Genomic DNA, 100,675 nt, shown 5'->3' on the forward strand with positions numbered 1-100,675 from the left:
CGGCCCCCTCACCTCAAATTTAGGAAGGAAGGCGTTTACAAATCTAAGGCCTATTCAATCCAACGTCTACTGGTGATGAGGGGGCAACCAGCAGCAACAAGCGCACTTTCAAAAATTTAAGTTGTTCGGAAAGCTTTCTCGCATTCAGCAGGGCGATCAATTGTTAGCGAGACAGCGCACCAAAATACAAGTCACGATCGGCGTTAGATGCGCTCATCAGATACCGCTTCTCAAACTGTGCTTCAAAAATGTCTTGCGAAGTCAGTTGCTCAAAAAAGTCAAAGTCGCCGCCAATTTCTGACTTTGTTGTAGCCAAGAAAGGCAGCCCGTCCTCAGGGGAGATTAATGGTTCGAGTACTGGAGAAGTTGGGGCGAAACTGGACACTCGATTATAAACCCCGTTGATCGGACCGTTTCCTACGATGGACATCGTGGAAGCGCTTTCTAGCTTTAGATGCCCTTCGCCATCCACGGCCTGCCACCCGCCAGTGATGCCACATGAAACCGGACGATTTTGAGTCCCGTTGCGTGACGTCACACCAAGTGTTCCATTGAGCTCATGAGCCACAACATTTAGCTCCCAGCCAAAATGAAAAACCCATGTGCACCCTTGTGCGGAGGCCTTTACAGTTGCGCGGGCGAAGCCTGCCCGTCCTTTTGTCAACGAGTTTTGAATTACAAGGGTATTATCATATTCGACATATAATGGGCCCTGCTGTTGGGAGTACTGATTACGCCACTGACCTCGAAAGGCATCTGGCGTTGGATATTTTTCTGGATCAACAAAAAACCGGTCCTTCCAGCAGCTAGGTCCGGTGCCACTTGTTTCTACATGTAGATGCAGATGTATTCCTGTAATCCCAGTGTTGGGTGGGGCAGTGTCCCCCGTTGTTCCGAGAACGCTCCACGGGACCACTCTTTGCCCTGGCGAAACCGCGATAGAGCTACAGTGTAAATACTGAATTCGATCGCTCGGTGCATGCAATGGATGCACCGTTATTGTTCCCCAATCACCGGTCCCAGTTGGACGCCCGACCGTACCGAATACACCTGCGGTAAAAATCTGTTTCTGCTTCGAGCTTGTGATATCGATGCCTTTATGGGGGCAGCCATCGCGCATCTCACCAAACTTGGATGAAATTCGCTCGCCTTTCAGATCCACAGATACAGGTGAAAAGGGCATGGCAAATCATCCTTGTTTACAAATTAAAAACAAACAATCAATGATTGCAAGTAAATTGGCTTTTGCAAATTTTTTCAATCAAATCTTGGTAGAAATTTCGCCCCACCCCCGAATGCACTGAATAGCCCCTAGTTTTGTAGACGCCTTCTTTCCTCATTTTGAGGCAAGGAGACCGGGGGCCCATTTGCGTTGTGGGGCCCACTGAATGTCCGGACACTACGGTTCCCACCTAAGCTGCCACGCAGCCGTCTCCTCTTTTCTGCAAACCGTAGAAATTCCGAAAGAAATCCAAGGCGGGAACTTGCACCAGCAAGAGCTCTTACAGTTCCCTGGTCGGACTTTCGCGACTACTGATTTCAGGTGCTTTTTTCAAATGGCAGTTTAAGAAACGCCCTCGGTCCATCCTGTGCGTGCCAATTGAAGTTGCGCGGCCGTTTCTCCACGGCCCGCTAGGAGTGACCGATTATCGCCAATTATCGGAAAATCCCAGATGTTCCCGGAATTGCTCTTAGCGCCAACCGTTCTTGCGCGTTACATATTGCGCGCAACTTCGTTTGGCATTCAATTTGTTACTCACCTATCGCAAACAGTTCGATTTACCGGCATTTTGAACAACAATCGAAAGAAACATAAACGCTTACCCAATCCCACGCTAGACGATCACGTCGGCGGGTGGAGGGTGATAGAGCTGCTGCGCTGACCGCGTTCGGCGTGATCAAACTGAGGGTTCCGGCCGAAGTCGTTCCGGGTCTGGTTGAAGACTACATATTCCCGCCCCAACCGCTCAATCAGATCATCGAGCTTTAAGATCCGGCCTCTCCGCATTATGGATGGCAACAATGTCCGACTATACGATATCCCGGTGCTCCGAGTTCACTAAGTGTCGGCAGTGAGCTGGGATCCTTACAACCCATTTGACGCTCGGCTCGTGAGTTTTCCTATCGTTTTTGTTCGTCTGAAGCACCACTGTGAACCATGACGTTGATAACCTTTACTGGCTTTTCTGGGAGAACCGCGCCTTCTGTGCTCAGCAGTTGGAACCAAGCACAAACAGCAGCGACCACATCACCCATGAATTTGCTTTGGTTCCCCGCCGTTTGTCCCACCAAGACCTCTGGTCCACTATATTTGCCAACGCCGTATGCATCAAATCCAAAGCCCAGACCGACTGCTAAGACATCATCAGACGAATTGAGAGGTATTGTGGCGTCTTGCGCCTCGTCGTGTTTGTAAACACTCGCAACACCACGCACGCGGTCATGAGCCCCCTCCCTCAGATAACCGCCAACGCCGAAGTTACACAGGTTGCGCAACTCCTTTCTTATCTGGGTTTTACTTTTGTCTGATTCTCTAGTTGCCCGATCGGTCAATCCATCTATCGCGACGGCTGCGTTCGATGCCGATCGTATCGCTCCCGCCGCCTCGATCTGCCAATTCTGCGGATCATTCTTGTTTGTGGAAGCGTGGAAAGCTCGGCTCAGTGCCAATTCGGCATCAGCATACTCTTCAATCGCTGGAATGACATTATCCATGAGGTGATTGACTGTTCTCTGCATCTGTTACCGTCTGGAAGGATTGACCGTCGACAATCGTCATCGGCCAATCTTCCATATCGATTAACTACTGATCAACTGGCTCGCGAAAGCTGACTTGCCCCTTCACTAAAATAAGCTTACTTGAAAGTTCGCCACGCATAAGCTGGTGCAAGGGCGACAACCCTATACCGGTTGCCGTGTATCGCTCCAGCCGATCAGCCCGACCGAGAACTTTTAAAGCTGAGCCGCATCACAAATAGAAGCCGGCTGGCTCCATAGCGATTTGCAATTCAGACAACGCTTCACAGATCTGCGAGCACCTCGGGCATCCAGTGGGTGCTCTTGCGACTGGCCTTGAAGAAACAGCGGCCGTATTTCGCCAGGTTTGCTTGATCGATCTCGAAACCGAGGCCAGGCGTCTGCGGCATGTTGAAGCCACCATTTTCGTGCAGGAATGGCTGCGTGAAGATCAGGTCGCGGCCTTCCGGGATCCAGCCCGGCGGTGAAACCGGATACTCAAAGAGCGCCTCTGCGGCGAAGCCGCTTGCGGCGAAGACATGTGCGTTTGCAATGAAGCCAAAGCCATTTGACCAGCAATGAGGCGTGAACTTCAGTCCCTGCTCCCGGCAAAGAGCTGCGACCTTGAGGCTTTGTGAAATGCCGCCGGCCCACATGGCATCGGGCTGATAGATATTGTAGCAGCCCATTTTCAGCATGCGCGCCAGCTCCCGGTAGCCCATGACATGAAGCTCACCACCGGCGACGGGAACACGGGAATGCGTTGTCAGCTGGGCAATTTCCTCATGCCATTCCCCGAACAGCGGCTCTTCCACCCAGGCAAGTCCGACGTCGGCGGCCGCATCGACGAAGCGCTTGGCACGCTCGAGCGACCAGAGCGGCGCATCGCCGTTCTGGGTCAACCGGAAAGCCTGATTGCAGTCGACCGAGATCTTCATTCTTCCCTGCATATAGCTGGCTGCGTCGGAAATATGCTCGATATCAACGGCTTCATCAAAGTCATGAACACGCATTTTCATCGTGTCAAAACCCTCGGCCAGCCGCGCTTCGGCTTCCTCGCGACGTGCATGAGTGTCTCGCAGCTCTCCCGATGATGCATAGAGCTTGAGATGGTCGTCGGTTCCGCCGAGATATTTGTAGAGTGGAAGGCCTGCCGTCTTTGCCTTGATGTCCCAGAATGCTGGCTCGAGCCACCAGTTGAAATTGCCGCCTGCGGCCATGATCTGGATGCGCTCGGCGAGGTTGTCGATGTCGCCGGCATCCTGGCCGAGGAAAAGGCTCGCAAGCAGATCACCAAGTCCGGCACGTTCACGTCCGGCAGCCGGAAACCCGCTCCACCCTTCGACACCATCGTCGGTGATGAACCGGACGATATACATCGAGACATGGGTTCTGACCGTTCCTGGGATCCATGATGGCGTATGCGGTGCTGGCAAGGGCGTTTTCACCAGGTAGAGTTCGACTCGGTCCAGCACTTGCATATTCGGCCCTTTCAGAGATTTTCTGACAATTCGTGATCTCGCCGGGCACCTCAAGAACAGGCCCTGTTGGATGGAATGCTAGGAAGAAAATGGATTGGTCGATATATCCATTTTCGCATTTTTCACAGACCAATCATGTCGCCGCATTGGCGCGCTCACGACTTTCCAAGAATGTGCTGCCCGCGCCTGCTCTGCCTGAACCAGCCAGTTCAACTGGGTGATTTCAGGCGGTGCTGGGCACGGGCAGCTGGTCTCATGTGGGCTTAGTCGTTGATGTCCTGAATGCCGACGACCAGATCACTCCAGGCGCGCTGGTTGTTCATGTCGAATTGCGCGCCCTGCTCATCGGCCCATTTGAACCGCTTGAGCGCCGGCGTCTGGCTGGTGGCCTGGTAAAGCCAATAGGCTTCTGCCCGCAAAGCATCCTCGATCGGCGCGTCGATGGATTCATAGACCGCCTGTTTGCTGGCATTGATCGAGGCAGATGGCCAAAGCGCGATGCGCCTGGCGAGCTCTTCCACAAAGGGTCCAATCTCTTCAGGCTCAAATGCGCGATTGATCGTTCCGTAGAATTCGGCCTGATCGGCATCGAAATCACGGGCGGACAGAACGATTTCCAGGGCGCGGCCAAGACCGACCTGGCGCGCCATGCGCGATGCACCACCACCGCAGGGCAGAATGCCCATGGCGACTTCCATCTGCATGAACTTCGCCTTGCCGCGGGCGGCAAACCGCATGTCGCAGGCCAGAGCGAATTCATGACCTCCGCCGCGGGCAAAGCCTTCGATCTTGGCAATGGTTGCCTGCGGCAGGCGGCTGATGCGCTCAAGCACCACTTGCAAGTCCAGGAGCTTGACCTCGTCCCGTGCGACGGCCTTCCCGGACATGTCCTTCAGGAAATTGGTGTCCGCATGGGCGACGAATATTTCCGGGTTAGCGGACTGAAAGACCACCACCTTAATGGTGTCATCGGCTTCCAGCTTTTGAGCCAGAGTGTTCAGGTCGGCGAGCATGGGAAGGCCTTGGATGTTGACTTCCCCGTAATCGAAGGTCACCCAGGCAATGCCGCTATCAATCTTGACGTCAAATGTCGTGAAATTATCGTAGTCCATTGGAAGTCCTCACTCTCTGGATCCCGCGTCTGCGCCGTGATGGACAGAGGCCGGTGTCTTGTGGATGCGTGAAACCGCGGCCACCGCGTGTTTCACTGAGAGAGAAGCTATTTTTCTTCCTACACTAATAAAACTAACCGAATTTCGGTTCTGTATCCGTATTTTGGATATAATCAGAACATCCAGAGGACATTTTCCAACGCGCCAACCAGAAGAGCGCGAAGCGGTCCAGACTTTACCGCCCGTCGCTTCGCGCTCCCCTGATCAGTGCAGCAGGTCTGAACCTTAGAGCTCGATGACGACCTTGCCGATGGCCTTGCCGCTCAGCAGCCGCTCATAGGCAGCGCCGACCTCTTCGAGACCGAAAGACACTTCGTCCACAATCGGCTTCAGCGCGCCCTTGTCTGCGATCTCTGCGAGACGGGCGAGAATGGCGCCATGATCTTCACGCTTGTGGTCATAAAGCATGGGGATCAGCATGAAGATCACGTGCAGGGACAGGCCCTTGAAGTGCGCCGGCGTCAGATCCAGTTCCAGCAGGGACACCGTGGTGGCCACATTTGCGTTGAGCGCCGCAGCTTCAAAGGAATTGGTCAGGTTGGCTCCTCCGACAGAATCGAAGATCACTTCGAAACCGGCACCGCCTGTGTGTTTGCCAACATAGTCAGCGATCTTCTCGTTCATGAAATCGATGGCTGTGGCGCCAAAGCCCTCGATGGCCGAGATCTGCTTTTCACCGGTCCCGGTGGCATAGACGTCCGCGCCGAAGTGTTTGGCCAACTGAATGGCAATATGCCCGACGCCGCCAGCACCGCCCTGGACCAGGACTTTCTTGTCCGCAGCAATCCCCGCGCGCTGCAGGCCTTCAAAGGCCGTAATGCCGACCAACGGCAGAGCAGCGGCTTCCTTCATGGTGAGGGACTTCGGCTTATGCGCGATCAGGCGAGCGTCAGCAGGCATGTATTCGGCAAGCGCGCCCTGAAGGTCCGCCAGGCCACCTGCGCAGCCATAGACCTCATCGCCGACGGCAAAGCCAGTCACACCTTCACCGACTTCGGTGATGGTGCCGGCGAAATCCATGCCGAGGATCGCGGGAAGATCCGGTGACAGCGGCAGGTCCGAGCCCATCTGGCGGATCATCGTATCGACGGTGTTCACGCTTGTGGCGGCGATCCGCACGACCACATGACCTGGTTTCAAGGTTGGTTCGGCAACGTCTGCAACTTCAAACTTCGCATCGTCGCCATAGGAATTGAGGATCATCGATTTCATCGGACATCTCCGTGGGGTTTCGGTACCCCCTACCTAATTCACTGTCCGAACCGCCAAAAGCTGGCTCAAATTGGTTTCAGTATTCCGTTTTTCGATATAAATTCCGCAATAGAAGTCGAACGCTGCAGGCGAATAGAAAACACGGTTTCCAAAGGCCTATTGCTGCCCTTAAAATGAGTATGCCTTCCAACTCGCCGCCAACCCAGAAGCCGAAAGGATCTGAATTGACGTGAGTGGAAGGCAAAAGATCGGTTCGCGAGTGGGGTTCGAATGTTCTTGCAGGGCCCCACAGCCCGCGAGCGGCGTCGACCCGGTTAGCCTGGTTCAAGCCACCTTGCTGGTGAGCTCCTCGATGGCCGCCATGACGGATGCTGCGGTTTTTTCCTTCATCGCGCTCGGCTCCGGATTGGCGAAACGGCCTGAATCATTATCGAAATACTTGCCGGACACCTGCGCGAAATCTGGCGAGAGAGCCGCTTTTGAGAGGATCTCTGCGCCAATCCCAAGATCATTGCCAGCCATGCCGAAGCCCTCACGCACCATCTTTGACGCCAGCAAGGAGCCAGGATTGACGGCGATGAAAACAGGGCCTTCGGGCATTTCCTTGGCGATTTCCCGCGTCCAGATGGTGATGGCAAGCTTGCTTTGCGCATAGGCTTCCATATCGCTCAGCCGCTTTTGACCCTTCAGCGCGGCGATATCCACGGGCGCCTGAGCCGCTGAAGACAGGTTTACCACCCGGCTCTCAGGTGACATCGCGGTCAGCAGTCGGCGGGTGAGCACGTAGGGTGCGATGGTGTTGACGACAAACCGTGTGTCTAAGCCCTGATCCGTCTGGGGAGCCGGCGTCTTGTAAACGCCTGCATTGTTTATGACGACATCGATATGGTCATGCTTCGCCAGGATCTCGTCTGCCAGACGGTTTACATCCGCAAGCCGCGACATGTCGGCGAGATAGATTTCGGAGCGGCCACCGACCTTGTTTTGCGCCTGTTCAAGTTTGGCGGCATTTCGACCGTGGAGCAGAATGAGGTGGCCTTCTGCTGCCAGCACTTCTGCCGTCAAAAGGCCAATGCCGTCGGTCGCACCGGTAATCAATATGGTCTTGGTCATCAGTCTTGCCTTTGTCAGCTGGAGAAGTCGGGCAGGATTTCATCCGCCAGACGTTTCATGGTCGTTTCAATGTCAGCGGTGTTGAACCGCAGGTTCAGTGCAACGTGATTGACGCCGAGCGCCTGTATCTCGTTCAGATACTGGCGCAGAAAGCTCGTCCCGGACCGAAAGCCCAGGTGGATCGGACGCGGCGCGGCATCCGGGTCATCCACAAGATCGATATAAAGCGACTGCATGACCGGCTTGTCCTGCGGGCTGGAATCGGCGACCCGGCGCCGATAGTCCGCCACCACCTTGGCCTGTGACAGGGCATCGCGTGGATAGGTCATCCAGCCATCGCCATTTTGAGCCACCCAATCCGGCGCCTGCCGGCTGCCTCCGGTGATCAGCAGCGGCAACCGCGCTCCGGTGGGTTTGGGCAACATGTCGATGCCGCCAGACACAGATCCAAAGCTGTTTTCGAACTCCGGATAGCTCCTGCCGACTGCGCGGATGTAGTCAACCGCGTCGCGAAACCGCTTGCCTCGATCGTCAAAGCCCATGTCCAGGGCCGGATATTCCTCGGGGCGATCGCCGGAGGCAACGCCAAGCAAAAGACGACCACCCGAGATGGCATCGGCAGAGGCGGCCGCTTTGGCCACATGCGCAGGATGCCGAAGCGGCAGAACGATGCTGGCGACACCCAGCGCGATGGTCTGTGTGCTGGCGGCCAGAGCGCCGAGATAAACGAAGGGGTCATAGATCTGTCCCGCATCGCCAAAACTGGGCACGTTAAAGGGAACATCCCGCAACCAGAGCGCGCCAAACCCGAGGTCATCTGCAAGCTTTGCCCGCTCCAGATGTTGGTCCATGGTCGGGACGGCGCTTTGGTCATAGGTTTCAAGCGGCACGACAAGACCGACGGACAGCCGACCTGGCTGAAACACCGAATTATAGGCCTTGTTGATCTGCGCGAAGGTGCTCTCAGACGGATTGTCCAGCATCTCAAATCTCTCTGGTTAAAGCCACTGATCTAGAAGCGAACAAGGGTTCGGCTTTCCAGGCTCTTGCGAATGGTCTTGGTGTCCGGATCTTCGGTGACATCGATCGCGCTGTGACCGACGGAAGGCCGTCCGCGATTGTCGAATATGTTGAAATAGACAACTTCATCCGGGCGCATGCGCGAGCTGTAGATCCACTCGTGATGATCATTCGCCGCCAGTCCCATGATCTGACCCCGGCGGTTCGGATAAATCAGATCCAGAAGGATCCAGTCTCTTTCCGAGACAGACGACGGGCGCACGAAGCCAAGAGGCGCGCTGTTGATCGGATTTTCGAGCGGACGCCAGACATTGATGAAGGCGTAGTGCCCCCTGCTCCATTCAGCGGCCTTCTCGTCCCCCAGAATGTCGGCAAGCCTCTGTTCGGCTCCCTCCGGGCTGTAGTCACTGTGCACGTTGCGCGCAGGCTTGCGATCTGAACCGGGATCATCGACGCGAATGGTGTGGTCGAAAACCACGGCCTCCTTCGCGCCGATCTCCCGGTCGAGCAGGTCCTTGAGCTCGCGGTCGTAGACCTGCGCCCACTCCTTGCCCCCGGAAAATGACGTAACATTGGTCGGATAGCGCATGAAACCGACGCCATCCTGATCGAATGAGACGGTCGTTTCTTCAAGGCGAAGATCCTGGAGGGGAACTTCGGTCGCGACCAGCTCTGGCGCCACCATCTTGCCGGCAACACCACCGGCATCGATTTGAAACGCCTGACGTTCAGGCTTGTGAACGTGATAGTTTACAATTCCGGTGCGTGACATCTTTGGCCTCTTTCCACTGTGTCCTTTGGCGCGGCGGACGACAGAGCAAGGCTCGGTCACGCCGTATCAAGGTCTCAGCGCAAAGTTATTTATCGCAAAAGAAATGAAAACCGGACGATCTGGAAATCATAATTCGGCAATTGGATATAATGGAGCTACCGCCTTGCGCGACTTAATGAGCGCTCAGGTCTGGCGGGAGGCCTCTTCATCCTTCTGACCCGTCAGCACATGGGTGAAGTCGTCGAGGGCCGCAACGGTCGACAGCGCGGTGCGCCCGAACTTCGACGGCGTTGCCAGCAAGAGACTGTTTTCGGCCGCGGCCATGGCCGCTTTCTTGACCGCAATCTTGGACATGTCAAAATCCATGACCCTGCCGCGCTCATCGATGGCCGAACAAGCGATCAGCGCGAAATCCAGGGTCAGGCCGGTCAGCATCATGACGATTTCCTCGCCCACGAGAGATCCGTCCTTGCCAGCCATGCGCCCGCCGAGCACTGTGACCTCATGGCGGCCTGGATCAAAAGCAAGCGCCGCCCTCAGGCTGTTGGTGAAAACCTTCAATCCACTTCGGGCATTCAGCTGTTTTGCCGTGTACTCGATGGTGGTGCCGACATCCAGGTAAAGGCTAGCGCCATCCGGCACGCGCGCGCAGGCTTGGCGAGCGACCGCCAGCTTGCCGTCAATGGCGACACGTTCTTTCTGGCTGTGGTCCAGCCTAAGGGTTTCCGTTTCGCCAATCGCACCAGCGCCGCCATGAAACCGCTGCAGACGGCCGGCTTCGGCCAAAGCGATGATGTCTCTTCTGACTGTCTGAGCCGAAACCCCGAACTCGTCCGCAAGACGTTCGATGGTCACGAACCCTTGGCTTTCGGTCAGCGCGATAATTCGGCTCTGGCGCTCCGTAAAGGCCGGTAGCGATGGCAACTGGTTCATCAAACTGTCAGCTTCCAATGTCAATTTGTAAGTTATCTTACATAAAATGACGAAAGACGCCAATGGGCCCCTCAGACTATTTTTTCCATGACAATGCCATTTACAGCGCCAATGGCCGCCTGGATCCCTGGACCTGGAGCTGGATGCCAGAGGACGTCCCGGCTGCTGCTCCCGCGATCACACCACTCGACGGGCTATTGGCCCTGAAAGCTAACGGACACATGCGCCAGATCCCGATCGGTGTCATCGGTCCGCGTGAGGCAACCCTGGAACAACTGTCCATGGCAGAGGAAATTGGCGCCCGCCTGGGGCAATTGACTCTCACGATGATCTGCGGTGGCAAAGGCGGCGTCATGCAGGCTGCGGCCAAGGGATGCCTGGAAGCAGGTGGGCTAACTGTGGGCCTCTTGCCTGATCATGACTGGCATGAGGCCAACCCCTTCATCTCGCTGCCCATAGCAACCGGATTGAGCGAAGGCCGCAACATGATCATCGCCAAATCCTGCGAGGTCCTCATCGCGGTTGGTGGCTCTTACGGCACGATGACCGAAATTGCATATGGCCTTCATTTCAGCAAGCCGGTGATCGGCCTTAAGGGCGCGCCCCATGTCGACGGCCTCTTGCCCGTCGAGAGCGCGGACGAAGCCATGGAGACCATGGCCGAGAGGCTGTTCGCCCGCATCCCACTGTCACACTAGTTACATCGAACGCTCCTATTTGTAAGATCTCTTACATACGGCACATTTGACATGACCCGACAAGCTGCAATGGAATTGAAAGCCGTCACCCGGCGCTTCGATCAATCAATGGTCCTGGACGCGGTGGACGTCACAATTGTGGAAGGCAGCTTCACCGCTCTTCTTGGTGCATCGGGCTGCGGCAAGTCCACAACCTTGCGGATCATGTCCGGGCTAGACCGTCCGAGCGACGGCGAAGTGCTGTTGCGTGGGGTGGATGTTGCCGACAGAACCGCCTATGAGCGCAACGTCGCGATGGTGTTTCAGTCCTACGCGCTCTATCCGCATTTGACGGTGTTCCAGAACATCGCCCTGCCGCTGACCATGCGCCACCTCGGCGCACTCGGGCGCTTTCCTGTTGTCGGCCAGCTGGTCCCGGGAAGTGCGGAGGCGCGGCGCCTGATCCGGTCGACGGTGGAAACGACTGCAGAAAGCCTCGGTCTTTCCGAAGTGCTGAGCCGAAAGCCAAACAGTCTCTCCGGTGGGCAGAAGCAACGCGTTGCCCTTGGGCGCGCACTGGTGCGCGATCCGGTGCTGTTTCTGCTCGACGAGCCGCTTTCCAATCTTGATGCGCGGCTGCGGGTCAGAATGCGCGCCGAGCTGGTAGCGCTCCACAAGCGGACAGAAAAACCCTTCGTCTATGTCACCCATGATCAGGCCGAAGCCATGGCGATGGCCGACCAGATCATCGTCATGATCAAGGGCAAGGTGGCGCAGGCAGGAAGTCCCCGCGATCTTTATGACCGGCCAGCCACGATGGAGGTCGCAAGTTTCATCGGAGCCAATTCGATCAATTTCTTCCGCCCCGAGGACGGTTGGACCGGCTTGCGCGCACAGGCACCAAGCGCCGTTTCGGGCGTGCGGCCAGAGCATCTTGCACCGTCTTCGACAGGTCAATTCGGAGCGCACCTTGAGACCGTAGAGTTCCTTGGATCCGAAACAATCCTCGGGCTGCGCACGGCCAAAGGCAAGCAACTCACCGCAATCGCTGCAGGTGATTACGCCGCGCCGACGCCAGGAACGGAAATCAAACTCGAGGTGACGCCGAACCGCGTCCACCTTTTTGATCCGAACAGTGGCCAGAGACTTTGCGCGGAGGGCGCATGATGCGGCCGATTTCTCCCACTTTGCGCAGCACGTTGACCAATGCCTGGCTTGCCGGCCCGGCGACCCTGGCCCTGCTCGCCTTCATCTTCGTGCCGGTGACCATTGTCGCGGTCCTGTCCCTGACAGATTATCAATTCGGCGCCCGGAGTTTTGGCTGGGTCGGTCTCGACAATTACGGCAAGCTCTTCGGCTCGACGCTGGGCCGGCGCGCAATCACGAATACGCTGATCTACGCCGCCATCGTCATTCCCGTCTCTGTGGGCTTCGGCCTTCTGGTGGCCGTCGGCCTCTTCCGGATGTCGGACTGGGCCCCTCGCCTCTCGAATGTCCTGCGCTCGGTTTATTTTCTGCCCGTTGCAGCGACGCTCGTTGCCATGTCCGTGTCCTGGCAGATGATGCTTCACCCATCCCTGGGCGTCGTCAACCAGACGCTAATTGCGATCGGCGGAACGCCGCAGAACTGGCTCAGCGACCGTGGGCTTGTCCTTTACACGCTCGCGGTGATCGGTATCTGGCAGAGCATCGGTTACAATATGGTCCTGTTTCTGGCCGGTCTCGCAGCCATTCCGGCAGACCTTTATGATGCGGCAGAGATCGATGGTGCCGGAGGCAACTGGTCGCGGTTCTGGACCGTCACCTGGCCCCTGCTTGGTCCCACGACGCTCTTCGTGCTGGTGATCACGGCAACCAATGCCTTCAGGGTCTTCGAGACTGTGGCCACGCTTACCAAGGGCGGTCCGGCCTTTGCCTCCGACACATTGGTCTACGCGCTCTACAGAGAGGGCTTCATCTACTTCAAGGCCGGTTATGCCAGCGCCATCACCATGGTGTTCTTCGCGGTGCTCCTGACCCTCACGCTGATCCAGTTCCGCCTTGTCGAGCGGAGGGTGCACTACCGATGACCGCTTCGCGCGCACTTGGGCGATTGGCGTCGCTTGCACTCCTGCTCCTGGGGGCATTCGCCATCCTGCTGCCGTTCATCTGGATGCTCTCACTGTCTGTGAAGCCTCAGGACGAAATCTTCAGCGCGACGTTTCAACTGATCCCCTCACGCCTCGAATGGCAGAACTACGTCAAGGCACTGACCGAGACCGATGTCCCGCGGTATCTGCTGAACGGCGTGATCGTGACGGCCGGGATCCTCTTTTTTCAGATCCTCTTTGCGGTCCCCTGCGCCTTCGCCCTGACCCATCGCACCTTCAAGGGCCGAACAGCTCTCTTTGGGTTGATTCTGGCTGCGCTTCTGGTTCCATTCCATGTAACCGCCATTCCGGTTTTCCTCGGTTTTGCGCAGATCGGCATCCTCAACAGCTATTGGGCACTGATCCTGCCCTTTGTGCCAACGGCCTTCGGGATCTTCCTGTTCCGCCAGTTTCTGTCCCAGATCCCGGCCGATCTCTTCGACGCGGCCCGAGTCGACGGGCTCAGCGAGACCGCGATTGTCTGGCGCATCGCCTTTCCGCTCGCCATGCCCGCCGCGACCGCCTTTGCGATCTTTTCCGTCACGGCTCATTGGAACGACCTGTTCTGGCCGCTGATCGCCACCACCGATCCGGATCTGGCAACGCCGCCGCGCGGCATTCTTTTCTTTCGCGACGAGGAGTCCGGCGATGACGTCGGACCACTGATGGCCGCGGCCACATTGATCACCGCACCGCTCGTGATCGCCTTCCTTCTCGCTCAACGCAAATTCACCCAGGGTCTCGCCACCGGAGGCCTGAAGGGATGACCGCCATAACGCACCTGCACAAGCGCGGACCCAACCGTGCCTATGTTTCCAACATTCTTCGAGGCTTCAAAGATATGAAATCGATGTTTTATGCCGCTGCTTTGACCCTTGTGGCGACCGCCGCAAGCGCCGAGCAAACCGAAATCCGCGTTCACTACGCAATCCCGACCATCTGGGCAGAAACCCAGGACAAGCTGGCGGCTGCTTTCATGGAACAGCATCCAGACATCAAGATCACCCTTGATGGTCCAGCCGAGGGCTATGCCGATGGCGTCCAGCGTCTGCTGCGCGAAGCCGTTGCCGGCACTGCGCCTGATGTCGCCTACGTCGGCCTCAACCGCTGGCGCATTCTTGAAGATCGTGGCCTGACCCAGCCTCTGGACGGCTTCATCGGAGACAAGGCTGCGGAGATGGGTTACACACCTGCTCTGCTATCGCTCGGCTCCTACGAGGGCAAGCAGCACGCACTTGGCACATCTGCTTCCACGATGGTCATGTACGTCAACCCGAACCTGGTCGAACAGGCAGGCGGATCCATGGACGATTTCCCGTCCACATTTGACGGCGTTATTGAGCTGGCTGCCAAGATCGACGCGCTTGGTGACAATGTCGACGGTGTCTGGATTGGCCGCCACGACTGGCGTTTCCAGTCCCTGCTCGGAGCCCATGGTGGCCGTCCGATGACGGAAGACGAAAGCGACATCACCTTCGACAGCGAAGAAGGCATGAAGGCTGCCGGTCTCTACCAGCGTTTCGTCAAGGAAGCTGGCATGAAGCCATATGGCCAGAACGAAGCACGTCAGGCGCTGCCGGCGGGCACGCTCGGCATCATGTTCGAAAGCTCCTCGCTTCAAAAGCGTTTCGAGGAAGGCGCCGGCGATGCGTTTGAACTGACCGTGAACCCGACGCCGATTGTCGCGACCGACATGGAAAAGGTCTACTTCCCGACAGGTGGCTCGGCGATCACTCTTTTGACGGACGATGCGGAAAAGCAGAAAGCCGCCTGGGAATACATCAAGTATGTCACCAGCCCTGAAGGCCAGAAGATCATCGTTGAGAACACCGGCTATGCGCCGGCCAACGCCAAGGTGATCGAAGACAAGACCTATCTGGGCGCCTTCTACGAAGCCAGCCCGAACTCGCTTGCCGCACACACGCAGGTCGCCAATCACGCGGGCCCCTGGTACGCCTATCCGGGTGCCGAGGGCGTTGCTGCGACGGATCTGATCGCGGCCGCTCTTGTCGAAGTCGCCGAAGGTGCAGACACAGAGTCGACTGTCAAGGATCTGGCCGAAACACTGCGCATCCAGCTCGGCATGAAGTAATCTGTCTGACCTGTTTGAAAGCGAAGCATCCCTGTTCCGGCAGGGGTGCTTTTTTGTTTCAAGGCGGTGAGCCGCCCGAGCCTTAAATGACGTTTAGCCTCAGGCCGCAAAACCATTGTTTTCGCTTTCGCTGAAAAGCTGAAATCTAGACATTGAACTCAATCAAAACGTCAGAGTCCTGAGGGAATTAAGTCAATGAAGATAGGTTTTGTGGGGCTGGGCAACGTTGGTGGAAAACTCAGCGGCAGCCTTTTGCGCAATGGTGTGGATCTCACGGTCCACGATCTCAATCCGGCCCTGGTTCAGGAATTTGTCGGTCGAGGCGCCAAAGCGGCCGAAAATGCCGCCCAGCTGATGCGTGACTGTGACGCCGTGATCACATGCCTTCCCTCACCTGCCGCCTCCGACGCTGTCATGCAGGAAATGCTGCCGTTCGTCACCGAAGGCAAGATCTGGATGGAAATGTCCACCACGGACCAGGAAGAAGTCCAGCGCTTGGGTGCCTCGGTGATTGAGCGCGGCGGTGCGGCGGTTGATTGCCCTGTGTCGGGTGGCTGTCACCGTGCGGATACCGGCAACATCGCGATCTTCGCCGGTTGCGACCGGGCGACTTTCGAACAGATCCTGCCGACACTCACCCTGATGGGGCGGCGGATCCTGCACACCGGTGATCTTGGGACCGCGTCTGTCTTGAAGGTCGTGACCAACTATCTGGCCACCGCCCACCTGCTTGCCAGCTGTGAAGCCCTGATCACATGCAAGGCGGCCGGGATGGATCTCAACACCGCCTATGAGGCAATCCGTATTTCCTCGGGCAACAGCTTCTCTCACGAGACAGAGAGCCAGGTGATCCTGAACGGATCGCGCGACATCTCCTTCACCATGGATCTGGTGAAGAAGGACATCGGCCTGTTCCAGAGCGTTGCGGATCGCGCGGGTGTTGCCCTCGACATCAATCCCGTGATGATCGACATCTTCAACGACGGGATCGAGCGCTACGGCGAACGGGAACTGTCACCCAACATCATCCGCCGCCTTGAAGACGCGACCGGACTACAGGTCCTCGCACCGGGCTTCCCCGCGGAAATGACCGACGACGAGCCGGAAGAGCCTGGCTACGAAGTGGTTCCGAAGGGCCGCTGACGCGGCCCTTCTCAGCATCAATTCGCGAAGGGCGGGCGAACCTTGAGTTCCTGATAATCCTCGAGCCCGAAAAGACCGCCCTCGCGACCGTTTCCGGAGCGTTTGAAGCCACCAAACGGCGATCCATAGTCCGCATTGCGGCCATTGATGTGGATACCGCCTGCGCGCAGGCGGCGCACGACCCGCTCGGCCCGCTCCGGATCCCCAGTCTGAATATAGGCTGCCAGACCATATTCCGTGTCATTGGCCATGCGAATGGCGTCCTCTTCGTCATCGAAGGGCATGATCACCAGAACCGGGCCAAAGATCTCTTCACGGACAATGCGCATCTCCGGGGTCACATCGACGAAGATCGTCGGCTTGACGAACCAGCCATCCTCAAGCCCTTCCGGCTTGCCAAGACCGCCAACCAGCACGCGTGCGCCTTCGTCGATCCCGCTCTGGATCATGGCCTGAACCCGGTCGTACTGGATCTTGTCGAACAACGGACCGATGTGATCGCCTTCCTTAGACGGATCACCCACTTCCTGAGCCTTGCCCGCCGCTTCCGCAAGAGCGATCGCTTGATCGTAGCAAGAGCGTTCGACGAGCATGCGTGTCGGCGCATCACAAGACTGGCCGGTGTTGTAGAAGCAAGTCGCGACGCCTTCAGCAACGCGTGTGGGCAGGTCGCTGTCGGCAAAGACGAGATTCGGTGATTTTCCGCCCAACTCCAATGTGACGCGTTTCACGGTTGCCGCAGAATCCTTGCTGACCAACGCACCTGCGCGGGTCGAGCCGGTGAAGGACATCATGGTCAGGTCAGGATGCTGGGACATGGCCGCGCCGACCGTTGGGCCATCGCCGTGAACCAGGTTGAAGACGCCAGCAGGATAACCGGCTTCATGAACGATCTCAGCGTAAATGGTGGCCGAAAGCGGTGTGTGCTCCGACGGCTTGAGGACGCAGGTCGCGCCAGCTGCTAGAGCCGGGATGACTTTCAGGGCGATCTGGTTGATCGGCCAGTTCCAGGGCGTGATCAAACCACACGGACCAATCGGCTCTCGGGTCAGAATGTCGCCGTTGGGCAGGGTCTCGCGCTCTTCCTGGCTTTTCAAGGCCGCGATGAAACCTTCAAGGTGACCGGCGCCACAATCTGCCTGGGATTCGCGGGACATGGTGATTGGCGCCCCCATTTCAGATGTGATCGCCTGAGCCAGATCTTCCATACGCGCGCGCGTGGCCTCAAGCAGCCGCTCTAGCAGCTCAAGCCGTTCGGCCTTGCTGGTCAGCGAGAATGTCTCGAACGCACGCGTCGCGGCGGCAACAGCCCGTTCGACATCTTCCGCATTGCCGAGCGTCAGGGTGCCGATCTGGCTGTTTGTCGCCGGGTTCATGATCGGCATTGTCGCGGTTGAGGCCGGATCGACCCACGCGCCGTCAATGTAAAACTTGTTCAGAGTCTTCATGTCTTTTCCTTTTGAATCTCGTCTTAACGGCATCAAGGCACGACTTGTTCCTGTGCCATTCCGAGATGCAACTCAGTGCCTGTGTAGGGATTTGCGGCGATCACATCGTCGTTCAACTCAATGCCCAGACCGGGCTCCGTGGGCGGAATGATGTACCCGTCCTCCCACTGGATTTGTGAAGACAAGACGGACATGTAGGCGCCGTCGAAGGTTCCAATGCTTTCCAGAATCAGGAAGTTGGGGCTGCAGGTGGCAATCTGGATGTTGGCCGCCGCAACAACCGGTCCGCAATAAAGGTGCGGTGCGATCTGCGCCTGCCGGGTTTCAGCCATGGATGCGATCTTCTTGGCCTCCAGGATCCCGCCGACACGTCCCAGGTTCATCTGGAGGATAGACGCGGCTCCGACCTCAAGAACCCTTGCAAATTCATGCTTGGTGCAGAGGCGCTCGCCTGCCGCGATGGGGATCGCCGTATAGTGTGCGATCTCGGCCATATCGGCTGGGTTTTCAGGTGTCGTCGGCTCTTCGAACCAGAGCGGATCATATTTCTCCAGCCGCCGCGCCATGCGCTTTGCCCCGGAAACCGTGAACTGGCCATGGGTGCCGAACAGAAGATCTGCCTTAGTTCCGACCGCTTCCCGGATGCGTTTGCAAAATTGTTCGCTGAGCTCAAGATCTTCAAGACGCGGCTGATGACCGTCAAAAATTGAATATGGACCCGCAGGATCGAATTTGACCGCGGTAAAGCCCTTGCCGACCATCTCCACAGCAACCTCGGCGGCCAGGTCCGGGTCATTGTAGACATTGGGCTTGTCCGGATCCGGGTAAACATCCCCTTCCGGCGGATAGAGGTAGGTGTAGCTGCGCAGCTTGTCGTGGACCTTGCCGCCAAGAAGCTCATAGACGGGCTTGTTCGCGGCCTTGCCGACGATGTCCCAGCAGGCCATCTCGAGCCCGCTTAGGACCCCCATGACGGTTACATCTGGCCGCTGGGTAAATCCCGCCCCGTAGGTACGCCGCCAGAGCTTCTCGATGTGGTGCGGATCATTGCCCGCAAACTGGCGCTCGAAGACATCCACGGCCATGGCCGCACAAAGATCGGGTCCGAAGGTTGCGTTGTAAATCTCACCGACGCCGGAAATGCCGCAAGCCGTTGTCAGCCGGACGAAAATGAAATAGCGGCCTCCATGTCGTGGCGGCGGGTTGCCGACAACGAAGGTTTCGATTTTTTCCAGTTTCATGGCGTTTCCAGTTTGGGGTTGTCAGGCTTGGCGCGAGCGCGCTGCCTGATCTTCTAGAATAAGATCTGCGGCCCTCATGGCCAACATGATCGTAGGCGCATTGGTGTTGCCCGAGGTCACATTCGGGAACGCTGAAGCGTCGACAACGCGCAGGCCCTGCGTGCCATGGACCTTGAGCCGGGCATCAAGGACCGAATCCGCTGCGTCACGCCCTATCCGACAGGTGCATGTCGGATGAAAATTGGTCAGGGCAGTTTCGCGGAAATTCTCAAGCAGGGCGGCATCATCCATTCTCGAGATATCCGGTTCTTTCGCGGATTGCGTAACCTGCGCGATGGCTGGCGCTCGCGCCAGGCTCTGAAGCAGTCTGCCTGCGCGGATCGCATCCCAGCGATCAAATTCTGTCGAGAGCGAATTGGGCTGGATCCGTGGAGCAGCTCCCGGATCATTTGACCGAATGGAGACTTCTCCCCGGCTCGTTGGCCGGCATGGCTGGACGCATAGAACAAAGCCGGATGCCCGATCGACCTCCGGCACGCCCTTGGCGCGGGTCGAGCTCGTGACAGGATTGCAGTAGACCTGCATGTTGGGCGCAATCTGGGTTTCATCGGACCGAATGAAGCCCCCGACCTGATTGGTCGGGACGCTCAATGGCCCCTTTCGCGTCAAAAGATACTGCAAGCCAACCATCATCCGGCCGAACTGAGTCCCCAGTCGGTCGTTCAGGGTAGGCCTGTTTGCAGCAAAATGGTGGGTGATGGCCAAATGGTCCTGCATGCCCTTGCCGACCTGCCCGAGGTTTTGAACCACGTCGATCCCGTGTGCCTTCAGGAGATCGGCTGGTCCGAGGCCGGAGAGCTGCAGCAGCTGCGGCGAATTCACGGCGCCCGCACTGACGATCACCTCGCCCTTGCAGGTTGCGACATGTTGCTGACCTCCGACGCAGTACTGGACACCGGTTGCCCGGGTTCCGGAAAACGTCAGCTTCTCGACAAGTGCGTTTTTGATGAGCTGAACGTTCCCGCGTTTCAGCGCCGGCCGCAAAAAAGCGTCGGCTGCCGAGTGCCGGAAACCGTTGCGCACAGTGCTGCGGAAATAGGACAGGCCCTCACAGGTGTCTTCGTTCATGTCAGCTGGCGTTTTCCAGCCAAGATCGCGGGCAGCATTCAAAAACGTTTCGGAAAAGGGATGCATCTGAGCGCTGAGATCGGAAACGCGCAGCGGCCCATCGCCTCTGGCACTTCCGCCTTCCCAATGATGTTCGACACGCTCATAGGTCTGCCTGACGGTGTCCCAGCCCCAGCCGGTTGCTCCGGCGGTTTCCCAGTCATCGAAGTCATGCTTGAGACCGCGCACATAGGCCATCGCGTTGATCGAGCTGGACCCGCCGACGACCCTGCCCCTGGGCCAGTAAGCTTCGCGGCCGTTCACGCCCTCATCCGGCTCGGCCGTGTAGCACCAGTTCACTTTCGGGTCGGAGAAGGTGAAGCCATAGCCAAGCGGAACCTTGATCCAGAACCTGGCGTCCGAGCCGCCAGCCTCGATGACAAGCACTCTCGTCCCCGGCGATCTGCTGAGACGGTCTGCCAGAACGCATCCGGCTGAACCGGCACCTACGACGATGTAGTCGAATTCCATGATCGTCCCGCTGACACCGAGTTTCTGAAAACCTCTTGGCGGCAGAAGGCAAAATTCGACACCCAAACACAAACAATGCTTTTGACTACTGAGGCTATAAATATTTTAAAGCTAAAGCAGCACGGGTCGGGATGGCCCCATGAGGATGGATTGGCATGTCACAGCTTCCGCACGTCACCTGGCTCCGGGCCTTCGAGTCGGCCGCCCGCAACAGCAGTTTTTCGGCGGCGGCTGAGGAATTGAACCTGACGCCCGCTGCTGTCAGTCAACAGATCAAGCTGTTGGAGCAGCATCTCGGCGCGCCACTCTTCCGGCGTATGGCACGCGGTGTAGCCCTGACTGATATGGGACACGCCTATGCACAGCCGATCCGCAAGGCTTTTTCGGAAATGCAGGACGCGACCAGCGAATTGTTCACCTCAAACGCCAAGCGGACGGTGCATGTGCGCGCATCGATCAGCTATGCGGCGCTTGTCCTTGCCCCGCTCTTGAAGGGGTTTCAGGACACGCATCCTGACATCGACATCAGGCTTACGACCGCAGTCTGGACCGATCGAATCGAAGACGACGCCATCGATGTTGAAATCCGTTTCGGTCACGGAGATTGGGCCGAGCAGGACATTCGTCATCTCGGCCACCGTTTCGCACAGCTGGTCTGTCACCCGGATTTTGCTGCATCGTTTGCCGGCGATCTGTCCTTCGAGGCCCTCGCCGCGCACGCGGTTCAGATCATCGGTTCTGAAGCGGATTGGAGCCTGATGGCGAGACATTTCGGGTTCGAAGGCATGCCGGAGATCGGCGGTACGAAAGTGGATTCATCGGTGATCGCACTGCAGATGGTTGCGGCGGGTTCCGGAGCTGCAATCGTGTCAGAGAGTTTCATCGAGAACTACCTCGCCCAAGGCGTTCTCGTCGCCCCCTTCGACCACAGGATTCCGCTGTCGCGCAGCTTTTTCATGATCGTTGATGACAGTGCGCAAAAGCGCCGTGAAGTGCTTCAGTTCTGTGATTGGCTGGCCGAACAGCATCGTGAAAAAACCATCTGACGGCTCATCCACAACCTGACGGTCACATCACCACCTCACGCGTTCCATAGGTAGCTAATTGATGGCAGGAACGCGTATCAACGCGTTCCACGTCACATTTCAGAGATTAATAATTTTCAGATCAATGCAAGTATTTCTACTGATCAAATTTCCTTTAAGTCATTCGGACGTCATTTTCTCATAGTCATATTTGACACCGATCAATTTTCGAGATCCAGTACTGGGTAATTATGAAGTGCGGGATTTGATACCGACGAATTTAGACTGAAAAGAAACCCGCTAAGCGTCACCTGGGAGGGATGCTTTATGAGCAAGTTTCAATTTCCGACTGCCTTCACGATCCTTTTTGCATTGATCGTTCTCGTTGCCGCCGCCACATGGATCATTCCCGCCGGGGAATATGACCGGACCTTCAGTGAGAGCCTTGGACGCGATGTTCCGGTTCCTGGCACCTATCACACCGTGGAAGGCGACCAGCAGGGCGTCATCGACGTCTTCATGGCGCCGATTGCAGGCCTCTACAATCCGGAAACCGGCCAAGCAAACGCCATCGATGTTGCCGTCTTCGTTCTGATCATCGGCGGCTTTTTGATGGTGGTGACCCATACGGGCGCAATAGACGCGGGCATCGCGAAGGTGATGACCGCCCTAAAAGGCCGGGAAAAATGGATGATCCCGATCCTCATGGCCTTTTTTGCGGCAGGCGGCACAATCTACGGAATGGCAGAGGAATCCCTCGCCTTTTACGCCTTGATCATTCCGGTGATGATCCGTGCCGGCTACGACAGCCTTACAGGCGTCGCGATCATCATGCTCGGTGCCGGCATTGGCACACTTGGCTCCACCATCAACCCCTTTGCGACAGTCATTGCGGCCAATGCTGCGGACATCGCCTTCACCGACGGCATTGCCGCGCGCGCGATCATCCTTGTTCTGGGCTGGTTGACCTGCGTGTTCTGGGTGATGCGCTACGCGGAGGCGGTCAAGGCGGATCCGGCTCACTCCCTTGTCGCTGACATGCGCGAAAAGAACCGCGCCCATTTTCTCAAAAGCGGCGACGAGGACGGCCTGCTGGACTTCACAGCCACTCACAAGATCGTCCTGACGATCTTCGTGCTGAGCTTTGCGCTGCTGATCTACGGCGTTTCCGTGCTCGGCTGGTGGATGGGCGAGATGTCGGCCCTGTTCCTAGCGGCTGCGATCCTTGTCGGTTTCGTGGCACGCATGGGCGAGCATGAGTTTGTCGACACATTCATTGACGGTGCGAAAGACCTTCTGGGTGTCGCCCTGATCATCGGCGTGGCGCGCGGAATCGTGGTCGTGATGGATGCGGGCAAGATCACCGACACGATCCTTTTCTGGTCGGAACAGGCGGTCAGCGGCCTCGGGACCATTGCCTTCATCAATGTGATGTTCTGGCTTGAGGTTGCGCTCTCGTTCTTCGTGCCGTCGTCCTCCGGTCTCGCGGTCCTGACCATGCCCATCATGGCGCCGCTCGCGGATTTCTCAAATGTCGCTCGCGACGTGGTTGTGACAGCCTATCAATCGGCCAATGGCCTGGTGAACCTGGTCAACCCGACCTTTGCGGTCGTCATGGGCGGCCTTGCCATAGGGCGCGTGCCTTACGACAAATGGCTGCGTTTCACTTGGCCCCTGCTCGCGATCCTCGCGGTGATGATCATGATCGTTCTCAGCGTTAGCGCCTGAGAGTGCGCCCGAGAACACACCTGCCACTTGATCAAACACAATGGAAATTGAAATTCACGGGCAATCGATGAACCAGCCAATCGGCATGCAAACATCTGCAAGCAGCGACGAGACCGCACCCCGGCGGTCCGGTCAGCTTGGCTTGATCGCCTGCATTGCCTTGGTGGTCGGCAACATGATCGGCTCCGGCATCTTCCTGCTGCCGGCGGCGCTGGCACCTTTCGGTGCAATTTCCGTCGCAGGTTGGGTGGTGACCTCGTTCGGCGCGATTGCCCTCGCACTGATCTTTGGCCGCCTAGCACGGCTGACCAGCCGGCCCGGCGGTCCCTATGCCTACACACGGGAAGCTTTCGGCGACTTTGCCGGGTTCCTGATAGCCTGGGGCTACTGGATCGCGCTTTGGTCCGGAAATGCGGCCGTAGCCGTCGCTTTTGTCGGATACATCGGCTACGTGGTTCCGGCGGTCGGCGAGAACAACCTTTACGGGCTGGGCGTTGCCCTAACCGCAATCTGGTTCCTGACAATGATCAACATCCGGGGGATCGAGGGCGCCGGCTTCGTTCAGGTGCTGACAACGGTCCTGAAGGTCCTGCCGCTGCTGGCGCTTGGTATTCTGGGATGGGCCTGGCTGGACACAAGCCACTTCACGCCAGTCAACACCTCTGAACTGTCTGACTATGCCGCTGTTTCCGCGACAGCTGCCCTGACCCTTTGGGCCTACCTCGGCCTGGAATCAGCGACGGTGCCGTCCGCCAACGTCTACCGGCCCGAAGTCACGATCCCTCGGGCGACGATCATCGGCGTGCTGTTTGCCGCCGTGATCTATATCTCCGTCACGGTGGTCGCCATCGGCGTCCTTCCCAAGGACCTTCTGGCGACCTCCTCTGCACCGCTCGCCGATGTCGCTATGGCCATGTGGGGGCCGGTCGGCGGCGTGCTGATTGCGCTGGGCGCGATCATTTCGACCTTCGGCACCTTGAACGGCTTCACACTCTTGTCCGGCCAGGTGCCCTATGGCGCTGCCCTCGACCGGGTCTTTCCGGAAGAATTTGCCAGCGTCAGTGATCGCGGCACGCCCGCCAATGCACTCGTGGTGTCGAACCTTTTGGCAAGCGCGCTCGTGATCATGAATTTTTCCAAGGGACTGGTGGAAGCCTTCACCTTCATCATCCTGCTCGCGACCATGGCAAGTCTGGTTCCCTATGCGTTTTGCGCCGTCGCCGAGATCATGATCCGGGTCGTGCGCGGACACAGTCTGAACGATCCAGGGCTGGCCGGCATCGTCGGACTTGGCGCGGTCGGTTTTCTCTATTCCATCTGGGCGGTCTACGGCTCGGGCGCGGACGTCGTGTTTTTCGGCTTCCTGCTGCTCCTCGCCGGCGTCCCGGTCCACGCCCTGATCCGCTGGCGACAAGCGCGCAACGACGCGTCTTCCAGCTCGAACAATCCTGCCATTGGAGATTGATATGACGGCGCTCGGTGTACATTCGGAAATCGGCAAGCTCAGAAAGGTCATGGTCTCCCGGCCATCTCTGGCTCATGAACGCCTGACACCGGGAAACTGTCACGACCTGCTCTTCGATGATGTGCTCTGGGTCCACAAGGCGCGGGTCGATCACGACGATTTCCGCCTGAAGATGAAAGCCCATGATGTCGAGGTCTTCGACATCCAGGACCTTCTGGCCGAAATGCTCGACAAGGTTCCCGAAGGCAGGCGTTTCGTGCTGGACCGGCGGATCACCGACAATCTGGTCGGGCCCGGCTTTGCCCGTGGCATGCGCCCCTGGCTGGACGAGCTGCCCGGCGAAAAGCTGGCCCGCCTGCTGATGGGCGGCATCACCCTTTATGATCTGCCGCAGGAAATGCAGACGCCCCTGGCCAAGCAGGCGATCGCGTCTACAGAATTCCTCCTGGACCCGATCCCGAACGCCCTGTTTCAACGCGATTCATCGTGCTGGATGTATGGCGGAGTCACGGTCAATCCGATGTTCTGGCCCGCCCGCAAGCCCGAAACGCTCTATCAGCGCGCGGTCTACAAGTTCCATCCGATGTTCACGGACGAAGACTTCCAGATCTGGTGGGGCGACAGCGATGAGGACTTCGGCCATGCCAGCATGGAAGGCGGCGACGTCATGCCGATCGGCAAGGGTGTCGTCCTGATCGGCATGGGCGAGCGCACCACGCGCCAGGCCGTGCAACAGGTTGCCGAAAATCTCTTTGCCAAGAAAGGCGCTGAACGGGTGATTGCCTGTGCCATGCCCAAGAGCCGCGCGGCCATGCACCTCGATACGGTGTTCTCCTGCCTTGATCACGACAAGGTCACGGCGTTCCGCGAGGTGGTCGACGAGATCACCTGCTACAGCCTACGTCCCGGTGACGACAATCAGGCCGTCGATGTTCGGCGCGAGGAAGCACATCTGTTTGATGTCTACAAGGAAGCGCTGGGCCTTGATGACCTGCATGTGATCGGCACGGGCGGCAACGAGTTCCAGGCCGAACGCGAGCAGTGGGACGACGGCAACAATGTGGTGGCGCTCGCACCCGGTGTGGTCGTCGGCTACGACCGCAACACCCATACCAACACACTTTTGCGCAAGGCCGGCATAGAGGTCATCACGATCTCCGGTTCCGAGCTCGGCCGGGGCCGTGGCGGCGGACATTGCATGACCTGCCCCATCGCACGCGATCCCGCATATTGATTTTCAGACAGGGCTTTCAAAAAGCCAACGGAGGATAAAATGGCGTTCAATCTCAAAGGTCGCAGTTATCTCAAGATCCTCGATTTCTCCCAGCGGGAGATGCTTTACCTGCTTGATCTCGCAAGGGATCTGAAGCGGGCAAAATATTCAGGCTCCGAGCAGCCGGTTCTGAACGGCAAGAACATCTGCCTGATCTTTGAAAAAACCTCAACACGTACGCGCTGCGCCTTCGAGGTTGCAGCCCACGATCAGGGCGCGCACATCACCTATCTGGATCCATCGGGATCCCAGATTGGCCACAAGGAGTCCATGAAGGACACGGCCCGTGTCCTCGGTCGCATGTTCGACGGCATCGAGTTTCGCGGTTCCGGCCAGAAGATGGTCGAAGAACTGGCAGAATTCAGCGGTGTGCCGATCTACAACGGACTGACGGACGACTGGCATCCGACCCAGATGCTGGCCGACATGCTCACCATGGTCGAGCACGCGGACAAGCCGCGCACGCAGATTTCCTACGCCTACCTCGGCGATGCGCGCTCCAACATGGGGCACTCGCTGATGATGCTCGGCGCGATCATGGGTTGCGATGTACGTATCGTTGCGCCCAAGGAGAACTGGCCAACCGAGGACCTGATCAAGACCGCTCAGGAAACCGCCGACACATATGGCGCGCGGCTGACGATCACCGAGGACGTTGCCGAAGGCACCAAGGGCGTTGATTTCATCCACACGGATGTCTGGGTTTCCATGGGCGAGCCCGCCGATGTTTGGGAAACCCGGATCAAGCTGCTGACTCCCTATCAGGTCAACATGGACGTCATGAAAGGCACCGGCAACCCGAACGTCAAGTTCATGCACTGCCTGCCCGCTTTCCATAACCGGGACACGAAGGTCGGTGAGGACATCTTCCAGAAGTTCGGAATTTCCGAGATGGAAGTGACGGAGGAAGTGTTTGAATCGCACATGAATGTCGCGTTCGAGCAGGCTGAAAACCGCATGCACACGATCAAGGCCATTCTGGTCGCGACGCTGGGGAATTGACCATGAGGATCGTGGTCGCCCTTGGAGGCAACGCGCTTTTGCGCCGGGGTCAGGAGATGACCGCGGCCAACCAGCGTGAGAACGCGCGCACCGCCGCCGAAGCGCTTGCGCCCATCGGTGCGGCGGAAGAACTGGTGGTCACCCACGGCAACGGGCCCCAGGTCGGACTTCTGGCCCTTCAGGAAGCCGCCTACACGGAAGTCGAGGAATATCCGCTCGACGTTCTTGGCGCAGAGACCGAAGGCATGATCGGCTACATGATCGAGCAGGAGCTCGGCAATCTTCTGCCGATCGAAAAGCCTTTGGCAACGCTTTTGACCATGGTCGAGGTCGACCCGAAAGATTCCGCCTTTCAGGATCCGACCAAATTCATCGGCCCCGTCTACGACAAGGAAACCATCGACAAGATGGCCGCGGAAAAAGGCTGGAGCGTAAAGCCGGACGGCGACAAATGGCGCCGTGTGGTCCCCTCGCCCTTGCCCAAGCGGATTTTCCAGGTCCGCCCGATCCGCTGGCTGCTTTCGGAAGGCACGATCGTCATTGCCGCCGGCGGCGGCGGAATTCCGACCATGTATGGATCGGATGGCAAGCTGACCGGGGTTGAATGCGTGATCGACAAGGACCGCTGTTCGGCGCTCCTGGCAAAAGACATTGAAGCCGATGTCTTTGTCATGGCCACGGATGCGGATGCTGTCTATCTGGACTGGGGCACTGCAGATCAAAAGGCGATCCAGCGCGCAACGCCAGATGCCATGGATGCCTTTGATTTCCCGGCCGGTTCCATGGGGCCGAAGGTTGAGGCAGCACAGGATTTTGCGAGGGCCACCGGCGAGAAGTGCATCATCTGCGCCCTTGCAGATGTGGCGGATGCCATTGCCGGCACCAAGGGAACAACCATCGCCGTGGACGCTGGAGAGATCGCCTACCACGGCTGATTGCATTTCTGGCCCAAAGCGGGGCCAGATCGAGTTAAGCTACTCCTGAGGCTCGCGCCCATTGGGCATCAGCGAGCGCCGGAGAAAGAGGGGAAAGCGATGCTGGTATCCCATACCCGGATTGTCGATATTGTCGGCGACATCATCCGGATCAAGGTTTCTGCGGATCGGAAGGCCAGCGAGGGTCGGCCCTGTCTCGGCGATCTCGCCCTTGTGGAGACCGGGGACGGCTCAACGTCTCTTGCCCAGGTCATCAGCATCGACCGCGACATGGTCTCGCTTCAGGTCAACTCCGGCACCAAGGGACTGGCCAACAACGCGTCGGTCAGGTTCCTCGGAGAAGCAGCCAAGGTGACCTATTCCGACAATATTCTCGGCCGGGTCTTCGATGGCGCCGGCCAGCCGATCGACCGCGGCCCTGGTCTTTCCGGTGATCCAACAGTGCCAATTGGCGGGCCTTCGGCCAATCCGATGAAGCGTGTTCTAGCCTCGCGCATGATCCGCACCGATGTTCCCATGATCGATATCTTCAACTGTCTTGTTGAAAGCCAGAAGATCCCGATCTTCTCCGTTTCCGGGGAACCCTATAACGCCTTTCTCGCGCGGATCGGGATCCAGGCCGATGCCGACATTGTCATCTTCGGCGGGCTTGGGCTGATCTTCGACGACTACGCCTTCTTCCGAAAGCAGTTCGAGGACGCCGGCGTTTTCCCCAGAACCGTCATGTTCGTCAATCAGGCCTCCGATCCTGTGGTCGAACGCCTGCAGGTGCCGGACATGGCGCTGGCAGTGGCTGAAAAATTCGCGGTCGAGGAAGGCAAGCGCGTCCTTGTGTTGATGACCGACATGACCGCCTTTGCTGACGCCTTGAAGGAAGTCTCGATCGCCATGGAGCGGGTTCCCGCAAACCGCGGCTACCCCGGCGATCTCTATTCGCAGCTGGCACGCCGTTATGAAAAAGCCTGTGATTTCAGAGGCTCCGGTTCTGTGACGATCCTGACCGTCACGACCATGCCGGGCAACGATCTGACCCATCCGGTGCCCGACAACACCGGCTATATCACCGAGGGGCAGTTCTATCTGCACAGTGGCGTCCTGGATCCATTCGGGTCGCTCTCACGCCTCAAGCAGCATGTCATCGGCAAGGTCACCCGCGAAGACCACAATCAGATCATGAACACGATGATCCGCCTCTATTCCGGTGCCCGGGACGCCGAACAGAAGCAGTCGATGGCGTTTGAGCTGTCCGACTATGACCATCAGCTCCTGAAATTCGGTACCTTGTTCCGAGAGCGCTTCATGGATATTGACGTTTCGATGCCGCTGGAGGAAGCGCTCGACCTTTGCTGGCAAACACTGGCGGAGTGTTTCGAGCCGGGCCAGCTGCTAATGAAACAGGGTCTGATCGATACCTATTTCCCCAAGACGGGATCGCAAAAAACAGATCTCAAAACCACGGAACCGCCTGAGGAAGCAGCCTGATGGCAAAGCTTGCGCTCAACAAGTCCTCTTTGGCCCGCGAGACGTCGCAGCTCGCCGAGTTCCGGCGTTTTCTGCCGTCGCTTGAGCTCAAGCGGTTGCAGATGATGGCCGAGCGCGCGAAGGCAAAGGAGGCCGTTGCACGGCTCGACAAGGAATACTCTCAGCTCTTCAGCCAGATTGCCGACAGCATTCCCATGCTGGCCAATGAACAGGTTCCCCTCGATGGCCTGATTAGCCTCCAGAACGTGGAGCGCGGCAGTCAGAACCTGTCAGGCACGATCCTGCCAACGCTTGGTGAGGTTGAAATCGAGACAGCGCCTTACTCGCGCCTTGCACGGCCGCATTGGGTCGATCCAGTGGTCAAGGCCCTGAAGGACCTCGTCACCTTCAACTTGAAGCGCGACGTGGCGCGCGAGAGGCTGGACCTGCTGATCGAGGCGGAGGCGGTCATCTCGCGCAGGGTCAACCTGTTCGAGAAGGTCCTGATCCCCCAGGCTGAGAAGAACATCAAGAAAATCCGCATGGCCATGGCCGACGCGGAACGCGATGCCGTCGTGCGCGCCAAGATCTCGAAGCGCAAGACCGCCGCACGGGCCGCCGAAGAAAGGATGGCCGAGCTATGACCATCACGGCGCTTAAAAAGGTCAGCCTGATCGGCATCCTGGAGGACAAGGAGCAGGTTCTGGAGGCGACGCAGGCCTTTGGTCGCTTCCACCTTATTCCGCTGACGCCAGCACAGCGGGATCTGGAGGCGATTCCAAGCGGTACAGGCCGTGAAGCGGTTGAAGCGCTCCGGTGGCTTACTGACGCGCCGGCACAGCGCCGGCCAACCACTGATCCCGACGACTTCGACCTTCCTCAGATTGTCGAGCAAACGCTGCTCAACAAGTCCAATTTCAAGGCCTGCGAGGACAAGCGCGCGAAGCTGGTTCGCCGGATCAAGGACGTGCGGCCCTGGGGGCAGTTTGATTTCGCTGATTTGTCGGAAATCGGCGACTACCGGCTCTGGTTCTATGTGGTCCCGACCGCCAAGCTTAAGGCCATCGATCCGTCCGACAAGATCATGGAAATCGTTCATCAGGACAAGTACCGCGCCTATGTGGTGTTGCTGGATCCTGACGAGCCACCGCTTGATGCGATGCCCGTGCCGCGCGTTCATGTGGGCGAGGTGTCGCTTTTAGAGCTGGAACACCGGCTGGAGCAAACTGAAGTCCGCCTTGAAGGCCTGGAACTGGAACGCCATGCACTGACAAAATGGCGCGGCCTTTTGGATCAGCATCTGGCAGATGCCCGGGATCGGGCCGCACGCGGACGCGCGGCTCTGGAGACGGCAGACGACGAACGCATTTTTGTCCTGCAGGCCTGGGCTCCCTCAGCTGAAGAAGCCGACATCAGCTCGCTTTGTAAGCAACTTGGCATTGCCGCCCATATCGAGGACCCGGCGGAGGACGACTACCCGCCAACGCTTCTCGCAAACCCGCCCTCTCTCGCGGCAGGCGAAGATCTGGTCCAATTTTATCAGACGCCCGGCTACCGGGACTGGGACCCGTCGATCATCGTCTATCTGTCCTTCATCCTCTTCTTCGGCATGATCATGACCGACGCCGGCTACGGCTTGCTGCTGCTTGGCGCGCTCTATCTGTTTAAAAAGCGCTTCGGCACATCTCCTGGAGCTCTGCGGATGTGGACCATGTCCGTGTGGTTGATGGTCTCGACCACGGCGTTCGGCGTGCTCACCGGTAGCTATTTCGGCATTTCACCGCCGCCAGGCAGCCTGCTGGCGCAGCTGAAGGTCATGCAGCTGGACGATGTCGACACCATGATGAAGATCACGCTCACGATCGGCGTCGTTCACATCACGCTGGCCAATGTGGTGCGCGCCCTTCACGGCAGCAGCATGAGCGACCGCGCGGTTCCGATCGGATGGTCCCTTGTCGCCATCGGCGGCCTTTGCACATTCCTCGGAGCCGAAACGCTGTTCGCGACGCTCGGCCCGGTCATGATCGTTGCGGGCCTGCTTTGCGTCGGTTTTTTCGCAAGCGACCGCAAGGTGGACTCGATCAAGAGTGCGGGGCTTCGGCTGTTCGATGCCTTTGCCGGGCTGGCGAGAATCGTCAACATTTTCTCCGATGTGCTTAGCTACATGCGTCTTTTCGCACTCGGATTGGCGGCGGCTTCTTTGGCATCAACCATCAACGATCTCTCGGGTCAACTGCTGCACGCAGTGCCCGGCATCGGCCTCCTGATCGCGATCATGGTGCTGGCCGTTGGCCATGCCATCAACATAGGCCTCGGGCTGATTGCGGGCGTCGTCCATGGCCTGAGGCTGAATGTCATCGAATTTTTCAACTGGGGTTTGAAGGATGAGGGCACGCCCTTCCGTCCGTTCAAGAAAGAGGAGTCAGGCTTGTGAACGAATTCGTACTCGCCCTTGGATGGTTCGGGCTATACGCACCGGTCGCCCTGGGAGCCATCGGAAGCGCCTGGGGTTGTGCCCTGGGCGGCAGCGCCGCAATCGGTGCGATGCTCGATACGGATGGCGGCTATGGCCGGTTCATCGGCGTCTCGCTGATGCCGTCCTCGCAGGTGATCTACGGCATCGTCATCATGTTCACCCTGCAGCATGACGCCATGACGGCGGAAATCGGTGCAGCCACATTCGGCATCGGGATTCTCTCCGGCTTTGCCTTGCTTTTCACCGGCGTGCGCCAGGGCGAGGTTCTCGCCTCGGCCATTCACGCCTCCAAGGCCAAGCCCGAGATTTTCGGCGTTTCGCTTGCGCCGGCGGCAGTGCTGGAAGGCTTTTCAGTCTTCGCCTTGGTGTTCGCCCTGGTTCTTGCCGGATCCATACCCGGCTAGGAGGCCCTGATGACCCAGCAAGACAAGCTGACAGCCGCAGAAAATCCGGCAGGTGCCGGCGTCCAGGCCCTGATCGACCGCCTCAAGAGCGAGGGCATTTCGGCAGGCCAGGCCGAGGCGGACGCCCTTTTGGCCAACGCGGAAGCCAAGGCGCATGACATCGTCGCGCGCGCGGAAGCCGAAGCGAACGCAATCCTGACGAAGGCGCGGACCGAGGCGGAAAAGGAGCAGGCCGCCACCCGCGACAGTCTGCAGATCGCGGCACGCGATCTTGTGCTCAATCTACGCAATGAACTCGAAAGCCGAATACAGGACGAAGCAGGACGCCTCGTATCCTCGACCCTCAGCGATGAGGCCTTTCTGCAAAAGCTCATTATCGCCATGGCCGGAAAGGCGCACGAAGCGGCGGCCATCGGCGCGCACGACAAGATCGAGATCAGCCTGCCTGATCGCATCGTGACGTTCGAGGAGCTGAAGCAGTCGCCAGAAGCGGTGGAGCCCGGCACCCTCACCCATTTCGCCATCGCGCTGGCCGGTGACGTGCTGCGCAAGGGCGTAACTTTTTCCAGCGCGCCCGGCTTTGACGGGATCAAGATCAAGGTTCAGGACCGGGACGTCAGCATCGATCTGACCACGGAAGCGATTGCCTCGCTTCTGACCCAGCACCTGCAACCGCGTCTGCGCGCGATCATGGAAGGGGTTCTTCGCTAAGCCCATGTCCGAGCGCTTCCGCTATATCACCCTCGCCACCAGCCTGCCGCACCTTGGGAGCCTGTTTTCCCAGGCAAAGGTGCCGCTGTCAGAGTTTCGTCTGAAGCAGCGCGTCAAGATGCTGTCGCCCGAACACCAACGCCTGCTCAACCGGGTGATCGAGGTGACGGCATGGTCGGGCGTTGCCCGCTTTGCAAATGACCAGGACGTCATTCGACTGGCGAGAGTGGTCATTGATGATCTGAAGGACAATCCGACACTTCAGGATCTTGTTCGCGCCCGGATGGAAACACGCACGGCGATCGCGGCACTTCGGCTCCGGCATGACGGGCAAGAGGATGCCGGAACGATATCCGAGTGGGGCTTTGGGCGCTGGTGCCGCCAGATTGAGACCCACTGGACAGACCCGGGTTTCGGCCTGTCGCATTTCATGCCCTGGATATCCGAGGCCAACCGGCTGATCCAGGCCGGCGAGCACATCGCCATGGAACGTCTCGTGCTTGGCGAAGTCTTTTCGCAACTGGACCACCATGGCGCCGGTCATGATTTCGATTTCGAGGCCATCGTCATCTACGTCCTGCGCTGGGTCATCGTCGAGCGTTGGTCGCGCTACAGCACCGACGCAGCGCGTGAACGTCTTGAAACCCTTGTCGGCGACATCCTGACGCCCCCAACAGCTGCAGATACCGCGCGCGAGAACCCGCGCCCCGAGGAGGTCCTTTCATGACCAGCCATGTGACGTTGCCAGACCCGAGCGCAGAGATCATCGCCGTCCAGGACGATCTGGTGACGCTTGCACCGCTCGCAGACCACCCTCTGATCAAGAACGAGGTGGTCTACATCATTCCCCACGGACCTGAACGTGAAGGCCGTCCAACGGAGTATCTGAAGGCCGAAGTGCTGCGTGTGCGCGGCAAGACGGCAGAAGCCCAGGTGTTTGAAAGCACAAGCGGTGTGCGGGTTGGCGACAAAGTCATCCAGACCGGCGAGATGCTGTCGGTCGCCCTCGGACCTGGCCTTCTGAGCACCGTCTTTGACGGCCTGCAAAACCCTCTTGCGGATATCGCCGCTCAGCACGGATTTTTCCTGCCGCGAGGCGTGTTGACCAATGCGCTCGACACAGCCCGCAAGTGGTCCTTCGAACCGGCGGTAAAATCCGGCGACCAGGTCCGGGCCGGCGATGTGCTTGGCAAGGTGCCTGAGGGGCGCTTTGAGCACCGGATCATGGTCCCCTTCTCGCTCAAGGGAAAATGGTCGGTCGAGCGTGTGCGCGAAGGCAGCTACACAATCGACGAGATCGTTGTGACGCTGAAGGATGATCGCGGTCAGACACGGGATTTGACCATGGTCCAGCACTGGCCGGTTCGCCGCGCCATACCGGACGCCATGGTCTCAGCCGGTCAGAGTGAACGGCTCTATCCCTCCGAGCCGCTGATCACCACCTTGCGCCTGATCGATACGTTCTTCCCGATTGCACGCGGCGGCATGGGCTGTATTCCCGGTCCATTCGGCGCCGGAAAGACAGTGTTGCAGTCGCTGATTTCGCGGTTTTCCGCGGTCAATATCGTGATCGTCGTGGCCTGCGGTGAACGTGCGGGTGAAGTCGTGGAGACGATCACCGAGTTTCCGCAACAGTCCGATCCATCCGGCGATGGCACGCTGATGGATCGAACGGTCATCATCTGTAACACCTCGTCCATGCCGGTGGCCGCGCGCGAGGCGTCGATCTACACGGGCATCACGCTCGGCGAATATTACAGGCAGATGGGTTTTGACGTGCTGTTGATTGCAGATAGTACCTCGCGCTGGGCGCAGGCCATGCGTGAAACCTCTGGCCGGCTTGAGGAAATTCCAGGCGAAGAAGCCTTCCCGGCCTATCTGGATTCGGCGATCAAGGGCATCTATGAGCGCGCCGGCGTCCTGACCAATGCCGAGGGCGAGACCGGCAGCCTGACCATGATCGGCACCGTTTCTCCTGCCGGCGGCAACTTCGAGGAACCCGTTACCCAGTCGACCCTTGGCACCGTCAAGACGTTCCTCGGTCTATCGGCCGAGCGGGCCTACAAGCGCTTTTACCCGGCCGTCGACCCACTTTTGTCCTGGTCCCGCTATCACGCACAGCTTGGCGACTGGTATCAGGAGAACATTGGCCCGGACTGGGTCGCACGTGTTGAGGAGATGATTGAACTGCTCGGACGAGGCGACGAAATCAGCCGAATGATGCAGGTCACAGGCGAAGAAGGCATTTCGACGGACGACTTTGTCGTTCAGCAAAAGGCCCTGTTCCTGGATATGGTCTACCTTCAGCAGGATGCATTCGACGATGTTGATGCGTCAGCGCCTCTTGCCCGTCAGCAGGAAACATTCGATCTGGTCTATCAGATCGCAACGCGGGATTTCGCGTTCAACGACAAGGATTCGGTGCGCAAGTCCTTCACCGAACTGACCTCCCTGTTCAAGAACCTCAATTATGCTGCAGACGGCTCCAAGGAACGCAATGGGCTGATTTCCCAGATCAAAACCCTTGTCGGCAACCTGCCGACTGCGCAATAAGTTTGCGGCACAGCTGAAAATCGGCGCCGGCGCGGTTCGGCACTTGCTCTCGGCGGTTTTACAAATGCTCCGTTTTCTGGTGCCCAAGGGTTTGTTTTAGAATGACAATTTTGATTACTGGCGGCGCTGGCTATATCGGGTCCCATTGCTGCGTCACCTTTCTGGAAGCCGGCCACGATGTCGTTGTCGTTGACAACCTGAGCAATTCCCGCTCAGAAAGCCTGAAACGCGTTGAGGCGATCACCGGGCAGACGGTCAAATACGAACTGGCGGACATTCGTGACCGTTCGGCCCTCGAAGACATCATGACCCGCTACAAATGCACCGCCGTCGTGCATTTTGCAGGCCTCAAGGCCGTCGGCGAATCCGTCGCCAAGCCGCTTGAGTACTATGAGAACAACGTCATTGGCACCCACAGCCTTTTGAGCGCCATGGAGACCGTTGGTGTTCACCGGCTGATTTTCTCTTCTTCCGCAACGGTTTACGGCGAACCCCAGTTTCTGCCTCTGACCGAAAGTCACCCGACTGGCCCGGTCAACCCATATGGGCGAACCAAGCTTATGGTCGAGGAAATGCTGCGCGATCTGGCGGCGAGCGACCCGAAGTGGCGGTTCACGATCCTGCGCTATTTCAACCCTGTCGGTGCCCATTCAAGCGGTCTGATCGGGGAAAACCCGCTCGGCATACCTAACAATCTCATGCCCTTTATCACCCAGGTGGCTGATGGCCGGCGCGAGCAGCTCTCTGTCTTTGGCGACGACTATGACACTGCCGACGGCACCGGTATTCGCGACTACATCCATGTGGTCGACCTGGTGGAAGGGCACCTGAAAGCCCACGAAGCGCTTGCCAATCTGACCGGTGCGGACAATTGCCTGACCGTCAATCTTGGCACGGGCAATGGTTATTCGGTGCTGCAGATGGTCAAGGCGTTTGAACGGTCTTCCAACAAGAGCATCCCCTACACGATCGCGCCGCGCCGTGAAGGCGATGTCGTCGAGTGTTATGCCGACACGAGCAAGGCGGATGAAAAGCTCTCCTGGACGGCGCAGAAAGATCTGGAAGCCATGTGTCACGACACCTGGAATTGGGTTTGCAAGAACCCCAAGGGGTATGAGTAGTGACCGCAATCGTCCTCCAGATCGACCAGAAATTACCCTCTGATCCAGGCGTCTTTTAAAGAGTCGTCGCGACGGAAAGACGCGCACGATTCGAATAATCTCCGCCTTGCGAACACCTGCCCGCGATGTTACTTAGTTACATGTTATGAAATAACGTGACATTCGTTGGAGAGTCCCTTGTCCGCTTCAAATCCCCGCTTCGCGAAGCTGCCCGGTAGAAAAGCCCTGGTCGCCGCAGGTCTGTTTGCCACCACACTTCTGGCCGGATCCTTTGCCCACGCCGAACCGCGTGTCGTGACGACCATCAAGCCAATACACTCCCTGGTATCAGGTGTGATGAAGGGCGTCGCAACGCCTGACATCCTGATCGATGGTGCCGCGTCACCGCATGGCTTCGCGCTGAAACCCTCACAAGCGACCCAGCTGCAGGATGCGGATCTCGTCTTCTGGGTCGGTGAAGGTCTGGAGACGGCCCTTGCCAAGGCCCTGACGTCCGTCGCGGGCAATGCAGAGGTCATCGAGCTCATGGAAGCGCCCGGACTGACACTCCTGCCCTATCGCACGAGCGGCGGCTTCGGCGCACATGACCATGACGATCATGAGGACGGCGAAGAAGATCATCACGATGATCATGACGATCATGATGAGCATGCGGATGACAAGCACGACGAGGACCATGATGATGATCATGCGCATGGTCACGATGATCATGACGACCATGGCGACGAGCACGAGGAGCATGCAGACGGTGATGAGCACGATCATGATGAACATGATGATCACGCCGAGGGTCATGACGACCATGACGAAGGGCACGACCATGCCGCGGGCCATGATGACCATGACCACGATGGGACGGATGCGCACATCTGGCTCGATCCAAACAATGCTCTGGCAATGATTGACGTCATCGCGGCAGAGCTTGCGGAAAACGATGCGGAAAACGCTGGTGCATATGCGGCGAACGCAGATGCGATGAAAAAGCGGATCACCGAGCTGACGGCGGAGATCGACAAGGAACTTGCCGGCGTTCGTGGGCGTCCCTTTGTCGTGTTCCATGATGCCTATCACTACTTTGAGGACCGTTTCTCGGTCCAGGCAGCGGGCGCCATCACGCTTAATCCGGAAACCCCTGCCGGCGCCGACCGGATTTCCGAGGTCCGTGAGACCATCAAGGACCTGGGTGTTGTCTGCGTCTTTTCCGAGCCTCAGTTCACACCCAAGCTCGTGGACGTCGTCCTGGAGGGATCCAACGCCAAGACCGCCATTCTTGATCCCCTCGGTACAGGCCTTGAAAATGGTCCGGGTCTCTACGAGGCCCTGCTGCGTAAAACGGCGGATTCGATGACCGATTGTCTGTCTTAAGACAGCATCCTGCCGAAGCCAGATAGGCATACCGCCACAAAAAAAGGCCGCGTCCGATTGGGACGCGGCCTTTCTCATTTTACGGGAACGTTCTTGTGGACTGCGGGCTTATCCGCGTGCCTTGTCCGTCGCCTCAAGTGCCTTGATCAGGAAACGATCGCGATCATAGACATCGGCGAAGTAATCAATCTCGCCGTCCATATTCGGCCAGGCCGTGAAATAGGAAACATAGACCGGAATATCGCCACCGACCTTTTCCTGAGCGTTCTGGCCCTGACCGATCCGCGTCGAGACATAATCCTTGGACTTGCCCAGAACAGCGGCCGCCATGGCCTTTGGATCATGCAGGCGGATGCAGCCATGGCTGAATGCCCGCATGTCCTTTTTGAACAGGCTCTTGGACGGTGTGTCGTGCATGTAGATGTGATGTCTGTTCGGGAAGAGGATCTTGACCTCACCAAGCGCATTGCTGCGCCCCGGATACTGGCGAACATTCACAGAAGATTTCTTGGCCGCCACCGAATACCAGTCAATGCTGGCCGAGGAGACCTTTTTGCCACTGACAGTCGTCACTTCGTATCCAGACCGGTCGAGATAGCTTGGATCCTTGGCCAGCTTCGGGATCATCTCATTGACGATGATCGAATAGGGAACGCCCCAATAAGGGTTGTATTCAACCACCTCGATCGTGTCGTAGAAGAAGTTGGTCTGATTGGACTTTTTGCCAACGACAACCCGCATGGACAGCGGATCTTCACCCGGAGCTGTATAAGTCGCGGTGAAAGCGGGCTGGTTGATAAAGACCTTGCGCGCGCCCAGCTCCTCAGGCAGCCAACGGCTGCGCTCCATGGCCAGTTCGACCTTGGAGATCTTGGCTTCATTGGTGACCCCAACCATGGCCCGAATGGAGTTCTTGCCGACGATCCCATCTGCGGACAGACCGTTTTCCTTCTGGAAGGACTTCACAAGAGCAACCAGTTCCGGCGTGTAGTCCTCGCCGTCCTGATAGGCATCGAGCGTTGCGGCGTGTTCCAGCTTCAGCCCATCACTGCCGTTCTTCTCAATGGCAGCGACAACATTCTTCATTTCCGGACTGGTCTTGCCCGGCTTAAGGAAGGTGCCCGGCGCAATCACGATCCGGTCTTCTTCCTGATCCTGGGCACGCAGTTCGGCCAGCTCCTCTTTCAGAGCCTTGAAGTGCGCGCTTTGGGGCTGATGGCCTTCGATAGACGCCTGCGCATTGGCGGCCGAAACGATCTGCTCCATTGCCGCGACCAAGTCTGGCTTGTGTCTTGGCAGGTCGTGATAGCCGGAAATCCGATTGGGATCGACACGGCCACGCTCGGCATCAAGAATGTAGGTCATGACCGCAGACGTCAGCTGCATTTCGAATGCCATGACTGAGGCATCCCGTTCGGCGCCTGCAAGACCCATGAGATCCGGCAATGCGACCTGGTAATCCGTGCTGTCGAGACCAAAATCCGCGGCGCTTGCAAGCGCCAGAAGCGCTTCCATCGCCTTGGGCGTCGGAGCACCGTCCTGGATCCAGACGAAATTGGGGTGCTCGCGGTAAAACGCCTTCAGGCCTTCCGCCACTTCCGGCAAAGCCTCGATCGACATGGACTTGAGAGCAGGACGCGCTTCATCGAACGGGGTCAGGACGATTGAGGCGCTGTCCAATTCGCTGACAGTCTCTTGCCCGGTGCCAGCATCCGTCGCCGGTGCCTCAACCGCAGCAGTGTTGACCTTGGACAGATCGGCCAGCGACACACTCTTCAGGCGATCGGGCTTGTAGGTGAAATATCTGGGCGCGGAGACGCGAACCTTGATCGCCTTCTTGCGCTCCAGCTCCTCTTTCGCCTTGAGTTCACGCAGGCGTGCACCTTCCGGATTGAAGAGGCGCTGGAAGAGGCCCTGGGCGTCTGCGTCGGAGACCGACAGGGGCAGCATAACACCCGAAACGCCAACGGACAGGACGCTGGCAAGCAAGGCAGAGGCGAGCCGGTTTCGGCGGCCAGCCTCGGGCGGCTCTCCATCTCGCACATTGTGGGCTTTTGTCAGGTCACATGGTGCCAAGCTGTTCATTTCGTTTCGCCTTGATCGAAAGGCCGTTTGCCGAGCCTGAAATGGCCGGCCAAAACGGCGTTCATCTAGAAATATTTGTCGCGCATCATGCCTGCCCCGACACGACCGCATTTCACTTTTTCAGTTTCGAACCGGAAACAGCCCACTCATTTCCGATCCTGCCGCAGCACGACGCCAAACGCATACGCAAGCTTCGACAACCAACTTCAACGTCTTTACTATACCAATGCACGTCAGTTGGTTAAGGGCGTTTATGACAACAAGCAGCCGGCTTCACGATGCTGTGACCCAAATGCCGCGGTCAGAGGCGCTTTCCAGCGATGAGTGGCAGCCGTCCAGATGCAAAAAAGCCGGACAGGCTAATGCCCATCCGGCCAATTCTTACCTGAATTGTCGAATCAGAACGGAATTTCATCATCCATAGGGCCGGCACCACCGCCCTGCGGGCCGCCATATCCGCCGCCAGAGGCGCCGCCTCCATAGCCACCACCGGATCCGCCGGCAGAACCACCACCGGATCCACCGCCATAGTCGCCACCGCCAGAGCCGCCACCATAGCCACCGCCTGATCCGCCGCCGTAGCCACCACCGCCTTCACCACCGCCCTCGCCGCGGCCATCAAGCATGGTCAGCGTCGAGTTGAAGCCCTGCAGCACGATCTCAGTCGAATATTTGTCCTGCCCGGACTGGTCTTGCCACTTGCGGGTCTGAAGCTGGCCCTCGAGGTAGACCTTGGACCCCTTGCGCAGATATTGCTCGGCGACCTTGCACAGACCTTCATTGAAGATAACGACCCGGTGCCATTCTGTCTTCTCCCGGCGCTCGCCGGTTCCGCGGTCGCGCCAGGTTTCAGACGTCGCGATGCGCAGGTTTGCAATCGGGCGCCCGTCCTGCGTGCGGCGGATTTCGGGATCAGCTCCCAGGTTTCCAACCAGAATGACCTTGTTGACGCTACCCGCCATGACGCAAACTCCTTCGTCCGTGATCGACCCTGCAGCTTGTGCGCACTGTCCGCAGAAGGCCAAACTTGGCCAACGTGCGGACGCGGCGGCGCTGCTTGCCGATCCTTCGCTCCTGTTATTCCCCCGAACCTAGACCGATCGGGCAGTCGTCGCGGGATGTTTTCCCGCACCAGACGTCCTTTTCCACAAGGTGCTGGGTATTTTGCAAGCCGACAAACAGATCCCTCAGGTCAGAACTGCCTCCCAGAGCCCCTGCCGCCGCCTGTCTCGAGAGACTTCGAACAGCAAGCGCCAAATTCAAAGGCACAATGTTCTTCTTTTGTTTTCTTTAGCAGGAATTGTCAGGAAGTGTAAGATGCAGAGCGTTTTCTGCTTGCACGGCCCGCTTCGTTCCACATATGTTCCCATTCGTAGGATGGTTTTTGTGCTGCGCCTGTTGGCTAACGGGGGATCGAAGCCATCTCATACGCGTATGCCATGGTGGCGCAGGCGATCTAAGTTGCTATATGCGTCGTAGGCAACGACGCGATCTGGTCGTCGTTAAATGACAGGATCGAACCTTTCTGCCCGTTTCCTAACGTGAGCAGACCCCACACATTTGAATTGACCGCGCCAAACATCGCCCGACCGGTCACATCAGGGACGTTTACCGCATGACCAAAAACGCCTCAGGAAGCCGCTCCGGCGCCACAGCATTTGACCCGACCCGGGTTATATCCGTGCGCGGGGCCCGCGAGCACAATCTGAAAGGCGTCGACCTGGACCTTCCGCGGGACAAACTGATCGTCATGACCGGCCTTTCGGGATCAGGCAAATCCTCGCTCGCTTTCGATACGATCTATGCCGAGGGTCAACGGCGCTACGTCGAAAGCCTTTCGGCCTACGCCAGGCAGTTCCTCGAGATGATGCAAAAGCCGGACGTCGACCAGATCGACGGCCTGTCTCCCGCCATCTCCATCGAGCAAAAGACGACCTCGCGCAATCCACGTTCGACTGTGGGCACGGTGACCGAGATCTACGACTACATGCGGCTGCTCTTCGCGCGCGTCGGCATCCCTTATTCGCCGGCGACAGGACTGCCAATCGAGAGCCAGACGGTGAGCCAGATGGTTGACCGGATCATGGAGCTTGAAGAAGGCACGCGGCTCTTCCTGCTGGCGCCGATCGTGCGCGGGCGCAAGGGCGAGTACCGCAAGGAACTCGCCGAGCTGATGAAGAAGGGCTTCCAGCGGGTCAAGATCGACGGCGCCTTCCACGAGATCTCCGAAGCACCTGCTCTGGACAAGAAATACAAGCACGACATTGATATAGTCGTGGACAGAATAGTCGTGCGCGATGATATCGCGGGACGTTTGGCAGACTCCATCGAAACCGCGCTTGGTTTGGCTGACGGAATCGCGATCGCCGAGTTTGCGGACAAGCCTCTGGAGGCACCCGCAAAAGGTGCTGTTTTGCAGAACCAGAACGAGACCCACGAGCGTCTGGTGTTTTCGGAAAAATTCGCCTGTCCGGTGTCCGGCTTCACAATTGAGGAAATCGAGCCGAGGCTGTTTTCCTTCAACAACCCTTTTGGCGCCTGCCCGACTTGCGATGGGCTGGGGACGAAATTGGCGTTCGAGGCCGATTTAGTCGTGCCCGATCAATCTTTATCCCTGCGTGAGGGTGCGATCCTGCCCTGGGCGAAAACCGGCTCGACATCCCCCTATTACAATCAGACACTTGAGGCCCTTTGCCACCATTTTGATATCTCCATGGCAACGCCCTGGAGAGACCTTCCAAAGGAAGCTCAGGACGGCATTTTGTTCGGCACGGGCAAGACGAAGATCGAATTCGTCTATGATGACGGCGTGCGCAGCTACCGCGCCGCCAAGGCCTTTGAAGGTGTCATTGGCAACATCGAGCGCCGCTGGCGCGAGACGGAATCAAACTGGGTGCGTGAGGAGCTTGCGCGGTTTCAGTCGGACCATGCCTGTCCGGCCTGTGGCGGCTACCGGCTCAAACCCGAGGCCCTGGCGGTCAAGATCGCCGACCGGCATATTGGCCAGGTAACCGAACTTTCCATCCGTGATGCAGCGCTCTGGTTCAATGAGCTGCCGGAAAAGTTAAGTCAAAAACAGGAAGAAATCGCCGGGCGGATCCTCAAGGAAATCCGCGACAGGCTGAAATTCCTCAATGATGTCGGGCTGGAATATCTGAGCATGTCCCGCTCTTCCGGCACGCTTTCAGGCGGGGAAAGTCAGCGTATTCGCCTTGCCTCCCAAATCGGCTCCGGATTGACGGGCGTTCTTTACGTTCTCGATGAGCCCTCGATCGGCCTGCACCAGCGGGACAATGCAAGACTGATCGAGACGCTCAAACATCTCAGAGACCTCGGCAACACGGTCATTGTCGTGGAACATGACGAGGACGCCGTGTTGACCGCAGACTATGTGGTGGATGTGGGCCCTGGCGCCGGCGTACACGGCGGCGAGATCATCGCGACCGGCACACCGGCTGATGTCATGGCCAATCCCAAGTCCCTGACCGGGCAGTATCTGTCCGGCGCCAAGATCATCCCGCAGCCGGACGAGCGACGGAAGATCAACAAGAAGCGCAAGCTGTCCGTGGTGGGTGCAAGGGGAAACAATCTCAAGGATGTGAGCGTTGATGTGCCGCTTGGCACTTTCACCTGTGTCACCGGTGTTTCCGGCGGCGGCAAATCGACGTTCCTGATTGATACGCTGTTCAAGTCGGCCGCGCGGCGTCTGAACGGTGCGCGCGAAAACCCTGCGCCACACGACCGGATCGACGGGCTGGAACATATGGACAAGGTCATCGACATTGACCAGTCCCCGATCGGGCGAACACCCCGCTCGAACCCGGCAACCTATACGGGCGCCTTCACCCCGATCCGTGAATGGTTTGCGGGCATGCCGGAGGCCAAGGCGCGCGGCTATCAGCCTGGACGGTTCTCCTTCAACGTGAAGGGTGGACGCTGCGAGGCCTGTCAGGGCGACGGCGTCATCAAGATCGAGATGCACTTCCTGCCAGACGTCTACGTGACGTGTGACGTCTGCAAGGGAAAGCGCTACAATCGCGAGACCCTTGAGGTCCAGTTCAAGGGCAAGTCGATTGCCGATGTGCTCGACATGACGGTTGAGGAAGCCGCCGGCTTTTTCTCGGCAGTCCCCTCTGTTCGCGACAAGATGGAAACCCTTGCGCGGGTCGGCCTCGGCTATATCAAGGTCGGACAGCAGGCAACGACGCTTTCCGGCGGTGAAGCGCAGCGGGTAAAGCTGGCGAAAGAGCTGTCACGGCGATCGACCGGACGCACCCTTTATATTCTGGATGAGCCGACCACAGGTCTTCATTTCCACGATGTGGCAAAGCTGCTGGATGTTCTCCATGAGCTGGTTGACCAGGGCAACAGCGTTCTGGTCATCGAGCACAATCTGGAGGTGATCAAGACAGCCGACTGGATCATCGACCTTGGCCCGGAGGGCGGGGATGGCGGCGGAACGATTGTCGCCACCGGCCGGCCGGAGGATGTCGCGCGCGTCGAAGCCAGCTACACAGGCAAGTTCCTTGCGGAGCTTCTCGACCGTCGGCCGCTAAAAGCCACCGATGCAGCCGAGTAATATCGCAATGCAGCAATTTGCGGTAGATACCTGTTTCTATTGCAAAATATTTGTTCAATTGCGCATTTTTGTGACAGTCTTATGTTGCATTGCACTGAGCGCATGACAGTCATGCGCTATTTGCGCTTCTTTTATTTCGACCCTCGAATTATATCTTCTTCATCAGATTGATGACGCGGCGCACAAATAAATGTTGCGACGCCGTATAAAGGATCAGTAAGATGTTGGACAACGTCGCTCGCAAGTACAGCAGCTGGGTCAAGTACCGTCGCACCGTCGATGAGCTTTCTCGCCTGTCACAGCGCGAACTGCGTGACCTTGGCATCAACCGCAACGAGATCAAATTCGTAGCGCGCCGTAACGCAGTCTAATAGAGATCGCGTCCCCAAGAGCCACCTCCTCCCAGGCTCCGGGACGTGTGACACCGGCGGGGCACCCTCCTCCCAGTCTCGCCAAGTCAAAACGTCGCCCACCAGCACCTCCTCCCGCTGGTGGGCGTTCGTTTTTCTAGGCCTCAGTTTCAATATTCAGCACTGAACCGATATCTCTTCGCAGTATTCGCGCAAATTCGAGACCGCCGCCTTGATTAAGGTTTGGCGGTATTTTTATGTCCGGACGCCTGTTGCTTTCACACCTGGATCTATTTTCACGTTCGGTATCCGGATTTTTATCTATGGCTCAAACATTAATACAATCGATGACCTGCGTTGGACGCAGAACAGATTTGCGTTTTGGCCTCTACCGCAATGCATCATGCTGGCCTATCTACCCCTCATAAGATTTGAACGGGCCAGACGCCGATCCGCGGAGCCATGGCCATAAAGATAGAAAGGCCACTTCGATGCTCGATACCGTTGTTCGCAAATACCAAAACTGGAAGCGTTTCCGGACCACCTATGATGAGCTGTCCCAGCTCTCCAACCGTGAACTCAATGACCTCGGCATTAGCCGTGCAGACATTGCCCGTCACGCGCGCGGTTCCATGCGCTAAAGACTCCCGTCGGTTCCGATCCTCCCACGGAACCGATTGGTGCGCTCCGCTTGCAGCGCGGAGCAGAACAACGCCTGCCGGATCCTCCCACCGGCAGGCGTTTTCTATTTAAGACCCTCAGTTGGCCTTGAGCCTCAGCCTGAACGCTGCGACATCCAGACGGAGAGTTCGGAAATTCTTGGCGGCTTTCCATTCGAATCGGGCCAGGAATCAACCGCGTAGACCTTGCCGCTTTTCTTTTCCCGAACGGTCGCTGTCGCATGCGGGTATCTGCCGTCCAGGAAAAAGCCCCGAGCAACTGGCGAACTCACCGTATGATGCTTGATATAGCCGTGCCGTTGCGCGACCAGCAGCAATGAGTTCGTGTTCGTCGATTCGTCGATACAATCCATCTGCCCACGGACGCCAGCATTTTGCATGTCAAGCCCGCCCACATCCTTGGCGGACCCAACCGTGCCGGCAACCCGCCGTTCCTGCCACTGCACCGCCTTTGCAATCGCCTTGCGTTCGCCTGCCGGTGACCGACGTCCTGATGCCAGGATAGAGCGCAAACGGGAAAGGTCCCGGGCCGAGAAATCGACCGGTGTCTTATAGGCGCAGCCAAAGCCATGGCAGACGTAGATGCGATTTGCCTTGGGTGCGAGGCCTTTGCTGCCATCATACCAGCCATTGGCGTCACCGTTGGCCTGCCCCGCGCAGCCTGCGAGCATCAGCCCGAGACACAGAAGCGCTGGCGCGATCCAAAATCTGCTGGAAAATATACGCATCCAGTTTTCCCCCGGCCCTCGCCGCTCTGCGCCCCGTCGCGCATACGGTCCATTCCCTTTGGTCATTTTGCACGATGGCATTGCCGCAGGCGAGCCAAGACTGTAATCAGGGCCATGAAAAAGCGCCGGCGAAGGCCGTTTCAAGCCTTGCTGACATGAGCAAGCTCGAAACCCCGCGGCCAATTACTCCCGAAGGACGAAAGAATGAACCCCATCCATGTGATAGGCGGCGGCCTCGCCGGTTCGGAAGCAGCCTGGCAAGTCGCGCGCCAGGGCATCCCGGTCGTGATCCACGAGATGCGACCCGTGCGCAAGACCGATGCGCACCAGGGAGAAGGTCTGGCAGAACTCGTCTGCTCCAATTCCTTCCGCTCTGACGACAGCGAGCAAAACGCTGTCGGCCTGCTTCATCACGAGTTGCGCAGGTCTGGCTCCCTGATCATGTCCTGCGCCGACGCGAACCAGGTTCCTGCAGGCAGCGCACTTGCGGTTGACCGCAATGGCTTTTCAGATGCTGTCACCAAGGCGCTGGAAGACCACCCCCTGATCACGGTCACACGCGAAGAGATCTCTGGCCTGCCCCCGGAAGATTGGGACAGTGTCATCGTCGCAACCGGCCCGCTCACCTCTCCAGCCCTGTCAGAAGCCGTGCTCGAGCGGTGCGGTGAAGATGCCCTGGCGTTCTTTGATGCCATCGCGCCGATCGTTCACTTCGAAAGCGTCGACCTGTCCAAGGCCTGGTTCCAATCCCGTTACGACAAGGTTGGACCAGGAGGCACCGGCAAGGATTATCTCAACTGTCCCATGGACAAGGAACAGTACGATGCCTTTATCGATGCGTTGATCGAAGGCGACACGACCGATTTCAAGGAATGGGAAGAAAACACGCCTTATTTCGACGGCTGTCTGCCGATCGAGGTGATGGCCGCGCGTGGCCGGGAAACACTGCGCCATGGCCCCATGAAGCCAATGGGCCTGACCAATGCACATAACCCTGATGTCAAAGCCTATGCTGTGGTTCAGCTTCGCCAGGACAATGCGCTCGGCACGCTCTACAACATGGTCGGTTTCCAGACCAAGCTGAAGTACGGCGCGCAGGGAGACATCTTCAAGATGATTCCCGGCCTAGAGAATGCCCAGTTTGCCCGCCTCGGCGGCCTGCACAGGAACACATTCCTGAACTCGCCGAAGGTTCTCGACGGCAGCCTGCGGCTTAAAGCTGAGCCGCGTTTGCGCTTCGCCGGACAAATCACCGGCTGCGAGGGCTATGTGGAATCGGCCAGCGTCGGATGCATGACCGGTCTGTTCGCTGCAAAAGAACGGCTCGGACAATCCTTCGAGAGCCCGCCGGAGACAACCGCCATGGGCGCTCTTCTTGGTCATATCACCGGGGGCCATATTGCCCGTGAGACGGAGCAAGGCTCGCCGCGGTCATTCCAGCCGATGAATGTCAATTTCGGCCTGTTTCCGCCGATCGAAGCTCCCAAAACCGATGCAGATGGCAAACGGCTGAAGGGCAAGGACAAGACACGCGCCAAGAAAGGCGCGATGACCCAGCGCGCGAAGCAGGATTTCGAAGGCTGGATTTTGGCATTCGAACCGCCGCAGGCTGCGGAATAAGTCAAACAAGCTTGATCGGGTCTCTTTCCTGTTGAATTGGTTTTGATCCTAAGCAGCTGTTTGACGATCTCCCGTAGCTGTATCCTGTTGCCGCTTTGGCGAAGCAGGTGGCCAAGACACCTCCTGCTCGCCATCCTGCGCCAGATAGGTCGTCGAAGAAGGAAACGCGAAATCTGCGCCACAACTGTGCACGATCTCCATGAACTTGAGCAGCATGCTTTCTTGCGTTGCTAAGAACGCATTCCTGTCGCTCGTTTTGATATAGGCGTAGATTTCAACATCGAGCGTATAGGCGGCCATGCCAACAAAATGTACACGCAAAGGCGCTTCGGCAACCATCTCGTGCGCTTCCAAATAGCTGCGTATCGCTTCAATGATCTGAGAGATCTGACTTTCAGATGTCTCATAACGAAGTCCGAGCGTGTGGCGCAGTAGAAATTGATCCCGACGGCTGTAATTGATGATCTTGCGCTTGGCCAGGTCCGCATTTGAGATCGTAATTATCGTACGATCCAGCGCCCGAATACGCGTTGAGCGTATCCCAATCGCCTCAACAGTTCCGGACAGGTCGTCGAATTCACAAAATTCTCCCACCCGCACCATTTTGTCAGCATACAGAATAATGCCGCCAATCAGATTTTCCAAAGTAGGCTGGGCTGCGAGTGCAACAGCCAGACCACCAACGCCCAAGCCAGCGATCACTCCATAAACAGGTATGCCAATACGGGTCGCCCCATATCCGGTGATGATCAAGGCAGCCGCAAGTCCCAACAGCCTCAAAGCCGTCAACAGAAGACTGGAATCCATAGGTTGGCCGACACCCACCGGAGTACGAATGATCCAGACGCTGGCGAGGTCGATTATGCGATAAACCAGCCACCCGAGACAGGTCCAGACAAGAGCCGTCGAGATGGCTCCCACCGCAACCATCGTGTTACCCGTGATATTGACCTGATCCTCGATCAAATATCGATAGGCCAGGATCGTTCCAATGATCAGAATCGGCAACTGAAGAGAGCGAAGGCGACGACGCGATTCCAGAACAGGAACTGCGCGCATCCGGCCCCAACGGGACAGAAAGACAGGTAGCGAGACAGCAATAACCGTCAGCAGTACCAATGCAATCCACTGCCAATAGGCCTGGGATAAGATATGACGACCGAGCCACGACGGGCCTGCGCTAATCATATTGTACCATTTGGGCGCAACCAGATTACCGGGCGTGTAGATATAATAGGCGTAAAGATCGTCACCATTGTCAGTGCGTGGCGCAAAAGCCTTGATCAATTCATAATCTTCGGGAATCTGCGCGACGGACTCTCGAGTCATCAAAAACCGGCTTCCTGCCCCCGGAACTCTAGTCCGCTCAAAGACAAGATCAGTCCCGGGAATTGTCCAACGCTCAGGCAACTCGGCAATAGCCTTGGAATTCAGAAACGATCCCGCGGCAGCTCCCGGAACATCCTCTATGTTCGGAAGATAGATCCGATCGAGTATCTCTTGAAACTGTAGTACGATTTCGAGGCTAGCACGATCTCGCGCAGTCTCGGGAATACCCGACAGATCAAAAACACCGCTAGCTTTGTCGAGCAAAGCCCGAACCTGCTGGAGTTTCAACTCCTCAGTATCACTCAGAAAGCGCTCATTGCGTTCGTAAAATTTTATCCTCACATCACGCCAGACAGTCTCCGCCTGGTTCATAAGCAAAATAAAGCTTTCCAGACTGGCACGCGGGCTGCTGGTATCCGGCGGCGCAAGAGGGTTTTCTCGAAGATAGGTTTTGAGATCGAAAGTTGTCTCGAGAACGATTTCATCATCGGTTGATTGATCGTCTTGGTCGTCTTTCGCGGCCGTCTCCTGGGCAAAAGCCAGATTGTCCGACTGCCAAGGAAACCATCCCGTCAGGAGGATTCCGAAAAAGAGAAATGCAGAGACTGCATTTCGAAAGCTGGAAGTGGGAGCAAGTGGACCCATGGATACCCTCAAGATTTGCGAGGAAGCTGACCACGCAGAAGACTCGAAGGTTACGCTTAACAGGAAGACCTAAAGCCAAGGTTACGGATAGTTTCCCTCCGCATCTTTCTGATCGTAATATCCTGCAAAATTAGACATGAAAACGCGACTTGCGCGCGGCGCGCCAGAGCGCCCACTGGCGGCGCAGTTGCGACAGCTCGACCGGCGTTTTGAGTGGGTCGTGGCCGGGCGCTTCCATCTTTTTCAGGAAAGGTTCAACGAGCGCCAGCGGCAGGAATGCGGGCGCAACATTGGCAGGGATTTGCGAAACCGATGCGCGGACACGGCCAAGATGATGCCGCACGTGGGACCGAAGCTCATTAAGCGCAGCCATCAGTTCCGGTGTTGTTTCACCCTTGAATACAGCCTGCGTTTCGACGCCATGGCGCGCAAGCAGGTCCGCTGGCAGATACATCTGACCGCGTGCGGCGTGCCAGGGCAAGGCGCGCATGAGACCACAGAGCGCATAGGCGACACCGGCATGACCGGCAATTTCCCCTGTGCCCGGGTCCGCGCCCTCGTTGAGAATGATCGCACCCAGCTGGATCAGCGCCGATGCGGTCTCGCCGCAATAGCCCTCCAGATCATTCAGGCTCGGCATCGGATCGTCATAGAGGTCGAAAACCCTCGCATCGATCATCGAGACAAGCGCGGTTTTGGGCAGCTGGTACCGTTCGACCGTCTCAGCAAGCGCCGCTGCCACGGGATTGGCGTTTGCGGCGCCGTGTTCCGTGCCTTGAAGAAAATCGCGCCACCACTGTAGCCGGACCTCGCCAGGAAGGGGATCGCTGACAAGATCGCGAACACGGGCAATCTCGGTGTTGAACGCATAAAGCGCCAAGAGCCCGGGACGCGTCGCCTCAGCCGCAAAAAGCGCCGCAAGATAGCGATCGCGATCCTGGCCATAAACCAGATCTCGCGCGTGATCGAAGTTACTGCTCATGGCTGTTCATATGGCGCTGGCGCCCTTTTAGTCCACGGCGAGAAGCGCCGCCGCAACGGCGCGCTCTTCCGACAACATCACGTTGAAGGTCCGGACCGCCGCGCCGGTCGACATGCTGTCGACCATCATCCCGGCATCCCGGAAGGCCTGTTTCAGATCTGCCGGCAACGGCCGAAGATCCTTACCGGTTCCAACGAGCACGACTTCGATATCTTGCTGCTCATCGAAAAACCGCTGAAAGGCAGTGATATCGAGATCTTCGAAGCCGGCCGCGTTCCACCCGTGAATTCCCGATGGAACGCAAAGAATGGATCCCAGATGAGACATCCCTGCGAAGCGGAAGCCGCCGCCGCCATAAGCGTCCAGCGGCGCCCGCCCCGGAAAATGCGCGTCCCGGATTTCCATAACGTTTCCTAGGCCGCAGCGGCCGGATCGGCGTCTGCCTCAGGTTCCGCGTCATCTCCATCCGGCGATTTTCCATCTCCACGCAGGTTGAGGAGAATCAGGAAGGGAGCTGCGAGGAAGATCGAGGAATAGGTGCCGATCACGATGCCGAAGATCATCGCAAGAGTGAACGAGCGGATCACTTCACCGCCGAAAATCCAGAGCGAAATCAGGGCAAGGAGCGTCGTCACAGACGTCAGGGTCGTTCGCGACAGGGTCTCGTTGATCGACCGGTCGAGAACATCTGTCAGCGACATCTTCTTGTAGCGTCTGAGATTCTCGCGGATGCGGTCATAGACAACAACCGTATCGTTCAGCGAGTAGCCGATGATCGTCAGGACCGCCGCGATGGACGACAGCGAGAAGTCCAGCTGCAGGATGACGAAAAGACCAATCGTGACAATGACGTCGTTCGCAGTGGTCAAGATCGCGCCGACAGCGAATTGCCATTCGAAGCGGAACCAGATGTAGAACAGGATCGCGATCAGGGACGCTGCGACGGCGATGGCGCCGGCGCGAGCCAACTCACTCGAAACACGCGGTCCGACGACCTCGACGCGGCGGAAGTCGATGTTGTCATCCTCGAAGGCCGCACGCACCTTGCCGACAACCGACTGCTGCGCAAGTTCGCCGCCGGGCTGTTCTTCGATGCGCACAAGCACTTCTTCGGGAGACCCGAATTCCTGCACCTGGACATCGCCCAGGTTCAACGTGCCCAGCTCGGAGCGGATGGCGCCGATGTCGGCCGGTCCTTCCGTCCTCATTTCGATCACGGTGCCGCCCTTGAAGTCGATACCGTAGTTCAGACCGATGGTCACGAAGACCGCGATCGAAGCTACCGCCAGCACGATGGAAAGGGGGAAGCTTATCTTGCGCCACCACATGAAGCGGTAGCTGGTTTCATCCGGAACAAGTCGGAGCAATGCCATTTCTTCTTCTCCGGATCAGATTGGGAGTTTCGACGGCCGGCGATGACGCACCCAGAGGGCGACCATCATACGGCTGAAGGTAAAGGCGGAAAACACTGTGGTGAAGATCCCGATGGCCAGCGTGACGGCAAAGCCGCGTACAGGACCCGAGCCCAGCTGGAACAGGATCAACGCCGCAATGAGCGTGGTCACATTCGCATCGACGATGGTTCCAAGCGCACGTTTGTAGCCCGCATCAATGGCCGATATGGCCGATCTGCCTGCCCTCGCCTCTTCTCGAATACGCTCGAAGATCAGCACGTTCGCATCAACGGCCATACCGATGGTCAGGACAATGCCCGCGATACCGGGCAAGGTCAGCGTTGCCTGCAAGATGGTCAGGGCACCGAAGATCAGGAAGATGTTGGCCGCGAGCGCAATGTCTGCAATCAGGCCGAACCGTCCATAGGACAGCAGCATGAAGATAACCACCGCTGCTCCGGCGATCGTCGAGGCAAGCTTGCCGGCCTCAATCGAATCTGCTCCAAGACCAGGACCGATGGACCGTTCCTCGATCACAGTCAGCTTGGCGGGAAGCGCGCCTGCGCGCAGGAGCACGGATAGGTCATTTGCACCGTCGACGGTGAAGTTGCCGGAAATCTGACCGGATCCACCCGTGATCGGCTCACGGATCACCGGTGCGGAGATCACCTCTTCATCCAGAACAATGGCAAAGGGACGGCCGACGTTCTGCTGCGTCACGACCGAGAACTTGCGCGCGCCGGAGGTGTTGAACCGGAAGTTTACGACCGGCTCGTTGTTGCGCTGATCGAAGGTGACCTGCGCATCGACGAGGTCTTCGCCGGTCAACAGAGGCGACTCTTCCAGCAAATAGGGAATGGGGGGATCATCTACCGACATCATCACCACAGTGCCCGCGGGCGGACGCGACTGCATCGCCTGATCGCCGGACATGGAGGTGTCTACCATGTGGAAGGTGAGCTGCGCGGTCTGACCGACCAGATCCTTCAAGCGTTCGGGATCATTTTCACCCGGGGCTTCCACGAGGATACGATCAGAGCCCTGCCGCTGGATATTCGGCTCGGTCGTGCCGAGTTCATCGACGCGGCGGCGAATGACCTCAATCGACTGTTCCACAATCGATTGCATCCGCTGGGAAAGGCCTTCATCCGTGTAGGTGAAGCGGACCAGGCCATCGTCGGTCATCTCGAAGTCAAACTCATTGACCTGCTGGCCGCCGAAGACTGACGACACAAGCGGATTGACCAACTCGGCGAGGCGCTCACGTGCATCCTCCAGGCGATCCAGATCCCGAATACGAACCTGTGCAGATTCGCCCTGAACACCGAGGCCGGTGTATCCGATCCGCGGCTGCTCGCGTAGCGAGGCACGGATCTCGCCCACCAATGTCTTGAAACGCTTCTGGATGTAGTCTGGCTGGTCGATCTCATAAAGGAGATAGGCGCCGCCTTGCAGATCCAGACCGAGAACCATCTGGCTCTTGGGCAGGAAATCGGGCCAGCTCTCAACGGTCTTGGCGGAGAAGAAGTTCGGCAGCGTGGCGAGGACACCAGCAGCGACCACAAGGGCGATCAACGCGATCTTCCAGCGGGCAAAATAAAGCATGACGAAAGCCTGTCTTGGGAAGCCAGGCCGGCGAACCGGCCCGGCGCAGGAGCATTTTTCCTGGCTTGGAAGGTAGCGTTATGCGCCTTCTTTAGCCGGCTCCGACTTGGACCGAACTTCCTGGACCATGGAGCGCACGATGCGAACCTTGACGCCCTCGGAAAGTTCAACCTGGAGCTCTGAATCGTCTACCACCTTGGCAACCTTGCCGATCAGACCGCCAGTGGTCACGATGGTGTCGCCGCGGCGCAGGTTCGCAATCAGCTCCTGATGCTGCTTCATGCGCTGACGCTGAGGCCGGATGATCAGGAAATACATGATCGCGAAGATCAGCACGAACGGCAGAAGCGACATCAGAAAGTCCGGGCTAAGCGGGCTTCCGGATTGCGCATAGGCTGGGGTGATAAACATCAAATTCTCCTCAAGGGCCAATCTCACCAGGCACCCCTTTTGGGCTCCCTTGCGAAAATCGCCAAATTCCAGTGGCCGGACTATACCGGCGGCGCTCCGGTTTTCAAGTAAAGCAGACGCTTTCAGGCGTACCGCTTTGCGAATAAGCGGCGTTTTCCAGATGCATTGCCCGTGCTACTCGTCATGAACGCCCTGTCAGACCCCAAAGTGGGTCGAAGAACAAAGGTTACAAGAGCAAATGTCCGAGCGTTCCGAGCTGACCTCTCTTAATGAAAAACTCGATTCCCTGATCGCGTTGATTTCGCGGGCTGTTCCCCAGGAGCCTTCCGCTCCGGACTTCACTGCCTCCGACGCGTTCGTTTGGACGGCAAACCCTGAAGAGCTGGTTCCCGTCGAGAAGGTGAACCGGGTCGACATTGCGTTACTGTGCTCGGTCTCACGTGTGCGTGACCTGCTCCTTGACAACACCCGCCGATTTGCCTCGGGCCTCCCAGCGAACAATGCGCTCTTGTGGGGCGCGCGGGGCATGGGGAAATCGTCACTCGTGAAAGCGGCACATGCCGCCATAAACGCCGAGTTGACGGACAATGCGCTCAAGCTGGTGGAGATCCACCGGGAGGATATCGAAAGCCTGCCGGCGCTGATGAAACAGATCCGGGACGCATCCCAGAGGTTCATCATATTTTGCGATGATCTCAGCTTTGATCACGACGACACATCTTACAAATCACTGAAGGCGGTGCTGGAAGGTGGGATCGAGGGCCGACCGGAGAACGTCCTCTTCTACGCCACGTCCAACCGGCGCCATCTTCTGCCACGCGACATGATGGAGAATGAGCGTTCCACGGCAATCAATCCGTCGGAGGCTGTGGAGGAGAAGGTCTCCCTGTCCGACCGCTTCGGGCTCTGGCTCGGGTTTCACAAATGCAGCCAGGACGATTATCTGGAGATGGTCAATGGCTATGCGGACCACTACGGCCTGAATCTGGACGCCGCGGACCTCAGGGCCCAGGGCCTCGAGTGGGCAACCACGCGGGGAAGCCGTTCAGGTCGTGTAGCCTATCAATTCATTCAGGACCTGGCCGGGCGGCTCGGACAAAAACTTGACTAGCCGCCACGCGCTTTGGACTGAAAATGAAAAAGGCCCCGGATTTTCCGGGGCCTTTTTTCTTGATATGAAGAAACAATCAGGTCTTCGGCATATAGCGCATCGGATCGACAGGCTTGTTGCCGCGCCGCAGCTCGAAGTGAACCTGGGGCTGGGACACAGAACCGGTCGCACCGGCCAGACCGATCACTTCACCGCGTGAAACCGAGTCGCCACGTTTGACGTTCAGCTTCGAATTGTGAGCATAGGCGGACACCCAGCCATCCTGGTGGCGCAGCAGTACCAGATTGCCATAGCCCTTGAGCTCATTGCCCGAGTAAATCACTGTTCCCGAATCTGCCGCCTTTACCGGGGTTCCCTCAGGAACGGCCAGATTGACGCCGTCATTGCGAGCGCCTCCCGGTTTGGTGCCGAACTCCGAGATGATCCGGCCACGAACCGGCCAGCGGAAATTCGGGCCGCTCTCGACCACTGGATCTACACTGGCGACCACCTGTGGGCGCTGGATCGGCGCAGTCGGCTTCACATCTTTCTGGACGACCGCTGGCGTTGTTGAGACCACGGCTGCGCTCGGCGTATTGGCCGAGCGACCAGGCATTGCTGCCGGTGTCGGCACGTTTCCGCTGACAGAAGAGACCTGTGCTGGCGCGCTGACACTGCCCGTGTGAACAACAGACGGTTTGGAGCGAGGAGCTGCACTTATGCGGATTGGCGCTGCATCGTTGGCGACCGTTCCACTCTTCACTTCGGCAAAGCTTGGCTGACGGAATGGCTTGCGATGAGGCGATGGCGCAGAGGCCGTGATGGTCTGCGCCGGACGAACAGACCCTGTCACGATCTGATCATCAGGAAGGTCACGCGTCGGGGCACGCTGAGGAAGACGTGTAATCTTGGTCGGTTTGATCGGCTTGTCGTCAGCTGTCGGCGCACTCGAAGAGCCATTGCGGTCAGAATAGACATAGGTCGGAATGACAATGGTCTGACCGGGACGGACCTGAGCGGGGTCTTCGATACCGTTAACGGCAACGATGGCCTTCACCGGGACGCCGTAACGACGCGAGAGGCTGGTGACCGTATCGCCCGAACGTACTGGAATGCGCGTCCCGCCTACAGAGCTCCAGCCACGCCATGTCGTTGGTGCACTGGCGGCAATTTCAGGAGCCGGAGCTGTCACGACCGGCGCACTGGCGACCGGTGCTTCGTAGGTCGGGGCCTGGTAAGTCGGGGCTTTGTAAACAGGTGGTGTATAGGTCGGAGCTTTCGCCACAGCAGGCAACGGAGCTGCCGCAACCGGCACACGGCTCGGGCTGTCAGGAATCGAACCCGTTGTCAGCGGCTGGCTGGATGCAGGCGGCAGACCTGCGGCCGTTCCGCCAGGACCATTGACTATGTCCTTGTAGGTCGGCTGCTGCTCACCATTGGCCAAGATAGACCGCTGATTGGTGGTGCCGCCGGTATAGATCGGAGCTTCGCCGAAGCGCTCTGTCGCGGCACTACACCCCGCAAGAACTCCTGCGGTCAGTGATACAAGAGCAACCCTTGAAATGAGGTCACTGCGGAGGGTGCGCTCCCGCTTGATCATCGCTCTACTCAAACCAATACTACTGTTTCCGTTATGGTTAAGAGTAGAAACCAGTAAGGTTTACAAAGAACTAAGAACGCAGGGAAAGTTGCTCGCGAGCGGCGCGAAACCACAGCTGAACCGCGGTAAAATCAAACGCGGAGCCAATGCGTATCAGGTAAGACAGTTGAGCCGTTACAGACGCTCTGCCGCGCCTTTGATGAGGCTGACCATTCGCACGATTTCCAAATCTTCGCTTTGGTCGCCGTCCTCACCTCGTGTGACACGTGTCATGATCTGAGGCTTTCCGGACAGACCGACAGGCGCCATCAGAATGCCGCCAGGGGCCAATTGGGACAGGAGCGCTTCCGGGATTTCTTCAACGGCACCCGTCAAAACGATTCGATCGAAGGGCGCTTTCTGCTTCAGGCCCTCCATGCCGTCGCCCACATGAATGCGGACATTCGAGAGCTTGAGAGCGGCGGTGCGTTGACCGGCAAGGCTCGCCAGCGTCGCGTATCGATCAATGCTGTCGACCTGTCCCGCCAAATGCGCCAGCACGGCTGCCTGATATCCGGAGCCGGTTCCGACCTCGAGAACGCGATGACCTGATTCAAGCTTCAGCGCCTGGGCCATGCGGGCCACAAAGGAAGGCGCGAGCACCACCTGACCGCATTCAATCGGCAGGGACGAATCCTCATAGGCAAGACTGTGGTGCACGGCTGCGAGGAACAGGCGCCGGGGTACTCGCTCGATGGCGGACAAGACTGCCCGGTCACCAACGCCGTGACCGCGCAGCGCCAAAACAAGCTGCGCGCGTGCCTGGACTTCGTCTGTTTCGACGCTGAGGGGATCTGAGGGGAGTTGCATCGGCGACAGATCAGTCATGATGGTTCATCCCCTTCCCTGTTCAGACCAGCGCACCGGCCAGTTGCTCGACCATATCATGTGCTGTCAGGTCGATTCGGAGCGGCGTGACAGAAATGTAGCCTTCACCGACGGCATGAAGATCGCTGTTGGCGAGAATCGATTTGCCGCGGTCCTGGAAACCGAGCCAGAAATAGGGATAACCGCGGCCATCGCGGCGCTCGTCGATCGTCAGGCCAGATTGCTCGTGATGTCCCTGAACCGTCACCTTCATGCCTTTGACGTCCTCGGCGGCGCAGGCCGGGAAGTTCACGTTCAGCAGCGTGTGGCGCGGCAATGGGAAATCAATCAGCTTCTTGAACAGCTCCGGCGCATGAGCCTCGGCGGTGGCATAGTTCGGCTCACTCCCCACGTCCCAGTCGTAGGCCTGGGACACGGCAATGGAACGAATGCCGAGGATGGAAGCTTCCATCGCCCCGGCCACCGTACCCGAGTAGGTCACGTCCTCGGCGAGATTCTGGCCGCGGTTGATCCCCGAAAGGACCAGATCCGGCATGCCCGGCAGCACCTTGCGCACGCCCATGATCACGCAATCGGTCGGCGTGCCGCGCAGGGCGAAATGCCGGTCCGAAATCTCGCGCAGGCGCAAGGGATCGCTCAAGGTCAAGGAATGGGCGACACCGCTCTGATCGGTTTCGGGCGCCACCACCCAGATATCGTCGGACAGGGTCCGGGCAATGCGTTCAAGCGCGGTCAGCCCGGGTGAATGGATGCCGTCGTCGTTGGTGATCAGGATGCGCATCAGCCGATCGTCTCCAGACCATTCATGTAGGGACGCAGCACGTCCGGCACGGTGATCGAGCCGTCAGCGTTCTGGTAATTCTCCAGCACGGCGATCAGCGCGCGGCCAACGGCAACACCTGAGCCGTTGAGCGTATGGACATGACCGAGCTGCTTCGAACCTTCCGGGCGATAGCGCGCGTTCATGCGCCGGGCCTGGAAGTCGCCGCAGACCGAACAGGACGAAATTTCGCGGTAAGTGTCCTGACCGGGCAGCCAGACCTCGATGTCATAGGTCTTGCGTGCTCCAAAGCCCATGTCGCCTGTGCAAAGCGTCATCACGCGGTAATGCAGGCCAAGCTTTTTTAGCACCGTTTCCGCACAACCGAGCATGCGTTCCAGTTCATTGAGAGACTCTTCCGGCTTGGTGACCGAAACCAGCTCACACTTCATGAACTGATGCTGACGCAACATGCCGCGTGTGTCGCGGCCCGCTGAGCCCGCTTCCGAACGGAAACAATAGGTCAGCGCAGTCACGCGCATCGGCAGGGCTTCTTCCGGCATAATTTCACCGGCTGCCATATTGGTCAGCGGAACTTCTGCAGTCGGAATGAGATAGTGATCGCCATTGGTCTTGAAGAGATCTTCTTCAAACTTCGGCAACTGGCCGGTTCCGAAGAGAGCGGTGTCATGCACGAGAAGCGGCGGCGACACTTCCATGTAGCCATGCTCCTGGGTGTGCAGGTCGATCATGAACTGGCCGATGGCCCGCTCAAGACGCGCGATCTGGCCCTTCAGGAGGACGAAACGCGAGCCGGCCAATTTGGCCGCCGTCGTAAAGTCCAGACCTGCTTCGGCGCCCGAGATCTCGAAGTGTTCCTTCGGCACGAAATCCAGCACCGGCTTTTCACCAACGATCCGCAGCTCGACGTTGTCCGCCTCGTCTTCGCCTTGGGGCACATCGTCAAGGGGAAGGTTCGGAATGACCGCCATGGCGGCTTCCAGAGCGGCATTAAGCTCGCGCTCAGTGGCTTCACCGTCCTGAATGAAGGATTTGATCCCGGCGACCTCATCCTTGAGGGCCTGAGCCTTCGCTTCATCCTTGGCGGCCATCGCCTTGCCGATTTCCTTGGAGGCAGCGTTGCGCCGCTCCTGGGCTTCCTGAAGCTTGGTCACATGAGATCGGCGGGCATCGTCCAGGGCGATCAGATTGCCGGCCGAGGCCTTATAGCCCCGACGTGCAAGTGCCTTGTCGAAGGCTTCGCTGTTATCCCTGATCCATTTGATATCGAACATCGTGCTTCCCGGGCGACGCTTGAGGTGATGGCCTGACAAGCGGCGCCGGTTGCATGGTCAGTGGCGAGATCAGGCCTCTTCGGCCTCCCTCGCCTCCTCGCGTGCGGCACGCTTGCGCTCGACAAGCCGAACGGAAATGATGGAGACTTCGTAGAGAAGCAGCGTCGGCAGTGCAAGACCGATCTGCGAGATCGGATCAGGCGGCGTCAAAATGGCAGCTGCGGCAAAGGCTGCCACGATCGCGTATTTGCGCTTGTCCTTCAAACCTTCCGAGGAAACCAGCCCGGTCCGGCCCAAAAGCGTCAGCACAACCGGCAGCTGAAAGACCAGGCCGAAGGCAAAGATCAAGACCATGATCAGGCCGAGATATTCACTGACCTTGGCCAGATGCTGGATCGCTACCTGCCCTTCGCCCCCCGTCTGTTCCATGGACAGGAAGAACCCCATCGCCATGGGCATGATCAGGAAATAGACGAGACAGGCGCCGATCGCGAAGAGGATTGGCGTTGCGACCAGAAACGGCAGAAACGCCCCTTTTTCTTCCTTGTAGAGGCCAGGTGCCACGAACATGTAGATCTGGCTGGCGACCACGGGGAACGCAAGGAAGAGCGCACCGAACAGTGCAAGCTTCAACTGCGTAAAAAACCATTCCTGCGGTGCCGTGAAAATCATCTGCACAGCCGTCGGATCCGGCGCGGCGCGCAGATACGGCACCGTGAGGATGTTGTAGATATCGGTGGCGAAATAGAAGCAGACGATGAACATCAGGATGATCGCGATCACCGACTTCATCAACCGCTGACGCAGCTCGACGAGATGTTCGATCAGGGGCGCCTTCGAGGCATCGATATCTTCGTCGCTCATGCCTTGCTATCTTCCGGTGCCTGCTTGGCCGCTTCGGCGGCCGGTGGCGTATCTGCTGCAGGCGCAGCAGGTGCGGTCTTTTCTGGAGACGCCGGTGCGGCCGTGGCTGACGGCGTCGGCGGGACGGGATCAGCCATGGGTTTTGCGACCGGCTTGTCGTCCTCGATGGACTTTTTCAAGTCTCCCAGAGGATTGAAATTGCCAACGTCCTCGACCTGCTTCTTCATGTCAGCGATGTCAGCCTGTTTCTCGGCCTCACGGATCGCGTCATTGAAAGTCGACTGAAATTCGCGCGACATGCGACGCACCTTGCCCATCGTCTGGCCAAGGGTTCGCAACATGCGCGGGAGGTCTTTCGGACCGACGACGATGATCGCCACACAGGCGATCACCATAAGCTCGGTCCATCCGATATCGAACATCTAGGGTCCAGACCCGTTCGTTACAGGGATGAAGCAGGTTTGCTCAAAGGCACAGCGAGATCAGCTCGCCTTTGACTGGTCTTCGGCCTTTTCGGCGGCGACGGGTTCGCCGGCCTGATGATCAATCGTCTTGGGAGCTTCAGGCGTGCTGGAAGCCGTGTCGTCTTCCGCCATACCCTTCTTGAAGCTTTTGATACCCTTGGCGACGTCGCCCATAAGATCGGAGATCTTGCCACGTCCAAAAAGCAGGATAACGATCACCGCGATGATCAAGATCTGCCAAACACTAATGCCCATACGCCAAACTCCCGGTTCGCATAGCCTTTCGGCCGAGCGCCACTATTACAAAAAAGGCCCACTCGCCGCAACATGGTCCCTTCTAAGACCATGTGGGTATGCGGGGCCAGCATTCAATTCATCTTTTTGCCTCAAAGACCAAGACATCTTGCGGATCTGTTGCCAGATCCACGTCCATGCCGACCTCAAAACCACTGCCCGGACGCACCCTTGAGTGCAGCGGACGGTCGTGACCTTCGATGATGATTGTCAAGAGATCCACCTCGCCGACGAATCTCTTCGTTGCGATTCGCCCGGTCACGCCGGTGCTTCCAGCCGCTTTGGGCAAGATCCCGTGTGGCCGAATGCAAACATCCATCTGTGTGCCGACCGCAGCGCCCCTGGCGGCAACGAGGCCGACCGGTGTCTCGATGCCACGCTCCGTGACGATCCCGGCCATCTCGTTGAGCTCAGAGAAGAACTTGGCTGCAAAAACATCCGCAGGAGTGCTGTAGAGCTCCGCTGAACTTCCATGCTGCACAAGACGCCCCTGCCGCATGAGCGCGATCTTGTCGCCCATCCTCATGGCCTCTTCAGGATCGTGGGTAACGATGATGCAAGTGGCCCGGGTTTCGCGCAGGATGGTCATTGTCTCCTCGCGCACATTGTCCCGCAGGCGCCGATCAAGCCCCGAGAAGGGTTCGTCCATCAACAGGACGCCGGGCCGGGGCGCGATGGCGCGGGCAAGTGCAACACGCTGCTGCTCGCCGCCCGAAAGCGCATGCGGATAATCATCCGCGTAGCCCTTGAGGCCGACACGCTCCAGTGACGCAAGTGCTTCCCGGTTTGCAGCCTCTCTCGGCAGATCGCTCAGGCCGAAGAGAACATTTTCCACGATGGTCATATGCGGAAACAGCGCATAGTCCTGAAACATCAACCCAACGCCGCGCTTTTCCGGCGGAACGAAGCTCTTGGGTCCGGAGACTTCACGTCCATTGATCAGGACGCGGCCCGCGGCCTGCTGCTCGACGCCAGCGGCAATGCGCATCAAGGTGGTCTTGCCACACCCGGAGTGGCCGAGGAGGCACATCACCTCACCGGGTGCGACCTCCAGCGACAGGTCGATAACCGAGGCATTGCCATCATAGGCATGGGAGATATTCTCGAAGACGAGCCCGGCTGCGATGGTCGCACGTGCGGTGCCCCGCGCACCCCACCTCGGATCATGGCTGCCGTGTGCCAGAGCGCCTCTTTCTGAGGTCTTGTCGGTCATGTCGGTCAGGATTCCAGATCCATTTCTTCGTCGTCGAACAGATCGCCTTCTTCGAGCGGATCCTCATCCTCGTCAAGTTCTGCCGTGTCGTTGGGCGTCGGCACCATGAATGACGCCGGGATCGCGCTGTCAAGCAATCCTGCGCCCTTCAGCTCTTCCAGTCCCGGCAGGTCCTTGATGCTGTCGAGGCCGAAATGCACCAGAAACAGCTCGGTCGTGCCGTAGGTCACAGGCCGCCCGGGCGTTCTTCTGCGACCCCGCATCCTGATCCAGGACGTTTCCAGCAGCACGTCAAGCGTGCCCTTTGAGGTCGAGACCCCGCGGATTTCCTCGATCTCCGCGCGGGTTACCGGCTGGTGATAGCCGATGATTGCCAGGGTCTCCAAGGCTGCGCGAGAGAGCTTGCGCTCCTCTTCCCGGTCACGGTGCATCAAAAACGAGAGATCTTCCGCCGTCCTGAACATCCATTTGCCTGCCAGGCGCACCAGATTGACGCCCCTGGCTTCGTAATGGGTCATAAGCTCGGCCAAAAGAGACGGAACGTCGCAGCCTTTGGGCAGGCGCTCAATCAACTCGGCTTCAGACAAAGGCTCGGCGGCTGCAAAAAGCAGGGCTTCGAGCATACGTAGACCGTCACGATCAATGACCTCTTCGGCCTCCTGCTCCTCATCCGCGTCGGTGAGACCCAGAAGATCACCGTCAATTTCCATGGTTTTCTCCGGTGCTGCGCGCCCGGATATAGACCGGCGCGAAGGGTTCGCTCTGGCGGATATCGACCTGGCCTTCCCGCACCATTTCCAGACTGGCCGAGAAAGTGCTGGCAATGATGGTCGCCCGGTCTTCGTCGTCGTAGAGATAGTCGGAAAGATAGCTCTCGATCGGGGCCCATTCGCCGATGCGCCCGACCAGCCTGAGAAGCAGCTCACGGGCCTCCTGCAAGGACCAGACATTGCGGCGCAGGACGCGAACCGATGTCACCGCATGACGTTGTCTCTGGGTCGCATAGGCGGACAGCAGTTCATAGACCGTTGCGGACCAGATACTCTTGCGTTCCACGGAAGTGGTTTCAGGCATACCACGCGCGTAGAAATCGCGTCCAAGCCGATCACGTGCCATCAATTTGGCGGAGGCCTCTCGCATGGCTTCCAGGCGTCGCAGTCGAAACGCGAGCGCTGCCGCCAGCTCCTCGCCGGTTGGCTCGTCCTCGTCCTTTTGCTCCGGCAAGAGAAGCCGCGACTTCAGGTACGCAAGCCAGGCGGCCATGACCAGGTAATCGGCTGCAAGCTCGAGACGCATTCGGCGCGCCTCATTGACGAAGATCAGATATTGCTCGACCAGAGCCAGAATGGAAATGCGCGCCAGATCGACCTTCTGAGTGCGCGCGAGAGACAAGAGGAGATCCAGCGGCCCTTCAAAGCCGTCGACGTCGACCACCAATTCGGGATCCGAGGACGCGCGATCGCTCTCCAGTGCCGAACTGAGCAGATCCTGGTCGTCTCCTGTTTCCATCCTCAGTTTCGTTCCCACTTGCCAGACTGATCAGGCATAGCCCTCACCGATCAGCACCTGAAGGCGCGCGCGCGCTGCCGTCTCATCAAACTCCGGATCCACCGGTTTCAACTCGGCCAAAGCCTTTGCACAGCGGACCTCCGCCAGGCCTGACAGCTTCGGCGCGACGTCGGCAACGGCCTCCATTTCCGCCAGTTCACCGTTACAATGAAGCACAAGATCACAGCCCGCGCCAAAGGTTGCTGCGCATCTTTCGCGCATATCCCCACCAAGCGCCTTCATGGAGATATCGTCGCTCATCAGACATCCCGAAAAGCCTATCTTGCCGCGAATGAGGGTTTCTATGACTGCAGCGCTCTGGGTCGCGGGCGCCTGAGGATCAACGTCCGGGAAAAGGATGTGCGCCGTCATCGCCAGCGGAAACCGATTCAGCGCCTTGAACGGCACGAAATCGACCGCCTGGAGCTCCTCGAGTGTCGCATCGACCCTCGGCATCTCAAGATGGCTGTCGACCACGGCCCGGCCATGACCCGGCAAGTGCTTGAGCACCGGGAGCACGCCTCCGGACAGCAATCCCGCACAAACCTGCTCGCCAAGGTCGGCGACCACTTTGGGATCGCTGGAAATTGAGCGATCCCCGATGGCATCCACCATGCCCTCAAAGGCAACGTCCAACAGGGGCAGACAGTCCACGGTGATCCCAAGCTTGCGAAGGTCGCAGGCGATAAGCCTTGCGCCAAGAGCCGCAGCTTCACGCCCGCGTTCCGGATCGGCCTGGTAGAGATCCCCAAAGAGTTTCTGGGGCGGATATTTCGACCAATACGGCGGGCGCAGTCGTTGGACGCGGCCTCCCTCCTGATCAATCAGCACCGGGGCATCCGCACGGGAAACTGAATCCCGGAACGAGCTCACCAGCTTGGTGATCTGATCAGGCGTCTCGCAATTGCGCCGGAACAGAATCAGCCCCCAGGGGTCATGTTCCCGGAAAAACGCGATTTCCGACGCCGTCAGGGCAGTCCCTGCGCATCCACTGATAAATGCCTTGGTCATGCCAAGGCCTTAGCTTTGCAGCCCGGGCGGGTCAAGTTCGCCACAAGATCCCGCGCCGCCCTCAAACGTTGGAGTGTCTTGCGCTTGCAGCGCTCACCGGACCATAAAGAGGCACCATCAGCTTTGCGGAGTTTCCATGCGCGCCCATCCAGACATTCCAGCCGGCACACTCCATCGCCTGACCATTGCCTCCAAGATCCTCCATAGGAACATGCTCGGCGATCCGGCAGCGCGCGAGGTCGTCGTCTACATCCCCAATGGTCACAAGGGAGAGGGCCTGCCGCTTTTGGTCGACCTCGTCGGCTATACCTCCGGTGGTCCGGCCCATGTGAACTGGAAGAATTTTGGCGAGAATGTTCCAGAACGCCTGGACCGCTTGATCCATGAAGGCGTCTTGCCGCCGGTCGCAGTCGCTTTTCCTGACTGCTTCACGCGGCTGGGAGGCAATCAATACATCGACAGCGCTGCGATGGGACCCTGGGCGACGTTCTTGACAACAGAGATGCTGGAGGCCGTCGAAAGCCAATTTGGCTGCGGAGGCGCAGGAAAACGCGCATGTTTTGGAAAATCCTCCGGCGGCTATGGTTCCATGGTCCATGCCATGTTGCATTCGGACGTCTGGTCCGCCGCGGCCTGCCTGTCAGGAGATATGGCGTTCGAGCTCTGCTACCTGCCGGAAATGCCGAGCGCCTTGCGCTCCCTTCAACGCAAGGGATCGATCGAGGCTTTTGTGCGCGATTTCGAGACGGGCCCAAAATACTCCGGTTCGGCCATGCATGATCTCATGACGTTTGCCATGGCGGCGACCTATGACCCCGATCCCGACGCCTTCTGCGGCATCCGGCTGCCTGTCACCTCTGACACGTGCGAGGTCATCGATGACCTTTGGGCCAACTGGTTGGCCTGGGATCCGGTCGTGATGGCGGACAAGCATTCCGATGCGCTGAAGTCCCTGAAGGGGCTCTGGATCGAGTGCGGCAACGTCGATCAGTACAATCTGGTCCACGGCGCGCGGCGACTGACAAGGAAGCTTCACGCCGCCGACGTGCCCCACGTCTATGAGGAATTCGACGACAACCACTCGTCCATCGACTATCGAATGGACAAGTGCCTTCCCTATCTGGCGAATGCCTTGCTCAGCTAAGCTGGCCAAGGTTGCGATACCAAAACGAAAAGGCCGGTGATTTGCTTCACCGGCCTTTTCAATTCAGTTTTGCGATATCGATCAGTTTCGCCGAACGAAACAGTCTCCGCCAGCTGCCTGAAGTGATTCACACAAGCTGAGCGCCTCGGCACGCGACCCCATCGGGATCCGTGCACGGTAGAATGTGCCTCGGTCCTGAATGGCGGCGGAGACGATCACAGCACTCTGCGCACCAAGGATCGACGGATAGCGCTGTTGAAGGCTTGAATAGGCATCTCGTGCGGCAGTCTCCGACCGCTGCGAGGTCACCTGAACCACATAGGTGCCCGCCGGGATCGAACCGCTGCTGGTCGAGACAGCTGGTGCTGTCGCTTGCGGCGCAGCTGCAACAGGCGCCTGCTGGCCAGCAGAACTGTTCAGATCAAGCGGACCACTCTGCGTGGTCGCCTGAGGTGCACTTGCCACCTGAACAGGAGCCGCAGGCTTCTTCTTGGGCAAGATCGTTGGAATATCAGCAGGCTGAACAGGCAGCGAAGTTTCGTCAGGCGTTGCGACGATCGCCGGCGTTCCCGGAACCGGGGTGTTCAGGTCCGGTGCCGCAACAGCGGGCTCCGGTGGCGTGACAGCCGCTGGTGTAGGCACAGCTGCCACCGGCGTGGTGACATCGGGCTGTGTGGTCGCCACAGGGGGGGTCGTTACCGGCGTGGTGGAAACGGTCCTGGGTGCTGGCGTATCCGGCGCTGAAACGATCGTTCCATCAGGCCGCACGACCAGCGTCCGCACCTTCTTGGGGGCTCCTGGAACAAGCGGGTCCGCCGTGGCGACGCCGTCTGGTGCCGGCGGCAATTCTGCAGGCCGTGTGTTTTCAGGCAGGACAAGACGCTCGCGCGACGTGTCCTCACCATTGCCCACACGATCATAGATCAGCTTGGACGTTTGGCTTTCCGCCTCCGGCTGCGCGTCCGGATAGACCTTGAGTGGTCCGTCGAGCCCGGCGATGACCGGTGGCGGACCGTCAGGCACGGTGACCGCAGACCCGTCCATAAACATGAAGACACCGCCACCAAGAACAGCGATCGCCAAAACGGCAGCAGCGGCATAGATGCCTTTACGAGAAGCTTCCTGCTGCGGCGCAGCGGCCTTTTCCGCCTTTGTATGTGGCGGCAAAACACCAGCGGAGCCGAGGGTCGGATCACTCTCCTGCATGGCCTTGGCGACCGCATCGAGATCATATCCTTCAGGCGGCGGAGGTGTCTCGTCCTCGTTCACATAGGTAGGAACGGCAGCGGCTGCAGCCGGCCAGGCCATGTCATCAATGTCGTCGGCAGCCGGCTCTGCAGCAGCTGCCATTTGAGACGGCGGCTGCAGGTCGGCAAAAAGATTGTCGAATGGATCAGCTGTGGCACCGTCCGCTTCAGCAGGCGCACCGACTGTTGCGACGGCACCAAGTTCGGCGAAGAGATCGTCTTCCGAAATCGGGCTCGTGCGGAGCGGCGTCTCGTCAAGGCTTCTCGCCGTCAGCGCATCTGCACTTTCCACGTTCTCAGCCGTCGTTTCGGGAACAGCTGTAACCTCAGCGGCAAGAGCAGCCTCATCCAGAGCAAAGCTGTTTTGGGCCGACAGGTTCTCATAAGAAGTCTGAGCAGGCTCAACATGAACCTCCGCAGAATAGGCTTCGGCGGGCGCGACAGGAGCGACATCGGGAGCCGGCGTTTCTGCAAAATGGTAGTCTGCAGGCTGTCCTCTGGACAGAGTGTCGTCAATCACAGGTTCGGCGAATGAAGGCTCAGCGGTCAGCTGAGGCGCTGCAACTGGAGAATCGAAGTTCTGCCTGAACGCCCCGATAAGCTCATCCTCGAGCTCAGCCGTCAGACTGTTTTCAAGATCCAGGGCAACGCCACTTTCAAGCGTGCTCTCTGGAATATCGAGACCCAGGTCATCCGCCGACTGAACGTCGACATCAAATGCTGGATTTGCGTTTGCATCATGTGCATCAAAGCGCACGTTGATGTCCGGCTGAGGCGCATAGTCGACATCCGCCTGCTTGGCCGAAAGAGGAGCCACTTCAGCGACCGTTTGCGCGGTGTGCGCCACGTCGTGCTGAGCAGGCGCGCCATAGTCGAATGTCGGCTCGACCCTGTCCCCAGACCTGTCGTTGGCCACTACAGACGGTGCAGCCGGCTCGCCCAGATCCTCCAGGCCAGCAAAATAGTCAGTCTGACCCACGCGGTCGCCGCCGACACCTGCGCCAGGCTGCCTGTTGCGGTTCACGATTCGCGCCAATTCAACCAGCGGGTCTTCCGCCGGCTGATCGTCGCCAGTCGCACCCACCGGCTCTACCGGCGGCACATCTGAGGTCGGATAGTTGTTGTCTTTTGCCATGGGCGTAATGCAATCCGGCCGATCTTCTTCGGTCCCAGCTTGTGGCTGGCAGACCTCCTGTCAATACTTCAGCGCATTTCCTCAGGTGCGTCCACACCCAGAATCGCGAGACCTGAAGCAAGCACCAAGGATACGGCACGGACCAGGGCAAGACGCGCTACGGTTAATTTGGTGTTGTCAGCGTTAATAAAACGTAATTGCGGCAATTCCTTGCCTCGATTCCAGTGTCCATGCAAGGAACTGGCGAGGTCATAAAGGTAGAACGCGACCCTGTGCGGTTCATGTGTTTCCGCGGATGCATCGACGATCTTAGGCCATTCGGCCATCTTCGCAATAAGATCGAGTTCTCCACTGTCATCGAGCAGCGAAAAGTCGGCTTTTGCCAGTTCTGAGTCGGATGCATCGAGATTCGGCAACTCTTCGCCTGCCTGCCTCAGCACGGAACAGCACCTTGCGTGGCCATACTGGACATAGAAAACGGGGTTGTCTTTCGACTGCTCCGTGACCTTCTGAAAGTCGAAGTCGAGCGGTGCGTCGTTTTTCCGATAAAGCATCATGAAGCGGACCGGATCGCGTCCCACCTCCTCAACCACATCCCGCAGAGTGACGAAGTCACCAGACCGCTTGGACATCTTGACCGGTTCACCGGCACGGAAGAGCTTCACGAGCTGACACAGGCGAACGATCACCTCGGACTTGCCGCCCGAAATGGCCTTGCCCACGGCCTGTAGCCGCTTGACATAGCCGCCGTGGTCCGCGCCGAGAATGTAGATCATCTCATCAAAGCCACGCAGGTACTTGTCGCGGAAATAGGCCACATCGGCGGCAAAATAAGTGTAGGAACCGTCCGACTTCTTCAGGGCACGGTCGGTGTCGTCGCCGAAGTCCGAGGCCCTGAACAGCGTTTGCTCACGATCTTCCCAGTCCTCGGGCATCTGCCCCTTGGGCGGCGGCAAGGTGCCTTCATAGATCAGGCCGTCACCGCGCAAAGCTTCGAGCATCTCGTCGATCTTCGACGGTGCGTTGCCCTCATGCGCATGAAGTGTCTTTTCTGAAAAGAAGACATCATGCTTGACGTTCAGTTGCAGAAGATCCTGGCGGATCAGATCCATCATGGCCGACACTGCATCCGCCTTGACGATCTCCATCCTCTCGACCTTCGGCATCGCCTTCAGAGCGTCCTTGTGGAGCTCTGCCAGTTTTTCGCCAACTGGCTTCAGATAGTCGCCGGGATAAAGGCCTGCAGGGATCTCGCCGATGTCTTCACCAAGCGCTTCGCGGTAGCGCAGGAAGGCGCTTTCGGCGAGCGTATCGATCTGCGAACCGGCGTCATTGATGTAATACTCACGGACCACAACGTAGCCAGAGTAGGCCAGAAGGTTTGCCAGAGCATCGCCGACGACGGCGCCGCGGGTATGCCCTACGTGCATCGGGCCGGTGGGATTTGCCGAAACATATTCGACATTCACCTTCTTGCCGTCGCCGCGTGACGAGCGGCCAAAGTCCAGCCCACTAGCGACAACTGATGCGAGAACACGCTGCCACGCGGACGGAGCGAGGCGCATATTGATGAAACCTGGGCCGGCAACGGAGACTTCCGTGATGTCCGCATCTTCGCGCAGCGCTTCGGCCAGCTTGTCGGCAAGATCGCGCGGCTTCATGCCGACCTGCTTCGCCAAGACCATGGCGGCATTGGTCGCCAAGTCGCCATGCGCAGGATCGCGCGGTGACTCCACGGTGACGCGAGAAAGGTCGGGCGATGTGCCTTCGGGCCCTTTCAGAGCGAGAGTGGAGACCACGGCTTTAACGCGCTCGGAGAATTCGGCGAAAATATTCATAACCATCCAACCGGCTGGAACAAGAAACACAACGGCCCCGCGCGCTGCGGGCTTTGATGCCCGGCGCTGCGAGGGCCGATCCGACGTGCGAACTAACCCAAATCGGGTGTATCGTCAAACAATCTGCGGTGTTCGTCTATGGCGAAGCGGTCGGTCATGCCCGCGATATAGTCGCATACCCTGCGTGCCACCTGCTCTTCCTTCAGCCCCTCAAGGCCGTCACACCAGGGCGTGGGCATGGCCTGTGGCTCGGCCCTGAACCGGCTGAAGAGATCGCGAACGACCCGAGAAACCTGCCTGCGCACCGCAAGGACATCCTCGTGACGATAGACCCGGGCAAAGAGGAACTTCTTCACCTCTTTTTCCGCGGCAGCCATATCTGGTGAAAAGTCAACAATGCAATGGCCGGCACTGCGGATGTCGTTCGTCGATTTTGGATCGAGTGCCTTGAGCCGTTTCAAAGCTTCGGCGATCACATCTTCGACCATGCGGGTGATCGACCGGCGCACGATCTCATGAATCCGCCTGCTTTCTTCAAGCCCCGGATATTTGCTGTCGACCTCATCCAGTATCGAGGCGAGATACGGTACGTCCCGCATTTCCTCAATGGCGAAGAGCCCTGCCCGCAGTCCATCGTCCAGATCATGGGCGTCATAAGCGATGTCGTCTGCGATGGCCGCGGCCTGCGCTTCAGCCGAAGGCCACGTGTCCAGCAGAAGGTCCTGCTTTTCGGCGTAAGCGCGAATGGCGAATGGCAGCTCACTGTCCTTGAACTTGCCCAGAGGCGCGCCCTCCTCTGACAGAAGTGGACCATTGTGCTTGACCAAGCCTTCAAGGGTTTCCCAGGCAAGGTTCAACCCGTCAAACTCTGCGTAGCGCTGTTCCAGCGACGTCACGACCCGTAGGGACTGGGCGTTGTGATCGAAGCCGCCATAGGGCGCCATGCATTCATGCATCACGTCTTCACCTTCATGACCGAAGGGCGTGTGACCAAGGTCATGGGCCAACGCCAGGCACTCGGCCAGATCCTCATCCAGCCGCAAGGCGCGCGCCAGGGATCGCGCGATCTGCGAGACCTCGATCGTGTGGGTCAGGCGGGTTCGGAAGTGATCGCCTTCATGATAGACAAACACCTGTGTCTTGTGCTTCAGGCGGCGAAATGCGGAGGAATGGATGATCCTGTCCCTGTCGCGCTGAAAGGGCGTGCGGGTTGGGCTTTCCGGCTCGGGACAAAGGCGTCCACGGCTCTCGAAGGGCGCCTGTGCAAAAATCGCGCGCGACTGAGCGCCAAACCCGAGATCGGCTTCCATTTCTTCTCCTGAACAAGTCACTTTTTCGCCCGCAACGCTGCTTCCCGTTTGCCGGTCATTGACGCAAGCCCTTCCAAACCATACCTATCGGTAGGAGACGATATGTTTTCGGCAGGCTCAGGTATTCCATTCGGCTTCGGCAAAGGAAGACTGCAGTTTGCAATGAGGCCCTTACTCGCACCATGGCTGCAAGATGACCGAAACACTTGAACATCCCGTAACAGTCAGCGACAGCGCTGCCAAGCGGATCGCCAAGATTATCGAAAGTGAACCCAAGGGCACTGCTCTGCGCGTCAGCGTCGAGGGTGGCGGCTGTTCTGGCCTGCAGTACAAGTACGATCTTGTCACTGACCGGGAGGACGACGACCTTGTCCTTGAGAAGAACGGCATCGAGGTGCTGATTGATTCGGTCTCCCTGCAATATATGTCCGGGTCGCAGATTGATTTCGTGGATGACCTCATCGGTCAGGCGTTTCAGATCAACAACCCCAACGCAGTCGCAGGCTGCGGATGTGGAACCAGCTTCACCATCTGACCCAACACATGTTGCCACTGGCTGTGGATTCGCTGCCGGAAAGCCGGATGGGCGCGACAACCACCTTTGTCAGATGCTAGACAAGGCCATTCACAAACAAGCTGGATGGGCTTTCGATGAAAATTGCCACCTGGAACATCAATGGCGTGAAGGCGCGCATCGACGTGGTGTTGGAATGGCTGAAGGAAGCCCAGCCCGACGTCGCGTGTTTTCAGGAAATAAAATCGATCGACGAGAACTTTCCTCGTCAGGCCATTGAGGACCTTGGCTACAACGTCGAAACACATGGCCAGAAGAGCTTCAACGGTGTCGCACTCCTGTCCAAACTGCCCCTTGAAGACGTACAGCGCGGGTTGCCCGGCGACGACAGCGACGAACAGGCGCGGTACGTCGAGGCCAGCGTCTCCAGCGAGAGCGGCGCGATCCGTTTTGGCTGCCTTTACCTCCCCAATGGCAATCCGCTTGGCACAGAGAAATTTCCTTACAAACTCGGCTGGATGGATCGTCTGATCGAACATGCCAAGCTTCGGCTTGCCGAAGAAACACCCTTTCTTCTGCTCGGTGACTACAACGTCATTCCTGATCCCGTCGATGCGGCGCGGCCGGAAGTCTGGGTGGACGACGCCCTGTTTCAGCCAGAAAGCCGCCAGAAATTCCGCACCCTGCTGAACCTTGGCATGACGGAGACCGTCCGTGCCTGCTCAGAGGCGCCGCAAACCTACACCTTCTGGGACTATCAGGCCGGCGCCTGGCAGAAGAACAACGGCATCCGCATTGACCATATCCTGCTGTCGCCGGAAGCCACAGACCGACTGAACGGCTGCGGGATCGACAAACATGTCCGCGGCTGGGAAAAACCGTCTGACCATGTGCCGGTTTGGGTTGATCTGGCCGCCTGAGGAAACTTCGCCTCCCGGGCAGCAAAAACCGGCTGACCCTGCCCCTTTCGGAGATACTGGATATGGATCTCGCCTCCCTGGCGCTTTTCGCCACCGCGCTTTTCCTCGCTGCCGGTTCTCCTGGCCCCAGCATCGCCGCGCTCGTTTCTCGCGTCATCACGCGAGGACATCGCGATGTCCTGCCTTTTCTCGCCGCCATGTGGATTGGGGAAGCAATCTGGCTCTCCTGCGCCGTCTGGGGCATGTCGGCCCTGATCGAGACCTTTCAACCTGCGTTCGTCGTGATCAAATGGCTTGGCGTCGCCTACCTTCTGTTTCTTGCCTGGAAGATGTGGACCTCGCCTGACCATATCGACTCTGGCGTCGAATTGCCGAAAACACCTCCGCTTCAGATGTTCCTTAGCGGGCTTGCCGTCACGCTCGGCAATCCCAAGATCATGCTGTTTTACGTGGCGCTGTTGCCCACCATCATCAGCCTGAAAGGGATGACCCTGGGAAGCTGGGGCAGCCTCGTGGCCGTCATGATTGCGGTCCTGCTCACGATCGATCTGATTTGGGTTTTCGCTGCGTCTCAGGCCCGGCGCCTTCTACGCAATGCAAAGGCAGTGCGACTCGCCCACAGGATCGGCGCAGGCATGATGACCGGAACAGCTGCTGCAATCGCAACGCGTTGAAGAAAGGTAGCAGGCCTTCTCTGCCCATGCGCTGCGTGCTATGTTTTTGAGGCAATGGGATAGTCAAACGGCGCTTGCTGCCCGCATTGGCGCAAATCGGGCACACTTCCAGCTTCAAGGTCCTGCTAGCAGCAACCTTTGGCAGCCTCTCGCTTTTGGCTGGTTCAGGAGCAAATGCGGCAGATTGCACCTGCCGCTATCTTGGACAGGACTACCAAGTGGGCGAACTGATCTGCCTGAAGAGCCCGTCAGGGAAACGCGTTGCAGTCTGCGGGATGATGTTGAACAACACGTCCTGGAAAATCACAGACACGCCCTGCCCCACTGCGCAACTCACACCGAGACCAAAGACGACGAAAAAGAAATCGAGCTAATCGTCGCCAATTGGTGGCAGCGTATAAATCCCGCTCGAACGATCACTCGGAAAAAAGGCACTTGGCCAAGATCTTCGATGTGATCTAGCCGGACAGGTTTACTGCGTGGTCTGTTGAGCCGCAGTCGTTGCCTGCATCAAATCAGGCCGGTTGGCGGACATCCACGTGTCGGTCATGGAGCTTGCCAGACGGCGTACAGGTTCGCTTGCATGGGCAAAATACTGCTCGTGGAGATCGCTAATCCAGGCGACCGCTGGTTCGCTATCTGCCTGAATGCGTGCAACGCTCATCCACATTAGCCCGCGCGCCTTGCGACTGTCGGACTGCCCCATTGTATAGAGCGTCTCTCCAAGGCGGGCCTGCGCGCCAATATGGCCCTTGATCGCCGCAAGGTTAAACCAGCGCACGGCCAGCCGGTTGCTGCTGGATTGGTAGATGCGGCCCAATTCGTACTGGGCGTCCGGATCACCGAAATAGGAGGCTGCGTGGGTGAAGATCTGTTTGGCGCGCGTCACATTGCGTGGAACGCCCTCGGTGATGCCGTTCAGATAGTAACTTCCCAGAGCCACGAAAGCACTGGCCACAAAAGGAGCATCGGGCGCGTCCGGGCGATCATCGCCATGCTCCCGCACAACCTGGCTGTAGTACTGGAAGGCCTTCATGTCGTCTTCCTGCACACCGTCGCCGGTCGCATACATCTTGCCGAGCTTCCACGCTGCCATCGGCTGACCGTTTTCGGCCGCGTATTGCAGGGAGCTCAAGGCACCAGTCTTGTCACCAGAATAATACTGCCGCGCACCGGTGCGCAGGGCCTCGGTCGGGCTAATGTCACTTGGGCCAATCGACTTGTTCGGCGTCGGCGTCCCGTCGAAGGCATGGGCCCCGGGAACAATTCCGACGGTCAATGCCGTCGCCAAGATAAGGTTCCGCAATGCGGACATGATCAAAAACTCTTTCAGCCTGTTTGTTTCCCTCGCCAGCCGAGAGAAACAGTAAGAGCTCTTTTCGGCCAGAGTGCGGCCCTTCCGGTCAGGATTGTGGCAAGAGCTAGGATTCATCCTGTCCATGCGGCTTGTCGAAAACCCTGACTGAATGGATCCGAAACGCAATTCCTGCTCCTGACGCTGCATCCTATCGGTCTTGCCGCCCCCATTTGGGCGCGGAACCGGACACGAGGTCCATGCCTTGACCGACGTCGATCGAAATGAAGGTGAAACATGGCCGAACCACGGCAGCAATCCCAAGAAGCCGCAACAGGTGCGACTCTGGTTTCGACTGTTGCCGGAAGGACACAAATCAGCCGAACAAGGCGATCAACGCAGCGCATGACATCAAAGCCAGCGCACAAAATAAATCGAGCTGAGACCGAATTTGAGATTGCCTGGACCGTGACATGTGACTTTTCCCCATCGCCGCCGCCGACCTTCGGCCGACGTCTTTTCCCTATTCTTGATCCAATCACAAACCGGTTGACATTCCCTTGCCACAATCGATGCAGCTTTAGCGAAGCTGTTAAAAACGGGGGCTTTTGGGGGGAACGCTTTGCTGTTCCGGCTTTGTCCTGAGACAATCAGGTTTGATTCGGCTATAGAGCCCGTCGAACCATTGAGATCAGCCCTCACCCTCAGGCTTTTCGGCAACACCAAGTGGACCAGTCAGCATGAGCGCAAAAAACGATCTGTTTGCAGGCAACGCAGCCGCGAAGTCCGTAGAAGATGCGCCTGACGCCACACCTGCTGCAGCGCCAAGCAAACAACCACCGCGCCCCGCTCCGGTTGCTGTCGCGCCCGTAAGCCAGGAAGATGGCGCCTATTCTGCCGCCGACATTGAGGTTCTTGAGGGGCTTGAGCCTGTTCGCCGCCGTCCCGGCATGTATATCGGTGGCACCGACGAAAAGGCCCTCCACCACCTCTTTGCCGAAGTCATCGATAACTCGATGGATGAGGCCGTGGCTGGACACGCGACCTGGATTGACGTCTCGCTTGGTGCCGACGGCTACCTGACTGTGACCGACAACGGACGCGGTATTCCTGTCGATCCACATCCGAAGTTCAAGGACAAATCTGCGCTTGAAGTCATCATGACGACGCTTCACGCCGGCGGAAAGTTCGACAGCAAGGTCTATGAGACCTCCGGCGGGTTGCACGGTGTCGGCGTTTCCGTGGTCAATGCGCTCTCCGAAGATCTGGTTGTCGAAGTCGCGCGCTCGCGCAAGCTTTATCGTCAGACCTTCCAGCGTGGCCATCCGCAAGGAGGACTTGAGCTGGTCGGAGACACACAGAACCGGCGGGGGACGCAGGTTCGTTTCAAGCCGGATCACCAGATTTTCGGCAAAGGCGCGAAGTTCAAGCCCGGACGCCTGCTGACGATGGCGCGCTCCAAGGCCTATCTCTTCGGCGGCGTCGAGATCCGCTGGCATTGCGATCCGGAACTCATCGGCGAAAAGGACACGACACCGGCTGAAGCGGTCTTTCATTTCCCTGGAGGTCTGCGCGACTTCCTGGCCGAGCGGCTTGAAAAAGAGCGGCGGGTGGTCGACGACATCTTCGCCGGGCGCACGGCCAAGACCGGTAGCCACGGAGCCGTTGAATGGGCAGTCACATGGTTCGCCGGGGACGGGTTCATCAATTCCTACTGTAACACGGTCCCGACCCCCGAGGGCGGCACCCATGAAGCCGGCCTGCGCTACGCATTGCTGCGCGGCCTGAAAGCCTATGGTGAGCTGACCAACAACAAGAAGGCGTCCCTGATTACCGGTGACGACGTTCTGACGTCGGCCGGTGGCATGCTGTCCGTGTTCATTCGCGAACCCGAGTTCGTCGGCCAGACCAAGGACAAGCTTGCGACCAATGAAGCGACCCGGATCGCGGAAACCGCGGTCCGGGATGCCTTCGACCATTGGCTGACCGCTTCGCCCAATCAGGCCAACAAGCTTCTTGAATGGGTCATTGACCGTGCAGAAGAGCGGCTACGGCGTCGGCAGGAAAAGGATGTTGCCCGCAAGACAGCGGTGCGCAAGCTTCGCCTTCCCGGCAAACTGGCCGATTGTTCCGCCAATCAGTCTGACGGGACAGAGCTGTTCATTGTCGAGGGTGATTCCGCTGGCGGCTCGGCCAAACAGGCGAGAAACCGGAAGAACCAGGCTGTTCTGCCTTTGCGCGGAAAGATCCTCAACGTAGCCAATGCCGGCCGTGACAAACTTGTCGCCAATCAGCAATTGGCGGACCTCACACAGGCGCTCGGCTGCGGATCAGGGTCGCAGTACAGGGATGCGGATCTGCGCTACGAGAAGGTCGTGATCATGACCGATGCGGACGTCGACGGCGCCCATATTGCCTCCCTGCTGATCACATTCTTCTATCGTGAAATGCCCAGTCTCATTCACAACGGGCATCTCTTCCTGGCTGTTCCGCCGCTTTACCGCCTCAGCCAAGGTGGCAAGACGCTCTACGCCCGAGATGACGCCCACAAGGACGAACTCTTGAGCACTGTCTTCAAGGGCAAATCGAAGGTGGAAATCGGACGCTTCAAAGGTCTTGGCGAGATGCTTCCGGCCCAGCTCAAGGAAACCACCATGGACCCGGCGAAGAGAACCATGCTCAAGGTGGCCGTCACGGGCGACACGGAAACCTTGACGAATGATACGGTTGAACAGCTGATGGGCAACAAGCCCGAGGCACGCTTCCGCTTCATTCAGGAAAACGCGGAGTTCGCTCAAGATCTCGACATCTAAGTCGTGTGAGATGGCATTTCCCGGATCGAAGACATGCTGAAACAATGTGTGAGCCGGTCTGAAGGTGACGTGGCTGTTTTGACGTTGTAAGGTCTGCTGGTTGCTCACTTAAGAATTGTCGTTTAGGTCGTTCAAATGTTGAACACTTTGTATTCCGTATATGATCGGCAACGGCGTCCGCTTCGCGATCATCATTTCATGGTTTTCCCGGACGTCGGACTTGCTTATGCGCGAATCCCTGGCGACCCTTATCGTGCTGTGACCGGGATCCTTAACCGCCTGGTCGCAGGATCGACGCCTGAGGGAACGAGTGACGACAGTGCACAAGGCATCGACAGCTGGGTGGGCGATATCGAAATTGTCACTGCGCGGCAACTGAAACGGCGCTTTCCTGACTTCTGCACGTTTGCGGTGGTTCAATCGCCGGCTGAGCGGATACTCTCGGCCTATCAGTGTCTCATTGAAGGCGACACGAGCCTGCCGACCTATTTTGACCTGAACCGGTTCGACAAGTCCATGAGCCTTTTGGATTTCGTCTCGCATGTTGCCGCGATCGGCGATATGGGCACCGATAACTTGCTGCGCAGTCAGTCTGCGATCCTCAGCCACCGGTCCAAGCTTGTACCCGATATTGTGGTTGATCTCGCGTCCCTCGCGCACACGCCTGGTGCCTTGCTCGACCAGCTCTCGGACCGGGCAACATCGCCAATCGATCTGACCAACGTGGAAATTGACGTGCCGGATCATGATCCCGAGAACTGGGAGATCATGCAGGGCCTGGCCGTTCGCGCAGCACTGAAGCAGCGCTACAAAAAAGACTACCGCATGTTCTTTGAAGAGCAGACCGAGATTTCCAGATCTCTCGCATCAAAAACGCGCGGCGCTGGTCTGGCCTTCCAATAGCGGCCGCGTTTATGCTGCTCTCCCCCCTACAAGGCCACCTGAAGCCTTCCGCGTTGAACGGCTGTTCTATTGTTCTGCCCAAGTCGAAATAAAATAGCCCGCGGCTTTTTTTAAAATGAGTAGAGCGCGAATATTTCACCTTGTTACGGGCGCGTTCGGTGTTTTTTTGGACCGCTGTTAACTGAAATCCTTCTCTTACATGAGCCAAGCGTCTATTTATCTGCTTTTCGGCGGACAGAACGTTGACACTTGGCCCAACAAATGTAGGGTGTGCCTCGAAACGCGCCGGAATTCCGCGCAAACCGTCATCCGTGCAATAACTTACGTGGGCTCTATCGCTCTATGTCATTTAATACTCTCGGCCTTAGCGAGAAGGTTCTCGCTGCAGTTGAAGCAGCTGGTTATTCTGAACCTACCGCAATCCAAGCTGGCGCCATTCCTCAAGTCCTGGAACGCAGGGACGTATTGGGCATCGCCCAAACCGGAACGGGCAAGACGGCAAGCTTCACACTGCCGATGCTCACGCTTCTGGAAAAGGGCCGCGCTCGTGCCCGTATGCCGAGAACGCTGATCCTTGAGCCGACCCGCGAACTGGCGGCACAGGTCGAAGAGAACTTCGAGAAATACGGTAAAAATCATCGACTTAACGTCGCCCTGCTGATCGGTGGTGTCTCCTTCGGCGAGCAGGACAAGAAGATTGATCGTGGCGCGGACGTCCTCATCGCGACACCGGGCCGTCTTCTTGACCACGTCGAACGCGGCAAGCTGATGCTTCAGGGCGTCGAGATCCTCGTCATCGACGAAGCCGATCGCATGCTGGACATGGGTTTCATCCCGGACATCGAGCGCATCTGCAAGCTGATCCCGTTCACCCGTCAGACCCTTTTCTTCTCGGCTACGATGCCGCCGGAAATCCAGCGCCTGACGGAAACATTCCTTCAGAACCCGGCACGGGTTGAAGTGGCGCGGACGTCGTCCACCTCGGACAACGTCACACAGCGCCTGAAGGCTTCCGAAAACAAAGATTTCGAGAAGCGCGCCGCGCTTCGTGAGATGCTCGAACAGGCTGAAGACCTCAAGAACGCGATTGTCTTCTGTAACCGCAAGCGTGACATCACGACCTTGTTCCGGTCGCTGGAGCGTCACGGCTACAACGTCGGCGCCCTGCATGGCGACATGGATCAGCGCACGCGGATGATGATGCTCGACAATTTCCGAAAGGGAAATGTCACTCTGCTCGTTGCCAGTGACGTTGCCGCGCGCGGCCTGGACATTCCAGACGTCAGCCACGTCTTCAACTACGATGTTCCAAACCACGCCGAAGATTACGTCCACCGGATCGGCCGGACAGGCCGGGCGGGCCGTTCTGGTGCCGCCTTCACGATCGTCACCCCCGACGATCAGAAGTACCTGTCGGCCATCGAAGGCCTGATCGAGCAAAACATCGAGTGGATCGGCGACGCTGTCGACTTCGAAGCTGCAGCCGCAGAGCGCAAAGCTCGCCGCCGCGGTGGCAAGAGCGCGCCCAAGACCGCCGATGCAGCGCCAATCGAACAGGACAATCAGGAAGCTCCGAAAAAAGCGCCTTCACGGCGCGGCCGCCGTCCAGCTGCTGAAGCAGCCGTTGAGCCCGTTCAAAGTGAAGAAGCGCCGGCTCCAAGGTCACGACGTCGTCCGGCAAAGTTCGAGACCAGTGATTCGGCTCCAGCCGCTGCGCCGAAGCCATCCCGCCGGGGCAAATCCGAAAAGAATGAACCGGCTTTCGGAGTTGGCGGCCACATTCCTGCATTCCTTTTGCGGGAACCCCGTCCGAAAAAAGCGTCCTAGCGTAAGTTGTTGCGGGTTACCGCCTAAGCTTAACTGGACCTTAAACCTTACTGTAGAAATTGACAGGTGTGAGCAAGTCGCCAGTTCTTGGCGGCTTTTCGGCTCTAACTGTGGGTTTTTACATGGCGGAAGAAGACGACCATAAGCGGACCATCGTATACGGTGAGTCCGCCCTTTCCTATATCAAGAGGAATACCCTTCCCGCATACCCGCGTGCGTACGAACTTTGGTACACATATTCAGCCGGTTACAACCACGGGTTAAACCGAGCTATCAACCAGGTCATCAAGACCAACGGCCGCGTCTCCACCGAGGAGATGCAATCCATATACGGCAAATTTCTTGCGCCGACCCGGCTTGGCGACCGCCTCAACGACGTGGGCTCGAAAGTTAATCAGGAAGTCGAGGGACTGGTCGATGCGCTGAAAATGAGCGCCGATGCGACCTCTGACTACGGCAGCTCGCTCGAGAAGGCAGGGACCAAACTCAAGTCCCTCAAAGACCCCGCGAAGCTGCAGCGTTTCGTCACCAACATGGTGCAGGCAACTCACAATGCGGTCGCCTCGAACAAACAGCTCGAAACGCAACTCCTCGAGTCCAAGCGCCAGATCGAGAGCCTTCAGGCCAATCTCGAAGCGATCAGATATGAATCGCTGACCGATGAGTTGACGACGCTGAACAACCGCAAGCATTTTGACAGTTCGATCGAGCGGACGGTCGCTCAGGCCAGGGACAGTTCCTCATCCTTCGCGCTGCTGCTGACCGATATCGACCACTTCAAGAAATTCAACGACACGTTCGGCCATCAGACCGGTGACCAGGTGCTCAGACTGGTTGCCCTGGCCGTCAAGCAAAACGTCAAGAGCCACGACACCGCCTGCCGCTATGGTGGCGAGGAATTCGCGATCATCCTGCCTCAGTCCTCACTGGCCGAAGCTGCCGAGATTTCGGAAAAGATCCGGGTGGCAGTGATGTCGAAGGAACTGGTCAAGCGCTCCACCGGCGAAAATCTCGGACGGATCACCATTTCCATCGGGATTTCAACGTTCAAGCCCGGAGACACCGCGCACAGTCTCATTGCACGTGCCGATGAGTCGCTCTACGCGGCAAAGCGCGGCGGACGCAACATGGTGAAGAGCGAAGAGGATCTGCCGAAAGAAGGCGGCTCAGAGGTCGCCTGACTGTCGCCTGCATGCTGTCCAGCAAGCTGTCGGAGCCGAAAGGCTCCAGACTTCAAGCCTTCAGTCCCATTTGCCAAAAATCAGCTTCAAGTCTGCTTGCCTGATTGAAGATCTCTGACAGTGCGGCGAAACGAGCCTCTGTCATGTAGATTTCTGCCGTTTGATCGGTCCAGCTCGAGAAATCCTGAGCAACCGACTGATAGTCGTTGCCACCGTACTCATCAAGCCAGCGACGATAGGCATCTGCAGCGGGGCCTGCCGGCTTTGCAAGGGCGTTTTCCCGAGCAATCTCACCATAGCCCAGAATACAAGGCGCTAATGCCACCTGAAGGTCGAGAAGGTCGCCACGTAATCCGGTTTCCAGAACGAACCGCGTATAGGCCATTGTCTCACTCGCTTCGGGCAAGGTCTCCAGCTCGTCGCGCGAGATGCCCCAGCCGGCGCACAGCTCAACGTGAAGATCCATCTCCACATCCATGATCGCCTTCAGCCCTTCCAGCGCATTGCGCATGTCGGACAGTCGCGGCGACTTGTAGACTGCCAGCGCATAGGCGCGCGAGAAGTGGATCAGAAAGAGATAGTCCTGCTGCAGGTAAGTGCGGAAGGCATGCTCGGGCAACTCACCCGTCGCCAGCTGCTTCACGAAACTGTGGCGCGTGTAGGCTTGCCAATCGTCAAGATTGTCGGCCTTCAGCCGCTCAAACAAGGACACTGATTAGGCCTGTGGCGCGGTGAAGTTCGGATCAGCTGCTTGGAGAGAAACAGACTCGCCGCAGCCGCATGCAGAAACTTCATTCGGGTTTTTGAAGATAAAACCGGACCGAAATTTCGTCACTTCGAAATCCATCTCGGTCCCCAGCAGGAAAAGAACGGCAGAAGGATCGACGTAGAGCTTCACACCCTTCTCGTCGATTACATCGTCGCCGGGCTTTGCTTCCTCGACCAGATCCATCGTGTATTCCATACCGGCGCAGCCGCCGGTCTTGATGCCGACCCTGAGGCCAAGCACATCTCGATCTGCGTTCTCGACGAGTTCCCGAACGCGATCCGCAGCTGCGTCGGTCAGGCTCATCACCTGAAATTTGCTACGTACGGTCATGACTTCCTCTTTCGCGCGTCCAAGTGGCTTGTCTCCCATATAGGATCAGGGAGACCAGTTAAAAAGACTACAGCATAAAGCTGCGTCTCAATACCAGTTGAGCGCGACCTTGGCTTCGTCCGACATGCGTTCTGGCGTCCAGGGCGGATCGAACACCATGTCGACATTGACCTGACCAATGCCGGGAACAGATTCCACTGCGTTTTGAACCCAGCCCGGCATTTCGCCTGCAACCGGACAACCAGGCGCGGTCAGTGTCATGTCGATATTGATGGACCGGTCGTCTTCAATGTCGACCTTGTAGATCAGCCCAAGCTCATAGATGTCACAGGGGATTTCCGGATCATAGACGGTCTTGAGAGCGCCAACGATATCCGTGGTCAGCCGGTCCAGCTCTTCCATGGGAATGGCTGAACCACCAGCGACGTCCGCGCGCAGCTCTTCACCAGCGGCGTTATGATCAATCGTTGTCGAGTTTTCCATGGTCATACATAATCCTCAGGCGAAAAAGGCCTGTGCCTTGATCAGGGCCTCGTACAACGCGTCAACTTCGTCGCGCGTGTTGTAGAGACCGAAGCTTGCCCGACATGTAGAGGTCACACCGTACTTTGCCAAGAGCGGCTGAGCGCAATGAGTGCCGGCCCGGACCGCGACGCCCGATCGATCGATGATCGTCGAGACATCGTGGGCATGCGCCCCCTTGATTTCAAAGGAGACAATGGCGCCCTTGCCCGGCGCTTCGCCGAAAATGCGAAGCGAGTTGATCTGCGACAGTTTCTCGTGAGCATAGGAGGCAAGATCCGCCTCATGAGCTGCTATTCGGTCCCGGCCGATCGCGTCCATGTAATCGAGGGCTGCACCCAGACCAATGGCCTGTACAATCGGCGGCGTGCCGGCCTCAAACCGATGCGGCGGTTCATTGTAGGTCACGATATCCTCTGTCACGTCGAGGATCATCTCGCCGCCGCCGTTAAACGGACGCATCTGCTTGAGCTTGTCCATCTTCGCCCAAAGGACGCCGATGCCCGAGGGACCGTAGACCTTGTGGCCGGTGAAGACATAATAGTCGCAGCCGAGATCCTGCACATCGACCGGAAGGTGGACCGCGGCCTGACTGCCGTCGACCAGAACGGGAATGCCGCGCTCATGTGCGATGGCGCAGACTTCCTTGATCGGAACGATCGTGCCCAACACGTTGGACATGTGGGTGATGGCGACCAGCTTCGTCCGGTCGCTCAGGCTGTCACGGAATGCATCGAGATCAAATGAGCCATCCTCCCGGACATAAACCCATTTCAGCTTCGCACCGTGCCGTTCACGGTGAAAATGCCAGGGCACTATGTTCGAGTGATGCTCCATGATCGACAGGACGATCTCGTCGCCCTCGCCGAAATATTCGCCGCCAAGCCCGTAAGAAACTAGATTGATTGCCTCGGTGGTGGACCGGGTAAAAACCACCTCATCCACCGTCGGCGCATTCAGAAACCGGCGCACCTTTTCGCGCACGGCCTCATAGTTGTCGGTCGCCGTGTTGGACAGGTAGTGGAGCCCGCGGTGAACGTTGGCATATTCCAGGGAATAGGCTTTCGTCACCGCGTCGATGACGGCTTGCGGCTTTTGCGCAGATGCACCGTTGTCCAGATAGACCAGCGGCTTGCCATAGACTTCCCGAGCCAGAATCGGGAAGTCCTTGCGGATCGCCTCGACGTCATAGGACGTTTCGGGCGACGTCATTTCAGCCGTTGCTGCCGACATTCGGGCGCTCCTCGTTTCTTAAGCTGCGAGCCAGGCGCGAACGCGGGCTCCCAATTCTTCCGTGACCGTGTCCTCATCGAACTCTTCAATGGCTTCCGAAAGGAAGGCAAGAACGAGCAATGTGCGTGCCTCGGCTTCCGGGATGCCGCGAGCACGCAGATAGAACAAAAGATCCGCATCCATCTCGCCGCAGGTGGCTCCATGAGCGCACAAGACGTCGTCGGCGAAGATCTCGAGCTCGGGCTTGTTCGCCATCTCGGCGCCTTCACCAAGCAGAAGAGCCTGGGTCATCATTTCGCCGTCGGTCTTCTGGGCATGAGGCGCGACGTTGATGCGGCCCTGATAAACGCCCCTCGCCTCGTCATCGAGGACAGTCTTGAAGAACTCGCGGCTGTTGCAGTGAGGTACAGCGTGATCGACAATCAGCGTCTGGTCGGCCAGATCCCGATCGCGCGCCATGGTCACGCCATAGATCTTCGCTTCGGAATTTTCACCGGTGAATGAGATGAACTGCTGATTGCGGGCGAAAGCCGGGCCGGCAAGAAAGCCGAGGGCCTTGAATTCCGCATCAGCACCGATCCGTGCCAGCGTGGTGAACAGCTTCGCGCCTTCGGCCTTGCCGGCCATCAAACGCGTGGCCGCCAGCTTCGCGCCATCGGCAACGTCATAGTCGAAGACAACGTTCGTTTCGCCTGCGCCTGTGTCACCGGCGAAGGTTTCCAGCAGCTTGAACGTCGCGCCCTTGGCGACAACGATCCGGTTACGGCTGACCTGGGCACCTTCTCCCACCGCCACCTGAACCAGCTCGACCGGCTTGGAAACGTCCGCGCCGTCCTTGACCGAAATCACAACACCACCCTGCACGAAGGCCGTATTGAGGGCAAGGGTTCCGTCCTGGCCAGCCATTTTCGGCGTTGCCAGAAGTTCAGAACCGTTTTCACCTGCCAGCCCGTCGTTGAAGTCCGTGACGGTGACGCCTTCTGCCGCCAGCGCGTCGACATCGCTCAGGTCGGCATTGAACGTGCCGTTGGCGATGACGATCCGGTAGCGATCGAGCGCGCCGTAGCTTTCAAAACCGTCGAGCACGCTCTTGGCCTCGGCAGAGGTAGCCGGCGCTGCGAGCGGTGCAGCCGATTTCATGAAGGCGCGCAGGTCAGTGTATTTATACTCTTCCACGCGGCGATGGGGCAGGCCCGTCGCCTTGATCTGTTCGGCCGCCGCGTCGCGCAATGCGGTCACGGCGATCGATCCGGCAAGGCTTGGCCGGACCGCATCAAAGCGCGCGACAAGCCCGGCTTCTGCCTGGGTGTGGTTGATCGGGGTAGGTGCGTTCATGGCTCTCTCCCCGGGGCTCAGGCGGCTTCGCCGACGTAATCGGCGTAACCGTTCTTTTCCAGCTCAAGCGCCAGTTCCTTGCCACCGGTCTTGACGATCTTGCCTTTGGACAAGACGTGGACAACATCGGGGACAATGTGGTCGAGCAAACGCTGGTAATGGGTGATGACAATCATCGCGCGTTCTGGCGAGCGCAGCTTGTTGACGCCTTCGGACACGATGCGCAGAGCATCGATGTCGAGCCCGGAGTCGGTCTCGTCCAGCACGCAAAGGCTTGGCTCGAGAAGAGACATCTGCAGGATTTCGGCGCGTTTCTTCTCACCACCGGAGAAACCAACGTTGAGCGGGCGCTTGAGCATGTCCATGGTGACGTTCAAGTCCGCAGCCTTGGCACGCACCAGCTTCATGAAATCGGGAATCGTCAGTTCTGCCTGACCGCGCGCCTTGCGCTGTGCGTTCATGGCGGTCTTCAGAAATTCCATCGTCGCAACACCCGGAATTTCGATCGGGTACTGGAAGGCCAGGAAGACACCTGCGGCCGCGCGCTCGTCCGGCTCCATGTCGAGCAGGTTCTCGCCGTGGAAGATGATTTCACCCTCGGTGACCTCATAGTCTTCCTTGCCCGCCAGAATATAGGACAGGGTCGACTTTCCCGAGCCATTCGGGCCCATGACCGCATGGACTTCGCCGGCGTTCACTTTCAGGTCGATGCCGCGCAGGATTTCGGTGCCGTCTTCGGCGATGCGGGCGTGCAGGTTTTTGATCTCAAGCATTGAGATGATCCTCGTGTCGTATAGCGGCTGCGTCTGGCAGCCCAAGTCTTTTCAATCGGTTGCTTGCGGCGGTCGTCGTCAACCCACGGAGCCTTCCAGGCTGATCGAGATCAGCTTCTGGGCCTCGACCGCAAATTCCATCGGCAGCTGCTGGATGACGTCCTTGACGAAGCCGTTGACGATCAGTGCGACCGCCTCTTCCTCATTCATGCCGCGCTGCAGGCAGTAGAACATCTGGTCGTCCGAAATCTTCGAGGTGGTTGCCTCATGCTCGAAAACGGCCGATGCGTTCTTGCTTTCGATGTAGGGCACCGTGTGGGCGCCACACTCCTGTCCGATCAGCAAGGAGTCGCACTGCGTGAAGTTGCGCGTGTGGGACGCCTTCTTGTGGGCCGACACCAGGCCGCGATAGGTGTTGGACGAACGGCCAGCGGAAATTCCCTTGGAGATGATGCGGCTGGACGTGTTCTTGCCCAGGTGGATCATCTTGGTGCCGCTGTCGATCTGCTGATAGCCGTTGGAAACGGCGATCGAGTAAAACTCACCCACGGAATTGTCGCCGCGCAGAATGCAGGACGGGTATTTCCAGGTGATGGCAGAGCCAGTCTCGACCTGGGTCCAGGCGATCTTGGAATTCTTGCCGCGGCAATCGCCACGCTTGGTGACGAAGTTGTAAATCCCGCCCTTGCCTTGAGAATCGCCCGGGAACCAGTTCTGAACGGTGGAGTATTTGATCTCCGCATCGTCCAGTGCAACCAGTTCAACCACAGCGGCATGGAGCTGATTTTCATCCCGCTGGGGCGCGGTGCAGCCTTCCAGATAGGACACATACGAGCCCTTGTCCGCGATGATCAGCGTGCGCTCGAACTGGCCGGTGTTCTGCTCATTGATGCGGAAATAGGTCGACAGTTCCATCGGGCAGCGAACGCCTTCCGGAATGTAGACGAATGATCCGTCGGAGAAGACGGCCGAATTCAGCGTCGCATAATAGTTGTCCGTCACCGGCACGACCGAGCCGAGGTACTTCTTCACCAGATCCGGATACTCACGGAGAGCTTCGGAGATCGAACAGAAGATAACACCGGCCTTCTTCAGCTCTTCCTTGAAGGTCGTGACGACGGACACGCTGTCGAAAACCGCATCGACGGCAACCCGGTTCTTCGGTTCGACGCCAGCAAGGATCTCCTGCTCGCGAAGCGGAATGCCGAGTTTCTCGTAGGTCGCCAGCAGCTCCGGGTCGACTTCGTCGAGGCTCTTGGGGCCTTCGACCGATTTCGGCGCGGCCCAATAATAAAGAGCATCGAAGTCGATTTTCGGATAATCAACGCGCGCCCAATCCGGCTCTTCCATCGTCCGGAAGCGGCGCAGGGCGTCGAGGCGCCATTCCGTCATCCACTCCGGCTCGTCCTTCTTGGCGGACAGGAAGCGAACGGTTTCCTCAGAGAGCCCCTTGGCGCCCTTTTCCGAATCGATGTCGGTCACGAAGCCGTATTTATACTGGTCAACATCGATCGCCTTGACTTGATCGATAGTCTCCTGCACAGCGGGCATATCATTAACTCCATTGCACGAGACCTTGTCAGTCCCGCAGTTTGTCGTTGGTCCATCCCGAAGACGACGCCGATATTGGGCGTCTTGCGGGGTGTTTGTTGCGGCGTCCGAAAACGCCGAATTCGTTAAGCGGCCCGATTGCGGGCCTCAGGGTTCAGCCGGTCCACGATGGATGGCCACAGCTCAAGAAAGCGGTCGACGTCTTTCGCGCCCGAATTCCAGCCGAGGCTTACGCGCAGCGCACAGCGTGCCTTTTCCTCATCAACGCCCATGGCGGTGAGCACGTGGGAAACCGACACCTTGCCGGAAGAGCAAGCCGATCCGGACGACAGGGATACGCTTTCCAGATCCAAAGCGATCAGTGCTGTTTCTGCGGGAACTCCCTCGACCGCAAAACAGGAGGTGTTCGCCAAGCGTGGCGCGCCCTCTCCAAAAACTGTCACCGATGGGCATATAAGGCGGATACCCGCCTCTAGCGAGTCCCTGAGGGCTGCAATTTGCGCAGGATTTTTGGCTTCTTTGGCCGCAAGCTCTGCTGCAACACCGAAACCGCAGATACCTGCGACGTTTTCCGTTCCTGCCCGGCGCCAGTTTTCCTGCCCGCCACCGGTCATCAATGAGCCCGGAACGCGCGCGGTGGACCGCACCACGACGGCGCCCATGCCCTGCGGACCGCCAAACTTGTGAGCCGACAGCGTGATGACATCAGCTTGCCAGGCATCCAGGTCGATAGGCATGCGGCCTGCGGCCTGCACTGCGTCCACATGAAGGAAACCGCCAGCTGCCGTCACCAGCGCGCCGATTTCAGCGAGCGGCTGGATCACACCGGTCTCATTGTTTGCAGCCATCACAGAAACCAGCGTGGCGTCATCTTCCGCCAAAAGCCGTTCCAACTCGTCGAGGCGTAGGATTCCGTTTTCATCAACAGGCAGGACGGTCTGCAAGGCGGGCGGAAAGCGCCCCCCGGAAGCGACAGACGGATGCTCACTTGCGCCGCGCAACAGACGGTCGAGATAGACTGGTGCGCCTTGATCTTGCCACTGGGGTGTCAGAGCGGTCATGTTTGCTTCAGTGCCGCCAGAAACAAAGGTGACCGCGCGCGTCCTGGCGCCGCACAGGTTAGCGACGGCCTCACGTGCAGCCTCAACCCGTCCCCGCGCCCTGCGGCCGTCACCGTGGACAGAGGAGGCATTGCCGGCATCCATCATGACCTCGACCATGCGATCACGAACCTCCGGACGCATGGGCGCGCCGGCGTTGTGATCGAGGTAAACATGAGGTCGCCTGGACGTCATTGTCTGAAACAGCCTGTGATTTGGTAACAGCAGATAGAAGTCAGATGCAGAATTACCGCCGCCCGGTCACGGAAAACTTGAAATTTTCCGAGTGGATGACGTAAACGTGCGTCAACTCGAAAAAACGAAGACCTCGATCTGTCCCGGTTTCGGGGCTCGAAAGGGGCCAAACGGACTTTCGAATAATTCTAAACAAGGTTTTAGAAACTCGGAACCTACGAGTCAAGTTTGGACTGCGGGGTTTCACGTATCTAGATCCGCCTCCGCCCGGTGCCGCTGTGGCTGCCGTGCGGACAAGAAAGGACAAAACGCTTCATGCCTGAGGTGATCTTTAACGGTCCCGCCGGCCGGCTCGAAGGCCGGTTCCATCCCGCAAAGAAGCGGAACGCGCCGATTGCGCTGGTTCTTCATCTGCATCCTCAGTTTGGTGGCACGATGAACAACCAGATCGTCTACCAGATGTATTATATGTTCGCGCAGCGCGGCTTTGCGGTTCTCCGCTTCAACTTCCGCGGCGTCGGCCGGTCTCAAGGCACGTTCGATCATGGCCAGGGCGAACTTTCCGATGCAGCTGCTGCGCTTGACTGGGTACAGACGGTGCATCCCGATGCGCGCGCCTGCTGGATTGCCGGATTTTCCTTTGGCGCCTGGATCGGCATGCAGCTTCTGATGCGCCGTCCAGAGGTGGAAGGCTTCATCTCTGTGGCTCCGCCTGCCAACCTGCACGACTTCTCCTTCCTTGCGCCCTGCCCGTCTTCCGGCCTGATCATTCATGGCGAAGAAGACAAGGTTGTGCCGCAGAAGGACGTTCAGACGCTTGTCGACAAGCTGAAGACCCAAAAGGGCATCGTGATCGACCATCAGGAACTGCCCGGCGCGAACCACTTCTTCGAAAACGACATGGACGACCTGATGGACCGTTGTGGTGGCTATCTGGATCGTCGGCTTGGGATCACGCCGCAGGATTACCTGCCTGTCGACTGACCCGGTGAAATGGTTCACTTTATGTGCGAAAGCCCGCTGTTTCGGCGGGCTTTTTCATGAGCGGCTGGAAAGGTGCGACCAACGATGAGCGATGAAACGACCAGGCTGGAGATCCGGCCGGCGGTCTCTCAGGACTACGAGGTTCTGCGCGACCTTTTCACTCACCTCATCCCCAACGACCTTGCCATGACCGACGACCGGGGCCGCGCCGCCCTGAACGGCATGTTGTCTCATCCGGGATTGACGACACTGATCGGGTTTCATGATGGCGTGGCCGCAGCCACCTGCACGTTGATCGTCATCCCCAATTTCACCCGGGGCGGCGCTCCTTACGCGGTGATCGAGAATGTGGTGACCCGCAAGGACTATCGAGGCAAAGGTTTGGGCGAGCAGCTCCTTCGACACGCCCAAGACCTGGCCTGGGCGTCCGGCTGCTACAAGGTCATGCTCTTGACGGGCGCCGACAATCACGGTGCGCAACGTTTCTATGAGAAGGTTGGGTTCAAGCAATCCAAGACCGGCTATCAGATCCGCGCGCCGGGATATCCCAAAAGAGCTATGAAGGAATAGAAGCCCGGCAGGACGGAACAACTCTTCTCAAAGTCAAAAAGGCCCGCATTAGCAGGCCTTTTGGGTAATTTTCAAATATTTCAGTTGAGCTGTCGGGCTACTGCCCAGGCGTCCAGGCCTGGTAGTCGCCGGTGACTTCCGGGCGCTTTTCCGGTGTCAGGATAGAGCCGTCCGGACGGTAGGCTTCAGCAGTACCGGTCTTGTTGGAACGATGCGGTTGCTGCCAGCTTTTGGCATAATAGGTTTCGTCGCTTGGCGGTGTATCGACCCGGTGGTGCATCCAGCCATGCCAGCCCGGAGGAATGCATGAGGCTTCGGCCAGGCCGTTGTAAATCACCCAGCGCTTCTTGCCGGCCCGCTCGCGGTAGTACTTGTTGCCGAACTCGTCTTCCCCGACGAATTCGCCTTTCCGCCAAGTGAAAAAGCGGGTCCCCATGGTCTGACCGTTCCACCATGTGAAGAGTTCAAGCAGGAGATTTTTCATCGCCGCGAAGCGTCCTTGTGGCTTTAAGCGCAGTCCCTGGTGCCAGATGCACGGTCCCGCAATTTCCGCTGCGGCCTCGACTGGTCATCTAGAAAGCGATGAGACGAGAGGCCGATTTGTGCGCGACTATGACGTCAAGCACGCTTTCTGTCCAGTGTCAGCCTTGCGCAAAAGCACCACTTTCAGGGGCTTTCGGGACGTCCGTGTTCGCGGCGACAGCGCTGGCTGCTAACGCTAATTGTTGCGGACGGCAGCAAAGCCCTGTCGGCGCGAAGATCGCGGCGAGCTGGCCAGAACCACCTTTTTCTTTTTGGGCACTGGCTCGGGAGCTGGCGCTGCATCTGCCTCGCTGTGCTCTTCTGCTCCGGCCTTGTTGAATTCCTTGTCGACCGTGCCTTGAACGGCAGCAAGGCGGCGAATCGCCTGCTCGTGATAGACGCGGGCGTTCTCGAGCGTCTCGAGTTTTTCGGCCTGCTGGTCGAGCGCTTCGTTGATTCCGAGAATGTTGTAGAAGCCCGAGTTTTCAAGCACCAGCGGCCGATCATCATTTACCAGCCAGCGCAACCGGTTATGGAGCGTCGATGGCGCGAGGGGCTTGACCAGAAGATGATGGGCACCAGCGCGAAGAGCCTTGTCCACCAGCGCGTGAGTGCCATGGGCCGTAACAAAGAGAATCGGAACGTAGCAGAGCGGCTCCATATGCCGGTGCCTGATCAGGCGCAGAAGCTGGTAGCCGGAGGTCGGTGCCATGCGCCAGTCCGTCAGAATCACATTCGGCGGTTCGGCCAGCATCGACTGCAGTGCCTCATCAACCGAATCGAACACGCGAACCCGTGCCACTTTGAAGCTCAGCAGAATCGACCGGATAATCGTCTGCATTGGCTTGCTGTCTTCGACGATCACCGCGTCAAGATCTTCCAGCCCAAGGCCGAATGCTGCGTGATTTTTCATAGTCTGATGCCACCCTTCCTGATCCCACAGGCTCAAGATGGACAGAAGCGCTTTAAACCGGCTGAAGTCCCTTCCCCGGTTTTTCTTCAAATTTTCATAGAATCGGTGTGCAATGGATTTAGGCGCACGAAAAGCAGGGCTTGAAGGCTGCAATCGGCAGTTTCGGCGAGTTCGGCGCCCCTCCCCGCTATCCACAGCCTCCCACCATATTTAGCGTTTGCCCACATATTGAACACTAGGACTTGTCGCTCGCGCCTTGACGTTAAGAACTCGTTTACACTAGTTTTCCTATCATTGCGGTGCGTATCCGAAACGGGTCCTTCCCGGTTTCGACTCCCCAGTTCCGAGTAACGAGTGCAAGCCCCTGAACGTGGTTCGTCCACCTTTCAGGAGCGCTCTATTCGTGCGTCTGGAGAGTGGGTTTCATCGTGACAAACCTGTTGATGAGCACTATATTTAGTGGCGTTAGCCAGGCGAGATACTAAATATCGGATCACCAAGATGGTCCGGTTTTCGAAAGACGGCTTTTAAGAAGCCCGCCGGGACCGTCAGATGACAAACCGGCACTTTGATGCGGACGAGCGATGCGGACCAGGCCGGGGCTGAGCCAGCCTACCTGGGCTTGATAGACAAGGGGACATGGAATGCGGATAGAGCGGCGATACACCAAAGAGGGGCAGTCACCCTACGCCGACGTGGAATTCCGGACAGCGACGAGTGAGATTCGCAATCCGGACGGATCTATTGTGTTCCGGCTCGAGGACATTCAGGTCCCGGCCCAGTTTTCGCAGGTCGCGTCTGACATCCTGGCGCAGAAGTACTTCCGCAAGGCTGGCGTTCCCGCCAAGCTGAAAGCGGTCGAGGAAAACACGGTTCCATCCTGGCTGTGGCGCCATGAAGCCGATGAAAAAGCGCTTGCCAAGCTCCCCGAAGAAGAGCGCTTCAACTCCGAGATCGACGGCCGTCAGGTGTTTGATCGTCTCGCCGGCACCTGGACTTACTGGGGCTGGAAGGGCGGCTATTTCGACAAGGAATCCGACGCACAGGCATTCTTTGATGAACTGCGGTTCATGCTGGCCACCCAGAAAGTTGCACCGAACTCGCCGCAGTGGTTCAACACCGGCCTGCACTGGGCTTACGGCATCGATGGCCCGAGCCAGGGCCACTACTATGTCGACTTCCAGACCGGCGAGCTGACCAAATCCGCAACCGCCTATGAGCATCCGCAGCCGCATGCCTGCTTCATCCAGTCGGTTGGCGATGACCTCGTCAATGAAGGCGGCATCATGGACCTCTGGGTCCGCGAAGCCCGCCTGTTCAAATATGGCTCGGGCACCGGTTCGAACTTCTCCCGTGTTCGCGGTGAAGGCGAAAAGCTGTCGGGCGGAGGCAAGTCCTCCGGCCTCATGAGCTTCCTGAAGATCGGCGACCGGGCAGCGGGCGCGATCAAGTCCGGCGGCACGACCCGACGTGCGGCCAAGATGGTCGTGGTCGACGTCGACCATCCGGACATCGAGGAATACATCAACTGGAAGGTCAAGGAAGAGCAGAAGGTCGCGGCCCTCGTAACCGGCTCCAAGATTTGCCAGAAGCACCTCAGCGCCATCATGAAGGCCTGCATCAACTGCGAGGCGGACAACGGCGAGTGCTTCGATCCGGCCAAGAACCCGGCGCTCAAGCGTGAAATCCGCGCCGCCAAGAAGATGATGGTTCCGGAGAACTACATCCAGCGCGTGATCCAGTTCGCGCGTCAGGGCTTCACCAAGATCGAATTCCCGACCTACAACACGGATTGGGATTCCGAAGCCTATCTGACCGTTTCCGGCCAGAACTCCAACAACTCCGTACGTGTCACCGACGGCTTCCTGAGCGCTGTTGTGGACGATGGCGACTGGGACCTGATGGGCCGGCGCACGGACGATGTGGTCAAGACCATCAAGGCAAAGGACCTGTGGGAACAAATCGGTTATGCCGCCTGGGCGTCCGCCGATCCCGGCATCCAGTACCACACGACCATCAACGACTGGCACACCTGCCCTGCCTCCGGTGAAATCCGCGCGTCCAATCCATGTTCGGAATACATGTTCCTGGATGACACGGCCTGTAACCTGGCGTCCTTGAACCTGATGCAGTTCCGCCACGAAGACGGTTCTGTCGATGTGGAGAGCTATGAGCATGCAGTTCGTCTTTGGACTGTTGTGCTGGAAGTCTCCGTTTTGATGGCTCAGTTCCCGTCCAAGGAAATTGCCGAACGCTCTTATCTCTATCGGACACTCGGCCTTGGCTTTGCCAACATCGGCGGCCTGCTGATGACCTCTGGCGTTTCCTACGACAGCGATGAAGGTCGTGCGCTTTGCGGCGCGCTGACCGCGATCATGACCGGCGTTTCCTATGCGACCTCGGCCGAAATGGCCGGAGAGCTTGGTCCGTTCCCGGGCTACAAGGACAATGCCGAACACATGCTGCGCGTCATGCGCAACCATCGCCGTGCCGCCCATGGCGAGGCAGAGGGCTATGAGGCGCTCAGCATTGCACCGGTTGCCCTCGACCATGCCTCCTGCCCTGACAAGACACTGATCGAACGGGCGAAAGGTGCCTGGGACCGGGCGCTCGAGCTTGGAGAGAAGAACGGCTATCGCAACGCCCAGTCCACGGTGATTGCCCCGACAGGCACCATCGGTCTGGTCATGGATTGCGACACCACGGGCATTGAGCCGGACTTCGCGCTGGTGAAGTTCAAGAAGCTCGCCGGTGGCGGCTACTTCAAGATCATCAACCGCGCTGTTCCCGAAGCCCTGCGCAAGCTTGGCTATTCGGAAAGCAAGATTGCCGAAATCGAGGCCTATGCCGTGGGCCATGGTTCGATCGATCAGGCACCGGCGATCAATCCGTCGTCCCTGAAGGCCAAGGGTTTCACCGACGAGAGCATCGCGAAGATCAAGAGCTCTCTTGGCTCTGCCTTCGACATCAAGTTCGTCTTCAACCGCTGGACTGTTGGCGACGAGCAGATGGCCGCGCTGATGGTTCCGGAAGAAAAGCTCTCCGATCCGGCGTTCGACCTTCTCACGCACCTTGGCTATTCCAAGGCCGAGATCGAAGCGGCCAACACCCACGTTTGCGGTGCCATGACCCTCGAAGGGGCGCCTTTCCTCAAGGAAGAGCATTATCCGATCTTCGATTGCGCCAACCCGTGTGGCCGCATCGGCAAGCGTTACCTGTCGGTGGAAAGCCACATCCGCATGATGGCCGCAGCCCAGCCCTTCATCTCCGGCGCGATCTCCAAGACGATCAACATGCCGAACGATGCAACGGTCGAGGACTGCAAGGAAGCCTACATGCTGTCCTGGCGCCTCGCCCTGAAGGCCAACGCGCTGTACCGCGATGGCTCGAAACTGTCTCAGCCGCTCAACGCCCAGCTTCTGGCCGATGAGGACGAGGATGAGGATGAAGTGGCCGAAACACTCGCCGCCAAGCCGCAGGCGGCACGGGCCGAGGTCGTCGCCGAACGGATTGTCGAGCGGATCGTCGAGCGCGTCGTTCGTGAACAGGAAAAGCTGCCGACCCGCCGGAAGGGCTACACCCAGAAGGCCAAGATCGGTGGACACACCATCTTCCTGCGCACCGGCGAATATGACGATGGCCGTCTTGGCGAGATCTTCCTCGACATGAACAAGGAGGGCTCCGCCCTTCGCGCCTTCATCAACAACTTCGCCATCTCGGTCTCGCTCGGCCTGCAGTATGGCGTGCCGCTCGAGGAATATGTCGACGCGTTCACCTTCACGAAGTTCGAACCTGCCGGCATGGTCCAGGGCAACGACGCGATCAAGAATGCCACGTCGATCCTCGACTACGTCTTCCGTGAACTCGCCGTGTCCTATCTCGGCCGCCACGACCTTGCCCATGTATCTCCGGACACCTTTGGCAGCTCACCTGCTGGCGGAGAGACGGCCGACGAGCGCAACAAGGAACATCAGGGCGTGGTGTCTCACGGCCTGATCCGCGGACAGACGGAGCGTTTCCGTCTGGTGTCGGATAGCGAACCGGCTGGCACACTCGTCGAGGCCCTGTCCGGTCAGGTGGCCAATTCACCGGCTGCCCAGACCTCTGCTGTTGCCACGGCATTTGCCCGCGGCTCCGAGGCTGTTGCCGCTGTGGAAGTGACGACAGCCCCTGCTCCGGCCAAGGCTTCAGCTGCCCAGCAGATCGCCCAGGCGCGGATGAAGGGCTATGAAGGCGAAAGCTGCGCCGAATGCGGCAACTTCACCATGGTCCGCAACGGCACTTGCCTCAAATGCGATACCTGCGGCTCGACGAGCGGCTGCAGCTAATACGGCCATGAAAAATGTGTCTCGAGTCGCATAGGATGGCCAAATTAGGCCAATAAACGGCTCAAATATGAAAACCGGGCGCCAACGGCGCCCGGGAGAACAAAAAAGAACAAAATAGCAACAAGTTATCCTGTGCACGTAACTCGATTGGGTCGAGGGAGGCAATCCAAAAGTCCAGATGAAAAGGAGTTTTTATGCCCCTCGACAAATCATCGCCAAACTTGGATGCGCTGCTACTCGCAACGCTACTGGAAATCGAACTGAGCGATCGGGATCGCCGGGTAGCAAAAAAGCGATATCACTACATCCCTGAACACTTGCAGAGACCGTCCAGTCCCTTGCGTATTTACGTGGACGACGCGGTCATATACGCGCAAGGATCGAGGGCGATCGGGGCAACGATTGTTCATGGCGCCGATGAAGATCGCTTCGATCTTGATGCTGTTCTTGAATTCCCACGGCCTATGGGCTGGTCGATCTCAAGAGTTCTGGACGAACTCCATGCGGCTTTTGAAGGCTTTCCGGACGTTCAGCATATAGAACGATGCACCCGGTGTGTTCAGCTCCAGTTTGCCTTCATGCATTTGGACGTCACCCCGATGGATCCGGCCACCGAACCGCGCATTGAGCGTGTTGGTGCGATCTATCATAGTCCCGACAACGGCAATGACGAACTGTTTGACGTAAATCCGTATGGATTTGCCACCTGGTTCAACGGCAGCGTTTCGCCGCCGACGCTTGCGTTTCAAAAACAGCTGAAGGATATGCGCGAACAGATTGTGCAGAGGGATCGGTTCATTTCGACCACATTTCGTGCGGACGCGGAGATCGAGGACTTACCGGTCGAAACACATCCGTTGCGCGATGCTCCACAGGTAATTTCGCTTAAGCTCATGAAGAGGTTTCTCAATCTGCGCTATGCAAAGAGAAAAGAGAAACGTCCGATTTCCGTCTATCTTTCTAAGGTTGCGGCACAGGTTCCTTTGAATCTCAACGGCTTATGTTCTCAGTTGGAAGACCTCGCCGCCGCCCTTGCGCAGAGAATGGTGATTGCGATCGAAACCGGGTTATGGCCGGCAGAACGAAATCCGGCTCTGCTGACTGAAAATTTCAATGATCGTTGGCCAACGTCGATCCAGGAAATGGTCATGTTTCGGGATGACCTAGAGCATCTCGTTTATGAGTTGCAGCGCGCTCGGCGGTCAGAATTCGTCGAAATCCGCAAAATCTTTCGAGGGCTGTTCGGGGAGACAGTAACGGAAAGTGCTGTCCGCTCGTATTTAAGCCAAGCTTCCAACCCGACCGGTCAAAGCAGATTTCAGCCGGGAAAGGGATTTGTGGCTGCACCTGCATTAATATCGCCGGCTCGCACGGGCGCAGCGAATACTCCAAAAGCGGTACCGCACAGCTTCCACCCGGGAAGGCTAAAAAAAATGAAGCGCCGCGCGAAGCCCCGATCCCCCGAAGCACAGCTTTCCCGGATGGAAAGGCGTTGGCCTCTACTCAAGCCAAGAATGATGGGTGGAGGTCAATTCCTGCAATGGTTGGGACCTATCCGGGGCTTTCAGATGGAGTATCGTGTTTCAATCTGTTGGGATTGGCAGACGCCAGACTCGTTCCCGTTGGCCTTTGTTCTCAATCCTGAAATTCGGCCGCGACCAGGCGAAAGATATATCGACATCCCGCACCTAAGGTTTGACGGTCAAGCTCCCGAAAACTCGGCACTTTGTCTTTTTGACCCGGATACTGGGGAATGGGACCACAGCATGTGGATCGCAGACAGCACGGTTCCCTGGACGTCCGAGTGGCTGCATCACTACGAGCTTTGGCACGTGGACGGACAGTGGCGCGGAAAAAGTGCCCCCGGCCCGAACTGTGTTGGTGCAACCACCCCGCAGGATCTCGAGACGACAAATGCCTAAAAGCAGAGGAAATACGAGAGAAAAGACGAAGATGATCGTCTGGGGCCGTGCAGGCGGACGCTGCCAGTACAGAAACTGCAATACTCGGCTCGATGGCGACCTTATTTCCGGGAACCTCGACCGAAACGGTGGTTATATCGCGCATATCGTTGCTGCTGACCCCGGAGGAGAGCGCGGGCATCCGGAGCTCTCCCATGAGTTGGCGGATGATCCAGAGAACCTGATGCTGATGTGCGATGTCCATCATCGTGAAATCGACGATAAGGAAAAACTGGATATCTACACGGTCGAAGTACTGCGAGAAATGAAGCGCGAGCATGAGATGCGTGTGGATCAACTTCTCTCAATTCGAACGGCGAAAAAGTCGACAATTCTGCAAGTCAGCGCACCGATCGGTGAAAATGAAACGGCAATACCCTTCGATGATTGCGCTTTTGCTGTCGCCTCGGAGTCCATCCTTGCCGATCGCGTTCCGGTCGAAATCAAGATTCGCGGCATGCGCCATAAGGATATCGATCCGAACTACTACACTACTGAAATAAGCAATCTAAGATCTCGCTTTGAGCGAGCAATCCAGGGGCAGTATGAAGATGGAGTGATTGAACACATCTCGGTTTTTGGCTTGGCTCCGATCCCAATTCTTATGGAGTTGGGGCGCTTGATCTCGGATATTTCAGACGCGACCATTTTCATGCGGCACCGGGAACCGAAGCCTCAGTGGGCATGGCCCAACGACGGCCCTAGCCTGTCGTTTTCAAGATCCAAGGGATCGGCAGAAAGTAATAAGGTAGCGCTGAAGCTCTCGGTATCCGCTGAGATCAAGGATGAGCGTATCAAACAGGCACTCGGCGAAGATATTTCCATTTGGGAAATTCGAAGTGACCGTTTCGGTACGGGGGTACTGCGAAACCAAAGCGATTTGACCGGATACCGCCTACTCGTTGGTCGTGTATTTGATGAAATCCGGGAGCAACATGGGAAAGACGTCCAACTATCAGTTTTCCCGGCAGTACCGATAGCCTGCGCTATCGAATTTGGACGCGTTTGGCAACCAAAGGCGCATCCAGGTTTTCGAATTTTTGACGAAA

At 58.2% G+C, this 100,675-nt stretch carries 86 protein-coding genes; 40 read left to right on the forward strand and 46 right to left on the reverse strand.

Annotated elements, in window-relative coordinates:
- Nucleotides 1-163: 163 nt before the first annotated feature.
- Entirely contained in the window at nucleotides 164-1,183 is a 1,020-nt protein-coding gene (locus IG617_RS20675) for a M23 family metallopeptidase (protein ID WP_192111142.1), read from the reverse strand.
- 672 nt (nucleotides 1,184-1,855) lie between these two features.
- Here IG617_RS20675 and IG617_RS21865 point away from each other — a divergent pair.
- The gene (locus tag IG617_RS21865; RefSeq protein ID WP_276529844.1) at nucleotides 1,856-1,990 is read left to right on the forward strand and encodes a hypothetical protein; all 135 of its coding nucleotides are present in this window, start codon (nucleotides 1,856-1,858) and stop codon (nucleotides 1,988-1,990) included.
- Between the two features lie 131 nt (nucleotides 1,991-2,121).
- On the opposite strand, the gene IG617_RS20680 is transcribed toward IG617_RS21865, so the two are convergent.
- The 8 genes from IG617_RS20680 to IG617_RS20715 form a co-directional block, all read right to left on the reverse strand.
- On the reverse strand, nucleotides 2,122-2,739 hold the full coding sequence (locus IG617_RS20680; RefSeq protein ID WP_192111143.1) for a hypothetical protein: 618 nt from the start codon (nucleotides 2,737-2,739) through the stop codon (nucleotides 2,122-2,124).
- 281 nt (nucleotides 2,740-3,020) lie between these two features.
- Nucleotides 3,021-4,217: a mandelate racemase/muconate lactonizing enzyme family protein gene (locus tag IG617_RS20685; protein ID WP_209008666.1), complete on the reverse strand. Its 1,197-nt coding sequence runs from the start codon at nucleotides 4,215-4,217 to the stop codon at nucleotides 3,021-3,023.
- Between the two features lie 263 nt (nucleotides 4,218-4,480).
- On the reverse strand, nucleotides 4,481-5,329 hold the full coding sequence (locus IG617_RS20690) for an enoyl-CoA hydratase/isomerase family protein (RefSeq protein WP_192111145.1): 849 nt from the start codon (nucleotides 5,327-5,329) through the stop codon (nucleotides 4,481-4,483).
- Nucleotides 5,330-5,614: 285 nt separating this feature from the next.
- Nucleotides 5,615-6,601 (reverse strand): zinc-dependent alcohol dehydrogenase family protein, encoded by a 987-nt coding sequence (locus tag IG617_RS20695; RefSeq protein ID WP_192111146.1) that lies wholly within the window; start codon nucleotides 6,599-6,601, stop codon nucleotides 5,615-5,617.
- Between the two features lie 324 nt (nucleotides 6,602-6,925).
- The gene (locus IG617_RS20700; RefSeq protein ID WP_192111147.1) at nucleotides 6,926-7,714 is read right to left on the reverse strand and encodes an SDR family NAD(P)-dependent oxidoreductase; all 789 of its coding nucleotides are present in this window, start codon (nucleotides 7,712-7,714) and stop codon (nucleotides 6,926-6,928) included.
- A gap of 14 nt (nucleotides 7,715-7,728) precedes the next feature.
- A complete protein-coding gene (locus IG617_RS20705) occupies nucleotides 7,729-8,697 on the reverse strand; it encodes an LLM class oxidoreductase (protein ID WP_192111148.1) in 969 nt (322 codons plus the stop codon).
- 29 nt (nucleotides 8,698-8,726) lie between these two features.
- Nucleotides 8,727-9,506 carry a CmcJ/NvfI family oxidoreductase gene (locus tag IG617_RS20710; protein ID WP_192111149.1) on the reverse strand — a complete coding sequence of 260 codons (780 nt, stop codon included), beginning with the start codon at nucleotides 9,504-9,506 and terminating at the stop codon, nucleotides 8,727-8,729.
- Between the two features lie 183 nt (nucleotides 9,507-9,689).
- The gene (locus tag IG617_RS20715; protein WP_192111150.1) at nucleotides 9,690-10,439 is read right to left on the reverse strand and encodes a DeoR/GlpR family DNA-binding transcription regulator; all 750 of its coding nucleotides are present in this window, start codon (nucleotides 10,437-10,439) and stop codon (nucleotides 9,690-9,692) included.
- A gap of 62 nt (nucleotides 10,440-10,501) precedes the next feature.
- Between IG617_RS20715 and IG617_RS20720 the strand changes: the two genes are divergently transcribed.
- From IG617_RS20720 to IG617_RS20745, 6 genes are all read left to right on the forward strand, one after another.
- Nucleotides 10,502-11,137: a TIGR00725 family protein gene (locus IG617_RS20720; RefSeq protein ID WP_209008667.1), complete on the forward strand. Its 636-nt coding sequence runs from the start codon at nucleotides 10,502-10,504 to the stop codon at nucleotides 11,135-11,137.
- A 51-nt stretch (nucleotides 11,138-11,188) separates the two neighbouring features.
- Nucleotides 11,189-12,283 carry an ABC transporter ATP-binding protein gene (locus IG617_RS20725; RefSeq protein ID WP_192111151.1) on the forward strand — a complete coding sequence of 365 codons (1,095 nt, stop codon included), beginning with the start codon at nucleotides 11,189-11,191 and terminating at the stop codon, nucleotides 12,281-12,283.
- Nucleotides 12,280-13,185: a carbohydrate ABC transporter permease gene (locus IG617_RS20730; protein WP_192111152.1), complete on the forward strand. Its 906-nt coding sequence runs from the start codon at nucleotides 12,280-12,282 to the stop codon at nucleotides 13,183-13,185. The genes IG617_RS20725 and IG617_RS20730 overlap by 4 nt, the downstream gene beginning before the upstream one ends.
- Nucleotides 13,182-14,012 carry a carbohydrate ABC transporter permease gene (locus IG617_RS20735; RefSeq protein WP_192111154.1) on the forward strand — a complete coding sequence of 277 codons (831 nt, stop codon included), beginning with the start codon at nucleotides 13,182-13,184 and terminating at the stop codon, nucleotides 14,010-14,012. The genes IG617_RS20730 and IG617_RS20735 overlap by 4 nt, the downstream gene beginning before the upstream one ends.
- On the forward strand, nucleotides 14,009-15,337 hold the full coding sequence (locus IG617_RS20740; RefSeq protein WP_192111155.1) for an extracellular solute-binding protein: 1,329 nt from the start codon (nucleotides 14,009-14,011) through the stop codon (nucleotides 15,335-15,337). The genes IG617_RS20735 and IG617_RS20740 overlap by 4 nt, the downstream gene beginning before the upstream one ends.
- Before the next feature lie 195 nt (nucleotides 15,338-15,532).
- Nucleotides 15,533-16,480, forward strand: coding sequence for an NAD(P)-dependent oxidoreductase (locus IG617_RS20745; RefSeq protein ID WP_192111156.1), 948 nt, complete (start codon nucleotides 15,533-15,535; stop codon nucleotides 16,478-16,480).
- Nucleotides 16,481-16,497: 17 nt separating this feature from the next.
- Here the strand turns inward: IG617_RS20745 and IG617_RS20750 are convergent, their stop codons facing one another.
- Genes IG617_RS20750 through IG617_RS20760 form a run of 3 tightly spaced genes read right to left on the reverse strand, consistent with a single transcriptional unit; the run spans nucleotide 16,498 to nucleotide 20,807 of the window.
- A complete protein-coding gene (locus IG617_RS20750; RefSeq protein WP_192111157.1) occupies nucleotides 16,498-17,928 on the reverse strand; it encodes an aldehyde dehydrogenase family protein in 1,431 nt (476 codons plus the stop codon).
- Between the two features lie 32 nt (nucleotides 17,929-17,960).
- The gene (locus IG617_RS20755; protein WP_192111158.1) at nucleotides 17,961-19,169 is read right to left on the reverse strand and encodes a mandelate racemase/muconate lactonizing enzyme family protein; all 1,209 of its coding nucleotides are present in this window, start codon (nucleotides 19,167-19,169) and stop codon (nucleotides 17,961-17,963) included.
- Nucleotides 19,170-19,190: 21 nt separating this feature from the next.
- The gene (locus IG617_RS20760) at nucleotides 19,191-20,807 is read right to left on the reverse strand and encodes a GMC family oxidoreductase (protein WP_192111160.1); all 1,617 of its coding nucleotides are present in this window, start codon (nucleotides 20,805-20,807) and stop codon (nucleotides 19,191-19,193) included.
- A gap of 155 nt (nucleotides 20,808-20,962) precedes the next feature.
- Between IG617_RS20760 and IG617_RS20765 the strand changes: the two genes are divergently transcribed.
- The 15 genes from IG617_RS20765 (at nucleotide 20,963) to IG617_RS20835 (ending at nucleotide 38,326) form a co-directional block, all read left to right on the forward strand.
- A complete protein-coding gene (locus tag IG617_RS20765; RefSeq protein WP_192111161.1) occupies nucleotides 20,963-21,853 on the forward strand; it encodes a LysR substrate-binding domain-containing protein in 891 nt (296 codons plus the stop codon).
- 306 nt (nucleotides 21,854-22,159) lie between these two features.
- Nucleotides 22,160-23,560: a YfcC family protein gene (locus tag IG617_RS20770; protein WP_192111162.1), complete on the forward strand. Its 1,401-nt coding sequence runs from the start codon at nucleotides 22,160-22,162 to the stop codon at nucleotides 23,558-23,560.
- A 40-nt stretch (nucleotides 23,561-23,600) separates the two neighbouring features.
- On the forward strand, nucleotides 23,601-25,025 hold the full coding sequence (locus IG617_RS20775) for an amino acid permease (protein WP_209008668.1): 1,425 nt from the start codon (nucleotides 23,601-23,603) through the stop codon (nucleotides 25,023-25,025).
- Between the two features lies 1 nt (nucleotide 25,026).
- Nucleotides 25,027-26,259, forward strand: coding sequence for an arginine deiminase (gene arcA, locus IG617_RS20780; protein ID WP_192111163.1), 1,233 nt, complete (start codon nucleotides 25,027-25,029; stop codon nucleotides 26,257-26,259).
- Nucleotides 26,260-26,298: 39 nt separating this feature from the next.
- Nucleotides 26,299-27,300 carry an ornithine carbamoyltransferase gene (gene argF / locus IG617_RS20785; RefSeq protein WP_192111164.1) on the forward strand — a complete coding sequence of 334 codons (1,002 nt, stop codon included), beginning with the start codon at nucleotides 26,299-26,301 and terminating at the stop codon, nucleotides 27,298-27,300.
- Nucleotides 27,301-27,302: 2 nt separating this feature from the next.
- Nucleotides 27,303-28,235 (forward strand): carbamate kinase, encoded by a 933-nt coding sequence (gene arcC / locus IG617_RS20790; RefSeq protein WP_192111165.1) that lies wholly within the window; start codon nucleotides 27,303-27,305, stop codon nucleotides 28,233-28,235.
- Between the two features lie 99 nt (nucleotides 28,236-28,334).
- Nucleotides 28,335-29,717 carry a V-type ATP synthase subunit B gene (locus IG617_RS20795; protein WP_192111166.1) on the forward strand — a complete coding sequence of 461 codons (1,383 nt, stop codon included), beginning with the start codon at nucleotides 28,335-28,337 and terminating at the stop codon, nucleotides 29,715-29,717.
- Complete coding sequence (locus IG617_RS20800; RefSeq protein WP_192111167.1) at nucleotides 29,717-30,340, forward strand: V-type ATP synthase subunit D; 624 nt, start codon at nucleotides 29,717-29,719, stop codon at nucleotides 30,338-30,340. Before IG617_RS20795 ends, IG617_RS20800 begins: the two co-directional genes overlap by 1 nt.
- Nucleotides 30,337-32,130 (forward strand): V-type ATP synthase subunit I, encoded by a 1,794-nt coding sequence (locus IG617_RS20805; protein ID WP_192111168.1) that lies wholly within the window; start codon nucleotides 30,337-30,339, stop codon nucleotides 32,128-32,130. Before IG617_RS20800 ends, IG617_RS20805 begins: the two co-directional genes overlap by 4 nt.
- Nucleotides 32,127-32,576, forward strand: a complete 450-nt coding sequence (locus IG617_RS20810) for an ATP synthase subunit C (protein ID WP_153769282.1) — start codon at nucleotides 32,127-32,129, stop codon at nucleotides 32,574-32,576. Before IG617_RS20805 ends, IG617_RS20810 begins: the two co-directional genes overlap by 4 nt.
- A gap of 9 nt (nucleotides 32,577-32,585) precedes the next feature.
- Nucleotides 32,586-33,287, forward strand: a complete 702-nt coding sequence (locus IG617_RS20815) for a hypothetical protein (protein WP_192111169.1) — start codon at nucleotides 32,586-32,588, stop codon at nucleotides 33,285-33,287.
- A gap of 4 nt (nucleotides 33,288-33,291) precedes the next feature.
- Nucleotides 33,292-34,014: a hypothetical protein gene (locus IG617_RS20820; protein WP_192111170.1), complete on the forward strand. Its 723-nt coding sequence runs from the start codon at nucleotides 33,292-33,294 to the stop codon at nucleotides 34,012-34,014.
- Nucleotides 34,011-35,840, forward strand: a complete 1,830-nt coding sequence (locus IG617_RS20825) for a V-type ATP synthase subunit A (RefSeq protein ID WP_192111171.1) — start codon at nucleotides 34,011-34,013, stop codon at nucleotides 35,838-35,840. Before IG617_RS20820 ends, IG617_RS20825 begins: the two co-directional genes overlap by 4 nt.
- Nucleotides 35,841-35,941: 101 nt before the next feature.
- A complete protein-coding gene (gene galE, locus IG617_RS20830; RefSeq protein ID WP_192111172.1) occupies nucleotides 35,942-36,961 on the forward strand; it encodes a UDP-glucose 4-epimerase GalE in 1,020 nt (339 codons plus the stop codon).
- 177 nt (nucleotides 36,962-37,138) lie between these two features.
- The gene (locus IG617_RS20835; RefSeq protein WP_254170666.1) at nucleotides 37,139-38,326 is read left to right on the forward strand and encodes a zinc ABC transporter substrate-binding protein; all 1,188 of its coding nucleotides are present in this window, start codon (nucleotides 37,139-37,141) and stop codon (nucleotides 38,324-38,326) included.
- Between the two features lie 108 nt (nucleotides 38,327-38,434).
- Here IG617_RS20835 and IG617_RS20840 read toward each other — a convergent pair whose 3' ends face one another.
- Both IG617_RS20840 and IG617_RS20845 read right to left on the reverse strand, forming a co-directional pair.
- Entirely contained in the window at nucleotides 38,435-40,411 is a 1,977-nt protein-coding gene (locus IG617_RS20840) for a L,D-transpeptidase family protein (RefSeq protein WP_192111173.1), read from the reverse strand.
- A gap of 398 nt (nucleotides 40,412-40,809) precedes the next feature.
- Nucleotides 40,810-41,373: a single-stranded DNA-binding protein gene (locus IG617_RS20845; RefSeq protein ID WP_192111174.1), complete on the reverse strand. Its 564-nt coding sequence runs from the start codon at nucleotides 41,371-41,373 to the stop codon at nucleotides 40,810-40,812.
- A 653-nt stretch (nucleotides 41,374-42,026) separates the two neighbouring features.
- On the opposite strand from IG617_RS20845, the gene uvrA reads away from it, so the two are divergent.
- The 3 genes from uvrA (at nucleotide 42,027) to IG617_RS20860 (ending at nucleotide 45,981) form a co-directional block, all read left to right on the forward strand.
- On the forward strand, nucleotides 42,027-44,990 hold the full coding sequence (uvrA, locus tag IG617_RS20850) for an excinuclease ABC subunit UvrA (RefSeq protein ID WP_192111175.1): 2,964 nt from the start codon (nucleotides 42,027-42,029) through the stop codon (nucleotides 44,988-44,990).
- Nucleotides 44,991-45,211: 221 nt separating this feature from the next.
- Nucleotides 45,212-45,361, forward strand: coding sequence for a DUF1127 domain-containing protein (locus IG617_RS20855; protein WP_153769289.1), 150 nt, complete (start codon nucleotides 45,212-45,214; stop codon nucleotides 45,359-45,361).
- Nucleotides 45,362-45,831: 470 nt separating this feature from the next.
- The gene (locus IG617_RS20860) at nucleotides 45,832-45,981 is read left to right on the forward strand and encodes a DUF1127 domain-containing protein (RefSeq protein WP_192111176.1); all 150 of its coding nucleotides are present in this window, start codon (nucleotides 45,832-45,834) and stop codon (nucleotides 45,979-45,981) included.
- A 134-nt stretch (nucleotides 45,982-46,115) separates the two neighbouring features.
- Here the strand turns inward: IG617_RS20860 and IG617_RS20865 are convergent, their stop codons facing one another.
- The gene (locus IG617_RS20865; RefSeq protein ID WP_192111177.1) at nucleotides 46,116-46,748 is read right to left on the reverse strand and encodes a hypothetical protein; all 633 of its coding nucleotides are present in this window, start codon (nucleotides 46,746-46,748) and stop codon (nucleotides 46,116-46,118) included.
- A 204-nt stretch (nucleotides 46,749-46,952) separates the two neighbouring features.
- On the opposite strand from IG617_RS20865, the gene trmFO reads away from it, so the two are divergent.
- Nucleotides 46,953-48,368 (forward strand): methylenetetrahydrofolate--tRNA-(uracil(54)-C(5))-methyltransferase (FADH(2)-oxidizing) TrmFO, encoded by a 1,416-nt coding sequence (gene trmFO / locus IG617_RS20870; RefSeq protein ID WP_192111178.1) that lies wholly within the window; start codon nucleotides 46,953-46,955, stop codon nucleotides 48,366-48,368.
- Between the two features lie 48 nt (nucleotides 48,369-48,416).
- Here trmFO and IG617_RS20875 read toward each other — a convergent pair whose 3' ends face one another.
- The 6 genes from IG617_RS20875 to yajC form a co-directional block, all read right to left on the reverse strand.
- Complete coding sequence (locus IG617_RS20875; RefSeq protein WP_192111179.1) at nucleotides 48,417-50,342, reverse strand: mechanosensitive ion channel family protein; 1,926 nt, start codon at nucleotides 50,340-50,342, stop codon at nucleotides 48,417-48,419.
- Between the two features lie 130 nt (nucleotides 50,343-50,472).
- The gene (locus tag IG617_RS20880) at nucleotides 50,473-51,324 is read right to left on the reverse strand and encodes a phytoene/squalene synthase family protein (RefSeq protein ID WP_192111180.1); all 852 of its coding nucleotides are present in this window, start codon (nucleotides 51,322-51,324) and stop codon (nucleotides 50,473-50,475) included.
- A gap of 27 nt (nucleotides 51,325-51,351) precedes the next feature.
- Nucleotides 51,352-51,729, reverse strand: coding sequence for an Mth938-like domain-containing protein (locus IG617_RS20885; RefSeq protein ID WP_192111181.1), 378 nt, complete (start codon nucleotides 51,727-51,729; stop codon nucleotides 51,352-51,354).
- A gap of 8 nt (nucleotides 51,730-51,737) precedes the next feature.
- Nucleotides 51,738-52,697: a protein translocase subunit SecF gene (secF, locus tag IG617_RS21750; RefSeq protein ID WP_254170667.1), complete on the reverse strand. Its 960-nt coding sequence runs from the start codon at nucleotides 52,695-52,697 to the stop codon at nucleotides 51,738-51,740.
- 15 nt (nucleotides 52,698-52,712) lie between these two features.
- On the reverse strand, nucleotides 52,713-54,323 hold the full coding sequence (gene secD / locus IG617_RS21755; protein WP_254170668.1) for a protein translocase subunit SecD: 1,611 nt from the start codon (nucleotides 54,321-54,323) through the stop codon (nucleotides 52,713-52,715).
- A gap of 78 nt (nucleotides 54,324-54,401) precedes the next feature.
- Complete coding sequence (yajC, locus tag IG617_RS20895; RefSeq protein ID WP_153769295.1) at nucleotides 54,402-54,734, reverse strand: preprotein translocase subunit YajC; 333 nt, start codon at nucleotides 54,732-54,734, stop codon at nucleotides 54,402-54,404.
- 238 nt (nucleotides 54,735-54,972) lie between these two features.
- Between yajC and IG617_RS20900 the strand changes: the two genes are divergently transcribed.
- Complete coding sequence (locus IG617_RS20900; RefSeq protein ID WP_192111182.1) at nucleotides 54,973-55,845, forward strand: ATP-binding protein; 873 nt, start codon at nucleotides 54,973-54,975, stop codon at nucleotides 55,843-55,845.
- A 76-nt stretch (nucleotides 55,846-55,921) separates the two neighbouring features.
- Here the strand turns inward: IG617_RS20900 and IG617_RS20905 are convergent, their stop codons facing one another.
- The 11 genes from IG617_RS20905 to nagZ form a co-directional block, all read right to left on the reverse strand.
- The gene (locus IG617_RS20905; RefSeq protein ID WP_192111183.1) at nucleotides 55,922-57,424 is read right to left on the reverse strand and encodes a M23 family metallopeptidase; all 1,503 of its coding nucleotides are present in this window, start codon (nucleotides 57,422-57,424) and stop codon (nucleotides 55,922-55,924) included.
- A gap of 174 nt (nucleotides 57,425-57,598) precedes the next feature.
- Nucleotides 57,599-58,291 carry a protein-L-isoaspartate(D-aspartate) O-methyltransferase gene (locus tag IG617_RS20910; RefSeq protein WP_192111184.1) on the reverse strand — a complete coding sequence of 231 codons (693 nt, stop codon included), beginning with the start codon at nucleotides 58,289-58,291 and terminating at the stop codon, nucleotides 57,599-57,601.
- 22 nt (nucleotides 58,292-58,313) lie between these two features.
- A complete protein-coding gene (gene surE / locus IG617_RS20915) occupies nucleotides 58,314-59,072 on the reverse strand; it encodes a 5'/3'-nucleotidase SurE (protein WP_192111185.1) in 759 nt (252 codons plus the stop codon).
- On the reverse strand, nucleotides 59,072-60,346 hold the full coding sequence (gene serS, locus IG617_RS20920) for a serine--tRNA ligase (protein ID WP_192111186.1): 1,275 nt from the start codon (nucleotides 60,344-60,346) through the stop codon (nucleotides 59,072-59,074). Before serS ends, surE begins: the two co-directional genes overlap by 1 nt.
- Nucleotides 60,347-60,415: 69 nt before the next feature.
- Nucleotides 60,416-61,210, reverse strand: coding sequence for a twin-arginine translocase subunit TatC (gene tatC, locus IG617_RS20925; RefSeq protein WP_153769301.1), 795 nt, complete (start codon nucleotides 61,208-61,210; stop codon nucleotides 60,416-60,418).
- Nucleotides 61,207-61,632, reverse strand: a complete 426-nt coding sequence (gene tatB / locus IG617_RS20930) for a Sec-independent protein translocase protein TatB (protein ID WP_192111187.1) — start codon at nucleotides 61,630-61,632, stop codon at nucleotides 61,207-61,209. Before tatB ends, tatC begins: the two co-directional genes overlap by 4 nt.
- A gap of 60 nt (nucleotides 61,633-61,692) precedes the next feature.
- On the reverse strand, nucleotides 61,693-61,929 hold the full coding sequence (locus tag IG617_RS20935) for a twin-arginine translocase TatA/TatE family subunit (protein WP_192111188.1): 237 nt from the start codon (nucleotides 61,927-61,929) through the stop codon (nucleotides 61,693-61,695).
- 118 nt (nucleotides 61,930-62,047) lie between these two features.
- On the reverse strand, nucleotides 62,048-63,181 hold the full coding sequence (locus IG617_RS20940) for an ABC transporter ATP-binding protein (protein ID WP_192111189.1): 1,134 nt from the start codon (nucleotides 63,179-63,181) through the stop codon (nucleotides 62,048-62,050).
- 5 nt (nucleotides 63,182-63,186) lie between these two features.
- Nucleotides 63,187-63,891: an SMC-Scp complex subunit ScpB gene (gene scpB / locus IG617_RS20945; protein WP_192111190.1), complete on the reverse strand. Its 705-nt coding sequence runs from the start codon at nucleotides 63,889-63,891 to the stop codon at nucleotides 63,187-63,189.
- Nucleotides 63,881-64,690 carry a segregation and condensation protein A gene (locus IG617_RS20950; protein ID WP_192111191.1) on the reverse strand — a complete coding sequence of 270 codons (810 nt, stop codon included), beginning with the start codon at nucleotides 64,688-64,690 and terminating at the stop codon, nucleotides 63,881-63,883. Before IG617_RS20950 ends, scpB begins: the two co-directional genes overlap by 11 nt.
- Nucleotides 64,691-64,720: 30 nt before the next feature.
- Nucleotides 64,721-65,740, reverse strand: coding sequence for a beta-N-acetylhexosaminidase (gene nagZ, locus IG617_RS20955; protein WP_192111192.1), 1,020 nt, complete (start codon nucleotides 65,738-65,740; stop codon nucleotides 64,721-64,723).
- A gap of 136 nt (nucleotides 65,741-65,876) precedes the next feature.
- Here nagZ and IG617_RS20960 point away from each other — a divergent pair, with 136 nt between their 5' ends.
- Nucleotides 65,877-66,884: an alpha/beta hydrolase gene (locus IG617_RS20960; protein ID WP_192111193.1), complete on the forward strand. Its 1,008-nt coding sequence runs from the start codon at nucleotides 65,877-65,879 to the stop codon at nucleotides 66,882-66,884.
- Nucleotides 66,885-66,965: 81 nt separating this feature from the next.
- Here IG617_RS20960 and IG617_RS20965 read toward each other — a convergent pair whose 3' ends face one another.
- The 3 genes from IG617_RS20965 to IG617_RS20975 form a co-directional block, all read right to left on the reverse strand.
- Complete coding sequence (locus IG617_RS20965; RefSeq protein ID WP_192111194.1) at nucleotides 66,966-69,266, reverse strand: SPOR domain-containing protein; 2,301 nt, start codon at nucleotides 69,264-69,266, stop codon at nucleotides 66,966-66,968.
- Nucleotides 69,267-69,334: 68 nt separating this feature from the next.
- Nucleotides 69,335-71,104: an arginine--tRNA ligase gene (argS, locus tag IG617_RS20970; protein ID WP_192111195.1), complete on the reverse strand. Its 1,770-nt coding sequence runs from the start codon at nucleotides 71,102-71,104 to the stop codon at nucleotides 69,335-69,337.
- Between the two features lie 92 nt (nucleotides 71,105-71,196).
- Nucleotides 71,197-72,414, reverse strand: a complete 1,218-nt coding sequence (locus IG617_RS20975; RefSeq protein WP_192111196.1) for a deoxyguanosinetriphosphate triphosphohydrolase — start codon at nucleotides 72,412-72,414, stop codon at nucleotides 71,197-71,199.
- Between the two features lie 193 nt (nucleotides 72,415-72,607).
- On the opposite strand from IG617_RS20975, the gene erpA reads away from it, so the two are divergent.
- The 3 genes from erpA to IG617_RS20990 all read left to right on the forward strand — a co-directional run bounded on the left by erpA (nucleotide 72,608) and on the right by IG617_RS20990 (nucleotide 74,522).
- Nucleotides 72,608-72,949: an iron-sulfur cluster insertion protein ErpA gene (gene erpA / locus IG617_RS20980; protein WP_192111197.1), complete on the forward strand. Its 342-nt coding sequence runs from the start codon at nucleotides 72,608-72,610 to the stop codon at nucleotides 72,947-72,949.
- A gap of 116 nt (nucleotides 72,950-73,065) precedes the next feature.
- Nucleotides 73,066-73,848, forward strand: a complete 783-nt coding sequence (xth, locus tag IG617_RS20985) for an exodeoxyribonuclease III (RefSeq protein ID WP_192111198.1) — start codon at nucleotides 73,066-73,068, stop codon at nucleotides 73,846-73,848.
- A gap of 62 nt (nucleotides 73,849-73,910) precedes the next feature.
- Entirely contained in the window at nucleotides 73,911-74,522 is a 612-nt protein-coding gene (locus IG617_RS20990) for a LysE family translocator (RefSeq protein WP_192111199.1), read from the forward strand.
- Between the two features lie 472 nt (nucleotides 74,523-74,994).
- On the opposite strand, the gene IG617_RS20995 is transcribed toward IG617_RS20990, so the two are convergent.
- Nucleotides 74,995-75,837 (reverse strand): tetratricopeptide repeat protein, encoded by an 843-nt coding sequence (locus tag IG617_RS20995; protein ID WP_192111200.1) that lies wholly within the window; start codon nucleotides 75,835-75,837, stop codon nucleotides 74,995-74,997.
- A 719-nt stretch (nucleotides 75,838-76,556) separates the two neighbouring features.
- Here IG617_RS20995 and parE point away from each other — a divergent pair.
- The 4 genes from parE to IG617_RS21015 all read left to right on the forward strand — a co-directional run bounded on the left by parE (nucleotide 76,557) and on the right by IG617_RS21015 (nucleotide 82,540).
- On the forward strand, nucleotides 76,557-78,629 hold the full coding sequence (gene parE, locus IG617_RS21000) for a DNA topoisomerase IV subunit B (protein WP_192111201.1): 2,073 nt from the start codon (nucleotides 76,557-76,559) through the stop codon (nucleotides 78,627-78,629).
- Between the two features lie 135 nt (nucleotides 78,630-78,764).
- The gene (locus IG617_RS21005; RefSeq protein ID WP_192111202.1) at nucleotides 78,765-79,532 is read left to right on the forward strand and encodes a sulfotransferase family 2 domain-containing protein; all 768 of its coding nucleotides are present in this window, start codon (nucleotides 78,765-78,767) and stop codon (nucleotides 79,530-79,532) included.
- Nucleotides 79,533-79,874: 342 nt separating this feature from the next.
- Nucleotides 79,875-81,359, forward strand: coding sequence for a DEAD/DEAH box helicase (locus IG617_RS21010; RefSeq protein WP_192111203.1), 1,485 nt, complete (start codon nucleotides 79,875-79,877; stop codon nucleotides 81,357-81,359).
- Nucleotides 81,360-81,427: 68 nt separating this feature from the next.
- Nucleotides 81,428-82,540: a GGDEF domain-containing protein gene (locus IG617_RS21015; RefSeq protein WP_209008669.1), complete on the forward strand. Its 1,113-nt coding sequence runs from the start codon at nucleotides 81,428-81,430 to the stop codon at nucleotides 82,538-82,540.
- Between the two features lie 52 nt (nucleotides 82,541-82,592).
- Here the strand turns inward: IG617_RS21015 and tenA are convergent, their stop codons facing one another.
- The 8 genes from tenA to IG617_RS21055 form a co-directional block, all read right to left on the reverse strand.
- Nucleotides 82,593-83,252, reverse strand: a complete 660-nt coding sequence (gene tenA, locus IG617_RS21020; RefSeq protein WP_192111204.1) for a thiaminase II — start codon at nucleotides 83,250-83,252, stop codon at nucleotides 82,593-82,595.
- Nucleotides 83,253-83,255: 3 nt separating this feature from the next.
- On the reverse strand, nucleotides 83,256-83,639 hold the full coding sequence (gene sufA / locus IG617_RS21025) for a Fe-S cluster assembly scaffold SufA (protein WP_192111205.1): 384 nt from the start codon (nucleotides 83,637-83,639) through the stop codon (nucleotides 83,256-83,258).
- Between the two features lie 87 nt (nucleotides 83,640-83,726).
- Nucleotides 83,727-84,122, reverse strand: a complete 396-nt coding sequence (locus tag IG617_RS21030) for an SUF system Fe-S cluster assembly protein (RefSeq protein ID WP_192111220.1) — start codon at nucleotides 84,120-84,122, stop codon at nucleotides 83,727-83,729.
- 15 nt (nucleotides 84,123-84,137) lie between these two features.
- Entirely contained in the window at nucleotides 84,138-85,394 is a 1,257-nt protein-coding gene (locus tag IG617_RS21035) for a cysteine desulfurase (protein ID WP_192111206.1), read from the reverse strand.
- 18 nt (nucleotides 85,395-85,412) lie between these two features.
- On the reverse strand, nucleotides 85,413-86,729 hold the full coding sequence (gene sufD / locus IG617_RS21040; RefSeq protein ID WP_192111207.1) for a Fe-S cluster assembly protein SufD: 1,317 nt from the start codon (nucleotides 86,727-86,729) through the stop codon (nucleotides 85,413-85,415).
- 17 nt (nucleotides 86,730-86,746) lie between these two features.
- Nucleotides 86,747-87,502, reverse strand: a complete 756-nt coding sequence (sufC, locus tag IG617_RS21045) for a Fe-S cluster assembly ATPase SufC (RefSeq protein ID WP_192111208.1) — start codon at nucleotides 87,500-87,502, stop codon at nucleotides 86,747-86,749.
- A 78-nt stretch (nucleotides 87,503-87,580) separates the two neighbouring features.
- Entirely contained in the window at nucleotides 87,581-89,053 is a 1,473-nt protein-coding gene (sufB, locus tag IG617_RS21050; protein WP_192111209.1) for a Fe-S cluster assembly protein SufB, read from the reverse strand.
- Between the two features lie 125 nt (nucleotides 89,054-89,178).
- A complete protein-coding gene (locus tag IG617_RS21055) occupies nucleotides 89,179-90,348 on the reverse strand; it encodes a cysteine desulfurase family protein (protein ID WP_192111210.1) in 1,170 nt (389 codons plus the stop codon).
- 282 nt (nucleotides 90,349-90,630) lie between these two features.
- Between IG617_RS21055 and IG617_RS21060 the strand changes: the two genes are divergently transcribed.
- A complete protein-coding gene (locus IG617_RS21060; protein WP_276529845.1) occupies nucleotides 90,631-91,332 on the forward strand; it encodes an alpha/beta hydrolase in 702 nt (233 codons plus the stop codon).
- An 84-nt stretch (nucleotides 91,333-91,416) separates the two neighbouring features.
- Nucleotides 91,417-91,902, forward strand: coding sequence for a GNAT family N-acetyltransferase (locus tag IG617_RS21065; protein ID WP_209008670.1), 486 nt, complete (start codon nucleotides 91,417-91,419; stop codon nucleotides 91,900-91,902).
- Between the two features lie 97 nt (nucleotides 91,903-91,999).
- On the opposite strand, the gene IG617_RS21070 is transcribed toward IG617_RS21065, so the two are convergent.
- On the reverse strand, nucleotides 92,000-92,386 hold the full coding sequence (locus IG617_RS21070; RefSeq protein ID WP_192111212.1) for an NADH:ubiquinone oxidoreductase subunit NDUFA12: 387 nt from the start codon (nucleotides 92,384-92,386) through the stop codon (nucleotides 92,000-92,002).
- 234 nt (nucleotides 92,387-92,620) lie between these two features.
- The gene (locus IG617_RS21075) at nucleotides 92,621-93,337 is read right to left on the reverse strand and encodes a response regulator (protein WP_192111213.1); all 717 of its coding nucleotides are present in this window, start codon (nucleotides 93,335-93,337) and stop codon (nucleotides 92,621-92,623) included.
- 644 nt (nucleotides 93,338-93,981) lie between these two features.
- On the opposite strand from IG617_RS21075, the gene IG617_RS21080 reads away from it, so the two are divergent.
- The 3 genes from IG617_RS21080 to IG617_RS21095 form a co-directional block, all read left to right on the forward strand.
- Nucleotides 93,982-97,665 (forward strand): vitamin B12-dependent ribonucleotide reductase, encoded by a 3,684-nt coding sequence (locus IG617_RS21080; protein WP_192111214.1) that lies wholly within the window; start codon nucleotides 93,982-93,984, stop codon nucleotides 97,663-97,665.
- 194 nt (nucleotides 97,666-97,859) lie between these two features.
- Nucleotides 97,860-99,587, forward strand: a complete 1,728-nt coding sequence (locus IG617_RS21085) for a nucleotidyltransferase domain-containing protein (RefSeq protein WP_209008671.1) — start codon at nucleotides 97,860-97,862, stop codon at nucleotides 99,585-99,587.
- Nucleotides 99,580-100,675: SAVED domain-containing protein (locus tag IG617_RS21095; RefSeq protein WP_192111215.1), on the forward strand; the 1,096-nt coding region annotated here is incomplete at its 3' end. The genes IG617_RS21085 and IG617_RS21095, both read left to right, overlap by 8 nt.

The sequence above is a fragment of the Roseibium polysiphoniae genome (assembly GCF_014842925.1).
GTDB classification, from domain to species: Bacteria; Pseudomonadota; Alphaproteobacteria; order Rhizobiales; family Stappiaceae; genus Roseibium; species Roseibium polysiphoniae.

Bases quoted from the DNA above. Each gene is read 5' to 3' on its own strand.
- IG617_RS20675 (WP_192111142.1), bottom strand. From the start codon at position 1,183: ATGCCCTTTTCACCTGTATCTGTGGATCTGAAAGGCGAGCGAATTTCA.
- IG617_RS20680 (WP_192111143.1), bottom strand. From the start codon at position 2,739: ATGCAGAGAACAGTCAATCACCTCATGGATAATGTCATTCCAGCGATT.
- IG617_RS20685 (WP_209008666.1), bottom strand. From the start codon at position 4,217: ATGCAAGTGCTGGACCGAGTCGAACTCTACCTGGTGAAAACGCCCTTG.
- IG617_RS20690 (WP_192111145.1), bottom strand. From the start codon at position 5,329: ATGGACTACGATAATTTCACGACATTTGACGTCAAGATTGATAGCGGC.
- IG617_RS20695 (WP_192111146.1), bottom strand. From the start codon at position 6,601: ATGAAATCGATGATCCTCAATTCCTATGGCGACGATGCGAAGTTTGAA.
- IG617_RS20700 (WP_192111147.1), bottom strand. From the start codon at position 7,714: ATGACCAAGACCATATTGATTACCGGTGCGACCGACGGCATTGGCCTT.
- IG617_RS20705 (WP_192111148.1), bottom strand. From the start codon at position 8,697: ATGCTGGACAATCCGTCTGAGAGCACCTTCGCGCAGATCAACAAGGCC.
- IG617_RS20710 (WP_192111149.1), bottom strand. From the start codon at position 9,506: ATGTCACGCACCGGAATTGTAAACTATCACGTTCACAAGCCTGAACGT.
- IG617_RS20715 (WP_192111150.1), bottom strand. From the start codon at position 10,439: ATGAACCAGTTGCCATCGCTACCGGCCTTTACGGAGCGCCAGAGCCGA.
- IG617_RS20720 (WP_209008667.1), top strand. From the start codon at position 10,502: ATGGGCCCCTCAGACTATTTTTTCCATGACAATGCCATTTACAGCGCC.
- IG617_RS20725 (WP_192111151.1), top strand. From the start codon at position 11,189: ATGACCCGACAAGCTGCAATGGAATTGAAAGCCGTCACCCGGCGCTTC.
- IG617_RS20730 (WP_192111152.1), top strand. From the start codon at position 12,280: ATGATGCGGCCGATTTCTCCCACTTTGCGCAGCACGTTGACCAATGCC.
- IG617_RS20735 (WP_192111154.1), top strand. From the start codon at position 13,182: ATGACCGCTTCGCGCGCACTTGGGCGATTGGCGTCGCTTGCACTCCTG.
- IG617_RS20740 (WP_192111155.1), top strand. From the start codon at position 14,009: ATGACCGCCATAACGCACCTGCACAAGCGCGGACCCAACCGTGCCTAT.
- IG617_RS20745 (WP_192111156.1), top strand. From the start codon at position 15,533: ATGAAGATAGGTTTTGTGGGGCTGGGCAACGTTGGTGGAAAACTCAGC.
- IG617_RS20750 (WP_192111157.1), bottom strand. From the start codon at position 17,928: ATGAAGACTCTGAACAAGTTTTACATTGACGGCGCGTGGGTCGATCCG.
- IG617_RS20755 (WP_192111158.1), bottom strand. From the start codon at position 19,169: ATGAAACTGGAAAAAATCGAAACCTTCGTTGTCGGCAACCCGCCGCCA.
- IG617_RS20760 (WP_192111160.1), bottom strand. From the start codon at position 20,807: ATGGAATTCGACTACATCGTCGTAGGTGCCGGTTCAGCCGGATGCGTT.
- IG617_RS20765 (WP_192111161.1), top strand. From the start codon at position 20,963: ATGTCACAGCTTCCGCACGTCACCTGGCTCCGGGCCTTCGAGTCGGCC.
- IG617_RS20770 (WP_192111162.1), top strand. From the start codon at position 22,160: ATGAGCAAGTTTCAATTTCCGACTGCCTTCACGATCCTTTTTGCATTG.
- IG617_RS20775 (WP_209008668.1), top strand. From the start codon at position 23,601: ATGGAAATTGAAATTCACGGGCAATCGATGAACCAGCCAATCGGCATG.
- arcA (WP_192111163.1), top strand. From the start codon at position 25,027: ATGACGGCGCTCGGTGTACATTCGGAAATCGGCAAGCTCAGAAAGGTC.
- argF (WP_192111164.1), top strand. From the start codon at position 26,299: ATGGCGTTCAATCTCAAAGGTCGCAGTTATCTCAAGATCCTCGATTTC.
- arcC (WP_192111165.1), top strand. From the start codon at position 27,303: ATGAGGATCGTGGTCGCCCTTGGAGGCAACGCGCTTTTGCGCCGGGGT.
- IG617_RS20795 (WP_192111166.1), top strand. From the start codon at position 28,335: ATGCTGGTATCCCATACCCGGATTGTCGATATTGTCGGCGACATCATC.
- IG617_RS20800 (WP_192111167.1), top strand. From the start codon at position 29,717: ATGGCAAAGCTTGCGCTCAACAAGTCCTCTTTGGCCCGCGAGACGTCG.
- IG617_RS20805 (WP_192111168.1), top strand. From the start codon at position 30,337: ATGACCATCACGGCGCTTAAAAAGGTCAGCCTGATCGGCATCCTGGAG.
- IG617_RS20815 (WP_192111169.1), top strand. From the start codon at position 32,586: ATGACCCAGCAAGACAAGCTGACAGCCGCAGAAAATCCGGCAGGTGCC.
- IG617_RS20820 (WP_192111170.1), top strand. From the start codon at position 33,292: ATGTCCGAGCGCTTCCGCTATATCACCCTCGCCACCAGCCTGCCGCAC.
- IG617_RS20825 (WP_192111171.1), top strand. From the start codon at position 34,011: ATGACCAGCCATGTGACGTTGCCAGACCCGAGCGCAGAGATCATCGCC.
- galE (WP_192111172.1), top strand. From the start codon at position 35,942: ATGACAATTTTGATTACTGGCGGCGCTGGCTATATCGGGTCCCATTGC.
- IG617_RS20840 (WP_192111173.1), bottom strand. From the start codon at position 40,411: ATGAACAGCTTGGCACCATGTGACCTGACAAAAGCCCACAATGTGCGA.
- IG617_RS20845 (WP_192111174.1), bottom strand. From the start codon at position 41,373: ATGGCGGGTAGCGTCAACAAGGTCATTCTGGTTGGAAACCTGGGAGCT.
- uvrA (WP_192111175.1), top strand. From the start codon at position 42,027: ATGACCAAAAACGCCTCAGGAAGCCGCTCCGGCGCCACAGCATTTGAC.
- IG617_RS20855 (WP_153769289.1), top strand. From the start codon at position 45,212: ATGTTGGACAACGTCGCTCGCAAGTACAGCAGCTGGGTCAAGTACCGT.
- IG617_RS20860 (WP_192111176.1), top strand. From the start codon at position 45,832: ATGCTCGATACCGTTGTTCGCAAATACCAAAACTGGAAGCGTTTCCGG.
- IG617_RS20865 (WP_192111177.1), bottom strand. From the start codon at position 46,748: ATGCGTATATTTTCCAGCAGATTTTGGATCGCGCCAGCGCTTCTGTGT.
- trmFO (WP_192111178.1), top strand. From the start codon at position 46,953: ATGAACCCCATCCATGTGATAGGCGGCGGCCTCGCCGGTTCGGAAGCA.
- IG617_RS20875 (WP_192111179.1), bottom strand. From the start codon at position 50,342: ATGGGTCCACTTGCTCCCACTTCCAGCTTTCGAAATGCAGTCTCTGCA.
- IG617_RS20880 (WP_192111180.1), bottom strand. From the start codon at position 51,324: ATGAGCAGTAACTTCGATCACGCGCGAGATCTGGTTTATGGCCAGGAT.
- IG617_RS20885 (WP_192111181.1), bottom strand. From the start codon at position 51,729: ATGGAAATCCGGGACGCGCATTTTCCGGGGCGGGCGCCGCTGGACGCT.
- secF (WP_254170667.1), bottom strand. From the start codon at position 52,697: ATGGCATTGCTCCGACTTGTTCCGGATGAAACCAGCTACCGCTTCATG.
- secD (WP_254170668.1), bottom strand. From the start codon at position 54,323: ATGCTTTATTTTGCCCGCTGGAAGATCGCGTTGATCGCCCTTGTGGTC.
- yajC (WP_153769295.1), bottom strand. From the start codon at position 54,734: ATGTTTATCACCCCAGCCTATGCGCAATCCGGAAGCCCGCTTAGCCCG.
- IG617_RS20900 (WP_192111182.1), top strand. From the start codon at position 54,973: ATGTCCGAGCGTTCCGAGCTGACCTCTCTTAATGAAAAACTCGATTCC.
- IG617_RS20905 (WP_192111183.1), bottom strand. From the start codon at position 57,424: ATGATCAAGCGGGAGCGCACCCTCCGCAGTGACCTCATTTCAAGGGTT.
- IG617_RS20910 (WP_192111184.1), bottom strand. From the start codon at position 58,291: ATGACTGATCTGTCGCCGATGCAACTCCCCTCAGATCCCCTCAGCGTC.
- surE (WP_192111185.1), bottom strand. From the start codon at position 59,072: ATGCGCATCCTGATCACCAACGACGACGGCATCCATTCACCCGGGCTG.
- serS (WP_192111186.1), bottom strand. From the start codon at position 60,346: ATGTTCGATATCAAATGGATCAGGGATAACAGCGAAGCCTTCGACAAG.
- tatC (WP_153769301.1), bottom strand. From the start codon at position 61,210: ATGAGCGACGAAGATATCGATGCCTCGAAGGCGCCCCTGATCGAACAT.
- tatB (WP_192111187.1), bottom strand. From the start codon at position 61,632: ATGTTCGATATCGGATGGACCGAGCTTATGGTGATCGCCTGTGTGGCG.
- IG617_RS20935 (WP_192111188.1), bottom strand. From the start codon at position 61,929: ATGGGCATTAGTGTTTGGCAGATCTTGATCATCGCGGTGATCGTTATC.
- IG617_RS20940 (WP_192111189.1), bottom strand. From the start codon at position 63,181: ATGACCGACAAGACCTCAGAAAGAGGCGCTCTGGCACACGGCAGCCAT.
- scpB (WP_192111190.1), bottom strand. From the start codon at position 63,891: ATGGAAATTGACGGTGATCTTCTGGGTCTCACCGACGCGGATGAGGAG.
- IG617_RS20950 (WP_192111191.1), bottom strand. From the start codon at position 64,690: ATGGAAACAGGAGACGACCAGGATCTGCTCAGTTCGGCACTGGAGAGC.
- nagZ (WP_192111192.1), bottom strand. From the start codon at position 65,740: ATGACCAAGGCATTTATCAGTGGATGCGCAGGGACTGCCCTGACGGCG.
- IG617_RS20960 (WP_192111193.1), top strand. From the start codon at position 65,877: ATGCGCGCCCATCCAGACATTCCAGCCGGCACACTCCATCGCCTGACC.
- IG617_RS20965 (WP_192111194.1), bottom strand. From the start codon at position 69,266: ATGGCAAAAGACAACAACTATCCGACCTCAGATGTGCCGCCGGTAGAG.
- argS (WP_192111195.1), bottom strand. From the start codon at position 71,104: ATGAATATTTTCGCCGAATTCTCCGAGCGCGTTAAAGCCGTGGTCTCC.
- IG617_RS20975 (WP_192111196.1), bottom strand. From the start codon at position 72,414: ATGGAAGCCGATCTCGGGTTTGGCGCTCAGTCGCGCGCGATTTTTGCA.
- erpA (WP_192111197.1), top strand. From the start codon at position 72,608: ATGACCGAAACACTTGAACATCCCGTAACAGTCAGCGACAGCGCTGCC.
- xth (WP_192111198.1), top strand. From the start codon at position 73,066: ATGAAAATTGCCACCTGGAACATCAATGGCGTGAAGGCGCGCATCGAC.
- IG617_RS20990 (WP_192111199.1), top strand. From the start codon at position 73,911: ATGGATCTCGCCTCCCTGGCGCTTTTCGCCACCGCGCTTTTCCTCGCT.
- IG617_RS20995 (WP_192111200.1), bottom strand. From the start codon at position 75,837: ATGTCCGCATTGCGGAACCTTATCTTGGCGACGGCATTGACCGTCGGA.
- parE (WP_192111201.1), top strand. From the start codon at position 76,557: ATGAGCGCAAAAAACGATCTGTTTGCAGGCAACGCAGCCGCGAAGTCC.
- IG617_RS21005 (WP_192111202.1), top strand. From the start codon at position 78,765: ATGTTGAACACTTTGTATTCCGTATATGATCGGCAACGGCGTCCGCTT.
- IG617_RS21010 (WP_192111203.1), top strand. From the start codon at position 79,875: ATGTCATTTAATACTCTCGGCCTTAGCGAGAAGGTTCTCGCTGCAGTT.
- sufA (WP_192111205.1), bottom strand. From the start codon at position 83,639: ATGACCGTACGTAGCAAATTTCAGGTGATGAGCCTGACCGACGCAGCT.
- IG617_RS21030 (WP_192111220.1), bottom strand. From the start codon at position 84,122: ATGGAAAACTCGACAACGATTGATCATAACGCCGCTGGTGAAGAGCTG.
- IG617_RS21035 (WP_192111206.1), bottom strand. From the start codon at position 85,394: ATGTCGGCAGCAACGGCTGAAATGACGTCGCCCGAAACGTCCTATGAC.
- sufD (WP_192111207.1), bottom strand. From the start codon at position 86,729: ATGAACGCACCTACCCCGATCAACCACACCCAGGCAGAAGCCGGGCTT.
- sufC (WP_192111208.1), bottom strand. From the start codon at position 87,502: ATGCTTGAGATCAAAAACCTGCACGCCCGCATCGCCGAAGACGGCACC.
- sufB (WP_192111209.1), bottom strand. From the start codon at position 89,053: ATGCCCGCTGTGCAGGAGACTATCGATCAAGTCAAGGCGATCGATGTT.
- IG617_RS21055 (WP_192111210.1), bottom strand. From the start codon at position 90,348: ATGACGTCCAGGCGACCTCATGTTTACCTCGATCACAACGCCGGCGCG.
- IG617_RS21065 (WP_209008670.1), top strand. From the start codon at position 91,417: ATGAGCGATGAAACGACCAGGCTGGAGATCCGGCCGGCGGTCTCTCAG.
- IG617_RS21070 (WP_192111212.1), bottom strand. From the start codon at position 92,386: ATGAAAAATCTCCTGCTTGAACTCTTCACATGGTGGAACGGTCAGACC.
- IG617_RS21075 (WP_192111213.1), bottom strand. From the start codon at position 93,337: ATGAAAAATCACGCAGCATTCGGCCTTGGGCTGGAAGATCTTGACGCG.
- IG617_RS21080 (WP_192111214.1), top strand. From the start codon at position 93,982: ATGCGGATAGAGCGGCGATACACCAAAGAGGGGCAGTCACCCTACGCC.
- IG617_RS21085 (WP_209008671.1), top strand. From the start codon at position 97,860: ATGCCCCTCGACAAATCATCGCCAAACTTGGATGCGCTGCTACTCGCA.